Origin of the sequence: Algoriphagus halophilus (genome assembly GCF_041729275.1) — a bacterium.
GTDB classification, from domain to species: domain Bacteria; phylum Bacteroidota; class Bacteroidia; order Cytophagales; family Cyclobacteriaceae; genus Algoriphagus; species Algoriphagus halophilus_A.
Genome location: NZ_CP146486.1, coordinates 1,326,446 through 1,441,788 on the forward strand (window position 1 = coordinate 1,326,446; position 115,343 = coordinate 1,441,788).

A 115,343-nucleotide genomic window follows, 5' to 3' on the forward strand; every position below is an offset into this window, starting at 1 on the left:
TTCCACGGATAAATACACCCATGTTATTTTATGGTGTGGGTCAGTTGGAATTCCTTTTGGTAATGCCCCACTTAATTAATTGTCATGTTGATAAAACCGAAAAATTGGTTTGGTAAGTCAAGTCATCTCGGGGAATTATTCCTCGGGTTGATTTGCTTACTAATCTCCAATGAAGGGTTCACTCAAAGTGGATGGACAAAAGGAAAAAAGAAGGCTTTTATCAGCTTAGCTTTCAATCCATGGTTTCTCGTGATTATTATACATTGGGTGGGGAAAAACTGGAAACCAATCAATTTTCGCAGCAATCCTTGGTATTCTATGGTGAATATGGTGTCACTGATAAGTTTACCATTATTGCCAATCTGCCATTGCAAACTTGGAATGGGTTTGAAAACACTCAAAAAGTAAGTGGATTGGGCGATTTGAGACTTGAATTCAAACATGCAATCTTGAAAAAGTACCTCCCTCTTTCTATTTCAATTGCTCCAGAATTGCCAATTGGAAAAGCCAATAATTTTGCAAAAAGCACAATTAATGATTTCGAGCAAATTAACCTACCTTCTGGAGATGGTGAGTTTAACGTTTGGTCGACGTTGGCCAGCTCTTTTGCATTACCCAATACTCCTTTTTATGGAAGTATTTTCGGATCTTATAATTTCCGAACAGAATACGATGGAATACAGTTTAGCGACCAATTTGCTATTGGGGCAGAAATAGGCTACCAAATTGCTAAAAAAGTCTGGGTAAATGCCCGGTTAAATGCATTGGCCAGTGTAGACGAAGTTCTTGTAGCAACTGACTTTGTCAGAGGAGATGGGACTGAATACACCAGCTTTAGTTTTGGAGCAAGTACCCCGGTTTACAAAAACCTCCACCTCAATCTAAACTATAGAAATTTCAATGATCTGATTTTTGATCGAAGAAACTTGTATTCCTCAGGGGTGGTCAGTATAGGTCTTTACTATGAACGTAAATAAGCCATGCAAACAATGACAGCAAATTGGGAATCAAATCAAATCCAATTCCCAAAATTCAAAAGTTATTCAAAAAAGGAAACCATATATCGACAAGGTGAGTCTTCTTCCGGGTTTTATTTAGTCAAGCATGGAAGTGTCAAACTACAGAAAACGCTTCTGAATGGGGCGCAGGCAATTTTGAAAATCATAACTTCTGGTGAGATTTTCGGAGATGGCTTTTCGACAGGATCTTTTGACACTAAAAACAATACGTTTGCAATTTCCCTGGAGGAAGGGACATTAATTCAAAGAATCTCTTTAAAAAACTTTCAAGATCCTGAAATCGGACTTCAGTTATTGGATAAACTCCAATTGTACAATCTAGAATTGACTCGGCGCCTAGAAGATCTGAATTGGATGGATTCTGAAAGTAGAGTAAAGGGTCTGCTATTCAACCTTGCCGTAAAACTAGGTAAACAGTATGGAGATGAAACTCTGTTGAAATTGAATTTGACACATGAGGAGATTGCAATGCTGACCGATACCAGCCGACAAACCGTAACAAAGACTCTTTCCAATTTAAAAAAGATGGAATAATCAATTACTCAAGAAATCGAATACTATTTAGGAATCTTAAAACTTTCAACCCCTATCCCGATGAAAATTCCAAGTAAATTAATTTTAGGCCTATTTTTCTCAATTCTATTTGCAAGTTGTGACTCTGGCTCTTTGAGTGACTCAGACCCCATGAAACCTGTGGATGAAGTAGAAGTGGTAGGTCCTGTGTCCGTAATTAAATCCGGAACCTTAACACCTCAAAGTAGCACAAATACAAAAGGAATGATTCAAATAGTCAGTAACGAAGAGGGCAAATTCTTTGTAAGACTCACAGATGATTTCACTACTAAATTCAGTACAGGAACGGTAACTGTTTACCTTTCCACTTCCGAAAATCTCCGTCTTTCTTCTGCTGGATCATTCCAATTGATTTCCATAGTTGGTAAATCTGGGGAACATTTTTTCCCGCTTGCTTCATCACCTGAAGCAAAATTTACCCATGGGATTATTTGGTGTGGTGCAGCTGCAATTCCTTTTGGCTTTGCTCCACTAGATTAAATCCAATCCTAAATCCATCTCCCCTTTCATCAAAAGAGGTTGTCTCAAAAGTCGATAATTTGTCAACCTGAGCACTTGAGCGACGAGAGTCGCGTATATCGAAGGCTTATTGAGCAATTTAAGCCACATTTCGATTTCCCTCCATGTGGCAAATGACTATGAGACAGCCTCTTTTGTATTCCACATTCGATTTTACTTTACAGTAAATAAGTGAGAGAGAATCAAGATAATAAACTTGAAATCAAGGAGTTAACTCAAACTCAAACTCGGTAAAACTTTTGGAATCAGAGTGAATTTTAATCTTACTCCCGTGAATCTCCAAAATATGCTTTACGATGGCCAAGCCAAGACCAGAACCCTGAACACCTTGTTGATCTTTATCAATCATATAATATCTATCAAAAAGTGATTGAAGTTCAGATTCGAATTCCATTACCTGAATTACGAATTTTTATGCAAACCCCTCCGTGATCTACTTCGCAGGCATCAATTAAAATTTGCCCCTCATTTGGAGTGTATTTGACAGCATTATCCAATAAATTCTGGATTACTCGATCTATCAGTGACAAATCCGCTTTGACTATGGGCAAATTTTGGCAAATCTGGGATTTGATTTTAATTCCTTTTGTTTCTGCAAGCAATTCGTACTTCAATGCAGAATCAAATAACAACTCCTGTACTTTCAATCGTTCTAATTTTACTTGCATTTGACCCGATTCAAGCTTGGACAAATCAAATAAATCAGAAACCAGTTTAGTCAACTTGTCTGTGGAACTGGAAATAATCCTCAGGTACTTTTCTTGTTCCTCCTTGCTTATCTTTTCTCCTTTAATCTGTAAGGTCTCAATGTATCCATTAATGATGGCTAATGGATTTCTTAAATCATGAGACACATTTGCAATTAGCTCTCTTCTTAAAGAATCTACTTTTTTAATTCATCGATGTTGGCAAGTATCGTATCAGCCATGTGATTAAAGGTATTCCCAAGAGTAGCAAGTTCTGAATCAGAATTAGATTCTGGGACCCTGGCTTTAAGGTCTCCATCTCTAAAATGTTCTACCGTCTGTACGATCTTCCTAAGATGACGAGTGAGCCATCCTATCAGTACTAAACCAATTAATAAAGCAACTACCAGAGTGATCAATATAGAATTAAATGTCAATTTCATCCAATAACTCCCCAATAGACTATTTGAAATGGTTTCGAACTTTTCACTCGCTAATGTGATATAAACATATCCAAGAAGCTGATTTTCCTCATAAACTGCAGTTGCCGAAAAAACAGATTGATCTCCGGGATTTCGAGGATCATCTCCGAGGATGAAATTAGATCCTTGATCAGCAACAAACTTCTTAACTGGTTCAATCTCCACGCTTTTTAATTTCACCTTTTGATCTAAAACCACATAGGACAAGATATTTCCTTCTGGATCCAGCAAATACACCTCAATACCTGGGTTTACCGCCATCATGGAATGCATAATTACGCCTAAGGCCTCTTCATTCACTTTCCCATCTTGAAAAGGATTGACTTCTTTGATCAAGTAATCAGCCACATTTGCATTGAGACGCTGCGTTGTTTCCTGAAAATAACGCTGAGAGGTAGTTGCTGTAATATATACATAGGAGAAACCTACGATCAGCAAGATCAAAATAAAACTGAGGGATATTCTCCAATATAGACTTTTCATAAAATGAATTTAAAGGTCATCGTTAAATCGATATCCTACTCCCCAAGTAGTTAATATAAATGTCGGATTGTTCGGATCTTGTTCAACTTTTGCCCGAAGACGATTGATATGGGCATTTACAGTATGTTCATAACCGCTGAAATCATATCCCCAGATTAACTCTAAAAGCTCTCCTCTTGAATAACTTCTCCCAGGATTTCTAGCCATAAGCAACAATAAATCGAATTCTTTTGGGGTTAATTCCAGCCGTTTTTGATCCAAAATCACTTTCCTTTTTTCTCATCAATTTCCAAAGTATTAAACCGCATCTGCTTGACATCTTTCTCTGCCAAGAGGGCAAATTGATCTTGCCTTCTCATGATTGCCTTTACTCTAGCAATAAACTCTCGGATTTTAAACGGCTTGGTAATGTAATCGTCCGCTCCTGATTCCAACCCAATCACTTTATCAATTTCCTCTGATTTGGCGGTAATCATAAGAATGGGGGTATAATTATCCAATGCCCTCAGACGTTGACAAATTGCAATCCCATCCATTTCTGGCAACATGATGTCTAAGATGATTAAATCGAAGGAATTTGAATTTGCCTCTTCGAAACCTAACCTTCCATTATTTCGAACCTGAATTTGGTAGCCTAGGTCATTCAGGTGAATTTGAATCAACTCACTGATATTTGGATCGTCTTCTACGATGAGTACTTTTTCATATTCAAGAATTTGAATTGAAAATTAATTTTAAAACATCACGAAACTATCACGATTGCAAAATTTCAGCTACTGAAACCACTGGTATTACTGAGAACAACTCCCTTAGAGCCGAGTTTTTGGCTTCTAATATTGCAAAGGCTCAAAAAAGATAGAGGCGATCAAAAAAGAAAGGATTGAGATGATAAATCCAAACATGAAAATATTATAGCTTTTTCTAAGCAATTTATATTTCACGGCCAGCACCTTCCCTAAAAAATAGATATCTCTAATCATGGAATCATACAAGAAAGATCCATCCTCAATCATTGCATGCATCCCCGCCGTATACTCCTGAAGACTCATTTCATAGAAATTCCCAAAGTACAGCAGATTGCTTTCTTTTTTCCGATACTCTCTTCTGAAACGCTCCCATGGGTAACTTTTGGCCTGGTAGCCAAAATGGCAAACACCATTGCTCCCAAACAGGTAGAAATCAACAAAATAGCTGGAATGGTATAGTTAGGAAATTCCTCTAGTTTTCGGATTAAAACCGTGACAACGATGGAAATGATGATCGAATTGACCGAGATCATAATATTGGCCTTGTTATCGGCAATGGATGAAAGTTCCATGTGATTTTTGGCAGTGACACGAAACATGGTCTCTACCCCACGGTCTGATTTTTTATTCTTTCCTTTTTTCTTCCCTTTTTTTTTGCGAGCAACTCAGCGTCTTCTATTTTCTCGTCCAATATCAATTTGTTTTTTCCTTACCTGGTTGAAAATGCTTAATAGCATACTCAGAATGATAATGATGGGATTCCATAAAATCCCGAGTGCCTTTTAACCATTCTTCCAAAGGGATTTTCTTCCCTAATGCACTTTCTTTTTCCTTTCTCAATAAAAGTGTCTGCTCATAAAATAAATCTGAACTCAAATGGTATAAATCTGAATCACATAGGATCGATTCAAATAAATCTTTAGGCTTCTGGGGAACTTTCGTAGCTAAAATGGCTGATTTAATCCGCTGGATTCTTTCATCTGATATGCCTAACTCAGTCAGGCAATTCTGGGCAAGATCTGCCCCCTGCTGTTCATGCCCTTCAGCCACTCCATCCCAGTAACCTACATCATGTAGCCAGCCGGCAAAAAATAGATCTTCTAGGTCCTGATCTGAAAGTTTATAGTACTTCCCTATCTCATTTACTTTTTCTACTATTAATAAGGTGTGGTCCAGGTTATGATAACAAACCTCAGGCATTTGACGGTTAGCAAACATTTCCCGCATCCAGGATTCGAATTTTTTCAATTGGTTATCCACTGTTATTACCTTATTTTGAGTATTCTAAGATAAAAGAATATTAGTTCTCGATCATACATGAACCAAATATCTAATATATCCATTTTTTGCTTTCTGCTTTTAAGTCAATGCTATGGGCAGGATAGGCGGACAGATTATTACAGTTTCCCTCCCATTACTCTTTGGAAAATGTGAAAAAATTCAATCTCTCTAATGATCTGGAGGAAATCTCTGGGTTGGAATGGATCAATGAACAAACGCTTTGGGCGATTGAAGACGAGTCTTCCATCATTTTTGAACTAAACCCGAACACGGGCAAAATCACGGATAAACAAAAGTTTGCCAAAAACAAGGACATTGAAGATCTCATGATCCTAGAAAATGATGCCTGGGTACTTCAAAGTAATGGAAACCTCTATCAAGTGGAAGAGCCATTAACCGAATATAGTAACACGACTATCCATAAATTCCCTATTCAGGAGAAACGAGATTTTGAGGCATTGATCAAATCTCCAGACCAATCGCTCATTTGGATTTTTTGCAAAGTCTGTAGTTGGGATAAAAACTCCAATAAATCCTCGGTTTTTGCTTTCAATTTAGAATCGATGAGTTTTGAAGAAGAGGCCAATTTTATTCTTGAGAATGAGCAATTGGAACCATTATTAAAGGAAGATGATTTTAAGAAAGTCAAAATGCAACCATCTGCTATTGCTTTCCATCCCATCGAAAAAAATTACTATCTCTTATCTTCAAGTGATCACTGGGTTATGGTATTAGATCAAGAATTTAACCCTATTAGCTTTCATCATTTAAACCCGGCTCTTTTCAAGCAACCGGAAGGGATTACTTTTTCTAAAGATGGGACCCTTTTCATTTCGAATGAAGCCAGGGATGGCCGACCCAATATTCTTATATTCCCTTATCAGCCATGAAAAAGCTGTTCCTCTCTATCCTTACTTTTTCTGGGTTGTTAGTACCAATGCCCAGGAAGCTGACTTAAAGTTCAGGCTTTATTTAATTGGAGATGCAGGGGAACTAGAAAACGAACATCATCCAGTTGTAGAAAAAGTAAAACAAAAGGCGCTTTCAGAACCGAATGTATCTACTCATATCCTCTACCTAGGAGATAATATTTATCCGTTAGGCATGCCTTCGATCAGTGATGAAGATCGACCAGAGGCAGAAGCCATATTGAAAACTCAGCTTGATTTATTTTCTTCTATTTCCGGGAAAATCTGGATGGTTCCAGGAAATCATGATTGGAAAAAAGGAAAGTCTGAAGGTTGGAATCGGGTATTGTATGCTGAAGAATATATTGAAGACAATTACTCTTCTGAAAAAGTCAATTTAGTTCCTTCAGGAGGTTGCCCCGGTCCATACATTACCTTACTTGATTCAGAAACATTATTAATTGCTTTTGACAGTCAATGGTGGCTGCATTCCAAAGACAAGCCGGGTGTTGAATCCGATTGTGAATTTAAAACCGAAGAGGAAATTTTAGCTTCATTGGCCTACACCTTGGAAGAGAATCAAGATAAAACCATTGTATTTGCCATGCACCATCCCATGCGCGCTTATGGACCGCATAATGGGGCATATAGTTGGAAGGATCACCTTTTCCCATTAACAGCAGCCTCAGAAAACCTGTATATTCCTTTACCTATAGTCGGTTCCATTTATCCTTTGTATAGATCTTGGTTTGGAGATATTCAGGACATACCTCATCCTAAGTATGAAGCCATGATCAAAGCACTGGATCGGCTTTTTGATTCACATCCCAATGTCATTCAAGTTGCTGGCCATGAACATGGGCTTTTTTATACCAAAGAGGGAAATACCCATTATGTGGTGAGCGGGGCGGGAGCAAAAAACACCTATATCAAAAAAATAACCCAGCGGAATTCACCTATCCCCAACAAGGGTATGCCACTTTGGATTTTTATGAAAACCATCAGGTAAAGCTCACTTTTTTTGACCCTTTACAAGAAGCACCCCTATATGAATCTGAACTGATTCAGCCATTTGCAGATAACCCTGCAGAGCTACAATTATTTGACAGAAATCTCCCAAAAGAAATAACTGAACCCATTTCCTTACAGTACCTACATGGCAAGGCGTATCAGGCATTTTTAGGTACTAACTATCGGGAAACCTGGGCAATACCAGTTACTTTTCCTTCTTTGGATCTGACACAGGCAAAAGGAGGCCTAAAGATCACCAAAAGAGGTGGTGGCATGCAAACCCGTTCACTCCGATTGGAGAATCCGGATGGAAAGGAATTTGTATTGAGGTCTATCAATAAATATCCTGAAAATGCACTTTCCGTTCCACTGAGGCAGACCATAGCCAAAGAGGTTGTTCAAGATCAAATCTCATCCTCTCATCCCTATGCTGCTATGGCGGTTGCCAGGCTGGCCGATGCGGTTGGAGTGATTCATACCAACCCATCCATCGTGTATTTACCCGATGACCCCCTATTAGGAGTTTATAGAAAATCCTTTGCAAACCAACTCTATCTCTTTGAAGAAAGGGAAATTGGCCATTCGGAAGATCCGAAAGACATTGAGTTTTTCAGCACCGATAAAATGTTGAAAAAATCAAGAAGGATAATGACAACCAGGTAAATCAAAAGGAGGTGCTCAAAGCAAGGGTTTTTGATCTTTGGATTGCGGATTGGGATCGACATGACGATCAATGGAGATGGGTTGGAGAGAAAAATAAAGGTGATTGGGAATTTAAACCCATGCCACGAGATCGTGACCAGGCATTCTTCCTGAATGAAGGCTTCTTTCCAAAACTGGCCAGTAGACCTTGGTTGAACCCCAAATTCCAAGGTTTCGGTTATGAGCTGAAAAATGTAAATGGGTTCATGTTTAATGGCCGATATTTTGATCGTAGCTTTTTGAATAATCTGGAACAGAAGGATTGGGAAAAGGTACTGGACAACATGCTACCCAAACTTACAGAGGAAGAAATCGATCATGCATTGGATGCTTGGCCTGATACGATCAAAAAACATGACGGTGATGAAATAAAAGCAAAACTGCTGCACAGAAAAACCTGGCTCAAAGCAAAATCTCTGGAATACTACCGTTTTTTAGCTTTAGATGTCAATGTGGTCGGTTCTAATAAAAACGAGGAGTTTGAAGTCAAACATTATCCAGATGGAAATGTAAAAGTGGAAGTTCGCAAGATCAGTAAATCAGGCAATCTAAAGCAGAAAATATTTGACCGAACTTTCCTTCCTGATGAAACCCAAGAAATTCGACTCTATGGCCTGGAAGGGGAAGACAAGTTTATATTTGAAGGAGAAGGACCAGGAGATATCAAAATCAGGGTCATCCCAGGGAAAGGTGAAAAGGAATATGAGGATCATGCTGAGTTGAAGAAAACTTCCCAGTTAATCTACCAGTCTAAGAAGGACAATACTTCTATCCAACCCGGTAAATCTTCAAAAATAATCAAAGCCTACCACCCCAATCTTTTAGAGTACAATAGGAAGGAATTTAAGTATGACAAAGTGATGCCCTTAGCATCCCTGGAATTCAATCAAGATGATGGGATATTTTTGGAGCCGGAATTTTATGGGAAAAGCAGGGTTTTAAAAAAGACCTTATGCCATCAGACAAAGCTTAAAAGGGAACTGGGCTTTTAAAACCAATGCTTTTAACCTGGACTATGATGGGCATGCGGTCGATGTTTTAAATAACTGGGATTTAGTATGGAAAGCAGATATAAAAGCCCCAGACTATGCCTTCAACTTTTTCGGCCAAGGAAATGAATCCACTTATAACCCAGAAAATTTTGAGATCCGCTATTACCGAGCACGTTTTAGCTGGTATGAATTATCTACCGGGCTCCAAACTAACCTAGGAGAAAGTGGGACGTTAACCATTGGACCGCATTATCAGGTGTATCGATTTGATCCAGATGACAATGACGGAAAATTTATTACAAGTCCTGAGTCTGGCTTAGACCAAGAGGATATTGATCAGGCCAAATTCTATTCAGGAATTACTGCTCAGGTCAATTTCGACAAAAGAGATAATGAGCATATACCTACCCGCGGTTTCCTTTTCCAAAATCAGCTTAAAAGAAGTTGGGGATTAAATGAGGCTTCCAATAGTTTCACTCGGTTTAACACGGAACTTGCCTTGTATTGGTCATTCAATTATCCTTCCAGAATGGTGTGGGCTACTCGTTTTGGAGCAGGGAAAAACTGGGGAAATTACGCCTATTTCCAAGGTCAAATCCTGGGAGGCATGGATAATTTAAGAGGTTTTCGCCGATACCGCTTCAATGGAAAAGCAGTTGCCTACAACAATACGGAAGTAAGGATTCAAGTTTTCAATCTCAAAACTTATATTTTACCTGCAACCATAGGCGTGTTGGGGTTTCATGACATCGGTAGAGTTTGGATGGAAAACGAAAAATCCACTACATGGCACAATACCTTTGGGTTAGGAGTATGGCTCGCACCCCTAAACCAAATCGTTGCTACCCTTTCTCTAGGTTTTAATGATGAAGAAACCTTACCCTTCTTTTCTTTCGGCTATCAATTTTGAGAAAATCTCTGGATTCTCTTGAGTCCTTTCTTTGACTGTGACCCGAATCGCTTTCATCCCATATACCCCCTGCATTTCTTCCAATTCCAACTCTTCCACTTCTTTGGTCAAGAGATCCTTATTCTGAAGGTATTTGATAAAGTCCAAGTACTCCCGGGCCTCTTTCTCTTGAGAATATACTATTGCAATTTTACCGGGTTGGTTCAAGCGTTCTCTTGTACCTTTTACCAAAGCCTTATCAATACGCTTTTTGATAATTTCATAACGAATGTTGTAGGCTCCCTCCACATCAAATTTACGTTCGTCCAACCTAAAACTGATCGAAATCGGGGTACTATGAGCCAAGATCATTTGGGTCACATCCAATGGATGCTGCAATTCATTCTTTTGATGGGCCACCAAATGAACTGTTTCGATCAAGGTCTGTAATTGCCAAAGTCTCAGATTTTTTAAATACAATGGATCGTACTTCTGGTCTTTGACCAAAGACTGTCCGATGTAAATATTATATTCAATCCCATCCGTTTTGAATTTTTCAAAATAATGGGGAAACATTTGCTGCACCTTGGTTTCCTCTTTTTCGAGGTAGTTGCCGATTACCTGATTTATTTTGGCAAGGCTTTGCTCGAAAGACTTCCTATTGGTACTTACCACTCCCAATTTAGGGTCCAAAGCTTTGAAATAGGAATTGACATATTCTTCAAGGTCTTCAAAATTACTTTTCAGGTAATTAAATGCTGGCTCTAAGTCATAGTGAAAAAGTCCGTGATTTTCACTTCTTCATCGCTGACCAACATGAAGTTAATTCGCTTTTCGAATTCCTCGATTTGATCTATCAATCGATCCAACAAGGGAAGAAAATGAACTTCTTTAGCTTTCTGCAAGACCTTCTTTGCGGAAGCCAACTGCACTTGAAAATCATCATGAATGGCATTATTCCGCTCTACTGAAGAATTCTTTACATCCACTGCCGCATACAATGGGTAAACATCATTAAAAACAATGGGCTTAATTTCAGGATGTTCGCCTTCCTCTTCCTCTAATACATAATCCAAGGCGATCTCGTCAAACTTCCATTCGACTACAGGATGTATTGCAGTGAAATTTTTGCGAATGATACTTTTGATTTTTTGGTCTAGCACCTCCGCTTGTCTGTTAAGGGCCAAGGAAAGCGAGGGAGCCAAATAATCCAATGTCACTAACATCAATGGATCAAAGGTCTGCTCCTGGAAGGCGCATACTTCCAAAACCCCTACCAATTCTCCATTATGCCTCAAAGGGTATAATATAATTTCCTTTACCCCCATCTCATTCAACTTCACACCCAATGGCAATTTTTCTCTTGCCACATCCAAATCATTTAGAAAAATAGGTTTTTCAACTGTTGACAATAACTCTAATACAGCCTGGTAACTATTTTCACATCCCTCTCCACACAAATGTTTAATCAAATAACTATAAGCTAGCCTGCTTTCAGTCATTACCATCCTTCCATTGATGGTTTGCAATACCGCTAGTCCTACTTTTATTCCTGGCTTTCCTAATAAGCTTTTTACGGAATCTTCTACAATTTCCATAAAGGATTCTGCTGACACCTGCTCTTGGTTTAATACTGCTTCATTTAGAGTAGCCACACTTTGAGCAACGGTAAGGTCCTGAGCCTCCATTAAAATAAATCCATGGAATTCAAACATTTCCAATGGCAACAATTCCATCCACTTTTCCACCTCGTAATGGTTGGGCTTATTACTGGAACAAAACTCTGATTTTCTTTTAATTTCAGGGATTGGGACCTTAGGAACTACCTTTACAAACTGAGAATTGATTTGTATCTGATAATGTCTGGTAAAGCCTTCGGAACTGGGCACTTTAAAAACCAAGGGATATATCTCATTGATTTTAATTCCATAAAGTTGATCAAGGATCAATGCATAAACATGCAGCATTTTATGGAAGTAAATGCGCTCTTCATTGAGGTTATACGGAATCTTTACTTCTCCTTTAGGAGTCAAAAATTCCTTTTTGAAAGCAGGAGTACAATAAATAGGATGGTAGTCAAATGGCTTTGACAAGCCTAATATTCTATTTTCCTCCTGACCGGATAAGGGGAAAAGTGAACTCAAAATCAAACTAAAACCTAGCTTGTTTCTATCTGACAATACATCTTCTCTTTCAATGGGAAATTTGCTCAGATCAGGATAATCCTTCATTCGCGTCAAATAATCTTGATACAAACAAGTGCTTGGATTTTCTTGATCACTTAGCTTTTCCCACTGTTCAAAAAGCAGATTAAAGTCTAAAAATGAATTAAACTTTAAATCGGAAAGCATTTTTTCACTTTTCATACTAATTCCTTGAGTTATAGAATTTAACTTATTTTCAGAAAATAAGTTCCATTTGCACGCCCAATCTTAATCCTAATACTTGGTTTTATTGCTAAATCCTCAATAAAATAGGTTTTTCTTCTTATTATACAGTGATTTCTTTGGAGTTGTCGGCTTCAAGAGAAATTCTATATTTGCTCAGTTGATAATCAATAAATCCAATTTAGTATTACGAATTTATATGGAAAACGCGCTTATTTATTTGGTCCCAGCATTGGGAATTTTAGGCCTCATCGTAATGGCCTTAAAGTCTTCCTGGGTTACGAAACAAGAAACAGGGGATAAGACCATGGTAGAACTGGCAGGCTATATCGCCGATGGTGCCATGGCATTTCTAAGGGCAGAATGGAAAGTACTTGGCTACTTTGCTGTTATTGCCATGATTTTATTGGGATGGTCAGGAATGATGGTCGAAACATCAAGCCCGGTCATTGCCATTTCCTTTTTAATTGGTGCATTTTTCTCAGCTTTTGCAGGATTTATCGGAATGCGTATCGCTACCAAAGCGAATGTACGAACTACTCAGGCTGCAAGAACAAGCCTGAAGCAAGCCCTCAAGGTGTCTTTTACAGGGGGATCTGTCATGGGATTAGGTGTAGCGGGACTCGCTGTATTGGGTTTAGGCTCCCTATTCATTTTCTTCTACCACTTGTATGTACAGAGTGTAGGAGCTGGAGTAAATGGCGTGGAAATGGAGAAAGCCTTGGAGGTTTTGGCCGGCTTCTCATTGGGAGCAGAATCCATCGCATTATTTGCGAGAGTAGGTGGCGGTATTTACACCAAAGCAGCTGACGTAGGAGCAGATTTGGTTGGAAAAGTCGAAGCAGGAATCCCTGAAGATGATGTCAGAAATCCAGCCACCATTGCAGATAATGTAGGAGACAATGTAGGAGATGTAGCGGGCATGGGAGCAGATCTTTTTGGATCCTATGTAGCCACTATCCTAGCGACGATGGTATTGGGACGGGAAATTGTCTCTGTAGATGCATTTGGAGGAATCGCGCCTATTTTGCTTCCCATGATTCTTGCAGGATTGGGAATTGTGTTTTCTATCATCGGAATGGCATTCGTTACTATTAAAGATGAAAAAGGTGATGTTCAAAAAGCTTTGAATATGGGAAACTGGTCTTCCATCATCTTTACAGGTATTGCTTCCTTCTTTATCGTGCAATACATGCTACCCGAAACCCTTTCAATCAGAGGGTATGCGTTTTCCAACATGGATGTATTTTATGCCATCATTCTGGGATTGATCGTCGGAACTTTGATGAGTATTATTACGGAGTATTATACCGCCATGGGTAAAAGACCTGTCCTATCGATTATTAAGCAATCAGCTACAGGACATGCTACCAATATTATTGGGGGGTTATCCGTAGGAATGGAATCCACTGTATTACCTATTTTGGTCTTAGCTGGAGGAATCTACGGAGCCTATGAATTTGCAGGATTGTACGGAGTGGCAATTGCAGCTGCAGGTATGATGGCGACTACTGCGATGCAGTTAGCGATTGATGCATTTGGACCCATTGCAGACAATGCCGGAGGAATTGCGGAAATGAGCCAGCTTCCAGACGAGGTAAGAGGAAGAACAGACATTTTAGATGCAGTAGGGAACACCACAGCAGCGACCGGAAAAGGTTTTGCGATCGCTTCAGCAGCATTGACTTCTCTAGCATTATTTGCAGCATTTGTTGGTATTGCAGGAATTGATGCCATTGACATCTATAAAGCGGATGTATTGGCAGGGCTTTTCGTTGGAGGCATGATTCCATTTATATTCTCCTCCCTTGCCATTGCGGCGGTAGGTAGAGCTGCCATGGACATGGTGAATGAAGTCCGAAGACAATTCCGTGAAATCCCTGGAATCATGGAATATAAAGCAAAGCCTGAATATGACAAATGTGTTGAAATCTCCACCAAAGCTTCTATTCGAGAAATGATTGCACCAGGAGCAATCGCATTGATCACCCCGATTATTGTAGGTTTTATTTTTGGACCCGAGGTATTGGGAGGTTTGCTTGCAGGCGTGACCGTTTCTGGAGTGTTGATGGGTATGTTTCAATCCAATGCAGGTGGTGCATGGGATAATGCCAAAAAATCCTTTGAAAAAGGAGTAGAAATAGATGGCGAAATGTATTACAAGAAATCAGAACCACATAAAGCTTCTGTTACAGGGGATACAGTTGGAGATCCATTTAAAGACACCTCTGGACCGTCCATGAACATCTTGATCAAATTGATGTCCATTGTGGCATTGGTCATTGCTCCTCACATTAGTCATGTTTCCCATGGTACAGAAATGGCTGAACGAGTTGAAGTAAAAAAAGAAATCAAATATGAGGATGGAAAGAAGATCGTAACGGAAACAAAAAAGTAATTCATTAAAACCACCAACCTTTCATGTAAAGCCACTTCAAATTGAAGTGGCTTTTTTTGGACCAAAAATTCCGAATTACCTATTTGATGCAGTTATTCAAAATATATTACTGCATAAACCAGCAAAAGCAAATATTATTCGAATAACACCTGTTTGTTATTTTTTTCATAAAAATTGCATCATATTTTTTGATTTTTGACACCTATAATCGTTAAATTAAAGAATTATCTTTATTGAGAGGTTCTAAAAATGTGCACTTTCAGTACAAAATGGAATTTTGATCGTATTTCTTGATTTTTACAGAAAAATATAAAACACATTGATTATCAGTATTTTATTTGAAAAGTAGATTTTTATGCGAGATCTCTTGCAATCAGCACTCATTAAAAACAGTAAAAAACGGCAACACTTTTAAAATCAGCACGATGAATACAAACTTTATTATTAATCCTAAACCAAAAAACAAATGAAGAAAAGCTACTCGATGACTTTGCTTTTCCTTTTTGGCTTTTTGATCAGCATATCCACCTATGCGCAACAAACAGTCCGAGGAAAAGTAACTGCCCAAGAAGATGGGCAAGCACTCCCTGGTGTCAGTATAGTGATCCAAGGGACTACCACTGGTACCGTCACAAATATTGACGGTGAATATTCTATCAATGTACCCAACAGTGAATCTGTATTGGTCTTTTCATTTATTGGGTTTGAAACACAAAACGTAACGGTTGGTGCAAACACTCAATTAAATGTGAGCTTGGCTACCTCAACTTCTGACTTAGATGAATTCATTGTCACAGCCTTCGGTATTTCCCAAGAGAAAAAAGCCTTGGGTTACTCAGCACAAAGTATCGATTCAGAAGCAATCACTACTACTAGGCAACCAAATGTGGTCAATGCGCTTCAAGGTCAAGTGGCAGGTGTTCAAGTCACCAACTCCGGAGGCGCACCTGGTCAGTCTGCAAGAATCATTATCAGAGGGATCAACTCTTTAGACCCCAGCGCAGACAACCAACCCCTATTCGTAGTGGATGGGGTTCCTGTAGATAATTCCACGGTTGAATCAACAGGTACACCTAGAGGAATGACCAATAGAATTGCGGACATCAATCCAAATGACATTGAAACCATGTCAGTCTTAAAAGGTGCGGCAGCTACCGCGCTTTATGGAGTCCGCGCTGCCAATGGAGCCGTGATCATCACCACTAAAAAAGGTAAATCCGGTCAAATGCAAGTAAACATTTCCAGTTCTTTTGGTGTGGATGAATTGGTTAAAAAACCCAAACTTCAAGATCAATATGGTCAAGGATTTAGCGGAGAAAGAAATGACTCCAGTTTCTGGCCATCATGGGGAGCTAATATCGCTGAGGAGAATGATCCTACCTATGTCTATCAGGACAACTGGACGAATGCATTCAATACGGGAAAAACTTTTGACAACAGTATCAATATTTCCGGAGGCAATGATAAAGCCACTTTCTACGGTTCTTTTGGTCGCTTAGATCAAGAAGGTATCATTCCATTTTCCACTTGGGAAAGAACCACTGCCAAACTTTCCGGTACGGTGAAAGCCAGTGAAAAATTCAATTTCTCAGGTTCATTTAATTACTCAAATTCAGGAGGTAACAGAGTTCCTCATGACAGATTCCTGGAACGTATGATGTATTGGTCAGAAACTACAGACGTAACGGACTACATCAACGAAGATGGGACCATGAAAACCTACGGGAATACTAACCCCATTTATGATGCTCGATTTGCCACTTATGAGGACAATGTCAACCGTGTGATAGGTAACCTAAATTTAAATTATAGTCCTACTGATTGGCTCATGTTCTCTTACCGGTTAGGAACCGACTTTTATAGTGATAGCAGAACTGAAATCACTCCCGGTCCGATGGGAATAGATGGAGAACAACCTTTGAGTTCTCAAGGCTCCATGGAAGAAACCAGAATCAATAGCAGAGATTTAAACTCCAACTTCTACATCACTTTGAAGAAGCAATGGAACGAGGACTGGAACACACAATTGAGATTGGGTAATGATGTATTTGAAAGAAAATACGATCGCGTTTCAGCTTCTGGATCCAATTTCGTAATTCCAGGTTTTTATAACCTAAGCAATACCAGCCAGATTTTTGCAAGTCAAGGCAAAAGCATCCGAAGACTCGTAGGTTTTTATGGAGACTTGATGGTGGATTACAAAAACTTCTTGTTCTTGAATATTACCGGAAGAAATGACATCTCCTCCACCCTTCCAAAAGACAATAACTCTTTCTTTTACCCTTCAGTCAATCTAGGATATGTATTTAGCGAAAGCTTTGATCTTCCATCCTGGTTTACTTTCGGGAAATTAAGAGGTTCATGGGCGCAGGTAGGTAAAGACACCAACCCACATATTTTGGGTGCTACCTTTGTTTCTCCATCCATATTCCCATTGAATGGTCAGGTAGGCTTCTCTAAAAACTCCGTATTTGGAGATCCTAATTTGAAGCCAGAAAAAACTACTTCTATAGAATTCGGAACGCAACTCGCTTTCTTCAACAATAGATTGAGTTTTGATATGACGTATTACAAATCCAATGCAGCAGATCAGATTATCCCTGTTCCAATTTCTGATGCAACTGGATTCTCCTCTTACATCACCAATGCGGGTGAAATTGAAAACAGGGGTTTTGAATTTGTCATTGGAGGTACTCCTGTAGAAAGTGGAGATTTCCTTTGGGATGTAACTGCCAACCTAACTACCAACAAAAACGAAGTGAAATCCATTCGGGAAGGAATTGATCAAATCGTGGTAGGAAGTCAATTTGGTTATGCAGGCAGTACTGTCACTATGATCTTAAAAGAGGGCCAAGCCTACGGAAATATCTACGGGGCATCTTATGTCCGTCCTGATGCAGATCCGGATTCAGAAGTATTGGACAGAAGTTTACCAGTATTAATTGGAGCCAATGGATTCCCGGTTAGAACAGGAAGCCAGCTGATTTTAGGTAATGCGGTTCCTAATTTTTTTGGAGGGTTGAGAAACCAGTTCACCTATAAAGGTTTAGAACTTTCCTTCCTAATCGACTTCAGAACAGGTTTAGAACAATATGATCAGTTTGGAAACTTCTTATCAGCTTTCGGAAAGCAGGAAGATTCTGAAAGAAGAAATGACATCGTCGTTTTCCCAGGAGTTTTGGAAGATGGTTCCCAGAACACCAAAGAAGTTTGGCTGGGCCAAGGGGAAGGGCCTGATGGAGTGAACTATGGAGCAGGCTATTGGAGAAACTATTACAGAGGAACTTCTGAGAATTTTGTCAACGACGCTAGTTTTATCAAGCTAAGAAACATCACGTTGGCTTACAGTTTACAGCCTCAAGTCTTGGAAAAAACTCCATTCAGATCTCTTAGAGTTTCCTTGGCTGCTAATAACATCATTCTATCCACTCCTTGGGATGGTTTTGATCCGGAATCCTTCTCCTCAGGAGCAGGAGGCAATGCTATCGGATTCACCGGATTAGGTTTTCCAGGTGTACAGAGCTATTACTTCACCTTGAATTTAGGACTCTAACCACTAAACCAACAGAAAGATGAAATTTAAGAATAAACTAAAAACGATATTGGGAGCATCCTTGATTCTAACTGCCTCAGCTTGTGAATCCTATCTGGATGTCAATGAAAACCCCAACAATCCGCAAGACGCGCCGATCTCTGGTCTGATGACCAACATCACTTATGAGACAAGTCTTAATGTATACCGGGAAGGTAGCGCAGTCAGCAATTATGTACAGTACTTAGCATCTCCTAACCCAAGCAGCGGTTCAGATACCATGGAGCCCCTCAACTTCAGCAGTCTCTGGTTTAGCCTTTACAATGTAATGACTGACCTGAACGAAATGAATTTGAAGGCAGAAGAAAGTGGAGCAGCCCATTACTTGGGAGCCGGTCAAATCCTGATGGCTTTAAATCTAGGAATGACGGTGGACTTCTTTGGTGATGTACCTTTCTCCGAAAGCTTCAATTTCACGACGGTAACGCCTGCCTATGATAACGATGAAATGCTTTATGGAGAGGTTCTCAGTTTATTAGACCAGGGTATCGCCAACTTAAACCTGGAATCTACCTCCTCCATTGGAGCAGATGATTTTATTTATGGCGGGGATATTGACGCTTGGAAAAAGCTAGCATATAGCTTGAAGGCTAGATATTTACTTCATACCAAAGGAACTTCTACCTACAATGCTTCAGATGTATTGACAGCGGCTGCTAATGGATTTTCAAGCAACGCCGATGATGCAACTGTTACCTTTTTTGAGCAGCGATTCAATCCTTGGGCTTCGGTGGCCATCAACAATGCCAATCTTTTATTGGGAGGTTGGATTTCTGAGCAATTTATCGAAGCACTTGATGGAACTTCCTACCCAACGGTTGACCCAAGATTAAAATTAATGGTTGGGACAACTGATGAAGGTGAATTTGTTGGAACTGTGAATGGAGCGGGTCGTGGTGATGCCCCTGAACAAGGCGCAAGATCCACATTGATTGAAGGTCAGTTTTATACTTCCACTCAAGCACCACTTTTGATTGCAACTTATGCTGAATTAAAATTCATTGAAGCGGAAGCTGCATTCGATTCTGATCAAGTAGCAGCTTACGAGGCTTATTTGGAAGGAATCAACGCGCACATGGATATGTTGAGTGTAGATCCGGATGAAAAGGCAGCCTATCTGGCGGACCCAAGTGTAAGTATGGGAGCAGATGCATTGACTTTGGATGATATTTTCAAAGAAAAATATGTGGCGTTATTCCTGCATCCTGAAACCTGGAATGATGCCAGAAGATTTGACTATGGATACAAAAACATGACCACTCCAGAAAACTTAAACCCTGATTTAGGAGGTGAGTATATCAGAAGATTGGCCTATCCTGATAGTGAGGTAAGTAGAAATGGCAACAACGTTCCATCTGTTACTTTACTGGACAGAATCTGGTGGGACCAGTAATCCTTTAATTATGAACCTAAGTCTCCTATCCATTCGATAGGAGACTTTTTTATTTATCTTTTGATAGAAATCCCCAACCTATGAAGAAAATACTTATTGGAATACTGGTACTTTTCAGTTCCTGTACGGTCCAAAAAATCAATAAATCACTGACTAAATCAGCCGTCCTCAATCAAGGTCACATGGGGTTTATGCTTCTTGACCCTGAAAAGGATAAAGTTTTGGTAGATATCAATTCTGATAAATATTTTATCCCTGCTTCCAACACTAAACTTTTCACTTTCTACACCTCCTACTCCGTATTGGGAGATGATTTGGTCAATGGACTGAATTACATAGAAAATGGAGACTCTCTTCTATTCTGGGGGACTGGAGATCCAGGCTTATTGCATCCAGACTTACAAAATGAGGTAGCTCTTGAATTTTTAAAAACCTCCAATAAAAAATTATACCTGGTAGACAATTTTGATCAAGTAGATGCCTTTGGTCCAGGCTGGTCATGGGATTGGTACAATTACTATTATGCAACCGAGCGTTCGGCCCTGCCTATTTTTGGAAATGTGGTACGAATCCAGCAGGATTCCACTGAACAAACATTTAGGGTAATTCCAGAACGATTCAAGCCTGATTTAACTGGAACAAAAACCAAGGAATGGAATGGCTATCGATTTAGAAGAGACCGATTCGATAACAAGTTTTCTTATCAAACAGCTGACCGAGTAGCGGTCAAAGAATTCGAACAGGACATTCCATTTGTAACCAGTTCAGAGTTTACCGCAAAGCTTCTAGAAGAAAAAACCGGGAAAGAGATTACCATTATCCAAAACAAGGAAATGGGGGAATTAGACCCTCAAAAGCTTCAAACCACCCCTGCAGATAGTATCTATGCGCAAATGATGAAAATTTCGGACAATTTTCTAGCCGAACAATTAATGTTATTGGTTTCCGATCAACTGACCAATCAACTTAGCACCTCCGATGCAATAGCTTATGCCAAAGAAAGTTTGTTAGCTGATTTACCTGATGAACCCTTATGGGTGGATGGTTCCGGTCTATCTGCAAAAAACATGTTTACACCTCGTTCAATCATTGCCTTACTTGGTAAAATAAGAGCTGAGGTTCCTCTTGAAAAAATCAAGGCCTATTTTCCCGCAGGAGGTGAATCAGGAACTATCAGGAATTGGTACAAAGCGGATGAAGGACAACCTGCTTACATCTATGCTAAAACAGGAACCTTGAGCATGAGTAATGCACTTAGTGGATACCTGATTACCAAAAGCGGCAAAATCCTGCATTTTTCCTGTATCCTGAATAATTATGCCTTACCTTCTTCTCAATTAAAAAGAGAGTTAGAAAAAACACTTTACCTGATTCATGACAAGTATTAAGTATCTAATCATCAATCCTTGCAATCATTTGACCACCTCCTTTATGAGACCTAACCATTTTCTTACGCTTGTATTTCTTCTTCTTTCCCCCGTTTTATTTGCCCAGAACTTTACCATGGAGCAAGTGGGAAAGTTTTCTTTCCCCTCCGAATTAACTAGTTCGCCAACCGGAGAAAAAATAGCTTGGGCCATGAATGAGCAAGGAAGACGGAACGTTTACCTGGCAGAAGGCCCTGAATTCACTCCAAAAAACTTACCCCCTTTGATAAAGATGATGGACAAGAAATTTCTAGTCTTCAGTTTTCTCCAGATGGAAAATGGCTGGTATTCGTGCGAGGTGGAGATCATGGCGGAGGGAATGCATCTTCCACGGTCAATGCACAAAATCTTCCCGTCCTACCCAAGGTAGAAATCTGGAAAATAAATCTATCCACTCAACAACTTGAGGTGGTTGCAGAAGCGGATGCCCCTATATTCGGCCCTCCACATCAACTTTTATTTTTGAAAGGAGGCCAGGTTTGGTCGGCAAATCTAGATAATTCTGAGAAACCAAGTCAATTGTTTGAAATCAAGGGTAATATCAATGAGCTAAGCTATTCACCAGATGGTAAGCAACTCGCATTTGTTGTCAATAGGAGTTCCCATTCCATGATAGGAATCTACCAAAATCCAGAGACTCCCATTCAATGGGTCGCTCCTTCTTTCCATCGAGACTCTAATATTCACTGGTCACCAGATGGCAAGAAGATTGCCTTTATCAGAAGACCAGGGGAAATGGAGCTGCATTTCCTGTTCTAGAACCTAGACACAGCCCCTGGGAAATTTGGGTAGCAGCTATCGGATCAGAAAAGGGTCAAAAACTTTGGGAAGCTCCTAAAACCTTAGCAGCATCCTATGTCTATCCTTTCTTTGAATTTTCAGGCAACGAGGACTTAGTTTACCTATCCTATGAAGATGGCTGGCAACATTTATATGCTCTAACTATTAATTCCAAGGCCTCCAAATTACTGACACCGGGGAATTACATGGTAGAGCAAATTAAGCTCAGCCCAGATGGAAAAAAGCTTGTTTTCTCAGCAAATACTGGCTCAGAACCAGAAGATTTGGACAGAAGACATATAGGGTCAGTTGAGATTCCCACGGGAAAATTAACATGGGAAACCGCTGGAACTGGTATCGAAGCCTACCCAGTTTGGGTGGGTGAATCCGGGAAATTGGCCTTCTTTAGCGCTACTGCCCAGCGGTCACATTTGGTAGCAGTAAAAGATGGCAATAACACTCAATTACTGGGAGAATCCCTTATCCCCACTGACTTCCCTCAAAATCAGTTGGTCACTCCAAAACAAGTGAAATTCACCGCCCCTGATGGAACCACTGTTTATGGGCAATTATTTGAAAAAGAAGGTGGTTCTTCCACTAAACCAGCTGTAGTCTTTGTGCATGGGGGTCCCCAAAGGCAAATGCTATTAGGCTGGAGCTATATGGACTATTATTCCAATACCTATTCCATCAATCAATACTTGGCCAATTTGGGTTTCGTCGTACTTTCTGTCAATTATAGACTGGGAATTGGTTATGGCTACGAATTTCATAAACCATCCGGAGCATATTATCAAGGCGCTGTGGAGTACCAGGACGTAAAAGCTGCAGGCGAATATTTGGCAAACTTACCCCAGGTAAATCCAGAAAAAATAGGGATTTACGGAGGGTCATATGGAGGATATTTAACCGCCTTGGCTTTGGCAAGGGATTCGGATCTCTTTAAAGTAGGCGTAGATATTCATGGTGTACATGATCTAGATGGACGGTACGACCTTTCTCCAAATTATGAACAAGCTCCAGACCTGGATTTGGCAAGAAAAACAGCCTGGGAATCATCTCCGATAGCAGATCTGAACACTTGGACCTCCCTGTTTTATTCATCCATGCAGATGATGATCGAAATGTACCTGTAAGACAAACCGTGGATTTAATCCGAAGATTTGAGGAATTGGGCAAGTCCTATGAATCCATTATCATTCCAGGTGACACGCACCATTGGATGAAATGGTCCAACATGATCCGTGTGGATCAAGCAACTGCTGATTTTCTACAGAAACACCTAATGGATTAAATGAATTTATCAGGAGTGCACCATATTGCCATCATCTGTTCGAACTATGAGCGATCCAAAAAATTCTATACAGAGGTCCTAGGATTGAAAATCATAAGAGAGGTTTATAGGAAGGAAAGAGCTTCCTATAAATTGGACTTGGCATTAAATGGGAACTATATCATTGAACTATTTTCCTTTCCAGATCCTCCAAAGCGAACTTCCAGGCCTGAGGCAGCAGGAATGCGGCATTTGGCATTTGCTACTCCCAATCTGGATTCTTGCATTGCTGAATTAACAAAACACCAAATAGAGTCAGAGCCTATTCGGGTGGACGAACACACGGGAAGACGATTTACGTTCATCGCAGATCCGGATGATTTGCCCATCGAATTTTATGAAGAATAAAAAAGCCCGAGGATAAATCCCCGGGCTTTCGTATTATGATAAATCCTTAAGAAGGATTTTGAACCATTTGGTCGTTCGCATTCAGTTCATCGATTGGAATTTTCCATTGCCAATCGTTGGTACCTGCTTCTTCAGTATACTTGGAGTTGATTACGTTGTCCACGTGGTTAGCTCCACTTCTGTCCAAAGGCAAGTTCAAACGCTTCAAGTCATAGAATCTAAATCCTTCACCCCATAACTCGATTCTTCTTTGAATCATGATTTCCTCAATCAAAGCATCTCCCGTATTGGTAGAAAGCGTGTAAGCGGAGTCTCTAGTAGACACTAAGTCAAACAAAACTTGCGCCGCTTCCGCATCATTGCCAGATCTAGCAAGTGCTTCTGCCTCGACTAAATACATTTCTGCTACTCTCATATATGGTACGTCACCAACAGAAGAAGCATTTCCTTGAGCAATAAACTTACGGTTCATGTAATCCACTTTTGAGAAACTACCTAGGGTCATCTCATCAATGAATGGGTCTCTCAATTCTGGATCTGATGCATTAGGATCCCAAAGACCTTTTCTAGCATCTGTATCTGGAATCATGTCATAAAGCAAGCTGTTGATCGCTTTAGGATTACCTCTAATATTGGTAGAGCTAAAGTTCAAAGACATGTAAGCGAAGAAGGAAGCAAAGAATGTCTGCTGATCATCCACCTGCTCACTACCCCAAATCCACTCAGGGTTATTCACATTATTAAATCCTTCATACAACTGCTCTGTGCTCATGAAAGAATAACCTTCTTGAGCTTCTTTCGCCATTTGAGCTGCTAAGGAATAATTTCCCTGAGTCAATGCCACTCTCGCTTTGATACCTTTTGCAACATTGATATTCAAGTGAGATTTTGCATTTCTTCTGGTAGTCAATAGACCAATTGCAGTATCTAAATCTGAATTGATCTGAGCATAAACTTCCTCAACGGTATTTCTTGGACCGCCCTCAGTAATTGGTTCTGTCACAATTGGAACACCTAGGTTAGAGTTATCTCCCCTGCCTCGTATCTCTTGGCAAATAATTGCACCAAGTTGAAATGAGCCCAAGCTCTATAAGCCAATGCCTGGCCTTTGATTTCATCTTTCTCAGCTTGAGGACCATCTGCTGCATCAATATTTGCAATGATCATATTGGCATTACCAATCACTTTATAGTAGAATCTCCATACGAAACGAACATCACTATTACTGTCATTGTTATGTCTTAACCATCTACTCATAGCTACAAACCATCCATTGGCAGTACCGGTCATGACTACGTCATCTCCTAATACCTCACGCATGATCATTACCCCGCCTTCAGCAGGTTGACCCTGGCTATCAAAACGGATAAACATCATTCTATGAATACCATTCAAGGCAGTCATGGCATTTTGTGTGGTGGTAAAGACCGCCGCTTCAGATACTGCATCCGTAGGAAGTGTATCCAGATAATCATCAGCACAACTAGTACTTACTAAAAGTGCTCCTGCGATAAATATTTTGCTTAATAATTTTTTCATCGTCATTCTTAATTACAGGTTCACGTTTACACCAAGAGTAAATGTTCTAGCTGGGGTGAATGTATTGGAAGTGGTACCATTAAAGGTTCCAGATACATACATTCCACTTCTAGAAGATAACCAGCCTAGGTTTTCACCTGCTAGATATACCGTTGCACCTTTCATTTTTACTCTCTCAAGTAAAGTTCTTGGGAACGTATAAGATAAATTGATAGACCTTAGATTCAAGTAAGATGCCGAGGTCAACCAGCGATCTGATGCCACATTGGATTGGGCAGCTGCTGTGACATCCATTTTTGGAACATCAGTCACATCACCTGGCTGTTGCCATCTGTTCAAGATGTCAGTATGCAAAGCACCACCATCAGGATCAGCAGACATTAAACCTGCATAGATACCATCGTAAATATCTCCACCTACAGCAAAGCTCATCAACACATTAAGAGAGAATCCTTTGTAAGTGAAGGTATTGGTAATACCTCCAAAGAAATCTGGAATTGCATTTCCAGCGAAGTGATATCTGGCATTTCCGGAATCAGTAGTCAATGTATCCTGACCTACAATTCTAATGTCTTCGTCTGATGCATCGTATTCATCTGCTCTGAACAAACCTTCACCAGTTTCTGAGTCTACACCATACCAGTCTCTCAACCAGAAGTCATAGATAGATCTTCCTACTACGTACTTTTTAGTACCATTGATCTGCTCGTCAAAAGGAAGTTCTTTAAACTCATTTTTGAAAGTAGAAACGTTCAAACCAACATTCCATTTGAAATCACCTGAACGTACTACATCACCAGCGATATTGAATTCAATACCTTTATTAGCCATGGTACCAATGTTCTGGAATTTAGTGGATAGTCCAGTTGTCAAAGAAAGTGGAACTTCAAACAACAAGTTTTGTGACTCTCTATTGAAGTATTCAATGGTACCGGAGAATCTATTTGCAAATGCAAAGTCCAATCCGATATCGAATGTATTGTTAGATTCCCACTGAAGGTCTCTTGCAGCAAGAGAAGCCTGAAGGATTCCTGGTTCTGATGCGTTGTTGAAACCTAAGTCATACAATGCTTGCCAAGGATAATATCCCCCCACATTGTTATTACCTACTTCACCATAAGAAGCTCTTAACTTCATCAATTGGAAGAAGCCTGAGTTGAAGAAATCCTCTCTATCAATGGTCCAAGCAGCACCTACTGAATAGAAAGTACCCCATCTTACATCTTCGAAGAATCTAGATGAACCATCAGTTCTCCAAGAAGCAGAGAATGAATATTTATCATCATACACATAATTCACTCTGCTGAAGTACGATTCAATTCGATCTCTATCTACTCTACCTGTAGCGGAGTTAGTTGTTACGAAGTTGTCTGGTTCGATATTTCCGGCAAGGATTTGATCTTGCTTAGAGATAAATTGTCTATCAATTTTCAAATCATAATTTTCATGACCTACCAAAGCTTCCAAGAAATGCTTGTCATTGAAGGTGTTTGAGTAAGAAAGCAATTGGTTAAACGTCAAAGAGTTGGTTCTTACATTTTCTCTTCTAGTTCTACCAGCTGGAGCTCCATCCCCTACGATTTGGTTGTCATACCCGATATCAAGCAATGAAGTCATATCGGTAGAGATATTCGTTCTGAAATTGAAGTTCTTTAGGAAGGTAGCTTCCACATATGCTCTAGATGAAATCACATCCCTGTCAAATCGATCCACATTCAGATTGGTTTCTTGAACCACGTGACGACCAGGATATGCACCAGAACCTCTTCTTGGAAGGCCCAGGTCCACAAGGTCACCTGTATCATAAATTTTCTGACCGAATTCATCCAAGATAAATCCACCAGTCATCATATTCTGAGCATACACGGGGTAAATTGGCCCCATGGATCTTGCCGTAAAGAATGGGTTCACAAAACTTGAACTTCCACCCGATCTTGCATTATTTCCTTCACTCATGGTAGCAGAAAGGTTGATACCGGTTTTCATCCATTTAGTAGGAGCGGTATTCACATTCAATCTACCAGTAAAACGTTCGATGTCAGATTTGATCACGAATCCTTTTTCATTCAAATAGTTGAAAGAAGTATAGAAATCCGTCTTTTCAGATCCACCTGAATACGTCATATTGTATTCTTTACGATCTCCCATTCTCTGAAGCTCATCAAACCAATCCAAGCCTTGGAAATTGTTGACTGCACTAGAATTCAAAAGGCCATTAGTTCCTACCACCTGATCATCTGGAACATTATATACATTATAACCTAATACATCGATCAAGTTTTCGGATGCATAAAGCGCCGCATCTGCCTCAGAAGATCCAGAGCCAAGCTGACTATTCTTCAATGATTCCCAAACTACTGGATAATATTGATCCGCATTGACACGATCGTATTCTGGCAAAGCTCTGCCAGAGAAACCTTGCTGAACTCTCAAGTTGAACGTAGGCTGGTTCTTCTTACCTGTTTTGGTAGTAATCATAATTACCCCATTAGCAGCTCTTGAACCATACAATGCAGAAGATGAAGCATCCTTCAAAATGGTCATATCAGCGATATCCTCCGGGTTCAGGTTAGAAAGGTCCCCATCGTAAGGAACACCATCCACCACATATAAAGGAGCTGAAGAAGAGTTCACAGAACCTACCCCTCTGATCCGTACTGCAGGTGTAGAACCTGGCTGACCAGAAGCAGAAGTAGTAATAACACCTGGAGCTTGTCCTTCAATGGCATTTACTACGTTGTTGATAGGTCTATTCGCTATTTTATCTGACTTCAATGCAATTGCAGAGCCGGTAAAGTTACCCTTGTCTACTGTACCACCGTAAGCTGTAATTACCACTTCTTCCAGATTTTGAGCATCCGGATTTAAGGTAACGTCGATTACGCTTCTATTACCGATTTCTTCTTCTTTGGATAAATATCCAATATAACTGAAGACTAAAGTCGTAGCTCCATCTGGAACTTGGAGGACATAACTACCGTCCAAATCGGTCACCACCCCAATGGTGGTTCCTTTCACTAAAATGTTGACTCCAATGAGTCCTTCAGGCTCTTCGGGAGAGACAACCCTACCTGTCACAGTGCGACTTTGCGCCCATGCCGAAGCAGTAATTACCAATCCAAAGAGTAAGCTTAGTAATGCTTTTCTCATAAATTTTGTTGGTTAGTTTAAACTAGTTTGTAATAACACTACAATGGTTTAGGAATGTTAAAATTACTTAAACAAGAACAAGTAAGCATCATTATTAACCAAATAATAATCCTATTTCTAATAAAAAGTTTACAAATACGGCAATAATCTTCTTTGAAAGAATATTTAGCTCCATTAGAGAACAATTCTCAAAAGCGTCTGTTTTTGAGACACTTATACCATTATCGGTCAAAATTGAAATATTTTAAGAGGGCTATTTAATTTTTTATTGAATTTTTTAATACAAAATATTGCACAAAACCTACTTATGTTTTAGGTAAATTAATTATATAATATTTGTCTATACAATTAAATTTTAAACACCTGTTTTATTACTATTTAAAAATATATAATACTATTATTCTCTATATTTATAGAATAAAATATAATCGTATTATAAAATGACAGAATTAAAAACAAGACCCAACAAGTCTTCAGTACCAGATTTTTGAATTCCGTCGAAAACCAAACCAGAAAAAAAGATGGATTCAAGTTGTTGGAAATTTTTCAGGAAGAGACAGGAGAAAGCCCCGAAATGTGGGGACCGAGTATCATCGGGTTCGGAAGGTTTACCTACTCCTATAAATCCGGAAGGGAGGAAGAATGGTTTCCTGTAGGATTCTCACCAAGAAAGCAATCACTTTCCATTTACCTAATGAAAAGTTTTTCCGATCTTGAAGAATCATTAAATCAATTGGGGAAACACAAAATCAGCAAAGGCTGTTTATATATTAATAAATTAACTGATATCAATGAGCCTGTCCTTCGAACTATGATTCGTGAGTGTTATTCCCAAATCATAAAAAAGGACCAAAAATCAACCTAGAATGCTACACATTTTAAATGGAGATTCTTTAGCCTCAAAATTCCCTCCCGATATTCATGGCCAACAAGCAGTGGTCAGAGAATGCCTCTTAGAAGGATCAGTAGAAGCCCACTCCTTGGAAGAATTATGGGTAATCAGGGATGAATACCTAACCACTAATTTTGGAAGTCAAGAAGTAGGGTACTTTGAACAAGTGGTTCCAGAATTTGAAAAATATTAACCGCTAGATCGGATGAGAAGGTGTATTGCTGGTTTGAGAAAGACTTTTTGCCAGGTAAACTTTTGGTTCGTCATGAACTTGCTTAGCAAGCATCAAGGAGAAGTTTATCTAGTCCTTCCCGAAAAAGCAGATATCCGTTTGGGGTTTGCTGAATTGAATGAGCGGCAACTGCATGAACATTTTAGAGACGCCCGATTACTAAGTAAAAATGAAAGGTCTATCTTGGGTAATTTATGGACCCTGTATCAATTGCAACATATAGACGAAGCTTTGACCCTTGCCAAACAAGATCATTATGAGCTTCCCTTTTTGCTGGAAGCTGTACAAGCATGGAAAGATGCCATTCCTCATGGAGGCTACCCTGGAAAGCCAAAAGCCACTTTAATAGAAATTATGGCTGAGCTTAAAACAGATGAATTCAAAAAAATATTTTTAGAATTCATCAAAAGAGTACCCATTTATGGTTTTGGTGACCTCCAAGGAAAAAGAATGTTGGAAGAAATAAAAAAAGAAGCTGTTTGACAGCTTCTTTTTTTGTTATAATTCCGAAAGTAATTTCTCGGATGAATCTATTACATTTTTATATTTTCCAAGGGCCCATCTACTGAATAAAAACATAAATAAAAGGGCGGCAGGTAGATAGATCACCCAAAATAATGGTTTGGATATCATCTCTCCTGAACCTTGGATCTCTGAAATCGGAGGTAATACAGTCACCAGAACCAAGGCGCCAAATATCATCCCATATTTTTGCACTTTCCAGAATCTGATTTTTGATTTCTCAAACTTCTCCAACATTTTGGCAGGCGCTTCATGATCAATTTTGACACTTCTCATTGCTTTGATTGCAGACAAGCTTGAAATAGGCAAAATGGTCATGATCAAAATGGTAATCATGGCAAATACTTGATTGTACCACAATTCAAGTTCAGGAAGTTTTGAAAGCAAATACATGGCGTATACAAAACATATCACGGAACCTATGGTTTCAGTAAAGCGAATATGATTGAGTTTTTTTCTGAATTTCTGTTTGGTGATTTCCATGAGTAGTTCTTTTTGAATTTTATCTTGTTTTTCAATTTTTTGGCTCAGATCAGCCCATAATGATTGCATCTCTTCTAATTCCATAACTTCGTTGGTTTAGGCGTGGCTTCAGACTTTAGTTTTTGTTTGATTCGGGACATTCTCGTCCCCACATTGCTTGTGGATATACCAGTAATCTGTCCTATCTCCTCATAGCTTTTCCCTTCCAAAAAAAGAAACATGATTCCTCGATCCAGCAAATTCAGATTTCTGATCTGGGCATACAGCCATTTAATCTTTTCTTCTTTTTCTGAATCAACCGACTCTGAATAATTCATAAATGAATGATCCAAGGACACCAACAAGGGTTTCTTCTTTGATTTATTTAAATGAGTGATCGCAGTATTCATCCCCACCCGGTAAAGCCAGGTACTTGGCTTGGAAGCCTTTTAAATTGATCAAATGACTTCCAGGTTTGGTAAACAATTTCCTGATACAAATCATCTTGTTCTTCCTTTTCATTGGAATACACCAAGGTAATCTTGTAGATCAGCCCTTGATTCTCCTGAATTAGATTGACGAATTCTTCTTCCTTACTCATTTACTTGGTTTTACTCATTAGTCTCATTATCAAGAAAAAAATCACAGTTCATCTCATTTATTTTCAAAAAAATCAATTTGAATTAAAAATCCTTTCTTTGATTCATTTCCGAAAACCTGTCTTCTAAAATACCAAATGCTTATTTTCGAATATGCAATGGACCACAAGTTTTGAAATTCCGCCCCATCCAAAACCTATTTTTCACACAGATAAGATTCTTAGCCTAGGCTCTTGCTTTGCGGAAACCATGGGGAAAAGAATGCAAGAATTAAAAATGGATATTTTAATTAATCCATTTGGAACCCTCTTTCACCCTATCCCCATTTGTCAGTTGATAGAAGCTGCCTTGGAAGATCATTACCTTCCTGAAAATATGTTTCTCGAACGAGATGGAATGCATTTTCATTATTGGGCACATTCCCAGGTGATGGGGTATTCTTTTGAGGAACTCAGAGGTAGATTGACTGGTGAACGATTTCTTACCAAGGAATACCTCTTATCCAGTAATTATTTGATTTTGACTCTAGGAACAGCTTGGCTTTATGAATTGGTTGAAAGTTCGGAACCCGTAGCCAATTGCCATAAGCAACCCGGAAAACTATTCTCAAAAAGATTGACAGGACTGGATGAAATGTCCAATCAGCTCGCTCGGGTTTTTCAAAAGCTTCAAGAAAAGAATCCCCACTTACAGATCATCCTAACGCTTAGTCCAGTAAGACATATCAAAGATGGAATCCCTGAAAATCAACTGAGCAAGAGTTTATTAAGGGTATTATGCGGAGAGTTTGCCAATGACTATGAACAGGTACATTATTTCCCTTCTTACGAAATCATGGTAGATGAATTAAGGGAATATCGCTTTTATAAACCTGATTTGATCCACCCTTCCTTACAAGCAGAAGATTATATCTGGAGCAAGTGGCAAAATTCCTTGTTCACGGAAGAGTCCCAAGGATTGTTTGAAAAAATTAAAAGTGTCAAACTGGAGCTTGCACATAGACCACTGAACCCAAAAAGCATCGCGCATCAAAAATTCCTTCAAAACTTAAAAGAGAAACTGGAACGATTGAACAGTCAAATTGATTTTTCAAAAGAACTGGAGACCGTCACCCATACGCTTTCCGAATTCTGAATCTACCATGAGTAAACCTTCCAACAGGCTGATCAATAGCCAAAGCCCTTACCTTCTACAACATGCTCATAATCCGGTCGACTGGTACCCATGGGGACCTGAAGCCTTGAGAAGAGCCGAACTAGAAAACAAGCCCATCATTGTGTCCATCGGATATTCCGCATGTCACTGGTGTCATGTCATGGAGCGGGAAAGCTTTGAAGATCAGATCACTGCGGACCTGATGAATGAAAATTTTGTATGCATCAAAATTGACCGGGAAGAACGGCCCGACATAGACAACATCTACATGGATGCGGTGCAAGCCATGGGGCTTCAGGGAGGTTGGCCTTTGAACGTATTTTTGATGCCGAACCAAAAGCCCTTTTATGGTGGTACCTATTTCCCGAATTCCCAATGGAAAAACCTGTTGGCCAACATCGCGGATGCCTTCGCCAAGCATGAAGACCAACTGGCAGAAAGTGCCGCCGGTTTTGGTATCAGTATTTCCAAAAAAGAAACAGAGAAATATGGAATTGTCCCGGGAGAAGTGGAATTGGATCCAGATGATCTAGCTGAAATCATCACCAAATTAAGCAGCCAATTTGATCCTGATTGGGGCGGAATGAACCGGATCCCCAAATTCCCTATGCCTACCATCTGGAATTTTGTATTGGACTATGCCTTGCTAAGCAACAGCCAAGTTTTAATCGAAAAGGTCCTGTTTACTCTTCGAAAAATCGGTATGGGTGGAATATACGATCATCTCCGAGGGGTTTTGCCCGCTATTCGGTAGATGGTGAATGGTTTGCCCCACATTTTGAAAAGATGCTTTATGACAATGGCCAATTATTGGAACTCTATTCCAAGGCCTATCAAGTAAGCAAAGAAGATTTTTTCCTGGAGAAAGTAAATGAAACCATCCAGTGGCTTTCGGAAGAAATGCTACAAGAAGAAGGAGCTTTTCAAGCAGCGCAAGACGCCGATAGCGAGGGAGTGGAAGGAAAATTCTACACTTGGTCTTATCAGGAACTTGAACAGGTCATTCCAGAACACCTTGCCTGGTTCGCAGAATTGTACAACTTGAAGTCCTCTGGTAATTGGGAAGAAGGTGTGAATATCTTATTCCAGACTTCCACATACGCTACCGTAGCCGCAAATCATGGAATGACTGAGAAGGAGTTGATTTCAAAGCTGGCAGCGGTAAAAAGCCAGTTACTTTCTGTAAGAAACCGAAGAATCCATCCTGGTAAAGACGATAAAATTTTGAGTGGTTGGAATGGATTAATGTCCACAGGCTTAATACAAGCTTATTTTGCAAGTGGAAATAAGGAAGCATTAAGACTAGCTATTCGAAACCGGGAATTTATTACCAAGAAGATGACGATTGAAGGAAAGTTGTTCCGATCCTATAAAAACGGACAAGCTTATACTCCTGCATTTCTGGAAGATTATGCCGCACTCATCCGAACAGACCTGATGCTGTTTGAGGCAACAGGTGCTGCATCCTACCTTGATGCAGCGGTATCCTTGACAAACATTTGCTTGAATGAGTTTTTCGATGAAAGTGATGGGTTCTTCTACTTTAATAACCCAAGCTCAGAAAAACTGATAGCCAATAAAAAGAGTTGTTTGACAATGTCATTCCTGCTTCCAATTCCATCATGGCAAGAAATTTACACCGGATTTCTTTGTTTACTTACTATGAAAAATATCAGGAAATGGCCAATAAAATGCTGGGGGGAATGAAGGAGTTAATTCTCAAAGAACCCGATTTCTTTGTAACTGGGCCAATTTGTATTTGGAAAAATTGGTCCCAACCGCTGAAATCGCCATTGTTGGGAAAGGTGCCAGTCAACTCTCTTTGGAACTAAAACAACAATACCTTGCCAATATGCTAGTGGTCTTCTCTGAAGAATTGACAGAAACTGCCCCAATACTTCAGGGTAAAACCCCTGATTCCAAAGGAAATGCCTTAATTTATGTTTGCTTCGACCATGCCTGTCAAAAGCCGGTAAGTACCATCGAAGAAGCAATTTCTCAACTACCCTATTTAGCCTGATTCCTTGGAAAGCCTGATTACTCATCCAGATTTATTCCCAGACGAAGGAAACAACACCTTTGCCGATATCATCTTACCGGTGCCCATTCCAAGGATGTTTACCTACCGAATTCCAACTGCTTTGGTTTCCCAAGTTCAGATTGGGGCTAGAGTCATTGTGCAGTTCGGAAGGAAAAAGTATTAACAGGAATCATTGGCAAGGTGCACTCAAAACCTCTCAAGGCTTACGAAGCAAAACCTATTTTAGACATCTTAGATGAACAACCTACTGTCAACCCACTTCAAATTAGATTTTGGGTCTGGATGGCAGAATATTATTGTTGTCATATCGGAGAAGTTATGCTGGCGGCATTGCCTTCCGGACTCAGAATGAGTAGCGAAAGTAAGGTGCAGCTCCACCCTAATTTCGTGGCTGAAGAAAGTCAATATCCTCTGGATGCACGCGAGGAACTGATTTTGGAAGCTTTGGAACACAAGGCCGAACTCAGCTATGAGGATTGTGAGAAGATTTTGGGCATTAAGACCATCCACCCTATTCTCAAAAGTCTGGTTTACAAGGAAGCCATTCTGATTTTTGAACGGGTTCAAGATAAATACACTCCCAAAGTTGAAACCAGAATTCGTTTAAAGCAGGAAATCGCAGAGGACAAACACGCTCTTGAACAGCTCTTCGAACAACTATCAGGAAAGGCAAAGCAGGAATCTATTTTATTAAAATACCTACGGGATGTCCCTGTTTTTAATAACCCAAGTCTGAATGAAAAAGGCTTGGATAAAGCCTCTTTATTGGAAGAAGGAGATTCTGAAAGCTCCTCAAAACGCTGATTAAAAATGGCATTTTTGAATCCTTTAAGCAGGTAGTCAATCGAATAGATGAAACGGAAGTAACCGCAGGAGAAATCATACTTTCAGAAAGACAGGAACTTGCCATCTCAGAAATCAAATCCCATTTCGATACAAAATCCACAGTATTGCTGCATGGGATTACTGGAAGTGGAAAAACAGAGATCTACATTCAACTGATCAAAGAAGTACTGGAATCGGGTTCTCAAGTTTTAATGTTACTTCCAGAAATTGCCTTGACTACTCAAATAGTATCGAGGCTAAAACAAGTTTTTGGAGGTCAAATGGGGGTTTACCACTCCAAATATTCAGATAATGAACGCGTAGAAGTTTGGAATGGGATCATCTCAGGAAGATTCCCTTTTGTAGTGGGTGTACGGTCCTCTATATTTTTGCCATTCGATAGCTTAGGAATGATCATCGTGGATGAGGAGCATGAGTCCAGCTACAAGCAGTTTGATCCAGCCCCAAGGTTTCAAGCCCGAGACTCTGCCATCATGTTGGCTTATTTTCATCAGGCAAAAACCTTATTAGGGTCAGCCACCCCTTCTTTTGAATCTTATTTTAATGCCACTGAAACTCAAAAATACGGTTTGGTTGAGCTCTCCGAACGCTATGGAAAATCCAACTTACCTGTATTCCATCTAGCGGATCTTGGAGCCGATAAGCGGAAAAACTTACTCAAGGTAGACTCCACCAGAATGATGCGTGAAAAAATCCAAGATGCATTGAGCAAGCAGGAGCAAGTCCTAATTTTCCAGAATAGAAGAGGCTACTCTCCTTACATACAATGTGAAGACTGTGGATGGACAGGGCAATGCATTCAATGTGATGTCAGCCTTACTTATCACCAATTCGCCAAAGAACTGAGATGCCATTACTGTGGCTACAAAGAAAAGGTTCCTACTTCTTGCCCTGCTTGTGGAGGGAGTCATTTGACCACGATGGGAATGGGAACAGAACGGATTGAAGAATCCTTAAGTCTGCTATTCCCAGAAGCTAGAATCGGAAGAATGGACTTGGATACCACCAGAAGCAAGTATGGGTATCAAAAATTACTGGATGAATTTGGTTCAGGCCACATCGATATTTTGGTGGGTACCCAAATGATCACCAAAGGATTGGATTTTGGGAATGTCACAGTGGTCGGAGTCTGGGATGGGGATCGGATTTTAAATTTCCCGGATTTCAGGTCGGGAGAACGGGCATACCAACAAATCACCCAAGTAGCAGGTAGAGCCGGAAGAAGGGAAGCCAAAGGAAATGTCATCATTCAAACCAGAAAAGCAGATGAGACCATCTATCAACAAGTTATAAAAGGTGATTATTTGGAATTTTATCAACATGAAATTCATGAACGAAAAAAATTCTACTACCCCCTATGTCAAACTGATCAAAATCACTACCAGGCACAGCGATTTCAAAACTGCAGAAAAAGCTGCCATGGATTTGCATCGACAAATGGCAGGAATCGCGGTGAAGAAGATTGTGTTAGGCCCTGAAAAAGCATTGATTGGAAGAATTAAAAACCAATACCAATTCGAAAGTTTGATCAAGTTGGATCGCTCTGGTGCCTCCCAAACTGAATTCAAAACACAAATTGCTCAGATTCAGGAACAAATTACGGCTAAACCAGAATTTCGATCGGTACGGTTTATTGTAGACGTGGACCCCAATTAAGGTTTCAAGCTCGTCGCTTTTCTTGACTCACTTGCTTCTTTTCGAATAAAGCCCAACACATCATCATATCCCTGACTTCCTGTCCAAAAAACTGAGTAATCATGGGAATATGCTTTTTGTGAGGATAAAACTCGTAGGACACCTCCACTTCTTCCTCTTCGGCTTTTTCCAAAAATCGGTCGATACTTTCTGAAATGGAAGGATAGGTTCGTTCTCCTTCCAATATCAGCAAAGGGATTTTTGCCCTTCCAAAAAGTAAATGGGAGAATAGCTTTTCCAAACATCTGGATTCTCCGTAAAGGTTTGGATATATTTCTTTCCTTCTGATGGATAATCACTTAAAAACCAATGCATATCCAAGCCTGCAGGATCAATCAAAATCCCTCCTCTGATTGGGTTATCCATACCCAATTCCTCAAAATATTCATTGTTAGTAGATAAAACCGCGGCTAAATGGGCTCCTGCAGAATGTCCCGAAACAAAGATCTGATCCGGGCTTCCTCCATACTTTGCTATATTTTCTTTGGTCCATCGAACAGCCTGGGCAGCAGTTTTGACCATTTCCTCCACCTGGTAATCAGGAGAGAGGGGATAATCTGCAATCACGGTCACAACCTCTCTTCTGGCCATCCTACTTCCCAAAAATCATAGATCTCCTTTTTACCACTTTCCCAGCTTCCTCCATACAAAAAGATCATCACGGGAAGACTATCTGCTTTTTTGGGAGAAAACACATTGAGACTTTTTTGGGGAATAGAAGCTTCCAAGTCTGAATTGGTGTACTTGATCCCTTTGTTTCGTTGCACCCCTTTAAATGCACAGGAATTCAACATCAATAGCACTAAGGCCAAAAAATATCTACAGGCAACTAGGTGGTTCATAGGTGGTGGTAGCCAAAATCAATGACTACTAAATTAACTTAATCTCACGGAATATGGAATTAAAAAATTAAGTGATTCAATAAAACTGGACTTATCCCATAATTGTCCTTATTTTCAGGTAAGCAAAATCCAAATTCTCACTCAAAGGATCCCTATGAGAAAATTCAGCTTTGAGTACATGAGCATCCCAATAATTTTATTGGGGCTTCTCTTCTTTATTTTTTCCTGTAGCAATGGTTCCGGAGAACGAATCAGCCCAGAATTAAAGTCCATTACCGAATCAGTCTATGCTTCCGGCAATATCAAAGCGATCGATCAATACGATGCATTTACCAATGCAAGTGGCCCAATCCAAGAGATTTTTGTGGAAGAAGGAGACTCAGTAGCTATAGGAACACCCCTATTGGCAGTATTTAGTGAGCGCGAAAAACTCAGCAGGGAAAATGCGGAACTCGCCAAATCCTATGCAGACCTACAAGCCAACCAATCACGGCTTCGAGACCTGCAACTTTCTATTGACCTCAATAAAAGCAAGATGCAAAATGACTCCTTGCTGTTTGTTCGACAAAAAAGCCTACATGATCAAAACATAGGAACAGAGATTGAATTCGAACAAAAAAGCTGAACTGGGAAAATTCAAAGACGGCCTATGAGTCTGCTTTGATCCGATACAATGACCTCAAACGTGAAATTGAATTCAATTCCAGCAGTGCTTCCAAAAATTTAGCCATCAGCAAGGTCCTAGAAAGTGATTATGTGTTAAAAAGTAAGATCAACGGAAAAGTGTATGCGCTCTTGAAAGAAAGAGGTGAAATGGTGACTCCACAGGTGGCCTTGGCGGTTTTGGGAAGTGCAGATGAATTCCTTTTAGAACTTCAAGTGGATGAATACGACATTTCGAAAGTAGAGGTAGGGCAACGGGTTTCTGTTTCCATGGACAGCTATAAAGGACAGGTATTCGAAGCGGTAGTGAGTAAAATCTACCCTTTAATGGATATGCAAAGCAAAAGTTTTAAAGTAGAAGCTAAATTCACCATATCTCCTCCACAGCTGTATCCCAATCTCACCTTGGAAGCGAATATCATCACGGAAGTAAAAGATCAGGCTTTGGTAATCCCTAGGGCCTATTTGATTGCAGATTCCTTGGTAGTCAATGAAAATGAGGACACCTTGCTTGTCAAAGTCGGGATAAGAAATTATCAATTCGCTGAGATCCTGGAAGGAATTGATGCCTCCACTGTGTTATTGAAACCTGCATTATGAAATGGGGCTTGATCATAGAGATTTCTCAGGCTTTGATGACCGCCAGGCTCAAGCAAACCTTGGTGGCTGCGATTGGAGTCACCTTCAGCATCACCATGTTTGTAACCTTGCTGGGTTTTATGAATGGACTCAACGGGATGCTTGATGGCTTAGTATTGAACCGGACTCCTCATATCAGATTTTACAATGAAATCAAGCCTAACCCCGATCAACCGGTAGATATCAGCGATGAATTTTCCAATTCCTTAAACTTCATTCGCTCCATCCGGCCAAGTACCAGCCGACTTTCTATTTATAACAGTGAGTCCATCATGCATGCGTTGGAAGATGATCCAAGGGTCACTGGAATCAGCCCCAAAATTTCCGCACAGGTGTTTTTCAATGTTGGAACCATAGATATCACAGGCGTGGTCAACGGAATTGATGTAGATAAGGAAGCAGAATTGTTTGCTTTCCAAGATTATGTGACTACCGGAAATCATGAGGACCTCAAACAAACCAATAGCATTATCCTAGGGAAAGGAGCAGCTGATCGGATGTTGGCGGATATTGGAGATGTAATCCAAGCCACTACCGCCAATGGAAATAAAATCCAGTTGAAAGTAGTGGGCTATTACCAATCCGGACTGGGAGATTATGACAACACCAATAGTTTCGCCAGTATCTCTACGGTGCAAAAGATGCTGGGAGAGCCTTCCTCTTACATCACGGACATTCAAATCAAACTTACGGATTTAGACCTGGCCCCTTCCATGGCGAAAGAATACCGGGAAATTTTTGGGATCGATGCGGACGATATCCAAACGGTCAACGCTCAGTTTGAAACGGGGACCTATATCCGAACTCTGATCAGCTATGCAGTGGGGATTACCTTATTAGTGGTTTCTGGTTTTGGGATATACAATATTCTCAACATGATGATTTATGAGAAATTGGACACCATCGCCATCCTGAAAGCCATTGGATTCAATTCCCAGGACGTAAAGAGGATTTTTATCAGCATTGCCTTGGTCATCGGAGTGGTAGGTGGAAGTATTGGCTTGATCTTGGGATTCCTGGCCTGTTTGGGCATAGAACGAATCCCGTTCGAAACAGAAGCATTGCCAACTATCAAGACTTTCCCGGTTGATTTTAATTTGAAATACTATTTAATCGGGGGGATTTTCAGTGTAGTCACTACCTACTTCGCAGGGTATTTCCCCGCCAGAAAAGCCAGTGGTGTGGATCCTGTAGATATTATCAGAGGAAAATGAGTCTGGAAAAGAAAAGCGTTTTAGAAGCGAAAGACATCGATAAATACTTCTTTAACCCGGTCAAAACCCAAGTCTTAAAGAAAGTAACCTTTCGAATAAATCGGGGAGAGTTTGTATCGGTGGTGGGTAAATCGGGTTGTGGAAAGTCTACGCTCCTGTATATTCTTTCTACCATGGACACGGCATTTGACGGGAAATTATGGATGGACCAGGAATTGATTTCCGGAAAACCTGCCAACTACCTGGCCAAGCTTCGAAATGAAAAAATCGGATTTGTTTTTCAGTTTCACTACCTGCTCAATGAATTCTCCGTATTGGAAAACATCATGATTCCGGGATTGAAACTTGGGAAGTATTCCCGACAGGAACTGGAACATCGGGCGATGGAGAAGCTCAAGATTTTTGAAATGGAGGAGCATGCCTTGAAAAAGCCTACCAACTCTCCGGTGGACAAAAGCAACGGGTTGCCATTGCACGTGCCCTAATTAACGACCCCCTATTGATTATGGGAGATGAACCAACCGGAAACCTGGACAAAAAGAATTCCGACATAGTCTATAACAAATTCAAGGAATTGGCTCAGGAATTCGGACAGACCATGTTGATTGTGACACACGATCCCGAGTTCGCATCCGGCACTGACCGCATCATCGAAATGGAAGATGGAAGGGTGATCAGGCACTGATTCAGTAGTCAGCTTACCTGCCGAAGGTAGGTGGTCAGTAGCAGTATGCAGATAACTTTTATAGCCGTTGCAAAAATCAGAAGGCAAAATTCAGAAATCTCAAAACAGAAACGGTAATCGAATCCGGATCGACTCCCCCTTGGAGATAGATCGTGAATGGAACTGAATTTGGAGATTAAAGGGGGTAAGGGGGATTTAGTAGACAGTAGTCAGCTTGCCTGCCGGAGGTAGGTAGTCAGTCACAGTTTGCAGATAACTTTAATAGTTGTTGAATAAATCAGAAGGTTAAAGTCAGAAAGCTGAAAATGGTTTCAATTAAAAAGTCACAGTAAAAGACCCCAGCGGGGTCAAAGATTTTTAGCCATGGGTGAAGCCAAAGGCAAAACCCATGGTATAATCAATCAAAGGCTATTTAGCTCCTGCCCGTTATCTTTTTTGGAATAAGGTTGAAATCGCAGGAGCCTGAAAAAGAAAAGGCATTTATCCTTCCGTGCCGATGGCACTTGGATTAATTTACTATCCTTAAACTACCGTTCTAAAGTACCTATGGCACTTCATGAGAATTTAAGAAGAAATCTAACAGATTAAACTGGGTAGGGGATTTAGTAGTCAGTATTCAGCTTGCCTGCCGGAGGTAGGTAGTCAGTCACAGTTTGCAGATAACTTTTATAGTTGTTGAATAAATCAGAAGGTTAAAGTCAGAAAGCTGAAAATGGTTTCAATTAAAAAGTCACAGTAAAAGACCCCAGCGGGGTCAAAGATTTTTAGCCATGGTGAAGCCAAAGGCGAAACCCATGGTATAATCAATCAAAGGCTATTTAGCTCCTGCCCGTTATCTTTTTTGGAATAAGGTTGAAATCGCAGGAACCTGAAAAAGAAAAGGCAATTATCCTTCCGTGCCGATGGCACTTGGATTAATTTACTATCCTTGAACTACCGTTCTAAAGTACCTATGGCACTTTATGAGAATTTAAGAAGAATTCTAACAGATTAAAGGGGAAAAGGATGATTATTGGGCAGTAATCAGCTTGCCTGCCGGAGGTAGGTGGTCAGTCACAGTTGGCAGGTTACTTTATATAGAAGGCATGAAAATCAGGAGGCTAAAGTCGGAAAGCAGAAAATGGTTTCAGAAAAAAGGCACTGTTATCAATAAGCAATCTGTTTACAGAAGAAAAGTCGCAAAGAGCAGGAACGTTAATCCCATCGTCATTGCGAGGAGGAACGACGAAGCAATCTCAAGTTTTAGGACGTCATTGCGAGCCTGCCTTCCGGTAGGCAGGGAGCCAAAAGCCGACGTGGCAATCTCGAACTATTTATCTGGATTGCCACGCTGCGCTCGCAATGACGGTACTAAACCATAAGTACTAAACAGCTGGTTCCTGCTGACTCAGACAATGAAAACTACCCAAGCCCCATATAATATCCAGTGAATCCACTCCTACTACCTTTCGGTCTTGGAAGCAATCACTCAAAATATCCAATGCTTTTTGGTCATTTTTATCTCGGAAGGTAGGTACAACTACCGCTTCATTGGCAATGTAGAAATTCGCATAGGAAGCCGGCAATCGCTGGTCTTCATTGTATTTGGCTTCTGGCATTGGCAACTCCACAATGTTCAACTGCTTGCCATCTTCCAAACGCATTTGCTTCAATTCCTGTAGGTTCTCCTCCAGCAACAAATGGTTTTCATCCAACTTATTCTCCTCCACCACGGTCACCACGGTATCGGTATTCACAAAGCGGGTGATGTCATCGATATGTCCATCGGTATCATCTCCTACAATCCCATCTCCTACCCAAAGGATATGGTTTACTCCGTAATAGTCACACAAGTACTTCTCAATCTGAGATTGAATCAAATGTGGGTTTCTGTTTTCATTTAAGAGACATGCTCGGGAAGTCAATAACGTTCCTTTGCCATTGAACTCCACCGATCCGCCCTCCATGACAATTCCAGGTGTAAAGCAAGGAATCCCCAAGTATTCCGCGATGCGGTAAGGAATCTGATTGTCCAGGTCATGGGGTGGATATTTATTCCCCCAGGCATTGTAATTCCATTTCACCAAGGCTTTCTTTTCCTCCGCATTGGGATTGACCAGAAATGCTGGCCCATGATCCCGGCACCAAGCATCGTTGGTGGGAAAGAAATGGAATTTGATTTTGTTTAGGTCAGCTCCTGCTTGTTCCAGCTGGGCTACCGCAAACGCCTTCATAGCTTCATCCGCCACGTTGATATTCACGATCTCCCCTTTGGCGACAATCTTGATAAACTCGCAATAAGCTGGATAAATCGTATGGATTTTGCCAGGCCAGGATTCCTCCTTATGCGGCCAACTCAACCATGTAGCAGTATGGGGTGCGAATTCCGCTGGGAAATAATATCCCAGTTCCGCGGGAGTCATTTCTCCGGTATTCGCTAATTCAAAAATGTTTGACATGTGGTCCTATTCTTCGTCCAGGAATCGTTTGGTAATCGGCTGATATGAATCAATTCTTCGATCTCTCAAGAAAGGCCAGTGCGTCCTGTATCGGTCGGAACTTGCAAAATCAAGCTCCTCCACATGGATTTGCTCCTCTTCGTGGCTGGCTTTGAAGATCACTCTTCCAAAAGGATTGGAAACGAAAGATCCTCCCCAGAATTTCATATCCCCTTCGATCCCGCAACGGTTCACGGATACTACAGGAATACCATTTGCCACCGCATGGGAACGCTGAATCGTTTGCCAAGCACCGTATTGTTCGTCATTGGTGAGGCCATCCTGATCTTTGTGCCAACCAATTGCTGTAGGATACACCAAGAAATCCGCTCCTTTCAAGGCCGTGATTCTCGCTGCTTCCGGATACCACTGATCCCAGCAGATCAAGACCCCGATATTCCCAAACCTGGTATTGAATACTTTATAACCTAGATCGCCAGGTGTAAAGTAAAACTTCTCAAAATAGCCCGGATCATCCGGAATATGCATTTTGCGGTACTTACCAAGGTAAGAACCGTCCGCATCTAATACTGCCGTGGTGTTGTGGTACAAACCTTCTGCTCTTTTCTCAAAAAGGGAAGCAACGATGACCACTCCAAGTTCTTTTGCCAAGGCACCAAAGGTATCCGTAGAAGGACCTGGAATGGCTTCGGCCAACTTGAAGTTTTCATAATCTTCTACATCACAAAAATACAGGGAACGGAACAGCTCCTGAAGGACCACCACTTGCGCGCCTTGGGCAGCCGCTTTGCGAACTCCTGCGATGGTTTTTTCCAGGTTCTCTGCCACATCAGCAGAACAGCTCAATTGGACCAAGCCCACTTTTACAGTTTTATTTGCCACTATTGATCGGTTTTATGGTTAAGGGAACAAAGATACTGGATGAGGCAGCAATCCCAAAATATTAATTATCATTGCCTGATTCCTGTCATTTCGACCGAAGGGAGCCTGCATACCGATAGGAATGAAATCTCATCCTTATTACCGTCAATACCTTCTAACCCTCATTGCCGACCTCCCGTCAGGCAGGCGAGCGACGAAGGAGCGCGGCAATCTCGTCAATCGAACCGTCATTTCGATCCCGAGAATCGGGAGAAGTAAGCCTATTATTCTGACCGTCATTGCGAGCGAAACGTGGCAATCTCGAAATATTTATCCCACCCATCACAAAACCCAAAAAATACCCAGCGTAGGGTATAAATCCTCAGTTCAATATTCTGAAATTGAAACAAAAATTTGAAAAGAGGCAAAATCTAGCTTGAAGGTTTGACATCAAAACCTCAAACTTTTTTATCTGACAACAAGTGACTTGAAATATTCGCGTTTTCCATTTTTTATTTAAAAATCACATAACTTAAAAAAAGTAAAAAAAATTTCAAAAAAGAATTAAACCGCACCAAGAAAAAACAAACACAATGACATTTAAACATCAAGATTTAGAAATCCCAGAGGAAAACCCATTTCAAAATTGCAAACTTGGCAGGGAAAAATACGCAAAGGTTTTGACAAATATAATTAATAGTTATCCCGAAGGATTTGTGTTAGCAATAAATAATAAATGGGGGACAGGTAAAACAACGTTTGTTAAAATGTGGGAACAATTCTTAAAAAACGAAGAATACAAAACAATTTATTTAAATGCATGGGAAAATGATTTTGAAGACAATCCTTTTACCGCATTTATTGGGGAACTCCAAATTATAAACAAAAAAGATAAAGACAAATTTAATAAGGTAGTACAAAAAGCTGCGTTGATCTCTAAAAATGTAGGGCCTGCTATTATTAAGGCATTTCTCAACAAATATATTGATTCAGAAATTTTATTAGAAACAATAACAGACACCTCAAAGAGTTTTTTAGAGATTTTTGAAAATGATATTAATGAGTATTCAAAACGAAAAGAATCAATTTCCGAATTTAAAAAGAGTTTATCTGAATATGTAGCAAATGAATCAAACGGCAAGCCTTTGATTTTTATTATTGATGAACTAGACAGATGTCGACCAAATTATGCAGTATTACTACTTGAACAGATTAAACATTTTTTTTCTGTTCCAAATATTGTTTTTGTGTTATCAATTGACAAATCACAATTAGGAAATGCTGTGTGTGGTGTTTATGGATCAGAAAATATAGACTCTAATGAATATCTGAGAAGATTCATCGATATAGAATACTTAATCCCTGAACCTGACAGTGATAAATTCATTGCTTACTTATACGAATACTTTGATTTTGATTTTTTTCAGGTCAGGTAATAGAACTAGATATCCGGAGTTTCAATATGACAGGGACAACTTTATTCAAACAAGTAAAATTTTAATAAAAAATCTCACATTACGTCAACAGGAAAAAATAATGGCGCATACACGTTTAGCTTTACGAACTTTTAATCACAACAATTATTTACTACCAACAATTTTCGTCTTCCTTTCCTACATTAAAGCAATTAATTCAAACTTCTACAATAGTTTATCAAATAAACTATTATCATTAAAAGAAGTACAAGATGATTTTTACAAAGAAATTGAGCATTTAATAACAGATGACAATAAAAGATTGTTAGTACAAATTGAAGCTTACCTCTTGAAATTTTACGAAAACTACAAATCAGAATTTAGAAAACCTTCTGCATTGTTTGAAAGAAACTCAAAAGAAAATATCTACATACTAAAAATTGAATCAAAAATTGATAATGATTTATTACTAACAATGTTAACTAACGATCGTTTCAATTTCAATATTTCTGATTTGAAAATCTCCTTCTTATTAGATAAATTAAATTTATTGGAAGATATAATAATCAATTAATTTCTTATGATTTTCAGAAATCATCAAGGTTGTTATTCATAATTGTAAAGACGCAAATTTTTATTTTTACTATTAGTGGAAAAATGTTTAGAATTAAGTCTAGACTTCATTCATTTTTGGATGCGCCACACCTTTCTATTTTCCAGAATTCCCAATCCACCCTCCAACCCTCTCCGGAAAGTGTTGAACACTTAACTTTTACTCCTGAAGACTCAACGGAGAGTGTTCATCACTATAATTTCACTCTTTAAGAGTCTCGGGAATCTGTTGAACAGATTAATTATAGCCTCAAAGACTTTCCCGAATGTCTTGAACACATTAATCATAGTCTCTAAGACTCTCCGGAATATGTTGAACACATTAATTATACTCCTAAAGACTTTCGGGAAGTTGTTGAAGAATTAAATCACTCCAGCTATCTGTAGTTTCTCCCCCTAGGTGTAGTTTTAAACTACACCCGCCTATCCAAATAAATTTGAAATTCAAGCTAAAGACTAAACAAACCTTCAAGACAGCACAGGACGATCCAAAGAGCTGGTTTTTATAACTATTTAAATTCAAATCCCAGTTATGAAAAACTCAAGCTGTTTATTCCTAGCCTTGATTTCGCTTCTTCTAATTGAAGTCCACCCCATCCTTGCCCAAGGGCAAAGCAAGACGGTAGATCCGGATTCGCCTGTCGTAAGTTTCGGCCCTACTCCCAAAGAGGCTTTGTTATTAGGTGAGAAGGATGCGGGCCGACTGGTAATTATCGATCCGGAAACATTGGAAGTGGTCGCTCGGATTCCGGCAGGGGGAAATCTACATGAACTGGCCACCGACGGAAGATACGTATACATCGGCTCGAATCTTCCAGGCATCACGGTAGTGGATGCTATCGCACAAAAGCGGGTTGACCCCATTGACATCAGCGCATTTGGAAACCGTCATGCGATTACCTTCGCGGGCAATCATCTCTACATAGGTCATGAGAACAACCGTCTGATTTCGCGTTATGATCCGGCCTCTAAAACTTTTGATGAGGTCATTGGCCTCCCCGGTGGATCTCACATGCTCATCGTCACTCCTGACGAAAATCGCATTTTCACTGCAAGCAGCAATGGCCAATTGATTTCTATTATTGACCGGGTAACCAATGATCGAGGTCGGGAGAATTTTGTATTCCATAATTTTCCCGGTGACACCCGAATGGAAGGCATGGCACTTTCTCCCGATGGTACTGAATTTTGGGTCCTGCATATGCATGAGAAGAAATTATCCATTATTAATGTCTCGGAAATGAAATTGGTCGATACGATTTCTTTTGAAGGGGATTGAACAACCGTATCAAGTTTACAAAAGACGGAAAATACGTATTGATGAATGAACTTTACGGAAACGAATTGCGGGTCTGGGATGTGGCTACAAGAAAAGAAGTAAAACGAATTGACGTTGGAGCAGGTGGAGAAGGTATACTCATCGACCCTGTTCGACCACGTGCTTACTATGCAGTAAGCGCTGGAAATAAATTAGTCGTCATCGACACCAAAACCATGACTGTGATCAAAGAAATAAGCGGCTTTGAGAATCCTGATGGGATGGATTGGTTTGTAGCGAAGTGATTTCCTGGCTCTCGCTCTTCAGGTTTTGTAACTTGCTCTTCAGGATTTGCAATCCTGAAATGGATGAAAAAATGTTCTCCGAGAGAAAAAGTCTCCTGGGTCATACTATCAAAAATCCAACACAGCTCTCAATTTGTTCTGAAGCTCCAAAGCTTTCTCCTTAGAGGTTTTACCTAATTTTTCCAGAAACCTACGGTTGTCCAACGCACGAATTTGATCGACTAAAATTTCTGATTCTTGATTCAAGCCTGTTTCTTTACCCTCGACCCTCACCCTTAGAACGTTTTCTTCTTCAGAAAGCTGTGAAGTAATAGGGCAAATCAATGTAGAAGGGTGATCCATATGGTTCAACAAATTAGTTTGGATCACAATGGCCGGACGGATTTTTCCGGGTTCAGTTCCTTTTGAAGGGTTTAAGTTTACTAACCAAATATCAAACTGTTCCTTCATCGATCATTTTATCAAAGGCTGCATTGATTTCCATAGAGTTTTCCCGAACCATATTTGAAGCTTTTTTGAATTCGTTGGCCAATTTTTTCCTTTGATAATATCTATTATAAAAATCAAGGGCCTCGTTGATATACCTATTTCTTGCGATCCCTTTTTCTTTCAATATCTCCTCTGTTTCTTCAAAAACAGAATTATCTAGTTTTAATGATAATGTTTTCATAGTCTTCCAATAGTATCACCAAAAGTATATACTAATTTTATTCAAAAAAGTTTATTGTTCTTGTAATTTAAATCCCTCAAGTTATCTAAGTTAAAAAACTACCTGTTACCCTCTACTTTCTCCAGTAGGCCTCTATCATACAAAGAATATGCAGGATAAGTCCTGGAATAATCATTAAAAAATACCCACCGAATACGACAATCAGCCAAAGGGTCCCTTGAAATGTTCGTCCACGGCGCATTTGCCCCCATCCCGAATCAGAAAGCTTAAAAAGGCTGCGGTACTGGGGTCGAGTGTGGATGCTTGCGTCATGGTATTTTGGAGTTATAAACCAGGTAACTCAATTTACAGATTAATCTGTATTAGATCAATCCAGAATCCTTATCAAAAGGACTTTCCATTCTTTGAGAATTGACTATTTGAAAAATTGAACATTGAACATTGAACTTTAAGCTTTAAACCCCTTCATTGCCGCAAGGGTGGTAATCCAAACAATCACACAAGAAATAAATATCCCTGCTGTATTGGCAAAAAATGCCTTTCTCCGGTCTAGTCCAAAAAGAAAACTGGCAATTGTTCCGGCATATACTCCGGTTCCAGGAAAGGGAATAGAAACAAATACCATTAGGCCCCAAAATCCATATTTTTTCACATTTTTACCAGCACCTGCCTTGGTTCGGCGCCCTACAAAAATGGCTGCCTTTTTATAGTGGTACCATTTAAGCAGGTAACGGTTGACTACCTGGAGAAAAAATTCATCACCGGAAAGACCAGAATGTTTGCCACAAAACAGCAAACAAACGTCAAGTAAATATTCACTCCATTGAGTAACGCATAAGGAATTCCGAATTTTGCTTCTCCAAAAGGTGATACACTCCAGAGCATGGAAATAAATAGATCTATAAACACTGATAATTGGAAGAAAGTGGCAAATGAGGTCGCATGGATGGTGATTAGAATAATGAGACTGCTAATAAAATTCACAAATAGAAGGAAGGGGCTTTATTTTGAACCTATACCTTCCAAATTCAATCTATCTCAGTAAACAGTTCGACTCCCTTTACGGATTTGAATTTCGAATGGATGCAATTATTCGGTTAAAATTTGCTTGGGTTCCTAAATTCATAAACTAGTTCTTCAGGATGATAGAATTATGGGACTTTGGTTAAGCAAAATAGTTTCTAACTCTTTATTAAATTGAAGGCCACTCCCAAACGGTCCTCAAAAATGCGTACCCTACTTTTCCTCTTTTTCGTTCTTTTGCCACTGTATGCATTAGCCCAAAATAGCATTAAACCACTTCAAATCCCTCAAAGAGATTCGAATGCAGAGACTGGGTCAGAATTTATGCAGAGAATGATCCCTTTGGAATTAGAAGAACGGGAAGAGGAAATTTTCAAAGCTTTGGCTTCTGGAAATATGCCTGATTTCCTGAGAGAACCGATCCGGCTGACCTCTATGTTTTCGGACGCTCTTGGCCAGTATCATGAACTGGTCTATGAAGTCATGCCAGATTACCTGGCGATAGGTTCCAATAAAGATTACTGCCGAATCCCAATGAATCCTCATACTGCCCAGCGACTGGCAGATGCATTAGGAGCATCCTTAATCACCGCCAAAATCAGTGAACAAATTTATACACAGGCAGAAGTGAAACTGGATCCCTTTTTCTACAAACCAGTGGGCAGGGAAAATGAAAGCGTGGAAAAGTTTATTCTCCACAATAGCCAAATAGAACAACAAAAGAAGGAAGGGCAAGGACAAAACGGTCAACTGATTGCCGGAATAAAAAAGGATGTAATCCTTTCCAATCGATTGGCAAACTCCCCCAGTAAGGTCGTGATATACGGTTGGCATAAACTTGATGGCCTCCCGATCCAACCAGTATACAGTGGACATGTGGACTGGTATGTGGATTACAGTCATGGCATCCGACTGATGAACCAACATGTGATCTTGGATGGAGAAATCACCACTGTTTCCAAGATCCTCAGCGATCCTGCTTTATTTCATTTGCTAAGTGATGAGGAAAGCCCGATGGCTCTGACTAGGTATCTGAAACCTTCCAATTCACCCACTTCTTAGTATTGGTATTTTTAACGCCTGTTATAAATTAATTTCCAAAAACTGATTCTTCCCCTCCTTTAAAAACCGAATTTTCATTCTTTTATATCTTTCTTCAGGCTTTAAAAAATAGGCAATCACTACCCTTTTTTCATACTTGCCAAACGGCAGAAACAAGCCTGAAAAAATTAATTTTCACTCCGCTTTTTTATCAAATTTTTTACTCACATTTGGCGAAAATTGATCCGATTCAACGATGAAACTTCTTCTTTTTATCAGCTGCTTTCTGCTTTTATTTCAATCAGTTACGGCACAGGATTTTGCAAAAGGATATTATGTGACAATGGCTCAAGACACAGTTCCTTGTACCATTAAAATTGGAGGAAAAAGCTCTCTACAAATTACTTTGCCTTGGTGATTCAAGAGGATGGAGGGGAATCAGTTGTATTCAAAGCCAAAGAGCGGAAAATTGCCGCTTATGGTTTCAACAACCTAGGTCAGCGAGTGGATTTTCGTTATATAGAAATCGAGAAAACAAATGATGGTGGATTTTTAGACAAATCGATTATGGCCCAAAATACCTGTTGTATCTACATATGGTCAGTACCTCTGTCAATGGGGTTGTCACCACCTTACCTCAGTATGCGATATTCAGCCCAGAAGGAACGTATTATGACCTTACTACACATTTGCTTGGCAACTGGAAGAAAAACCTAAAAAAACTATTGAGCGATCAACCCCAAGCACTGTTGGCTCTGGAAGAAATCAATCGAAATCAAATCCCGGAATTTATAGAACTCCTAAATAAGCAGGAACTTTCTTTTGCTAAGTAAATAGGTCTTCTTTTGGTGTAACCTTTAATGAAAATCTGATAAACTTCCATTTTGTTCCCAATCAAAATATAAATCAAAGCAGGCAGGATTAATCCATTCTTTAATCCTAAATCATTTCCAATCCTTCTATGGAAATCTAGGTACAGATTTTGAACCGAATGATTTACTCAAATCAATTCTTTACTCGTTCAACTTCAAAATCATGAGGCTTATTTTTTTCTTGCACTCCTCCATTTCAACTCCATCACTTTTGCTCAATCAAATTGGAATCAACCTTTTGAGGATTGTGGTTTAAAGGGCAGCACCACCATCTATGATTATCAGAAAAAACAATGGTTGAGTAGCGATATCGAGGATAGCCAAGACCAGACCCTACCTGCCTCTACATTCAAACTTGTCAATACACTCATCGCTTTAGATACCAGGGCAGTAGAGAATGAAGATGAGATCATTCCCTGGATCGATGATTATGATACCGTGAAATATGGTCACCGCCCCAATATATACCATAGCATGAGCATGAAAGAGGCTTTTAGACTCTCTGCAGGCTGGGCTTATATTGAATTGGCCAAAAAAATTGGAAAGCCCAAGTACAAGGAATACCTGACCGCAATTGGTTATGGAAATGTGGATTTATCTATTGATGGAGATGATTTCTGGAATTTTGGGGATTTTGGGATTTCTCCAGCTAACCAAATTGAGATTCTGATAGGAATTTATGAAGAATCGCTCCCCTTTTCTGAGCAGTCATTTCAAACGCTGAAAGAAATGATGATTGAAGAAAAAACTGATAATTATATCATTCGAGCTAAAACTGGATGGACCCGAGAAGGTGGTAAAGACACCGGTTGGTGGGTAGGATACCTCGAGACTTCTGACAATGTCTACTTTTTTGCTACTCGGCTGATCAAAGATCGCTCAGAGAATAACCCAAACTTTGGGTCTTGCCGGAAAACCATTACCAAAGAAATTTTAAAGCAACTTGGAGTTCTTTAATTACTGGAATTTGCCCAAAGTCCAACTCAAACCAGCTTATGGGAAGTAGGATCTTCAGGATTTAAAGTATTTACTCCTTTTTAGACCAAAACAGGATAGCCATCCAATTTTTTTCTAAATTTTTAGGATTCAACCTGTTACCAATGACGCTTCGAAAGTTAATCGTCAAAATTCATCTTTATTTTGGGCTGCTGACCGGATTATTGTTTTTTATCATTGCGCTATCTGGCGCCATCTATACTTGGCAACCTGAGTTCAGTCGAATTGCTTTTCACCAAAAAGTCCATCATGAAAACAAGCCTTTTATTTCCATTACGGATATAAAAAACACCTTGGAACGGAATTTTCCAGAAGGAGATTTCCGCACCGCACTTTACAGGGATCCCGAAAGTGCTATCGAGGTATTAATCTATGTGCCTGGCACCTATTTTCATGCCTATATCAATCCCTATTCAGGAGAACTGATCCACTTACAGGATATGAACAAAGGATGGATCAGTACCCTAAAAAACCTACATAGAAATTTGTTATTAGGACCTCCCGGGCGGGAAATTGTTCACTGGGTGACCTTATTGGCAATGGGTATGCTGATTACAGGTTTGGTGATCTGGTGGCCAGTGAAAGGAAGGCCTGGAAAAGATAAATTCACTATCAAATGGACCGCCTCATCCAAAAAACTGAATTACGACCTGCATAACATCCTCGGATTTTATGCCACCTGGATCCTTATTTTCACCATTGGAACCGGGATTTTCTGGGGTTTTGCTGTAGCTAGAGAAAGCCTAAAAGAATTCAGTGGGGAGAACAACTTGACCTGGGAATCTCCCCAATCCCTTGTGCCGGCAGCAGGTCAAGCGAACTCCAAGGATGAAGTTTTAAACAGGTTGATCCAAGAATATCATACGAACTATGCGGACGCGGAAGTTCGAATCAACATTCCCCATAAAGAGGACGGACCGGTTCAGTTATCCGTCATCCAGCCAACAGCAGGAATCAATGCAGTAGATTTTTATTACCATGACCAATATACCGGAGAACCAATTCGCGGAAACTTCCAAAATGGGCTTGCGGAAAACCGGAGCACCTTTGGCAAAATCAATGGGTTAGTATATGACATCCATTTTGGGAGTGTTTGGGGACTTCCCGGGAAAATCCTGGCTTGTTTCGCCTCCTTGATCGGGGCATCCCTGCCCATTACAGGCTTTTTGGTATGGTGGAATAAGAGGAAATTGAAAAATAAAAAATCAATAAATTCCATTTAAAACCCTTTCAAAAGTAGAGTTTTAAAATAGTATTATTTCAAGCTTTTTAGTAATTTAGAAAGAATCATTTTTCAAACAAGATGGAAAAGCTTCACTATTTTTTTAGTATTTTTCTTCTTTTTGGTTGGTGTTTTGGCTGTAGTGATGCAGCAAACCAGGTGGACTATCATCCCATGACAGTGGAACTGATCAGTTTAATGAAGACAGAACCTGGGGTACAGAAGCTTTTGGAGCAGTCCATTGAACGAGCAAAAATTGCCAATCCTGATCCAAAGACGAATCCTATCCAATCTTTAGAACAATACCTGGAGTTTGTTTCCAACACAGAAAAAGGGATGCCATGGAGTTTATATGAGCAAAAGGACAGTATTGAAGTCTATTCTGATATCAGCAAGAGTCTCCGATACTTTTACTTTCTGATCAACCAACCCCTTCCCGAACTAGCAGGCAAAGGGCTTTATAACAATACCATCCAATTTTCAGAACCTTTTGTGTCCTGGCTGACCAAATTCAACAAGGAATGGGGAAATACCTTTCCTCAGAGGAATCTTGGAACGACTCCTATTACCAACTTGCCAAAGCGGACAGTCTCTTTGGGCTAAACTCTTCCTGGTATGAAGCCCCATCCAATTGGCACTCATTTAATGAGTTCTTTGCAAGAAAACTGCGATCTCCGGAAGAACGCCCCATCACTTTTCCGAAAGACAATCAGATTGTCACCTCCTTTGCAGATTCCAGACCTATCGGAATTTGGGAAATAGACAGTAATTCTGTGCTTGTTGCTCAAGAGGGTGTTCCTGTCAAATCAGCTACTTTTCGTTCTGTTTCCAAACTTATCGGAGAAGAAAGCGAATATTCAGATGCCTTTAAAAATGGTACTTTTTTACACTCTTTTTTGGCAATCAATGATTACCATCGCTTTCATTTCCCTTTAAATGGAGTAATCATAGAAGTAAAACTGATTCCCGGCTTAGGGGTGGCAGGTGGTCTTTTGGAATGGGATCCGGCAAACCAGCGGTATGCTTACGATCCTACCGGCATAGATTGGCAGATTCTTGAAACCCGGGGACTAGTCATTCTGGACACAGAGGATTATGGTTTGGTCGCATTGATCCCGGTGGGTATGGCTACCATCGGTTCGGTTAATTTTGAAGATACCGTAAAAGAAGGAGCCCGAGTCCAAAAAGGAGATCCTTTGGGATATTTCCAATTTGGGGGGTCGGATTTTGTGATGCTATTTCAGGAGTCCGTACAATTCACTTTAGATGCCCCCAAAATGGATCATGGAGCTGGCTACAACCATCTGCTGATGGGCGAGCGATTGGGTTCCCTCAGCTTGAAAGATTAATCTTTATGATTTCTATAAAACCAGAAAGAAGTGGATTTCTTCCAAATTTCTGTTCTAACCTTCCCATAGTATATCCAAATCATTTTCTTTCTTCCCCATCCACAATAAGAGGTGAATCATTTTTTTGAAATAAATATCCAGTGGGGTGTAATAAATTATGATTTGAGCCACTAACTAAGAAAAAGCCTGTGAGTAGCGATTTTTATTCCGCATCAATTTTACCCTATGCCCCGATTATCATCAAGATCTGCAGGGCCTATACGGATACGCAGGAAGATTTCGAAGATTACTACCAGGAAGTGTGTTTACAAATCTGGAAAAGCAGACACAATTTCCAAGGGCAATCGGAATGGTCTACTTGGGTGTATCGCTTGTCGCTGAATGTGAGTATGACTTTGCTCAAGAAAAAAGAATGCACCTCAGCAAACCGGTTCAGAATTTATTCCTGAGGAGTTAACAGAAGATTCGAATGCATTTTCAGACGAGTCATTGGAACAACTATTCCAAGCCATCAGGAAATTATCCGAAGTCGACAGGGGAATAATTTTACTGTACTTGGAAGAAAAAACCTATCAGGAAATCGCAGACATCATGGGTACCAACCCCAATCATATCGGGGTAAAAATCAAACGTATTAAAGAACGCTTAAAAAAATTATTAGATGGAAAAATCAATTGAATCTACCTGGAAACAAGGATTTCTAAAAAGCGATGCGCTAATCGCTCCGAAGGTCAATAAAATTTACAATCGGAAATCCATACACCTGATTGAGAAATATGAGAAAATGTTCAAAATCAATATTTGGGGAATTATCATTGGCTCCTCCCTCTTGTTTATCGGTGCAGTATTGGCGGGTGCACTATTGGCTGGTAGCCTTATGCTGATCATGATGCTCTATGTAGCCTATACAGCTTACCAAGAATTAAAATCCTTGGAAAATCTAGATAAGGGACAAAGCAGTTATGTGTTTTTAAAATCCTTCAAAGAATGGATTGATCGCTCCACCGAGCGCTATGGCAACATGTATCGATTCGTATATCCAGCGTTAATCTTGCTCTTTTATTTTGGGATTTGGTACTCCGACATCTTTTCGCCCATGCGTGAAAAAGTAGCTGAAAGTACCTCAGATTTGATTTTCGGTCTCCATACTTATACCACTTTGGTCATCCTCGTTGGAGCCGGAATCATGAGCGCATTTAGTAAAGTGATCCATCAAGAAGATGTGAAAGCCATCTATGGTAAAATCTTGGATAAGCTCGATCATGCACTTGCCGAAATGGAAGAATTACAACGCTAAATTCTAGATTGTAAGATGACAAATCGCGAAAAAGTGGGACACCTAATTCCACTTTTTCGCTATTTAAACCTAAAATTCACAATTCTTCATTCGGCTATTTTTTCATTACTTCCCAATCAACTCTCCACCATTCCTCAAAAATAGAATGGTAGACTCCCCACATCTGATTAAATTCAGGTTGATAAAGAAAACCACCCTTATGAAAACCAAATACGTTTTGCTCTTGCTCTGCTTGAGCCTTTCATTTTCTAGCTATAGCCAGCAGTTGACTAGTCAGCTATTAGATGGACTGCCCTTACGAAATATAGGTCCTGCCACCATGAGTGGAAGAATTGTGGACTTGGCAGTACTGGAATCAGATCCTTACACTTTCTATGCGGCCACTGCTACCGGTGGAATCTGGAAAACCACCGACAATGGAATTTCATTCGAACCGGTATTTGAAAATGAAAACACGCATTCCATAGGTGCAATTGCTTTGAACCAAGCACATCCCAATATCCTTTGGGTAGGAACTGGAGAAAGAGCCAATAGACAAAGTAATTCCTGGGGAGATGGGGTTTATCTATCTCATGATGGAGGAAAAACCTGGAAAAACGTAGGGTTGAAAGATTCTCACCATATCGGAAGAATCGTTCTCCATCCTACTGACACCGCTGTGGCTTACGTGGCTGCCATGGGTCATTTGTGGGGCCCCAATGAAGAAAGAGGACTTTACAAAACCAGTGACAGTGGAAAAACCTGGGAACGATTGATTTTTGTGGATGAGGAAACAGGTGTAGTCGATGTGGCTATGGATCCTTCAGATCCTACTATTCTTTATGCGGCTACTTACCAGAGAATGAGAAAGCCCTATGGGTTTCATGGTGGAGGACCTGGAAGCGGAATTCATAAATCCACTGATGGAGGTAAAACCTGGAAAGAGCTAAGCAATGGTCTTCCAGAGGGTGATTATGGGAGAATTGGGATTTCGATTTATCGCAAAAATCCAGAGGTGGTATTTATATCCTTGGAGCAAGGCTTTCAGTATAATGCCTCCACAGCATACAATGAACGGAGAGCAGGAATCTACCGAAGCAAGGACAAAGGAGAAAGTTGGGAGTTGATGAGCGACTGGAACCCGAGACCCATGTATGCTTCCCAGCCTTTGGTGGACCCAAGTGATGAATCACGCATCTATATGATGAACCAATACAGCTATTCCAGCGATAGCGGAAGAACATTTACCGCACCACGCCAATCCCTACACGGGGATGATCGGATTTTGTGGGTGAATCCCAAGGATTCCAGACATGTCATCAAAGGAGATGACGGAGGTATAGGAATTTCGTACGATCGTGGGCTCAAATGGCTTTTTATCAACAATTTGCCGGTCAGCCAATACTACAGAATCTCTGTGGATAATGCGGTTCCATACAATGTTTATGGTGGTTTACAAGACAATGGAAGCTGGGTAGGACCAAGTGAAACCTACCGCAGAGATGGAATACTCAATGAGGATTGGAAGAGATTAGGAGGAGGTGATGGCTTCCTCAACTTGGTAGATCAAAACGATCCGGATGTAGTGTACACCGAGTCTCAATACTTGGGTCTTTCCCGGCTCAATATGAAAAATGGACAACGTCAAGACATTCGCCCCGGTGATCCAAAAGGTAGAATTGGTGCCAGAAGAAACTGGGATGCTTGGGGTCCTGGACTTCCCGAACCAGAATTAGGAAATGCCATGGCTCCCGGCAATTGGGATGGACCTTTCTTTCTATCAAACCATGACCCCAACACCATTTATGCAGGTACCAATGTATTATGGAAAAGCATGGATAATGGAGCTAGCTGGGTTCCTTTAGGTGATTTAACGACCAAGGTGAATCGTCGTGAGCTTTTGATCATGGGACAACGACCAGATGAGCACACCGCGTCTTTGGATGATGGAATTCCTTACTACCCTACCCTTACCGCCATTGCTGAAGATTTGCATACACCAGGAATGCTGTATGCCGGCACTGATGATGGTTTATTACAAGTGTCTTGGGATGGTGGAAAAAGCTGGAATGATGTAAGTAGCGCCTTGGAAGGTTTACCAAAGGAAACTTGGATCAATACATTTGAACCTTCGACACATCAAGCAGGAAGGGCTTATGTAGCGATCAACAATTATCGAAATGATGATTATGGCAATTACATCTACCGCACGGAAGATTATGGAAAAACTTGGGAATCTGTAGAAGGTGATTTACCTGCCAATCGTGTAGCAAGAACCTTAAGAGAGGACCCCAAAAATCCAGATTTATTGTACTTAGGAACAGAATTCGGATTGTTTATCAGCAATGATGCTGGAAAGCACTGGGTGGAATTGAAAAGCAATATGCCTACACTTCCTTTCAATGATTTGGTCATTCACCCTAGAGACAATGACTTGGTACTGGGTACTCATGGACGTGGCGTCTGGATTTTGGACCAGGTGAATGCCTTACAGGAATTGACTCCTGAAGTACTTGAGCAATCTGCCGAATTATTCTCGATCGGAGATGCGGCAATGATCAATTATACCAATGACGGGGCTCATACTGGCGATATGTATTACCGCGGCGAAAATCCAGCCTTCGGAGCAGCTATTGATTATTACCTCCAAGATTCTGTAGGAAAAGACGCCATCAGCTTGAAGATTTATGATAGCAATGGTGAGTATGTAAGTGAAGTAAAAGCCAAGAATAAATCTGGTCTTCACCGTATTATGTGGGATTTGAGGTACGAATATGATGCCCCTGGATCTGGAAGATTTAGAATGAATGGTCCTTTTGTACTTCCCGGTTTGTACACTGCCAAGCTAGAAGTGAATGGAGAAATGTTTGAAGAGAATTTCAGGGTGAATGGTGACCCAAGGCTGGATATTCCCTTGGCGTAAGAAAAGAATGGACTGCCTCTCTAAAAGAAATCCTGGAATTGAGTTCGGAAGTGGCGGAAGACAGAGCTCCGGTACAAAAACTGGAGGAACAATTAGAAAATCTGGAGGAAGAAAATATATCCTATGATCAGGATGATGCAGCTCCTTTGAAAGAAATAATCAGAAAATATGGAGAATTAAACAGCCGCATCAGAACGCTTTATTCTCAGATTGATAATTACATTGGTCCATGGACTTCGGATCAAAAAGCACAATTCGAGTATTACAGCTCCATGAAACCTAAATTGAAAGAAGAAAGGGATCAAGTCATTAAAACTACTGTTCCTAACATCAATAAAGGTCTTAAAAAAGAGCATCGTTTAAGCGTAGAAAAATAAGTCTAAAGGGATCATTCAAGGTGATCTACTTTGAATGATCCTTGTCTCATTTTCACAATAAACCCCAATATCACCATGCGAATATTCTTTACAGGAGGTTCAGGTAAAGCTGGCAAGCACGTCATCCCTTACTTATTGGATCAGGGACATCAGGTCATGAATGTAGACTTGAAACCTTTGGATCACCCCAAAGTGGATAATTTGATCGCCGATATCACCGATTCGGGCCAAATGTTCAATGCCATGTCCTCCTATTCCAATCTGGGTGAATTGGAAATAGGTAAGGGTACCCCGAAGTTTGACGCAGTGGTTCATTTTGCTGCTGTCCCAAGAATTTTGATCAATCCTGATAATGAAACTTTCCGTGTAAATACTATTGGTACTTACAATGTGATTGAGGCGGCAGTAAAGTTGGGAATAAAAAAATCATCATCGCTTCTTCGGAAACCACCTACGGGATTTGTTTTTCTGATGGAAAAACTGACCCCAAGTCTCTTCCTTTAGAAGAAGACTATGATGTGGATCCCATGGATAGTTATGGCCTATCCAAAGTAGTCAATGAAAAAACGGCCCGAAGCTTCCAGCGTAGATCAGGTTATGACATATATGCCATTCGTATCGGAAATGTAATCGAGCCTCATGAATATGCCGAATTATTCCCCCACTACCTAGAACATCCAGAGGTCAGACGAAGGAATGCCTTTTGTTATATCGATGCAAGGGATTTAGGGCAAATTGTGGACTTATGCCTGAAGAAAGACGGGTTAGGATACCAAGTCTTTAATGCAGGAAATGACCACAACGGAGCGGTGATTCCAAGTAAAGAACTGGCTGAACAATTCTTTCCAGGAGTACCTATCACCCGTGAATTGGAAGAGCATGAAGCCTTATTTTCCAATCGCAAGATCAAAGAAGTACTGGGCTTCAAAGAGCAGCATCATTGGAGAAATTATTTGAACTGGGAATAGCCTAATCATTTTTGAGTCAATTCTGTTCTTACCCATTCCACCTAAACCTTTTACTTATTTTCTAGCCCATATTCTAATTCAAATGAGAGCCAGCATTCTTTTATTCCTTCTCGTATTTTCCTCCTATTTCATGGCTTCCGCTCAGACTACCTGTATGACAGAAGAAAACATCAAACTTCTTGACGCAAAATGGGAGGAGGCAAATTTACATCCAGACCCTGATTTTTTTGAATCCACGTTGGGAGAGGAGTTTGTCTGGGTACATAATCATGTTTCCATGGTGGATTCTAAAGGAACAGTAGTTGAAGGGGCAAAAAAGAAAGCAGCAGGAACTTCAAATACCCGATCAAGGGTCCAACGAGATGTGAAAGTGGCCATTACTGGCAATACTGCAGTAGTCACGGGAATTACTGTGGTAGATCGAGGACCTGAACCCACTACCTATCATTTTATGAGAACTTATGTGGAAATAGGTGGCAAATGCTTGTTGATAGGAAACCACACCATGGCCATTCCAAAGGAGGAACTGTAAATTCGTCTAAACCTAGCTAACTCATGAATTCTCTTATCAAAGCTATTGCGATTATAGGTTTGAGCTGTTGGTTTTCTCAAAGCATTGCCCAAGAGTCTGCCTTTTCAAAATATGAAGTAAAGGAGTTTTTATTTCAAGGCCATGAGGCAAAGGTTGTAATCCCCACAAAGGCAAATGAAGCTAGAAACTGGATTTGGAGAGCTCGATTCTGGGGTCATGAGCCACAATTGGACCAAGCCTTATTAGAAAAAGGATTTCATGTAGTGTATGTAGATGTATCCGGGTTATTCGGTAATCCAGAAGCCGTGCAACGGTGGAATGAGTTTTATGAATTCTGTAGAAAAGAATACCAACTGAACCAAAAAGTGGTTTTGGAAGGCATGAGCCGTGGTGGTCTGATCATTTATAATTGGGCCGCAGAAAATACTGATAAGGTGTATTCTATCTATGCAGATGCTCCGGTCTGCGACATCAAAAGTTGGCCGGGAGGATTATTCGCTGGTCAGGGTAGCGCCAGTGATTGGAGGAAATGTTTAGATGCCTATGGATTGGATGCTGCTTCGGTTCGTGATTTTAAAGGCATTCCCATCTACAAAAGTGTGGCAATTGCCAAAGCAAGGATTCCCGTCGTCCATGTTTATGGGGAATCCGACAAAGTGGTCCCCTTCATGGAAAACACCTATTTATTAGCAGAAGAATTTCGGAAGGCTGGTGGAGAGATCACCTTAATCCCAAAACCCGGGGTTGGCCATCACCCCCATAGCTTAAAAGATCCCAGTCCTTTAGTGGACTTTATCCTTAAAAGCATTGAAAAGTAAATTCAATCCATTTTTTTGAAGCTTCGAAAAGATTTTAACCCAATATGTCCTTTAAAAATCCCTGTTAAGCTTTTGCTTGGTTATCCTAGGTTTGACCTTTTCCCAAGCCCAAGAGGTAGTCCCTATTCCAACCCAGGCCCAGCTCAACTGGCAAAATGCAGAGATGGTAGCCGTCTTTCACTATGATCTCCATGTTTTTGATGGGAAAGTTTATAACCAGGCTTACAACCGAATTACTCCGATTCCAGATTTTAACATGTTCAATCCTGAAAAACTGGATACAGATCAATGGGTAAAAGCCGCAAAAGATGCAGGAGTAAAAATTGCTATTTTGACTGCTACCCATGAAACTGGCTTTGCTTTATTTCAAAGTGATTACAACCCGTATAGCATGAAGGCTTTGAAATTTCAAGATGGGAAGGGCGATTTACTCCGTGATTTCAAAGCTTCATGTGAAAAGTATGGGATCCAAGCAGGGGTTTACATTGGAATCAGATGGAATTCCTTCTATGGAATCCATGATTTTAAAGTGGAAGGCACAAGCGAATTTGCCAAAAATCGTCAGCAGCATTATAACACCATGGTCGAAGGTATGGTCAAAGAGATTTTTACCAATTATGGAGACTGGGCCATGGTTTGGTTTGATGGAGGTGCACATGGACCTGAACAAGGAGGTCCTGATGTATTATCCATATTTGAAAAATATCAACCTAATGGTCTGTTTTATCATAACCTTCAGCGGGCAGATATGCGTTGGGGAGGCAGTGAATCCGGAACTGTTCCTTACCCGAGTTGGGGGACCTTTGCTTATCCTGCAATAGGATCGGGGGAAAGTACTCGGGAAGAAATCAGTAAAAACAATTTTGAATTATTAAAAACCGGAGACCCCAACGGAACTTATTACATGCCTGCCATGAGTGATGCACCCTTGAGGGGAAATGGAGGACATGATTGGTTTTGGGAACCAGGAAGAGATCTCTTAGTTTACCCTTTGGAGAAACTTGTCAATATGTATTATAATTCGGTGGGTCATAATACCAGTCTAATATTGGGTTTGACTCCCAATGCAGAAGGCCTGATTCCTGACACAGATGCCAGACGATTAAAGGAATTCGGAGATGAAATCAAAAGAAGATTTAGCAATAAAATTGGATCTACTTCAGGTTCTGGGAATAAGTTTAGCATCAACTTACCTAGACGAACCCCAATCAATCAATTGGTATTAATGGAGGAAATCTCTAAGGGAGAACTTGTCCGTAAATTTATAGTGGAAGGTAAAACCAATGGGGGTTGGCAAACCATTTTTGAAGGTTCAGTCATAGGTCATAAGTTCATCCATCAATTTGATGAAATGGAAGTATCGGAGGTACGCTTGAAAATTTTGGAATCAAAAGGGGAAGTCCAAATCAAAGACTTTAGTGTATATTTATTTGATTAGAAACACATAAAGTATTGATATAGAATAAATCATTCAAATACTTTTTGGGAAGTATTTAACTTTTGGGTTCAAATTAAATTAGCCCATTGAAAACATATTGGTGGTTAAAAGGGATTTGATGTGCTGTTAGCATTTTCAAATATTCTCCATGAAAGTCAAACTTTGAATGATGATGTTTTTGATTTTCAATGTATTTAAAAACAGTTTTTATTTCTTTTTGGCTGTATGTAAAACATCCAAAACCAGATTGCCATTCAAACCTATCTTTGCAATATCCTGACTCGTTCACCCACTTAGAGGATTTGGCCTTCACTCCTTGCATTACTTTTGAAATATTAATTGAAGGTCTAAATCTGAAAAGTGTGTGTACATGATCCCTCATACCATTTATAATTAATAGATCACAACCATTTTCTTTAATCAAATTCCCAATTACAGCAAAAAGCTCTGATTCCCAATCTTCAGAAATTTGAGATTTTCGGTATTTTACAGCAAATACACATTGAGCATACATTTGTGAATAGGTATTTGGCATAACTAAAAAATTGAACTTTATAAATATAATTTAATTATTAGTTATTATTTAATTTTTGTAATGAAATCGTTCATCCTAATAGGATTTCTTCAGCAGAAAAGCTCCTATTCAAGCAGCTAAAGCAGCTTTCTGGAAAATTTAACCGTCCCAATGGGACTACTATTTGATAGCATAAGCAAGTAACAACTTAACAGTTTTTTTAAGTATGAATCTCACCATCTCAAGACAATTCCATATACAGAACAAAAAATCAAACTTTCAATTCATTCAATTTTTCTCCGCCAAATTACAGTCCTGTAAGGACGAATTAACTCATAACCAGACAATTAATTGTCTGGTCTACCGAGCAGAGATAAAAAATCCCTTAGGGATGACCGATGTATTAAGCTTAATCTAACTCTCTAAAAAAAGAAATTAACTATAAGCAAATCAATAGTTTTATTTCCATACCCAAAGGCTAAATATTTCCTACCTTAATTCCTGAAACCACTGGCTTAAAGCAATTGAAATTATGCTATTAAATTTCGTCGAAAAAAATTTAGTAATTAGGTCAAGAAAAGCCCAATATTTAGCGCATTGTCAACCTGACCATGCCTTAAAAAAAAACTGATGATGAAAAACCGAATTCTCTTATCCGTACTTATGCTCCTGTTTTCCCTTGTGCTGCATGCTCAAGAAAAAACAGCGATCATATGTGGTAAACTTATTACCGCTGAAGATGATAAAGTCTTCACCAATGCAGTAATCCTCATTGAGGAGGATAGAATTGTAGAAATCGGAAATAGAGCTATTATAAAGCCTGATTATAAAGTGATAGATCTTTCCGAATATACTGTGATGCCAGGATTGATAGACGCACATGTACACCCCTTAATTTATGGAGACGATTACCAAGTAAATCACTTAAAAGGATCCTCTGCTTTCAATGCACTCAGAGGATTAAAATCAGTCCAAAATTGGCTGAATGAGGGTTGGACTACTATAAGAATAGCAGGTGACGCTGACACACAATACGCCCATTTTGAAATCAGAGATGCCATAAACATTGGTTTATTTGATGGCCCAAGAATCTACGGAGCAGGACATTACTTATCAGTTACTGGAGGAGGAGGTGATATTAATTTTTCTCCCCGGACCAATCGATTATTGCTGATGGTTTGGTGGTAGATGGTAAAGATGAAATTCAAAAGGCTATTCGGGAGGAAATAAAATATGGAAGTGACTGGATTAAAATTTTGGTTACTGGGGCTTTTATGTCCGAAGGAGACAACCCACAAAATGTCCAGTTTAGTGATGAGGAAATAGTTGCAGCGATGGAAGAAGCCAAAAGAAGAGGTGTTCCGGTGATGGCTCATGCGCATGCTACGGAGGGCATTAATAAAGCGATCCAATTTGGGGCAAGATCCATAGAACATGGCACCTTTTTGAATGATGAAAGTATTGATTTGTTTTTGGAGTATGATGCATTTTTGATTCCTACTGTCAGTGTGGGAGAGTATGGATTGGAGACATGGAAGGAAAGTGAGGCTCAATCCAAAATGTATGAATTAACCTTGAAGCATCGAGAGGAGTCATGGAAGATGTATTCAAAAGCAATTGAACGAGGCGTAAAAGTGGGAATTGGTTCAGACAATGTTGGCTTCCCACCCTATTTTGCAGCCAAGGAATTCGAGTTACTGGTGAAATTGGGAATGTCTCCTATGCAGGCAATACTTGCAGGAACTAAAGTAAATGCGGAGTTACTAATGAAAGAAGGTGAAATTGGAAGTGTCAAGGTTGGGAAATTTGCAGACATCATTGCCACGAAGAATAATCCCTTAGACGATATTACTGAATTGTCCCGCGTAGAATTCGTCATGAAAGGAGGAAAAGTGATCAAATCAATCAATTAGTATCGAAGAAACTGAAAATGGATTTGATCTCATGATCAGTATCAATTCTCCGGCCCCAACTTGCCCTTGGCAGCATTTTTCAATTCTTCTGATGAATAGACCTTCCCCCTTTGATCACGGTATGAACGAAGCGGGTTCTCTTGATATCCTCGATTGGGTTTCCTTTGGTAATCATCAAATCTGCCCATTTCCCAGGACTGATGCTTCCTGCACGATCCTCAATTCCCAAGGCCTCTGCATTTTGTTGTGTTGCAAAATACAGTACATCAGCTGCAGGAATTCCTACTTCCACCATGGCTGCCATTTCGCGATGAATGAAAAACCCTCCTATTCCTCCTCCTAGGTAATTATCCAATAACAAAGGCCTGTCTGTACCAACTGTTATCAAGCCTCCAGCATCATAATATCGTTTTAAGACTCCTTGTTTTACCGGATATATCTTTGCACATAAGGCATTAAAGTCAGAAGGCTTGATCCCTTCTATCAGTTTTTTTGTAAAAGGGGTAAAATATTGGCTTTCATAAGCCCAATCAAAAAAGATAGGAGAATCCACCATCCCTATTGCCCCATAGGTTCCTAACGTAGCATCGAAATAAACCCCGTTTTGAATATACAATTGAATGATTTCCTCCAATTTTGGATCCATGGGGTCCAGTTCTTTCAAACTATTATATGCATTGGTAGTGTCAACCAATAAATCCCCTCCTAAAAATGCTCCACCCGATCAATCCCCATGTGAATTGCATCTTGAGGATTGACAGAATTTTTAAACCCAGAATCCAAATGACCGGTTACCGTCAATTTATTCTTATGAGCCTGGTCGATGAGAATGGCCAAATGCTCAGGAGTAATCCCTTTGGCTTTCAAACCATAGGCTCCTCTTTTTGCCCAGTAATCCACTCGATCACGGATAGCTCTTTCCGTAAAATCCGGGTTCCAATCAGGAGCTGCTGTTCCATAATAGGGTCCAGAATGAAGAATTCTAGGACCAGGTCTTTTGTTGGCCTCAATATCTTTCTGTAGATCCCACATTTTCTCTGGCTCTATTTCCCCTGCCGGAAATGTACTGGTAATGCCGTTGGCCAGAAAAATTTTAGGCATTGCTACTGTATCATCATAGGCTTGTTGATTGTAGCTGATTCGATAATGAGCATGTAAGTCGATTAGTCCTGGCAGAATGTAATCTTCATCGCTCAGAGACATCACCTCCCAATTCATCACATTTTCTGATCCAGTTCCAAAAAGTCCATTCACCAAATAGATCCCCTTATTCTTTTTAAAGGTTTTGGTAGACGTGTCAAAAACCCAGCCTCCATTGATGATCATATGTTGACAAAACACTTGGCTACTGCAAAAATCAATAGCACGAAGACCAGAACAAGTCTTTTATTCATAAGGTTGAAATAAATTGGGTGGATAATCAATTTCCAATATACTGATTTTCATGAGTCTCAGGTACGATAGACTTTATTCAATCCCTGTTTCATGAAATCAAAAAAAGGAGAACTATGCCTGACAACAGGTTTGTTCTCCTTGGAAAGATTATTGACTGGTCAGAATCAGGCTGCTTCTTCTAATTCAGCATTTCTCATCCAACTTAACGTAAAGGTCGCCACATGGCCCAGAATAAATACCAATAAACCAAATGTGGGAGAAAGTAGGGTGATTTTTAATCCACCTGCTACAATGGCTGGTTCTGCTCCTCCTGAAGCTTCCAAGGCATCGAAGGCGGAAATCAGTCCAAACAAACTATTCGCGAAGGAAATCACCAATGCGAGCAGCACAATTTGATTGATCAATTTCTTGTATTTCAAGAATTGCCCGGTCTCACTTTTTAGATGAGAGAAGGCCTTCCAAGTAAAAAATACAGCTAGAATTAAACAAACCAAGATCAAGGTCATCCCACTTAAGCCACCCTCTACAAACCGTTCAACAAACACATTTGAAAACGATAGATTTAATCCGAATACAGTTGCAATTAATTTCATTTCTTTTTCGATTTAGATGATGAAACAATTCTAAGCAGACAAATGGAAAGCTCTCAGAATTTTCGATCAATAACAAGAGTAGCAGACCAAACAACCATTTCAAAAAGGTTGATGACTAAAATAGGAGCTCTTAGGTTATTTACCGCATTAAATCCGTCAACCATCGTAAAATCTTTGCAATTACATTAATTTAAAGGATCTTGGTCCTCCCCATGAAGTATAAAGATCTGATTCGAATCCTTTCAAAAAAGCTGTTGACGCAATTGCTATTGTGTCTGGGAATCTTCCTTTTTTTACATTTTACTTTGGGATCACCATTTCCAATCTGGGCCCAGTAATGGCTTTCAGTGCTTTCTTGCTTCCGGTTACCTTAGGGATTGTCCATGTGTTCAGCTTTCACCTGATTCCTCATTACCTGTTCAAGCAACAATATCTCTGGTTTACTATCTACACCTTATATACAGTGATCATTTCCAGTTTTCTGATCACTACCTCCTCATTTTATGGGTTTCTTTTCATCAATTCCTTAGAGACATTCAACAGTGATTTCCTGCTGACAAAAAACCTATACCTCATCCTGATAGGAGTATACATGGTGGTCTTATTGACTTCCCTTTTTTCCGCTTATAGGGAAAGCTATAAAATGCAAATCCGGAATAAAGAACTCCAATTTGCCCTGGTCAATGGAGAACTCCAACTCAAGCAAGAGGAACTCTCCTATTTGAAGATGCAAATCCATCCTCACTTTTTATTCAACACCCTCAATTCAATATATGGCTCTGCCATCGCGAAAGATCAACAAACCCCCGAACTGATTCTAAAGCTTTCAAATTTATTGGATTACATCCTCTATCAAACCAAAAAGTCCTTGGTACCGCTACAAGATGAAATCGATCATCTCCAAGATTATTTGGCTTTGGAAAAGCTTCGCCATAAAGCCAAACTTAGAATCACCACCTCTTTACCGCAAAACCAAGATCATATTCAAATTGCTCCTATGATATTTTTGCCCCTGTTGGAAAACAGCTTTAAACATGGGAAAACCCAGCATATAGATGCCTTTGTGGATTTGAAAATCACAGTGAATGAGGGAAACGTGGGTTTTTACTTAAAGAACTCTTTTGAGCCAGAAAACCAAACCCAAGGGAAAAAGTCCACCGGAATCGGATTGAAAAACATCCAAAAGAGACTGGCTCTATTGTACCCAGATACCCATCAATTCTCTATAGAAAAAGGAACAGATTACTTCCTAGTAAAATTAAAAATTCAAACCCCACAAGAATGGATTGCCTGATCGTAGATGATGAACCCATCGCCCAAGATATTCTAAAAGAATACATCTCCAAGGTAGATTACCTGAATTTGGTGGGCTGCTGCTCCAGTGCGCACGAGGCATTTGACCAAATGAAGTCAAACCCAGTTCGATTGGTTTTTTTGGATATCAATATGCCAGGAATCGATGGAATATCATTTGCAAAGATCCTCCCTCCTGAAACCCATGTCATTTTCACAACTGCCTATAGAGAATATGCGATTGATGGATTTGATTTGGCTGCCACAGATTATTTGTTGAAGCCTATCCCTTTTGACCGCTTTTTAAAAGCACTTTCCAAAGTTCAGGATCAAAAAAAGGAGGTCATTCAAGAAGGGGAAAAGCAGGACTTTTTATTTGTGCGTCAGGACAGAAAGATGGAAAAAGTTGAATTCTCTGACATTTTGTACCTAGAAAGTTATTCAGACTATTTAAAAATCCATTTGAAAGACCGGGTATTGGTAGTCCGAGAAAGCATTTCCAATTTTGAATCAAAACTCCCAAAAAATCAATTTTTGAGATTTCATCGATCCTACATAGGAAACATTTCAGCCATTCATTCCTATACTCATGAATACTTGGAAATTGCCAATAAAGCATTGACGATCAGCCGTAGCTTCAAGGAAGAAGTCCTTAAAAAGCTCCAGCAATTTGAATAGAAACGGTTTCCTTAATTTTTTTAAAAAATATTTCCCAAAAAACCGAAAATCCAATTATTTAATTTTACTTTGTAATTCAAAGTACTTTTAAAATGACAAGACCTGAGCAAGAATTAGCCGACATTAAATCGATGATGGAGCGAAGTACCCGCTTCTTATCCCTTAGTGGAATCTCTGGAATCTTAGCCGGCACCTATGCATTGATTGCATCGGGCGTTGCCTATACCTGGATTTATTATCCGGGCCTTCCTTATGGTTTGGATCTATCCAAAACACAGCAAGAAGGGATCGTCAATCATCTTTTATGGACTGCCATTACGGTGTTGCTCTTGTCTATAGGTACTGCATGGGTCATGAGCCAGAACAAAAGCAAAAAGAAATCACAAAAATTCTGGACACCAGCAAGCAAACGATTCATTCAAGCATTGTTCGTTCCTGTGATCGCAGGGGGATTATTTTGTTTGGCCTTGATCGCGATGGATAATTTGGAAATGGTCGTACCCGCTACATTGACCTTTTATGGATTAGGCTTGCTCAATGCCTCCAATTTCACCTTGAATGACATCAAATACCTAGGGTATGGTCAATTGATACTTGGATTAGTTTCGGCTTTCTTTCCAGAATTTGGCTTGATCATTTGGGCTTTGGGCTTTGGAGTGTTGCACATTATTTATGGTGCAATGATGTATTACAAATACGACCGATAAGGTGAAGGGGAATTACGATAAAGCATTTGAAAACGTAGTCCGTTTGCGGGTCATGTCCATCTTGATGGTCAATGAGGATTACGACTTTAATTCCTTCAAAGAACTCTTGGAAGTGACGGATGGGAACTTGGCTTCCCACCTTAAAAACCTGGAGAAGCAAGAATATATTACTGTCAATAAATCATTCGTAGGAAGGAAGCCTTTCACTACATATTCGGCCACTTCGCAAGGCAAAAAAGCTTTTGAAGAGCATTTAGAATTCCTTGAAAATTTGATTAAAGAAAATAAAAGCTAAAAAAATTTATCCATCTACTTTGAAACACAAAGTACTTTCATAAAATCTAAAACAATGAAAACTGAAATCGATTTTCTAAAAGGCATACAAGCCAAATCCATGCTGGCAGCCGGAATCATTGGGGCATCCATCCCCCTTTCCTGGCTAGGATTCATCATTTTATTCAAAGAAGATGTCTTTGAAAAATGGATGTTAATCCCCTTGACTTTTATTCCGTTGGGAGGAATTTTTGGTGCACTCTTCTTTTACTTAATGGCCTTTGTCTGGTTTCCAAAAGGAACTCCCAAACTCATTGCGATCCTCTTTAGTACCCTACTTTATTTTAGTGCGATATGGCTAAGTGCTGTGTTCGCATTTAGCCTTACGGGAGATTGGAACTAAACATCACCACCTTATAAATCAAAAAGATATGATTGAATTCACTCCCAATAACGCTTTGGAAAAGTACTATATCCAAATCAAGCAAAATCGGTGGCATTGGCTTCTCCAGCTTTTTTGCCGGATTCTATTAGCATATGCCTTTATCGTAGCAGGAATGGTGAAAATTCTAGGCGAACGATTTGCCAGCGGTTTATCTGAGATTCACCCGATGGGGGCCTACCTGGAAGCTCTTCATCATACTGGCTACTATTATACATTTATTGGGTATGCTCAAGTAACTGCTGGAATTCTTTTACTCATCCCTAGCACAGTTTTAATGGGGGCATTATTATACCTACCTATCATTATTAATATTTGGATCTTATCCTATGCAGTGAGATTTATAGGTTCTTATATTACTTCACCACTGATGGTTCTAGCAAACCTTTACATCCTTGCATGGCACTATGACAAGCTAAGGTTTATCCTAGCATTTAATCGCTTCTCAAAAGGCGTAAGCTTTTCAAACCCAGAAAAATACAGTCTTAAGTTTCCATTTCTCTTTTTTGGTGGAGTTCTTTTAACAATGGTTTTCTTCGTCTTATTCACACGATTCGGTCATGAGGTTATGCCTCAAAACTCCCTGGAATCATGCAAAAAGCAATTTATGGGAACAGAAAATGAAACCGCTGGATTTGCTTTTTGCGAATGCATACATATAAAAGGAAGTCCATTAGACTCTTGCTTAGAAACATATGAAAATTCATAAAATTAATCCATTTATGACACTTATCTCCAACCCTGTAGCTAAAAACATCACACCATGGAACAAGAGATTTTAACCCTCCTAAATGACCCAGTTTCCTTAGAGAAACTTTATCGGTCCAACAAGTCACTATTCAAGGAGTCATTCCTCAAGCTCTCTCCAAAAATTGAAGAATGTTCCGCAACTGAATTTTGGAATGCCAGACTAAACTACGAAAGCAATGCTATTTCTTGGGGACAAAAAAATGAAATGCTTTACATAGCTATTGCGTGCCTAGTAGCAGGGCTGGTTGCCAAACTACCTGATATCATTTCAGTCTCGCCTGATTTCTTCTACCCAAGAAATCTAGGGTTTATCATCTTCCCCGTATTAACCGCCTATTTTGCATGGAAAAATCAACTTTCCAGACAAACCGTAGGTTTTTTAGCGGGAATATTCAGCATTTGCATTATTTATATTAATCTGCTTCCCAATAACCAGGAAAGCGACACGCTGATATTGGCATGTATCCATTTACCACTTCTGCTTTGGTTTTTACTTGGGTTCTCATTTATCGGAACCAAATCTAAACGTCTCCAATCACGATTGGAATTCTTTAAGTTCAATGGGGAGGGGATCGTATTATGTGCCGTACTAGGAATTGCCGGAGCCCTCTTGATGGGTATGACTTTTGGACTGTTTGAACTGATCGGTATCAACATAGAACCTGTTTTTGAAAAGTACTTAGTCGTTTTTGGGCTCCCTGCCCTTCCTGTCGTGGCCACTTTTCTCACCCAGTCCAATCCTCAATTGGTCAACAAAGTCACTCCTATCGTAGCTAAGCTGTTCAGTCCTGCCGTTTTGATCATGCTAGTGATTTACCTTTTGGCCATTGTTTACTCAGGAAGGGATCCTTACAATGACCGGGAGTTTTTGTTAATCTTCAACCTATTACTGATTGGAGTCATGGCGTTGATTTTCTTTTCCATTGCAGAAACATCCAACAATGAAAAAACCTCCTTCAACGTTTGGATACTATTTCTTCTTTCTTGTGTTACGATTTTGGTCAATGGAATCGCCCTGTCTGCAATTACGTTTAGAATCTCAGAATGGGGCTTTACTCCGAATAGATTGGCTGTCTTGGCTGCCAACTTGCTTATCTTAGTTCACCTGGTACTGGTCACTTACCAACTAAGCAAAGCCCTTCGCCAAAAAGTAATTCTTGAAGACATTGGAATAACCGTGGCTAAATACGTCCCTATTTACTTTATCTGGGCTTGTATCGTCGTATTTGTTTTCCCTTTGGTTTTTGGGTTTATGTAAGCTTTTTAGAGAATACCAACCAAAGCCTCACTCGCTCTTTTGAGGCAATTCTCATTACCTTTTCAAAAAATGCTTGTAATTTCCTGATACCTAAATCAGGATTTTATGAGCATTTTTACCATTATCACCATTCTCATTGTTTTATCGGCAGTATTTGCTTTTATCAACACCAAGTTTTTGAAATTACCCTTCACCATTGGTTTGATGATTATTGCCATTGCCTTTACGTTGGGCATTACGGCTTTGGGTAAAATCAATCATTTTTTTATTGACGAAGCAGAGTTGCTGATCCAGTCCATCGATTTTGAAACAGCATTATTAGACATCATGCTAAGCTTTCTATTATTTGCCGGGGCTCTACATACAAAACTCGATGCCTTGAAAACCTTGAAAGCTCCAATTGCTGCCTTTGCAACCATTGGAGTAGTCTTGTCTACTTTTCTGGTAGGCTCCATGATGTATGTTGTTTTTCAGGTATTTGGACATGAAATTTCCTATATCTATTGCCTATTGTTCGGTGCACTAATCTCCCCAACAGACCCTATAGCGGTGTTGGGAATCCTAAAAGATGCCAACGCTCCTAAAAAACTTGAGGTTAAAATCGTAGGAGAATCTCTGTTCAATGACGGGGTGGGTGTAGTCGTGTTTTTAGTGATCTTCAAAATTGCTCAGCAAGGGATTGAGGCTGTCTCAGCCAGCGAAGTCGGGCTACTCTTTCTGGAAGAAGTAGTGGGTGGAATTACCTTAGGGCTGGTCACAGGCTGGCTCACTTTCCAAGTGACGAAAGTTATAGACCACTATGAAACAGAGGTAATCATCACCCTGGCATTGGTGATGGGGCTGTCAGGTTTGGCTCATTTACTTCATGTATCAGGACCCTTGGCAGTGGTAGTGGCCGGGATCTTTATAGGGAATAAATCTCCAAAAATTGCCTGGTCAGAGACTACGCATAATTATGTAGACAAATTCTGGGAACTCATCGATGTACTACTAAACGCCATTTTATTCGTCTTGATAGGCTTAGAACTGCTAATCATTTCTGCCAAAGAGGAATATTTGATCTATGGGTTGGTCGCCATTCCAATTGCCTTAATTGCCCGGTTTCTATCCTTGGCCGGGCCTGTTTCCATCTTTGAAAAGAAATTAGATTTCATCCCCAAAACCAATTTACTGATGACATGGGGTGGAATCAGGGGTGGAATATCCATCGCTTTGGCACTCTCTTTGGAAACTCAAATGGAGCGTGAACTCTTTCTCACAGTCACCTACGTCATTGTGGTATTTTCCATTATAGGCCAGGGCCTAACGATAGGTCCATTGGTCAAAAAGTTCTAGCAAAGAATGAGACTTCCAATCCCCCACAAACCAAGTTTAGTCTAGCTGTGATTTTTGGCTTCTAGCTTCGAACCTTTATCTTTTGGTATCCAATTCTTAATTCCATGAAAAACTCCCTATCTGGCCCCTTGGTACTACTCTTTTTGATTTCAGCTTGCAATGCACCAACCAGGGAAATGCAGCTTACTGATTCATCGATTGAACATGCCTTTTCTTTGGACTACAAAAAGCCAGAATTTATTGATGACCAACGGGCCGAAAAAATCAAAACCCTAGCGGAAAAGCTTCAGGTAATCATGGATGAATATGCCAAGGAGAATCATATCCCTGGGATTGCTTATGGAATTGTGGTAGACGAGGAATTGGTTCTTTCCTCTGCAGTAGGATTTTTGGATCTGGAAAAGCAACTACCTGCCAGTACCAGCGCAGCATTTCGAATAGCTTCCATGACGAAAAGTTTTACTGCGATGGCCATTCTTAAACTTCGGGATGAAGGAAAACTTAACTTAAATGACCCGGTAGTCCAGTATATCCCAGAAATGGATCAAACTACCTATCTGACGCAGGATGCCCCTGAAATTGATATTGAGAATTTATTAACGATGACGGCAGGCTTCCCTGAAGACAATCCCTGGGGAGACCGCCAACTGGATGAACCCAACCAAATGTTATTGGACCTGATCAAAGAGGGGATTTCATTCTCTAATGTGCCTTCTTTCCAATATGAATACAGCAATACCGGTTATGCCATGCTAGGATATATTGTCTCTCAAGTTTCAGGAAAACCCTATCAACAATACATTCAGGAGGAAATCCTTGCCCCCTTGGGCATGACGCACACGTATTGGGAAATTGACGATGTTCCATCAGATCAGCTGGCTATAGGCTACCGATGGGAAGATGAGGAGTGGAAATTAGAACCCATGCTGCATGATGGAGCTTTTGGATCCATGGGGGGATTAATTACCTCCATAGAGGATTTTAGCAAGTATGTAAGTTTTCATCTTTCTGCCTGGCCTCCTCGTAATGAACATGGACGAGGACCGTTGAAAAGGAGTTCGCTTCGGGAAATGCAAACACCCCAATTCCCAAGGTTGAATTCAAATGCCAAAAACTATAAAGGAGAACCATGCGCCATCGTCTCAGGATATGGTTTCGGTCTGGGCATTTATCAAAATTGTGAGGATCAAAAATGGGTGTCACACGGAGGAGCCCTTCCGGGATTTGGAAGTAATTATGTTTTTTATCCAGAATACGGAATTGGCATCATGGCATTTTGTAACCTGACTTATACCACTCCTTGGCCTTTGCAAAAGATCCAGCAAATGCTATTTGATGAATTGGAATTAAGTCCCCGGGTATTACCTGTTTCATCCATCTTGGCGACAAGAAAAACTCAAGTTGCAGAAACGTTCCAGCAAGGCGAAGATGCCCTAAAGGCCGATATTTTTGCAGAAAACTTCTTTTTGGATGAAAGTAGAGAACATCGGGTAGGGGAAATCTCCAAAGCACTCGAAAAAGCGGGAAAAATCATTGAGGTCACGGAAATTGAACCTCAAAATCAATTAAGAGGCATTTTTAGACTCAAAGGCGAAAATGGAGATGTCGCCATCCTATTTACCCTTACTCCGGAGAAGGACCCTAAAGTACAGCAATTGCTGTTTGCGTTTTTAGAAAAAGAGGAGGATTAAACCCTTTATTTTTCAAATGTAATGGCATCCGGTTTTGCACCAAGCTCTTCCAGCATTCCGCTGATCGCTTTGACCATAGGATCTGGTCCGCAAACATAAAAGTGCTGAGTAAAATCCTGTACATGATTTTTCAGGAAATCGGCTCCAATTCGACCATGCTCATGACCTGAAACTGTTTCCTTTTCAAGTATAGAAATGAAATCACTTCCAAGGGTATCCTTGAAATAATCCTCCAATATTACATCATCTTTGGTTTTATTGGCAAAGAATAGGCGATTCCCAGCAAGACACCCCTTTTTCTTTAAGTCTTTGATAATGGCAATAAAAGGAGTAATTCCTGCACCTCCAGCGATAAACACACCTTTCCCTTTATATTGGATTGCTCCCCAAGAATCATTCAACACAAGTTCATCTCCTTTGACCAGACGGTCCAATTGGTTGGTGACTCCATCATGATCTGCATAAGATTTAATTACAAACTCCAACTGATCCTCATCAGGCAGTGAAGTAAAAGTAAATGGTCGTAACTCATCCTTCCATTCCTCTTTATTGATTGCCAGTTCAGTAGCCTGCCCAGGAATGAAGGTATATCCTTCTGGCTTCTCCACAGTATATTGTTTCACATCATGTGTCAAAGTTTGAATATCCAGTATTTTTACAATGGTTGACATAGTTAAATTAAAGTTGGTTGTACTTATACAAACGATTTAACTCAGTTTTGTTTGGCAAATCCCTCCTTTTCTTAAAATCCCCTATCATCCCAAAATTGATTCTTTTGCCTAAAAATTATTTGATTTGGCTATCTTGTCGCGATTAAAAACAACCCTTATGAAAAAACATTTCAATTTAACCTTATCCTTGGTTTTTCTTGTAGCCATAGGATTTACCTCTTGTAGTTCAAAAACCAGCACAGAAGATTCCACAGAAACCATGGAAGCGGTTGTCGCTGAACCTTCCAGCTTTGGTGGTTTAGCTCTTTACACGGTCCGTGATTCTATGGCAAGCAACCCAAAGGCCACTTTACAGGCTGTAGCTGACGCAGGATATGCCTACGTGGAAGCTGCAAACTATGCAGATGGTAAATTTTACGGAATGACTCCTTCTGAATTCAAATCCTATTTAGAATCTCTAGGAATGACCGCAAAAAGTGCGCACATGGGCATGGTCAACATGGAGAATGCTGACCAGTTGATCGCTGACGTGAAAGCCGCAGGAATCGAATATTTTGTAATCCCTGTCCCACCAATGGGCATGTTTACATTCAACCCAGAAACCAGATCCATGGGAATGAAAGGTACACCTGATGAACTAGTAAATATCATGAATACCTTGGGTGAGAAATGCCATCAAGCTGGAATCAAACTGCTTTACCATAATCATGATTTTGAGTTCAAGGCCATGGAAGATGGAACCATCATCGAAGACTTGCTTTTAGAAAAGTGCAACCCTGAATTTGTGAATTTCCAGATGGACCTTTTCTGGGTGACCAAAGCGGGAGTTGATCCTTTGACCTATTTTGAAAAATACCCTGGAAGATTTAAAGCTTGGCATGTAAAAGACATGAACCAAGAGGGAAACTTCGCTCCAGTAAATACGGGAAGTATAGATTTTGCCAGAATTTTGGCGGAAAAAGATCAGTCAGGAATGGAATTCTATCTTGTGGAACAAGATCAAACTTTCGGATTAGACCCAATGGAAGCCATTAAAATCAGTCATGATGGATTGAAGGAGATCGGGTTTAAATAATCTCTTCTACCTGAAATTAAAGCGGAACTTCTTTTCATGGAGGTTCCGCTTTTTATTTTCCAAAGACCAAAAAAAGACCAATCCGGATTCACTCAGATTGGTCTTGGTTTCAAATCATGAATTAACTTAGCAGGAGTGTTAAATTCCTGTGAATCGTATTTTTCCCTATGTAGGAATATCCGTTCGTGGTCCTTGCCGTAGCTACTAAGATAAAGCTGTAGGCACAGGATTGGGGCGGTCTCCAATTCCCGGATGCGGGAACCAGTTTGTTTGTAAACCCAGTCCAGTTCCCTTTAGACAAGGAATATCCCTCTGAATAAATGGACGTGGATAAGCCGGCACCATAGGTTGCATAGAAGCTGACTCCTCTCAAATTACCCTCAGGATCATTGGCCGTAATCCTGAAATTAAGCCCATCAGGAGCTGCACCTATGGATTCTATGGCACAAGCTGAAACTTCACTGCTGCCATGTTTGATACTTTCAATATTGGTGGCAGGGACATGGTTATCGATGTAAAGTCTTAACTCTTGTTGCGCAGCAACCGAGGTATAGCTGCTTCCTACATAAAATGTAACCCTGATTTTATACAATCCCGGTAATAAGGCGGTCGTCGGAAATTGAATCAATAAATCATCGATGGAGTAATCTATGGCCGGGTTGGGCAGTTGATAATAACCATAGGCAGTTGGAGCAAAAGATTGCAAAGCATAGGCACTTCCCGTCCATCGGTAGTTGGACCAATTACTGATCAATTTCGTGTAGGATCCTCCTGGCGGGTCTATTTCAACCTTATATTTCCGATTTCCCGCAGCGTATAATTGCTGCAGTTTGGTCCTATTTCCTATCAAATTCAGGGTTCCTCCAAACGCGGCATTTTCTACATGTACGTAATACCCAGGATCAGTGGTAGCCCTTCCCAAAGCATCAATTTTAGTAGTAGGAATAAGTCCAACACTACCCACTACAGGCCCCAAATCTGCAGAGGGGATCGTTGGTTTTCTGGATAAGATCAGCTGCCTGAGTTTGGTGAAATCCTTGTAAAATCCACCTGGAAAATCAGTAATAAACCCTGGATTGCTGGAGCGTACCCTAAAACCAAAATACGTGTAGGGAGTACTCAATGGCCAAGAAAGAGAAACATTGATTTCTTTCAACTCAATTTTGAATTTCCATATTCTATGGCTCACCTCCGAGTTGGGACTTGGAGCAAACTCTTGCACCACTTCAGACTTAGGTGGAACAGAAATCCCGGTCCATGAACCGGGCCCCAAGTACTTTTGGATTGCTAGTTTATTGGGTTGGTTTTGATACAAAGCGTAATTGACGTCTACGTTGCTGGTTATGGCCCGGTCTCGATTGTAATCAAAAGAAAGCCAGAAGTAATCGTTAGTACCAGGATCATTTCCGGTATCTTCCAATACGTCAATCGCTAAATACAGGAAATTGGCGTCATTTTTTGCCATGATGTATCCTCTTGAAAATTTTAAGGATCCAGCATTTTCCCATCCTCCTGAGTTGATGGGAGCTCCTAAATTGATCGGGCTGTTGGCCCAGGTGCTTTTCAACGGAAACGCAAAAAGCAAAGGGGTAGTGATGGAAAAGTTTCTAAGTTTTGCCATGGTTTTTAAGGGTTATAAAAATGTAATAAAAGTGTTTTTTTTGCGCTCTAGCCTAAAAATGAGCGCAGTTTGGCTACAATCCCTTTGCGGGAACCTATTTCATAATGAAATCAAACATTCAGCAAATAGCTGAATCTCAACTAATTATAAATTAATAATAATTGATCAAAAAAAATAATAATATCAAACAAAAAGGCTCCTGATAGAACTATCAGAAGCCTTAATAGAATTTTATAAAGTTTAAATTACTTTGCAGGCAATAATTGGGATTTGACCTCTCCAAAACCTACTCGAATCCCGTCCTTTTCTGCATACCCTTTCATGATGACAGTATCTCCATCTTCCAGGAATGTTCTTTCTTCTCCTGTATCCAATTTCAACGTTTTTTTGCCATTCCAGGACAGTTCCAACAAGGACCCGAAAGAATCCTCCGTAGTTCCGGATATTGTTCCAGATGCCATCAAATCTCCTACATTGATATTACAACCATTGACGGTGTGGTGAGCCAATTGCTGCGCTACATTCCAGTACATGGATTTGAAATTGGACTGACAAACCTTGGTGGCTTTTTTCCCTTCTGGCTGAATCAAAACCTCCAAATTAATATCAAAACTATGTGGAGAATCACACTTTAAATAAGGCAATACTTCGGGGTCTTGAACGGGATTATCCACTCTAAAATGTTCCAACGCCTCTAAGGTGACCACCCAAGGTGACATGGATGAGGCAAAGCTCTTTCCAAGAAACGGCCCTAAGGGCACATATTCCCAGGCCTGGATGTCACGGGCAGACCAATCATTGAATAAGGTAAATCCAAAAATATAATCTTCAGCATCTGCAGTGCTTACCGAATCCCCCAATCTCGTGGATTTCCCAGTGATAAATGCCAATTCCAGTTCAAAATCCATTTTTTTTGATGGAGCAAATCCTGGCGAATCCATGTCAGGAGATTTGAATTGACCTTTGGGACGGTGAATAGGTACCCCAGATGGAATGATACTCGATGCTCTACCATGATAGCCTACCGGCAAGTGTTTCCAATTGGGCAACAAGGCATTTTCAGGATCCCGGAAAATTTTACCAACATTGGTTGCATGCTCCATACTGCTGTAAAAATCTGTATAATCACCGATTTTGACGGGCAATAACATTTCTGCTTCCTTGCGGTTGACCATCACCTTCCCTCTTACCGAATGATCCCTTAGCTTTTCATTGTCCACTAAAAGTAAATCCTGAACCCGCTCTCTAATCTTTTTGGTTTGAACTTTACCAAGAGAAATCAAATCATTTAAAGCCTCATTAAGGAAAATTCCCTCCGGAAGAAACAAGTCCGAAAAAAAACCTTCTTGATCCAAAACGCTTAGGTCAACAATTTTGTCGCCTATGGCAATTCCAGTTCTAGGGCTCAATCTTTTGTTCTTGAACACCCCAAAAGGAAGGTTATAAATGGTAAAATCGGAATTTTTGGGGACTTCCACCCAGGTACTCAAGGTGTTACTCGTAATGTCGCTCATGATTAAAAATCTTTCAAGGGGCAAATTTAGGGTTTATATAGGAAATGAAAAGGAATTAAATTTTTGGCTTGATAATACAAAGCTACCCCATTCAAACATCCAACTGATATTCTTTGTTTTACATAAGCTGAAAAGAATTTTTATTCAAGCCAGCTTTTAGGAAAACCTAATCCAAAACGTATCTAGGAGCTCCATATATTTTAAATCCCAGTCCATGAAGGAATTCCAAAAAACCTACATCCGCCTTTGAAATGATTTCATAAGAAATAATTTTATTCTATATTTGAATCGTGCACGATTTAATCTTTGACGACTAATGAAAACGAACTTATTTCAGAAAATAATGCGCGTCATTCTTGGCGGTTTTATGACCTTGGCGGGAATTGGCCACCTCACCTTCCAACGCGATGAATTTCAAGCCCAGGTCCCAAGATGGTTACCTGACAGTCCTGAATTCATGGATTTTGTAGTGGTCTCTTCAGGAGTAGTAGAAATAGCCTTTGGTCTGGCTATGATATTTCTTTGGAAACATCAAATCAAAGTTGGAATTGCCTTGGCAATATTTTACGTATTGATATTCCCGGGCAATATTTCTCAGTACACCAATGAAATCAGCGCATTTGGTTTAGACACCGATCAAAAAAGATTGATCCGCCTGTTTTTTCAGCCTGTTTTGATTTTATGGGCATTATGGTCAACCGGAGCATTGAAATATTTAATCAACAGAACTAATAAATAGCATGAAATTGAAAACTGTATATGATTTTGAGGCGAATACACTTGCCGGAAAAAAGATCAGTCTTAAAGAATATCAAGGTAAATCACTCGTAATTGTCAATACCGCCAGTCAATGCGGTCTGACTCCCCAATATGAAGGTCTGGAGGAGCTCTATCAAAAATACAAAGATCAAGGCTTGGTTGTTTTAGGATTCCCATGTAACCAGTTCGGAAATCAAGAAAAAGGAAATTCAGAGCAGATTCAGGAATTTTGCCAGGTTAATTATGGCGTGAGTTTTCCGATGTTTGAAAAAATCGAAGTGAATGGTAATAACGCTCATCCCCTTTACAAATTTCTGAAATCTAAGCTATCCGGAGGTCTTTTAGGAAGTAAAATCAAATGGAATTTCACCAAATTTCTAATTGATCAAAATGGGCTTCCTATCAAGCGATATGCCCCTACTACAGTTCCCAAAAAGATGGAAAAAGACATTGAAAAAGTAATAAACCATGGCTAATCCAGCACCGGAGCTTTATTTAGAAAATCAGCTCTGCTTTCCTTTATATGCAGCGTCTCGTCTGACCACCAAAATTTATACCCCATTCTTAGAGGCGTTGGGTATAACCTATCCTCAATACCTGGTTATGCTCACCTTATGGCAATTTCAGGAACAAAGCGTCAAGTCCATTGGAGAACGTTTATTTCTAGAATCCAATACCCTGACCCCGCTTTTGAAGCGATTGGAACAGAAAGACCTTATCCAACGAATACGCTCCAAAACGGACGAACGTACCGTGATGGTTTCATTGACGCAAACAGGAATGAACCTGAAAGAACAAGCCCTGGAGGTACCCAAAAAGATTGTGGAATCATTTCATGACAGCACCATCTCCGAGGAAGAGATTCTTTCCTTTCAAAAAACCCTGTTCAAACTTTTGAATGTCTTAGACAAAAAGGTTTCTGAATAGTATCGTCATAGGAAAAGGATTTATTTGGAATCCCTTGAAAATGAAACTTTATCGAAGCTTCAAGCCTTTTTTAAGAAAGAAATAAAAAAACACCATGAGTAGAGGATTTGTAAAAGAAGAAGATCAGGAAGAAACTCCTTTAGTTCCTCCAAGAGTGGAGCTTCCAAATGGTGTTACCAATTATGTAACCGAAAATGGATTGGCTGAATTACTTTCCGAAAAGGAAGCTTTGTTGGAAGAAAAACCAAACTTCAGGCTACCACTGAACAGGAAAAACGGATCCTTTCCAATTTCATCAATGCTAAAATTCATTTGCTCGATGAACGAATCGCTACTGCAAAGCCGGTAAACCTACGTGAACAACCACAAGATGAAATTCGGTTTGGCGCCACCGTAACGCTCAAAGTGAACAATAGCCCTAAAAAGATGACTTATCAACTTGTAGGAGTAGATGAAGCAGATATTTCCAAAAACAAAATATCTTTTATCTCCCCTATTGCCAAGATTTTAACCGGTAAAAAAGTTGGGGATCAAGCAGTCTTAAAACTTGCAAAGGAAGTTCGATTTTTTGAAATCTTGGCTATCCACTATTCATCTAATTGAAAAAGAACTTTTCCATATTGTTTTTTGGAAGTATACTTCACCCCAAGATGAAAGGCTATTTTTTTCTCCGCCCTGTAATTGATCCACCAATCATGCCGCAAAAATTGGCTTTTTCCCTATATTTGCCCCTCAATTAACTGTCCTTATATGTCTATTGCCAGCAAATACGATCCAGCCTCTGCAGAAGCCAAGTGGTATGCTTACTGGATGGAGCACAAGCTTTTTCTTCGAAAGTAGATCCGAATAAAGAGCCTTACACCATCGTAATCCCTCCACCTAACGTCACAGGGGTATTGCACATGGGGCATATGTTGAATAATACCATTCAGGATGTTCTGATTCGTAGAGCCCGAATGCAAGGAAAAAATGCTTGCTGGGTTCCAGGGACTGACCATGCTTCTATTGCTACTGAAACCAAAGTAGTAAACATGCTCAAAGAACAGGGGATAGATAAAAAATCAATTACCCGTGAGGAATTCTTGAAGCATGCTTGGGAATGGAAAGAAAAATACGGAGGTATCATCCTGGAGCAATTGAAAAAGCTAGGAGCTTCCTGCGATTGGGACCGTACTGCCTTTACCATGGATGAAGGTTTGAGCGATGCAGTATTGACAGTTTTCGTAGACCTCCATAAAAAAGGTAAAATCTACCGTGGGATCCGTATGGTTAACTGGGATCCTCAAGGTAAAACTGCTTTGTCTGATGACGAAGTAATCACCAAAGAAATCCAATCCAAACTCTATTACATTAAGTACCAAATTGAAGGTACTGAAAATGAGTTTTTGACGATTGCTACCACTCGTCCTGAAACCATCATGGCCGATGTAGCCATCTGTGTGAATCCAAATGATACAAGATTTACTCATTTGAAAGGGAAGAAGGCTATTGTTCCTTTGATCAATCGAGCTATTCCTATTATTGAAGATGAGTACGTAGATATGGAATTTGGAACTGGATGCCTAAAAGTAACTCCAGCACACGACATCAATGACTATGAGCTAGGACTCAAGCACAAACTGGAAGTTATCGATATTCTGAATGACGATGGTACTCTCAATGAAAAAGCCCAAATTCTAGTAGGTGAAGATCGATTCAACGCCAGAAAGATGATTGGCAAACTTTTGAAGGAAGTTGATCAGCTGGAAAAGATCGAAGATTATAAATCCAATGTAGGTCATTCTGAAAGGACAGATGCGGTCATTGAGCCAAAGCTATCTATGCAATGGTTCTTGAAAATGGATGAAATCACTAAACCGGCACTGAGCTCCGTCATGGATGATGTCATCAAGCTATATCCTCCAAAATTCAAAAACATGTATCGTTCTTGGATGGAGAATGTTCGTGATTGGTGTATTTCCCGCCAACTTTGGTGGGGACATAGAATCCCTGCATTTTTCCTTCCTAATGGAGAATATGTCGTAGCAAAAACGGCTGAAGAAGCCTTACAGATTGCCAATGAGCAATATGGAGAGAATTACAGCCTAGAGGATCTTAAGCAGGAAGATGATGTTTTGGATACCTGGTTTAGCTCCTGGTTATGGCCTATCTCTGTTTTTGATACGGAAGTTTTTAAAACGGGACAACCCAATGAAGACCTAAAATACTACTATCCTACCAATGACTTGGTCACTGCTCCGGAAATCCTATTTTTCTGGGTAGCAAGAATGATCATTGCAGGATATGAGTACATGGGAGAAAAGCCATTTAAAAACGTTTACCTCACAGGAATTGTACGGGATAAATTGGGGCGAAAAATGTCCAAATCTCTGGGTAACTCACCAGACCCATTGGAATTGATTGCCCAAAATGGTGCCGATGGGGTGAGAACAGGTATGTTATTCTCTTCTCCTGCAGGTAATGACCTTCCATACGATGACAAATTGGTGGAGCAAGGAAGAAACTTTGCCAATAAAATATGGAATGCTTTCAGATTGGTGAAAGGTTGGGAAATCGACCCTAATTTAGATGGATCGGCCAATCGATCTAGCATCCAATGGTTTGAAAACCGCTTCAACCAAGCCTTGGTCGAAATCAATGAGCATTTTGAGAAATTCAGAATTTCAGATGCCTTGATGACTACCTATAAGTTGGTATGGGGAGATTTCTGCTCTTGGTATCTTGAAATGATCAAACCGGAATACCAACATCCAATTGATCAGGAAACCTATGACAAGACTATTTCCTTGTTCGAAGATATCCTGAAGATTCTTCATCCATTTATGCCATTTATTTCCGAAGAACTTTGGCATCAAATCAAGAATAGAACAGTGGAAGAATCATTGATTCTTGCTTCATGGCCAGAAGAAAAAACGTTTGATCTGGAGATTATCCAGGAGGCAAATCAAATTTTTGAGGTCGTTTCACAAGTGAGAAATCTCCGAGCTTCCAAGGGTATGTCCCCAAAAGAGGCCTTGGAATTGACAATTAATACCAAAAATCAAGGTGTTTATCAACGATTTGAATCTGTATTGAATAAACTGGCCAACTTGGCTTCATTAAGCTTTGCCGAGAAAGTGGATAATGCCATCAGCTTTGTTGTAAAATCAGATGAGTGCTTCGTGCCGATGGGAGACTCCATCAATGTAGAAGAGGAGAAAGCGAACATCCAAAAAGAGCTTGACTACACGAAAGGATTCCTGAATTCTGTCATGAAAAAGCTAAGCAATGAGCGATTTGTATCTGGAGCTCCTGCGAAAGTGATCGAAATGGAACGTAAAAAACAGGCTGATGCAGAAGCTAAAATCAAGGCCTTGGAAGACAGCTTAGCCAAATTAGGCTAAATCAAAAATGGCCTCATTATAAAACAATCAATCAAAACCCGAAGTGAAGACTTTGGGTTTTGACTTTTTAGTGAAAGATCAGAAAATCCACAGCTGATCTTTCACCTGCACCTTTTAGGAAAAATTCAAATAGTTTTTACTCAGCCATTTTTCCTCTAAACTGATTTTACACCAACCATTTTCCTCCTCAGAAATAAACACTTCTTCTGATTCCATTAGGTTATCTACCACGGAAAAATTGGTTCCTGGCCCACTTCTGACCCGTAATACATTGGTATTTACAGTTGCTCTTTTTACTTCAATTGTATATTGACCATACACCCAATGGGATTGACTATTGGAGATTTTCAACCACCCATTGGATTCATCATAAATCCGAAGAATAGATCCTAACTGAGCCGCACCTCTATCAGATGCCTTTGGGGCTGAACCTGAGGGTGCCTCTCGAACATTCAATAAGTTTGCAGTCACCACCACATATTTCTGGATTGCTGCGGGAGGCGCAGGGGCCGGTCTTCTCTGAAGGTTTTGGGATACTAAAGGCAAGAAATTCCTAGTGAAATCATCTACCTTATTTCCTCCAAAAAAATTGGTCCCAGGACATGACTTATTATTTCCTGTCCCATTATTCCTCTTTCCAGTATTCAAATCAAACCAATGGTGATAGGTAATGCTGAAACTATTCAATGGCAGTCGAAACTTGTCACAGAGCGCGACAGTCATTCCCACTACCGTTTCTCTTTGCTCGGGAGTCATCTCATCTCCTCCCTTATCAAAATTCCCAAAATGCTCCATGCAAATAGAATCCCGATTTGCTCCATAGATGCAAGCGGGGGTTAATTCAAGTGATCTTCCTGTCACAATGGATCCATCCGGAAAACTGGTAAAATGCTGCCCTATGTCCTGCCAGCCATTGTTTCGGACATGATAGTTTTTCATTGCCGATTGGCGTTCGAAATGATTCGACCCATTGAAATGAATATAGCTAGGACTCCAGGTATGATGTTGCTGTACTGTTAAAATAGTCCTTGCAATCCGCTGCTCTTGAATCCAAGAAACGAACTCTGGCAAACTCATTTTTAAAAATCCATATTTTGATTCCATGAATCTTCTGGTTAAATGTTAAAAATTTGATTTCCATTTAATTTAACCAGAAAAATCCAATCCCTATCCAAGAATATCTTTAAAGCTCTTTAATTCTTAAATCTCTAAAAAGCACCCCTTGTCCTTCACTTTGTAATCCAATAAATCCTTCGGTAAGTAGTTGACCATTTACCTTCATTTTAGGATCAAATCTATTGGCAGTCCCTCCTCCTATTTGGGGCTTCGTGTATTGTAAAACTGTATCTCCATTGACCAAATGAATCACCAAAGAATCCGCAAAGACAATTAAGTCTGCTCTGACCCATTCATCCCATTGAAAGGTTGGTGAAGTGGAATTGATGCAATGTCTAGGATCTTTCTTTCCTTCAAAATAAACATCTGTCCCTGGAGAACACATATTACCTGTGGGTCTTGGCACTCCCTCTTCTTCCTCTGCTAGCATCTGCCATTCTACAGAAATGGGCCAATCCTGCTCTTTTAAGATTGTCGAAGGAGCCTGAGAGTGGAACATTACTCCACTGTTTCTATATGTGTAGCTTGCAGCATCTTCTAACCACTGGTCAGTAAATCGGTATTCCCAAGTCATATGAAAGGAGGAAAAAGGTTTTTCGTAAAAGAGATGACCATAACGATCATCAAAACCTTCCTTATAATCATCATAATTCACTTCAATCGTTCCATCTACCACTCTAAAAGTATTGGCGTAGTTCTCCCCCGTTTCATGATGTTGAATCTTAGGAATCCAGCCTTCTAGGTCTTTTCCATTGAACATTTGAATCCATTCAGGTTTGACTCCATTCTGTATTTCCTCTCTTTCTTCAGCTTTGTTTTGGGCACATGAAAAAAGCACTGAACTCAACAGTGAAAAACATAAAATATTCTTGATCATAAAGCTTTTGGTCATTGAAAGTGGAAGATATGGAAATCTACTAAAATCTATAGCCCAGAATTTATAATAGGTTTAGGAAAGCTTTTTTGGCAGGCCGCATATTTTTTTGAGGTGATAAATTGAAAAGCTTCCTTTTTTATCACTGCCTCCACAGAATGAGGTTTCCCCATTAATTCTCCATCAATTTGAAACTCCACATTCTCAGGATTTTCAATCACACAGGACTCGCAGCGAAAAACTCTTGAGGAGTCCTGTTCCTCTAAGTCTCCTTTAAACATAGCCATGGTCATACGAATATAGTCTTTGGCTGATTCCGGATTTAAGGCAATTATTTCAAACTTCCCATCATCCATTTTCCCTTTGCAATTGATCAAAGCTCCTGTTCCATATTGATCTCCATTGGCTATGACAAGCATTTTTGCGGAAACCTCCTTGGTATCGCCGTTGATATTCAATCGAAATAATTTAGGCTCTGTAGAAAAAATCTCGGAAACCGAACTGGTAATATAGGCCAGCATTCCTCTACCATCAGTGGATTCAAACTTTTTGACCAAGTTAGCATTAAAACCAAAATCAGCTAAGTGCAGGCATAGCTCTCCATTAATATGAATCGCATCGATGTGGTGAACCTGGAAAGTTCTTACTGCCTCCCATGCATCCTCAATGGTGTTGATGCCCATACACTTGGCAAGCCCGTTGGCAGAGCCTAATGGAACAATACACAGAGTGGTACTCATTTCCTGTAAAGCCTTGGCAGCTAATTTTACTGTACCATCTCCTCCTCCAACTAATACCAAATCTGGATAAAGACGGTCATATTCCATTTTGATTTTTTCTGCATCTCCCTGTCCTGTAGTCTCAAAAATATGAGTATCATATTGGGGAAGTTTAACCTGCACCATTTCTACCAAATCCTCTACCGTCAAACCATTCTCCCCAGAAATGGGGTTAAAAACAAATAGACATACTTTTCTCATTACATATTCTGTTAAATAAATTGATTTTGTTTCGCTAATTCCAAGGCCTCTTTTGAAGTTTTGAAAAAGAAAAAGTTTTCTAAAGACACTTGGGATTCAAGTTTCTGTTTTCTTTCAGGGTCCAACTCATTGACTAGACGTATAAACACAGCAGTGACCCTACCCGGAAATTTCTTGATGATTTCAGTGTAGATTTCCGGATCTTCCTGACCACTGTCGCCTACTAAAATGAAGTGCATATCAGGAAAAAACCTAAATAGAAACTCAATCTTATCCTTTTTATGATCGTGATTTCCATGTCCGGATTTCCAAATATTCCTAAGATTTAGATGTTTGTCTTTCAATAAGGTGGGGCCCATTGGGATATGTCGATATCGCATAAAATCCCGTATAAGGTCATAAATCGACCAATCACTGCTGGACACGTAGAAGATGGGATCCTCTTTGTGGCGCGTAAGTTCCTTATAAAACTCCGACACCCCTGGCAAGGGTCTTCTTGTATAGGCATTTTTAGAGATGGAGAGCCAAAACTTCTTTCCTATATCTGTGGAATGGGAAATCAGAACTGTATCATCAATATCTGAAATCACCCCCTGCCGTTCATTAAACCTCTGAACTTCTCTTGTTACCCACGTGGAGTTAATTTTTTCCACCGGTTCTAGAACCTTAAAATTCACATGTTCCAATCTGTCGGCAGAATAGGGATTTTTTACCTCAATTTGCTTCTCAAAAACCCCTTCTTCATCTGTTCTGACTTGAAATTTTTGATCATGTAAATGAATCTCCACCAATGCATTAGGGATAGACTTGACAGCATATCTCCTGATAGAGGCAATGATATTTTTCAGCCAAGAATTCCTCGAAGTGGGCCTTTTTGCTTATAGGAGGTAATTACCCTTCCCTTTACAAAGACGGCATCCTCATTTCCAAAGGAAAGAAAAGGCTCCACCTTTACTTTTTCCTTCGAGTGGACCTCTTTCTGAACGATTGTTACTGAATTCATACCTACTGTAAATGCAAAAAAGAGGCCTCAGAATCTGAATCAGTAGGTTTGAAGGAGGTTGCCAAAAAAAAATCCATCCCGATTTCTCGAAATGGCTTGCCATCAAGTTTAGTTTATTAATGTTTCCAATCGTACTGATCTACTTGCTCCAAACAGGCGGTTAACAAGGAAATAGAATCCGCTATGTCTTGCTTATGGGCCATTTCAATCACTTGGTGAAGGTGTCTGGTAGGAATGGAGATGGCGCCTGCAATCGCCCCATGTTTCCCCATTCGCTGAACTCCAGCTGTATCTGTTCCTCCTGCAGTTAAGATCTCAGGCTGCCAAGTAATGGATTGTTTGTTAGCGGTTTGCTTCATGAATTCCACCATTCTGTAGTCACAAATTGTTGAAGCATCCATGATTTTTATTGCGGTCCCTTTTCCTAGCTCTGTCACTTTCTCATGAGCTTGAGCTCCCGGCACATCAAACGCAATGGTCGTATCTAATGCGATCCCGAAATCAGGATTGATTCCATGTGCGGCTACATTGGCACCCCGGATACCCACTTCTTCCTGCACCGTAAAAGTCGCGTAAACGTCATAGGCGGGATTCTCCAATTTTTTCAAGGTCTCAATCAAGATAAATACGGCCACTCTATTATCAATGGATTTACAATTCACACAATCACCCATTTCAATTAATTCTCGGTCCCTGGTCACAGGATCCCCTATTGAAATCACTTTTTCCACCTCTGATTTAGGCATCCCCAGGTCAATGAAAAAATCTGTCGTTTTTGGAAGCTTGGTTCTCTCCTCCTGAGACATCACATGAATTGGCTTACTTCCCATAACACCTACCAAATCTTCCTTTCCATGTACGATCACCCGCTGAGCCGTCAAGGTTTTTGGATCAAAACCACCCAATGTATGGAATCTTAAAAATCCATTGTCATCGATATGTGTCACTATAAATCCAATCTCATCCATGTGGGCAGCCACCATTACCTTTTTTGATCCGGGTTTCTTTTCCCTTTCTTGATGGCGATCACATTTCCTAGGTTATCTACCTTTACTTCATCTGAAAGTGGTGTTACTAGGTTTATCACCAAGTCCCTTACTCGTTTTTCGAAACCCGGTGCGCCGGCGATTTCACAAATTTCTTTTAAAAGAGATACGTTTATGTCCATTTCGGTAAATCTATTTTGTTTTAAAACACTAATTTATTGATCGCTTAGATTATAAAGAAAAAGGCACAAGGAATATTCCCTGTGCCCATCAATATTTTTATCAATTCTTTTATTGAATTAATAAGCTCTTACTGTCTTACCTTCCATATAGTTGGCAAATGATCTATTTACCACTCTAGTACCCCCGGTAGTTGGGTAATTCCCAGTGAAATACCAGTCTCCGGTATGTTTTGGAATACACTTATGAAGGTTCTCCACCGTTTGGAAAATCACTTTTACTTCAGCTTTGATATTGTCTCCAGCCACAATCTGGGCTACTTTATCAGAAATCTCCTCATCAGTAAAGGAGCTATAAACATCCTTTACAAAGTTTTCATAGGAGTTAGGCTCATTTAAGCAGGATTCATGGATTCGATCCAACACAGACTCCATTCCTCTCTCTTTCAATAATGCCAATGCTGCTCTGAAAGCTATAAATTCCTTCATTCTTGACATATCGATACCATAACAATCAGGGAATCTGATTTGAGGAGCTGAAGATACGATGATGATTCTTTTTGGATTTAATTTGTCCAAGGTGGTCAAAATACTCTTCTCCAAAGTAGTACCTCTTACAATACTATCATCAATCACTACTAAGGAATCAATGCCTGATTTCACAACCTCATAGGTAGTATCATAAACATTTGCCACCATGGTGTCACGATCATCATCATTGGTAATGAATGTCCTTAACTTCACGTCCTTACTTACCAATTTTTCCACTCTTGGGCGGAAATTAAGCAATTCATCGAGCTCCCCCATATGTGGTTTTCCATCCAGAAACACCTCACGCCTTTTGGCACTCAGATAATCTTCTAAACCTTCAATCATCCCCAAGAAGGCTGTTTCAGCTGTATTTGGGATATAGGAAAACACGGTGTTTTTAAGATCGAAATCGATGGCTTTCAAGATCTGTGGAATCAAAGCTTTCCCCAAGTCTTTCCGCTCTTGGTAGATGGCCGGATCTGTTCCTCTCGAGAAGTAAATCCGTTCAAAACTACATGATTTCTTTTCTCTGGCAGGAAGGATTTCAGATTCCGCATAAGACCCGTCTTTGTTGATCACTAAGGCATGTCCTGGCTTGATCTCTTGGATTGCATTAAAATCAATATTGAAAGCAGATTTGATCGCTGGTTTTTCAGAAGCTACTACTACCACTTCCTCATCCGCATAATAATAAGCAGGACGAATTCCAGAAGGATCTCGAACCACAAAAGAGGAGCCATTTCCTATCATTCCGGCCATGGTATATCCTCCGTCAAAGTCTCTACAAGATCTTCTTAAAATCCTAGCTACATCCAATTCATTTTCAATTACATGCGTGATCTGCTCATTGGAATATTGATGCTTATATTTATCGAAGATACGTTGGTTTTCCTCGTCAAGGAAATGACCAATTTTCTCCATTACGGTTACTGTATCCGTCTTTTCTTTTGGGTGCTGTCCAAGCTGAACCAGCTTGCTAAACAACTCCTCCACATTCGTCATGTTGAAGTTACCGGCCATCACTAGGTTACGGCTTCTCCAGTTATTTTGCTTTAAGAATGGATGGCAGGTTTCAATACTGTTTTCGCCATGTGTTCCATAACGAAGATGTCCCAACCAAACTTCGCCTGTAAAGGCAATGTTTTCTTTCAACCAATCCGCATCGGTTAAGGCATCATGCCCTCCTAACTTTTTGGCTTTCTTGTACTTCTTGTTGATTTTGTCAAAAATATAATTGACTGCTGAAGGCTCAATCGAACGATACCTACTAATATACCTCGTTCCGGGGTCCGTGCCAATCTTGATGTTGGCGACACCTGCGCCATCTTGGCCTCGATTGATTTGCTTTTGCATTAAGACATAAAGCCTGTTTGCTGCGTAGGCTGCTGTTCCGTACTTATCGATGTAGTATTGAACAGGTTTGCGTAGCCTTATCATTGCTATGCCGCATTCGTGTTTGATGGCGTCACTCATGGATTCTGGCGAATGTTATTTTTGATGATTCAAAGTTACTAGTTTTTAAAAGAATTTTTCTTCAAAAAAGTTCTATTTCATGATTTTAAATTTTGTGAATAGCCCTTTTTCTTACAAAACGCCGAATAAGCAGAAATAGCCGCGATTCAAGTGGAATATTTTGGTTCATTAAGAACAAACTGAGGGACTTTTCCCCAAAATTATTTTTGATCTATCTCAAAAAAGTTGCTTTACGAGAATTTTAAGCGGTTGGCACACCCTTCGCAACTACCAATGACAGTTCGATAATGACCATTACGAATGAAGGAGTCCGGACTCCAACTAGTTAACTAATATTTAACTAACCCAAATAACATGATGAAAACTCTGATTTTAGTGTCTGCAATGTTATTTACTGGAGTTGCACTGGCTTCTCCACCAATTGCCCTGGAAAAAATAAACCCAACTACAGTTTCGATCCGACAAGATAAAATGAAAATCGAAGCTGAATCATTGCCTAAGGCAGTGAAAAACTCCATCGCTGAGGATGATTTGGTCAAATCTTTGCCTATTGATAAAGCATTCCAACTCACCCAGCTCGATGGAACCTTCCTCTTTGAGGTCAAATTTGATGATGGTACTGATGAACAGATAACCAAAAAATATGATCAAGAGGGAAATGAAATAAAAGGCTAGTTGTTCAATCTCCCTATATTAAAAAGGCATCGTGCACTTTGCTCGATGCTTTTTTCGTAATTTCGCAATATTCAATGATAATGATTTCATGAAGCAGATCTTATTAGTCGAAGACGACCTGACTTACTCAAGAATAGTTAAAACCTTTTTGGAGAAAAATGGGTACGCTGTTCAAACCTGCATCAAAGTAAAAGATGCTCAGCAGATCATGAGTTCCAATAGTTTTGATTTGATCATTGCTGATTTCCGCTTACCTGATGGTACAGGTATGGAATTACTCCAATGGACCAAATCAAAATTCCCGCAGACTCAGGTCATCCTCATCACCCACTATTCAGACATTCGGATTGCCATCAAAGCTATGAAGCTTGGGGCATTTGAATATATCACCAAGCCAATCAACCCAGACGAATTGTTGGCAACCGTGAAAGAGTCTCTCTCTGTAAAAGGGAACGAAGCCCCAAGAACTTCCTCCACTCCTCAAAAAAGTGCAGAACCAAAGGTATCCAAGGGAAGCTATGTTATTGGAAGTTCCTCAGAGGCAAAAAAATTGGAAAAGCACATCCAATTGGTCGCTCCAACAGATTTAAGCGTATTGGTTTTGGGTGAAACTGGAACTGGTAAAGAGTTTGTTTCTCGAAGAATTCATGAGCTTTCCACCAGAAAAGACGGACCTTTCATCGCGATCGATTGTGGAGCCTTACCAAGAGAGCTTGCAGGAAGTGAATTGTTTGGCCACGTAAAAGGTGCTTTTACAGGGGCTTTAGAACATAAAACGGGACATTTTGAGTCTGCAAATGGAGGAACCATCTTCCTGGATGAAATAGGAAACTTAAGCTATGAAGTTCAGATCCAGTTATTACGTGCCATTCAAGAAAGAACCATCCGTAAAATCGGAGGCAATAAGGAAATCCAAATAGATGTGCGAATTATTGCCGCAACCAATGACAACCTGATTCTACAATCCGGGGATGGACATTTTAGAGAAGACTTATATCATAGACTGAATGAATTTACACTTCAAGCGATCCCTCTAAGAAGAAGAAAAGAAGATTTAGAGGATTTCTCTCAGCAATTCTTAGAAGAAAGTAATGCCCGACTCAACAAATCTGTCAGTGGGTTCACTCCTGAAGTTTGGGAGATTTTCTTAGCTTATGATTGGCCTGGAAACTTAAGAGAATTAAGAAATATCATCAAAAGAGCCGTGTTGCTTACTGCGGGGGGATTAGTGGAAAAAGATGCGCTTCCTGCTGACTTGTACGAACCATCACTCCAACCTACGTCCACTTCCATGATGGGTGGAGCCTCCTCCATGGGAAATGAATTACCCTCACCCAAAGATTACAAATCCAAGTGGATTGAACAGGAAAAGGAGTTGATCCAAAAAGTCCTCAACGATACGAAATTCAATAAATCCAAAACTGCCAGAATTCTGAACATGGACCGAAAGACCTTGTACAGTAAAATGGAAAAGTACGGATTGGATTAAGCTATAAACAAACTTATTTAAGAGTAGCTCTCTGGGGCATAAACCAGATCTGAGAGAGCTGCTAATAGGTTTTTCACCTCTATATCCAAGAGATTAAGCACATCTTCCATTCCATTATGGGTGCCCAGTTTAAGGCTATTTTCAACCTTTCTTGCCAATTCCCCACTTGGGCTTTTTATTTGTCCAAGCCTACTTCCCAATTGATGACATATTTCCAAAACCTGATCCCAACGATCATTTAGCCTTGCCTTCTTCAGCTTGGTCATGTCATTTTGAGTATCCTTGATTAAATCCTTCAAGATATCCATCAAGAGATCCTCATCTCCCATGCAGAACCTTCTCATATCCTTCAGATCAAAATGATCATGTTTATCGGCATTCGGTTCTGGATTGATTGGCTGCCCTTTGGTGGCCCGGTCTGGGAATACTCTACTTAAACAAGCCACCAATGCTCTTTCTTGGAATGGTTTGAATAAGAGCTCATTGAAACCCTCCCTCATCATTTTTTCCTTTTCCTCCACAAAAACATTGGCGGTCATGGCCAAAATCGGCAGGGTTTTATAGGAAGCGATTGATCTTAAGGATTTCACGACATCAAATCCGAAAATTCTGGCATCTGAATATCAATGATCGCCAAATCAATATCAATCTCTTCAAATTCATCTCTAAAAGTGGCTCCTCCAGGATAGGCGATGACATTGGCACCAAAGTAGGAAAAGATGGTCTCCAAATACCGAAGCCCCACTTTATCATCATCAACCAATAATACATTTTTCCCTTCCAAGTCAATGTAATTGAGTTCTTCCTGGTCAACTTCAGGTTCTTGAGCTGGGGTAGTTTCCATTGGCAAAGAGATCTTGATATTGGTTCCAACTCCCTCTTCACTCTGGGTATCAATTTCACCATTCATCAGCATTACCAATCGATGTACAATTGCTAATCCAAGTCCTGTACCTCCAAATTTTCTGGAAATCGAGTTATCAGCCTGATCAAACTCTAAGAATACTTTTTCCAGCACCTCTTTACTCATCCCTATCCCAGTGTCCCTAATCTCCACAACTAGCTGATTTTCCGACCATTCTACAGCCACATGAATCGAACCTTCTTGAGTAAACTTAAAAGCATTTGACAAGAGGTTATTCAAGATTTGCTTCAATCGAAGTTGATCTCCCTCCAACCATTTGTCCTCAGGAAGCTTTAAGGACCAATAAAAGCCAAGCTTTTTCTCAGTAGCTTGAAGTTCATAGAATTTCTGAAGAGCACTAAATAATCTTACTGGATCAAAAGCGGTGTATTCCAATTTTAATTTTCCTGCTTCTAGTTTAGAGAAATCGAGGACATCGTCTACAATTTCCATCAATGTCTGAGAAGCAAAACCGATCATTCTCAAATAAGACTGCTGGGCGGAATCTAATTCTGATTTTTCCAAAACAGATTGATATCCTTGGATCACATGCAAGGGATTGCGAATCTCATGGCTCATATTTGCCAAAAATTCCTGCTTGGATTTAGCCAACTGTTCTGCTTTTTGTTGGGAAATGAGTAGGTTCTCTTGGTACTTTCTATTGAGTCGAATCTCTTTCAATATCGAATACACCAATAAAGCTGAAGCCAACACTGCCAGAACTACCACTAACACTAAGAAATAAGTCACATCATTGGCGAGCCCATAAGCAGCATTGTTCTGGTCGTTGGATTCTTCGATCGTTCTTCTTTGTAGGGTGACCAGCAATTCCTGAATGGTCCCGACAATCTCACTTTGCTTTTGGGAAAGATCTGCCTCGAGCGTGGCCAATTTTTGTCTTTGGTAAGATTCTTCTCTATAAATCCTGCTAATTACCCCTTTAATATTGTAAAGGATGCTATCAATGGTAAATGGTTGGGTGGAATTGGTGCGGGTATTCTGCTTTTGAAGATTTCGAAGGTAGTTTACCAATTTATCTTCCTCTCGGGAGATTTCCTCCGGCGATACCCTACCTACCTGCAACTCCTGATTTTTAGGAAGTTCTTGTCGGGTGGCATTTTGCTGTTCCAATTCATCCAAGATAATATCTCTTGGACGAAGGGTGATCAAGGGTTCTGTCTCAGCATCAGCTGCTCTCCTCCGAATACCCAATTCTACCTTACGAAGTGCTTCCTGGGTAAAATTCCGATTAGCTAGGTTCTTTTTTACCTCATATAGGTCTTTGTATCCTGCTACCAAGGCAATTAAATTTTCTCGGATACTCCTGATATTGGATTCCTCCAAAGTATCTGAAGCCCACTCATTTAACTGAATTAGTTTGGCATTAAGGGAATTCATGGTAGAGTCCTTTACTCTAAAATCCCCCCTTGATCTACCTGTTCGATTTGGGTAATCTGAAAAATCTCTGACTGCAATTCACTTAGTAAATTCAGTTTCTGATTAGGTTGAGCTAATTCTGCCACTGTATCTACCAGACGGTGAAGGGTATAATAAGTCAGTCCTGCCACACCTATCAAAAAGATGGCAGCAAAGAAAAATCCGATCACGACTTTTCTAGCGGTCTTGGAAGGAGGATTGACTTTTTCATTCTACCCTCCAAAATTACCAATAATTATTCCAAGTATTTAAAATTTGAGCATTGTATATCCCTGAGGGACATAGGTAGTAAGAGTAGTCAAGGCAGAATGCGCTATTTCTATCCCTGGCCAAATATCCTTTTTGGTAAGCCCTCGGGCTCTCATCGACTGCCCGCATACATAGAATTCTACGCCTGCATCCTTTAATGCTTGGTATACTTTCAGATTAGGATTATCTACCTCGTATCGGGACTGATAGTTTTCATCTGTAGTAGCAGTAAAGATTGCACCTCCATGAATCACAACTTTCACATGCATCTGCTCTTGCTTCACTCCTGCCAAACCATGTAGGTTCATTAAACGAGCGATATTATCCACCCATCTGCTGATTTCTTTGGGGTTATCCGCCCCAGTTGATAAGTCCACGATGATTTTGTAATCCAAACTTGGATCAGGACGTTCTGTCGCATCTGGAACTTCATAAATCCCTCCAAAACCTTTGACTAAAGGAAATTGTGCTTCGGATTGGGCAAATGAAACTTGGGTAATAAGCAAAAGTGCAGCAGAGAAAAGAGCTGCTCTCAATAGTTGATTCATAGGAAATTTTATTAGCCCGAAAAAGTAGGGATTTTATTGGGGAAATGGGTGGCCATTGGTGGAAATTTCTACTTAAGATTTCTAGATGAGAGTTTCTCTATTTGAATTAATAGCCTCCCGCAAAGGCGCGAAGCCATAAAGGAGTTTATTGAGTAATGATCAAAATAAATGAAATGCGTGTTTATCAACCTAATAAAAAAATGGAGAAGTAAAACTCGACAAGTCCGATTTGGATTTCTTCAAAACTGCAATCAAAAACTGCCGTACCGTCACAGACTTGGTACTCGGCAAGGAATTTTCTGAAATGGAGAAACAAACAAATAAAGTAGCTTAAGGCTGCTTTTATTTATCTAATAAAGAAAGACCGTGATGGTATAAAATAAAAGCTTCTACCGTTAATCTATGAGATAATTTTATTCCTTCAATAATATCTGCAATAGCTCCAATACTTAAATTTTTGTTTCTATTAGCGGATCTAATCTCTTTGATAATATTAAGATCAATTTCCTGTACTGCTAATTCCAAGTTTATTAAATTCCAGACCAGCTGAATATTATCTTTCTTGAATATAGAATTAAAGGTGCTATTGGATATGAACATTTCTTGCAGTAGAATGAACCGGTCAACCCACATTCCATTCCCTTTTTTAAACTGATCCACCAAATCTTTAAAGCTAACTAAATCAAGATAATTGGCTTTATTGACTATTTGAATTAGTCTCATAAATTGATCTGAATCAATCTTTTTCCTAGCATATTGAACACCTAATTTACCACATAGTCTAGCCTTCTTTTTATCATTTAATTGTGAAATATAATAGAATAACCGTTCTGTAAAATCTTCGTCATTATTTTGAATCATTAAAGAAAACTCACTTCTTTCATTTTGATTAAGACTCTCAAATTCCTTGAAAAAATAAGCCAATTGTTTTAATTCAACTCTCGTTTTCCAGTCCTTAAGGCCATCTATGAATGGCTTTAAAAGAGAGTACCCAGGTAAACCGGTGAATGTAGTAGTAATTAAGTCAACCCCAGCACCAAGTGTTTCCTCAGTACTTTTGATTAGTTTATTGGCAGATTCTCCTAAGGAATTTGAATCAATAAAATCTCCAAGCTCATTGTTTGTCATTTTATTCTAAAAATTTCCAATCCGTAAAAGATAGTCCGTTTTCAACTAAAAAAGAAATACACTTCAGTCTTTGGAAAATGAGATTGCCACGCTACACAAGCTCCGCTCGCAATGACGATCCAAACTGAATACTGCCAACCTTCCTTTTTAGGCAAACTGAACACTGCTACTGATCACTTCCAAATTCCTAACCTATATCCTCCATTCTACGGCCACCCCCTAAGCGTAGTTTGTAACTACGCTTTAATATTCAAAGGATTTGGAATCCTAAAAAACCTTGACAAACTCATGCTTACGGAATAAGCATAGTCCAGAAAACTTGCATTAGTACGGTCACTGCGGGCCTGTCTGCTGATAGGCAAGGTGACTCAAAAACCCACTTAGCAATCCAGGCTTTATAAAATGAGATTGCCACGCTCCGCAAGCTCCGCTCGCAATGACGATCCAAACTGAATACTTCCAACCTACTTTCGATAGGTAAGCTGACCACCTACCTTCAGTAGGCAGACTGGCCACTGCTACTGATCACTTCCGATTGCCTTTCCCAAACTATATCCTCCATCCTACGACAACTTGAAGTTAATTAATGGAGAGTTCTCCCTTTTGTCGAAATGACTTAAAAAAACTTTGCGGCTTTGCCTGTTTGCGGGAGAATTACTTTTAAAAATGAGACTGCTTAGTCCTTTGGCCTCGCAGTGACGTTACCACCTTTTTTCAGCATAATCTGCAGCTTTGCGTTAAAAAAAATGGCTTTCCCTTTTTGAATGGCAAAAACCTTCGAGGTTTTGTAAACCTTAAAGGTTGGATACAAAAAAAGCTACCGAAATAATTCGGAAGCTTTCGTGCGCACGAGAGGATCCGAACCTCCACACAACTTAATGCACCACCCCCTCAAGATGGCGTGTCTACCAGTTTCACCACGTGCGCGATTAGGGTCAGCAAAAGTAGAAATGTTGCCCATTCGAAGCAACCCCTTTCCTCAAGCTTTTCCAATTATTTTTATCGTTTACCCGTAAACTTTCTTCTCGGCTGCCAATAAGGTATTGTAAAGCAAAGAAGCAATGGTCATCGGGCCGACCCCTCCAGGAACTGGAGTAATGGCGGAAGCGATCTCGGATACCTCATCAAACTTCACATCTCCTACCAACCTGAATCCTGATTTCTTGCTGCTATCTTCAATTCTATGGATTCCCACGTCAATGACTACTGCCCCTGGCTTTACCATTTCTGCAGTAACAAAATGAGGCTTTCCTAAGGCAACGATCAAGATATCGGCAGATTTAGCAATCTCTTCTAGATTCTTGGTGCGGCTGTGAGTCAACGTGACAGTGGCATTGCCAGGGTATCCGTTTCTAGCCATCAAAATACTCATAGGGCTACCTACAATATGGCTTCTTCCGATCACTACACAATGCTTACCGGAAGTCTCAATCTCATATCTTTTCAATAACTCAATAATCCCATAAGGAGTAGCTGCTACATAAGCAGGCCAGTTCAACGCCATTCTACCTACGTTGGCTGGTGTAAACCCATCTACATCTTTCTCAGGTTTGATTTTATCAGTCACCTTCTCCACAGAAATGTGTTTCGGCAAAGGCAATTGTACTATCAATCCATCAATGGATGGGTTTTCATTGATATCCTCCACTACTTTCAAAAGTTCTTCTTCAGACACTGTGTCTTCCAAGCGAACCAGAGTAGAATCGAAACCACACTCTTCACAAGCTTTTACTTTCGCTCCTACATAGGTTTGGCTAGCGCCATCATTTCCTACCAGGATCGCAGCCAAATGAGGGGTCTTTCCTCCCTCGGCCTTGATTTCACTTACGCGAGCAGCAATTTCAAATTTGATTTCGGAAGATGTTTTTTTACCGTCTATTAAGATCATATGAATTTATGAATTTCGATTGGGGTCAAATTAAGTACAAAATGCGAAGTACGAAGTACGGGCATCTTGTTAATATTAACCTTTTATTTTTAACCGAGCAGTTTTAAGGCTTGCCACAACAATAGCAACTAGCTCATTTGATTCCTTAATTAATCTTTCTATTTCTGGTTTCAGTTCCAGTTTTGAATTTATTTTCTCTAAAATCTCTAGAAAAACTGGCTCTCATCAGCTTCTTCTTCAACAATTTTAAGCTTATATATAAAATCAGCATTCGATTTTGCTCTCATTGCAGCTCTATAATTTGCGGCAACTGAACTCGAGCTACGAAGAAGCTGATTCACATAATTATTAAACTCTCTGGTTTGCGGTAATTTCGAACATGTATACCAAACATCAATGGCAAACTTCTTTGTTCGGTCTTTCAAGTCTTGACTCATTGAAAAAAAATATTTGAACTAAAATAATAATTCAATATTTCTATTCCAATTAATCCTTACTCTGGCACAACTCGCATTTCTCCCTTCGTACTTCTAATCTAGTATCAGATTTTCGTCCTTCGTACTTCCTAATCTAATTTCAATACCGCCATAAACGCTTCCTGAGGCACCTCAACGTTTCCGACTTGCCTCATTCGCTTTTTACCTTTCTTCTGCTTTTCCAACAATTTACGCTTACGGGAAATATCACCACCATAACACTTCGCCAATACGTTTTTACGTAATGCCTTGACCGTTTCTCTAGCAATGATCTTGGTTCCAATAGCTGCCTGAATCGCAATCTCAAACATTTGCCTTGGCACCAATTCTTTCAACTTCTCGCAAAGTCTCTTTCCCCACTCATAAGCTTTATCTCTATGAACAACCGCAGATAGCGCATCTACAGGCTCTCCATTCAACATCACATCCAATCTTACCATGTGAGAAACCTTATAGCCAATCAATTCATAATCCAAAGAGGCATATCCTCTAGAGATGGTTTTTAATTTATCAAAGAAATCGAAGACAATCTCTGCCAAAGGCATATCGAATGTCAATTCCACTCGATCTGCTGTCAAATAAACTTGGTTTTTGATCTGGCCTCGCTTCTCCATACAAAGAGTAATCACGGACCCCACATATTCGGAGGCGGTAATAATCGAAGCTTTCACATAAGGCTCCTCGATATGCTTCATCCTGGTTGGATCTGGCATATCAGAAGGTGCATTGATTAATTTGTAGGAATCATCGGTCATCAAAGCTTTGAATTGCACAGATGGAACCGTCGTAATCACGGTCATATCAAATTCACGCTCCAATCGTTCCTGGATGATCTCCATATGAAGCATTCCCAGGAATCCACAACGGAATCCAAAGCCCAATGCAGCAGAAGTTTCAGGTTCCCAAACCAAAGAAGCATCATTGAGTTGAAGCTTTTCCATGGAAGCTCTGAGTTCTTCATAATCAGTCGTATCTACAGGATAAATACCTGCAAACACCATGGGCTTCACATTCTCAAACCCTTGGATTGCTTTTTCACAAGGTCTTTTGATGTGTGTAATGGTATCCCCTACCTTAATCTCTTTTGCCACTTTTACCCCTGAGATCAAGTAACCTACGTTACCTGCACTCATGGTTTGCTGTGGTATTTGATTCAAACCTAAGATTCCGATTTCATCCGCCTCATATTCTCTGCCTGTATTCACAAATTTGATTTTATCTCCTTTGGAGAAAGTACCATTGAAAATTCGGAAGATTACTTCAACGCCTCGGAAAGGATTGTATACTGAGTCAAAGATCATGGCCTGTAAAGGCGCTTCTGGATCTCCTTTAGGTGCAGGAATTCTCGTTACTACTGCTTTGAGGATATCATCTATCCCAATCCCGGTTTTTCCAGATGCCAGAATGATATCTTCTCGGTCACAACCTATCAAATCAATCACCTCATCCGCTACTGCCTCGGGATCTGCTCCTGGAAGGTCAATTTTATTCAGAACTGGGATGATCTCCAGATCATGTCCCAATGCCAAATACAAATTGGAAATTGTTTGGGCTTCGATCCCTTGTGAAGCATCCACAATCAACAGGGCTCCTTCGCAAGCTGCTATGGAACGGGAAACCTCGTAGGAAAAATCCACATGGCCCGGAGTATCAATCAGGTTGAGTGTATACACTTCTCCTTCATGAGTATATCTCATTTGAATCGCATGAGACTTAATGGTAATCCCTCGCTCACGCTCCAAATCCATGTTGTCCAACAACTGATTCTGCATATCCCGATCTGCTACCGTCTGGGTTTCCTGCAGTAATCTATCCGCCAGTGTACTCTTCCCATGATCAATATGGGCGATGATACAGAAATTTCTAATTTTTTGCATATCCATTCTGGGGGCAAAAGTAGTAAAAAATAGGCTTATCGCTTTTATTTTTATTGCTTTCTTAAAAGCTTACTTATTAAAGTCCTTCACTTTAAAAATGTTAAAACAACTTACTCAGGATGAGGAAGTAAATGGATAGAAACTGATAAGTATTGGAATTCACCCCGACTTTTAGGGAAAATATGAGGAAATATTCCCCAATAATCAGCAAAAATTACCCACTTTTTTAGTATTTTATTTACACTACTCCCTGAAAATCAGCTATTAGGCTCTCGCACGTACCTTAATAGGCCGTGGTATGATTATTTCTAAACCCATAGCAAAACCAACTGTTAACAGGACATAGACTACCTATTAGACATGAACTATTTATCTATCAACACATACAGGCTTAAATCTTTCGCCGTCATCCTTGGCTGTCTTACAGCAAGTTTCGGGTTTTACGGTTGCGAGGAAACTGAGGTAAAGAGGAAGGAATCCCTTTACCTGTACTTACCTTGAAAGAAGAGCCAGCAGCTATTTCCTATAAATATCTAGGTTCCATTGAGGGAGTTGAAAATGTTCAAATAAGACCTCAAGTTGAAGGAATATTGGAAGAAATCTACGTGGATGAAGGCCAATACGTCAATAAAGGAGATGCATTGTTCAAAATCAATAGTCAACCATATATGGAGGACTTAAAAAATGCACTTGCCAATGTTGAGCTTGAAAAAGCAAGACTACGGAAAGCAAAAACCGAAATTGACAGATTACGTCCACTAATCGAAAATGAAGTAATCTCAGAAGTACGAATGGAGACTACTATTGCTGATTATGAGGTAGCGCAATCTTCCTTGGCGAAAGCCGAAGCAGAGGCCGCTAACATGCGAATCAATATGGAGTTTACCACGATCAAAGCACCAGTGGATGGTTTAATGGGAAGAATTCCAAAATCGATAGGTAACGTAGTTAAAAAATCAGACGACACACCGTTGACAGTCTTATCCAATGTGAGTGAGATCTATGTGTATTTTTCAATGAGTGAGTCTGATTACCTCTACTTTGAACGAATGAAAAAGGACTCCACTTCCAAAAAAATGAATCCAGACGTGAAGCTGGTGTTAGCTGATGGTAGTGTGTATGATAAAGTGGGAACAATAGATGCAAATTCAGGTCAAATAAACCGATCAACTGGCTCTATTACTTTGCGTGCCCATTTTGAAAATCCAGACACCTTATTGAGAACTGGTAATACTGGTAAAATCCTGATGGAACAGATTTATCCTAACGCGATATTGGTTCCCCAATCTGCAACTACTTCCATTCAGAACAAACGGTTTATCTACGTATTAAATGAAGACAATACTGTTTCTAGAAAAGAAATTACGATTGAAGGTAGATCTGGAAATGATTTTATCGTAACCGGAAATCTTTTGAAAGCAAATGACCGAATCGTTACGGCAGGACTCGATAAACTCAGTGAAGGCGTACTTGTAAAACCTTTAGAACAAGGTCAATTACTTACACAAAATTAATTCAGACAAGCTGTAGTCTAACTTTTGTGAAAGCTTAGACCATCAAAAATTACACCTAGACATTTTCCCTCTTCTTCTGGAATTGGGTTGGCTGATCCTTCTTGGTTGACGCTCATTTTTCATCTAGGCCTATTCTGAAAACCGCATGATAAAAAACATTATACAAAGGCCAGTTTTGGCATTGGTAATCTCCATTCTATTGGTATTGGCCGGTGCAGCGAGCATGACCATGCTTCCCGTAGAGCGATTTCCCGAAATCGCACCTCCTAGTGTCAGTGTGCAGGTTTATTACCCCGGTGCCAATGCAGAAACCGTAGCTAATTCAGTGCTCTTACCTCTTGAAGAGGCAATTAACGGGGCAGAAAACATGAGTTATGTCAACTCCACAGCCACTAACTCAGGAAGAGGTCGATCTACCGTGTACTTTGAGCCCGGGACCGATCCCAATGTGGCCGCTGTAGAAATTCAAAACAGGATCTCTAAGGTCATGGAGCAAATCCCTTCCGAGGTGAGAGAAGCAGGTATTGTCGTGTTGAAACGCTTGAAAGGATCTTTGATGACCATCAACATCTACAGTGAAAGTGATGATTATGACGAGACTTTCCTAAATGCCTACACCCGGATGAAAATCCGTAGAGAGTTAAAACGTGTGGGCGGTATTGCAGAAGCTTCCATCTTGCGCTCCCGGGATTATGCCATGCGAATTTGGCTCAACCCAGAAAAACTGGCGCTCTATGGATTGACTCCTAGAGAGGTGTTAAATGAAGTAAGAGACCAAAGTTTTGAAGCGGCTCCAGGTAGGTTTGGTGAAAACTCAGAGGAAACATTTGAGATAGTATTAAAACATAGTGGGCGATTCAGTGAACCAGAAGAATATGAAAACATCGTCATCAAATCTGAGGAGGATGGATCCCAACTTCGATTAAAGGATTTGGCCCGACTGGAGTTCGGTGCATCGAACTATGCCAGTGAGAACAAACTGGATGGTAAATCTGCAGTCACCATTGATATTGTACAGCAGCAAGGAGCCAATGCAGTGGAAATTGACAAAGCTGTTCGTGAAATCATGGAGGAGCAGGCTAAGGCATTCCCTGAAGGAATTCATTACAAAATCACCTATAGTGTGCGTGACCAAATCGATGAGTCTATGCACCATGTTCGACAAACCTTAATTGAGGCATTTGTATTGGTCTTTTTGGTTGTATTTATCTTCCTACAGGATTTTAGAGCGACCATCATCACGGCAATTTCTATCCCTGTTTCATTGATAGGCACATTCTTTTTCCTTCAATTAATCGGGGCCACCATGAATGTGCTCAGTATGTTCTCCATCGTGTTGGCAATCGGTATTGTGGTGGATGATGCCATTGTGGTGATTGAGGCGATTTACGAAAAAATCCACGATCAAGGAATGCAGGTATTGGATGCGGTCAACGCAGCTATGTCTGAAATCACCGGAGCGATTATTTCCATTACCATTGTGATTGCCGCCGTATTTTTACCTGCAGGCTTCTTAGATGGACCAGTGGGAGTATTCTATAAGGAATTTGCATTCACCATCATCTTTGCCGTTTTGATTTCAGCAATCAATGCATTGACGTTGGTTCCTGTTTTGAGCGCCTTGATTTTAGGTAAGAAAAAGGAAAAGAAGGCTGCTAAAAACAACCTGATCGGAAAGATCAAAGAGTCTGAGAAGATGGACAAAATCAAGTCTATCAAGACCAAAAGCTTAAAGAAATTTGACACTGTTTTTGACAAGTTTACCTTTCAATACATCCGATTAATCAAATGGGCCATCCTTCGTAAGTGGTGGACCGTAGGGGATTGGTCCTCGTGACTGGACTTACCTATTTCTTGGCCTCCAATACTCCCAAAGGTTTTATCCCTACAGAAGATGACAACTTCCTAATCTTCTCATTATCCATGCCGGAAGGTTCTTCGCTTTACCGAACTAACCAACTACTACGTCAGGCAGATTCTTTATTACACTTGGAGCCGGCTGTAGCTAGCGTCAACACAGTTTCTGGTTACAATATTGTGGATGATTCAGAAAGTGCTTCTACTGGATTGGGCTATGTGAAACTAAAAGAAGTTTCAGAGCGGGGAGACATTTCTGATATCCAGGAAGTGGTCAAGCATTTGACCAATAAACTCAGCGTTTTGAATGAAGCCAGAATCAATATGTATCCAAGACCGACGGTACAGGGATTTGGTAATTTCGATGGGGTCCAGATTGTTCTTCAAGATTATTCTGATGGGGATTTGGCTGAATTTGGAGTGTTGATCCATGAGTTTGTAGCGGAACTTTCCAGACAAAAAGAAATCGAAAAAGCCTTTACTTCCTACAACACCAATTTCCCTCAGTTCAAACTGAACATCGACTATGAAAAAGCAAAAGCTTTAGGGGTCAGTGTAAAAGACATGATGTTTACTATTCAGTCTAACTTCGGTAGAACCCGTGTGGGTGATTTCAACCGATTCACCCGTCAATACATGGTATACATGCAGTCGGACATTGAATACCGAGAAACCCCGATGCCATTAATTCAATCATGGTCAAAAATGACAAAGGAGAAATGGTGCCGCTTAGCTCCTTTGTAAGTCTTGAACAAACGTATGGACCGGAGACGGTATTTAGGTACAATCTATACAATGCAGCCAGAATCAACATTACACCAGCTCAAGGATACAGCACGGGTGATGTTATGGATATGTTGGAGAAATTCAGCGAAGATAAACTTCCTGCCAACCTTGGTTTTGAATGGACGGGGATGAGTTTGGAAGAAAAGAAATCTGGCTCCAGTACCACCACGATTTTCATCATCAGTATCATCCTGACTTATTTCATTCTGGCAGCACAGTACGAAAGTTTCTGGCTTCCTATGGCCGTGATTCTTTCTTTGCCTGCAGGTATTCTGGGGATTTTCGCTTCCATAAATTTGGTAGGCATAGACAACAATATTTATGTCCAGGTGGGACTGATCATGCTGATTGGTCTTTTGGCAAAGAATGCCATCCTGATTGTAGAGTTCGTGGCACAAAAAGAAGAGCTGGACTACCTGTCTTTGAGGCGGTCATAGAAGCCTGTGAATTGCGATTGAGACCTATTATGATGACCTCATTTGCCTTTACAGCAGGGTTGGTTCCCTTGATGTTCTCCGTAGGATCTTCCGCAGAAGGAACCAAATCAGTCAGTATTGGTACTGCCGGGGGAATGATTTTCGGGATTTCACTAGGACTTATTTTCATCCCTGTATTGGCCTATCTATTCCAACAGCTGCAGGATAGATTCACTTTGACTACCAGTAAAAAAGTAGAAACCGCAGAACAATGATGTACACTAAGAGATTAATACCCCTTTTCTTATTGCTTATCGTAGCGGTAAGTTGCAAAGTCGGAGAGAATTATACCCGACCTGAAACGGATTTACCCGATGAATTCTATGGTAGTAAAAAACTGCAAGACAGTGTATTTATCGGGGAAGAACAAATCGCTCTGATTTCTTGGGAAGATTTCTTCCAGGACTCCACGTTGAATTCCCTGATCGACACGGCGCTGTCAGGAAATTTTGACATGCAAAAAGCCAGAAAGCAAATTGAAATTGCAAGTGAAAGCTTCCTGCAAACTAAAGCCAATTTCTTACCTAGCCTTGGGGCCAATCCTGCAAGGTTTACCCGGGAATATTATTCGGAAAACTACAATAATTACGGCTCGAATAGAGCTAGAAGAAATCATCCAGATGGGGTTCCCAGAACCTTATATACCGAAAATTTAGCTTATGCGGTAGCATTGCAAGCAAGTTGGGAGATTGATATTTGGGGTAAGTTAAGATGGCAAAAAGAAGCTGCCCAAGCCAGGTATATGCAAACGGCAGAGTTTCAAAAAGCACTTCAAACGGCTTTGGTTTCGGAGATCTCTTCGACCTATTTCAATATGTTGATGCTGAAATCTCAGTTGACCGTGGCAGAAAGAAACTACAGCCTCAGCCAAAACACCTTAAAAATCGTCAAGCTTCAGTACGATGCTGGCGAGAACACATCCTTGGCTGTTCAGCAAACCCAGTCCCAGATGTTAAGAGCCAAGGCATTGATCCCTCAATTGGAAAAAGCCTATATCATCCAGGAAAACAAATTAAACAATTTGTTGGGAAATGTACCTTCTGAAATCGAACTGGAGGGAGTACTGGACCAGCTGGCACTAGATCACCGATTTAGTACCGGGGTACCGATCGACTTGATTCAAAACAGACCTGATGTGGCTGCTTCAGAGTATAATCTAGTAGCTGCCAATGCAAAAGTTGGGATCACCCAAGCCATGAAATACCCTTCTTTAACCATTAATGCGGGTGCCGGGTTAAACTCCATGAGTTTTGGGAATGTATTGGATCCATTCAGTTCTGGATTTGCCCTGATCAATGGGGCTTTGTTCCAGCCTATTTTCCAAAACAGAAAATTAAAGACCAATCACCGTATTGCGATCAAGGAACGTGAGATAGCTGAATTGGACTTCCGAGACAAAGTGAATACTGCCATTAGTGAAGTATCCAGTGCGTTGGTTAATATTGAAAAGCTTCAAGAGGAATACGATATTGCCCAAGAGCGGTTAAGGACGACTACCAAGAGTATGACTGATGCATTTTTGCTCTTTCAAAGTGGCTTTGCGAATTACTTGGAAATCATCAATGCCCAAGAGGATGCACTTCAAAACCAGCTGGAAGTGGTACAGTTAAAAATGCAATTGGCTTTGGCCAAAGTAGAATTATACAGAAGTCTAGGTGGCGGTTGGCAAGTCGAAGGGGAATGATCAAATAGATTTAATTAATTTTTGGATAGTTAGAAATATAGATTGGGTCACCTTGAACACTTGAGAGACGAGCGTCTCTAAATCGAAAGGTCCTCGACTCCGCTCGGACTGACACTTATTTAGCCTAAACAAATCAATCAGGGAACCTCAGCGTGACAAAAACCGCCCTTTTGCCAAGTACTATTCCTTTTGAAACGGCTACAAACAAAAAACAATCTTTTCTTACCTTTGCGCCATGAAGTCGGTAGCAGAAAACAAAAAGCTCAAAACATAGCGGAATACATTATTTACATGTATCAAATGGAAGACCTAGTAAGATCCTACCAAGGAAATCCAGACGAAATCAAACAATATGTCGTAGAAAAGTATCCCGTTTCTGAAAAGGAAAAAGCTGAAATATCCGATTGGTATTTATCCTTATTGGATCAAATGAATGTGGAACAAATTCTAGAAAAAGGGCATTTGAAGGAACTCCATCAATTGGTGGGGGAATTGGCTAAAATCCATTGGAATTTATTGAAATCGGATGGAACCTATTTTGAGGCTTATTCTAAAGTAAAACCGTTGATCATTGATGCGGTCATGCAGGCAGAAGGCAAAGACTTGGGAAACGAGATTCAGATTTGCTTAAATGGGATTTATGGATTGTTGCTTTGCCGACTTTTAGGAAAAAAGTCTCTGATGAACAGCTAAAATCTGCGGAAGCATATGGGGAAGTGTTGAGTTTATTAAGCTATAATTATCGAAAGAGAGAGAAGTTGTCTAAAAATTGAGGATAGATTTTGAAGGTTAGAGGATTGAGAAATTTTGAGATTACTTCACCCCAAATTTCAATAATACTGGTGTATCATAATCAGCCTTTTCTAAGATTCTGATTTCAGGAAAATCAGCCAAGATTGTCTTCCATATATTGTCGCCAGATAGGACGAGCTCCACCAAGTTCATTTTTGAAATGTACACATAAAAATCATTACCAGTTACAGCCAATGGACCTTTAATATCCAACATAAATTCTTCTTTATCACTTAGAAAAATTTGACTAGTATTGACATTGTAATAACCGATTCTAGGATCAATTACAAACCGACTTCCCTCTGTTTTTTTAACATTTAAATTAAAGAATAAATAAGATTCACTTTCTTCATAAAAGTTTGTCAAGAATGATAAATTTCCTGAAGAAAGCCTTTCAAAATAAGCATTCAAATCATGGCGATCCTCTTCCGGCCACAAATCATTTGATGATTCAAATTTATATCTAGGAGTAAAATTCAACTCTTTATCTAAAAAATACAGTGTTGATGAGGCTGGTTCATTTACCAAAACACCACCTAGATAAGAATTAGTTAAATTTCCAGAAATATGTTGCAACCCGATAGGAAAAGTTTCTTTCGGGAATGGAAAAGTAGTTTTTAATGTATCTCCATTATTATTTAAAACACTTAAATATTTAAAATATGGATTAAAATAAGTAAGTGTTAAAACCGGTTTATCGCCAAGCAATGTTATTTGATCTGCTTGAGTTTCCATTTTAAAATCTCTTACAAACGTTCCATCAAGACGAAATACTTTAACTCTAAAATTACCTGGTCCTATTACATAAATTTCTTCTCGGATAGGATCAAATGCATAATCACTAATGGAAGACATCTGATCAGGACCTTCACCTATTTCACAAATTCTATTTATAATATTTCCTTGAAAATCCACATTCAGTAAATTATCCAATTCATTATCAAAAATTATAAATCCGCTATTAGTTAGATCTATTTTACTAATTTCTGCTAAAAAGTAACCCCTTCTATTTTCCAATTCGACAACTTCTTTTAATTGAAAATTTTCAAGGAATTTCCCCTTAATCATACTATTTGAATCATCCAATGAAATTATTTTAGGGTACTCATTTACTTTAGCCCTTGAAGTTCTTTCAGAACAAGAAATTAAGAAGGAAAGAAAAAGAATACAACTTTTAGATGGAATCTTTCTAAGAACTTAAGGCACATAATTAAAATTAGATAAATATTTGTTTTTTTAATTCAGAAAAAACTAGAGGCTAAGGTTTCATAAATTGAAACCTAGCCTTTAGTACTTATTGCTCCCCTGAATCGTGACAAGCATCGGGATTACATCCCATACCATATTGAACACATGCTGTGTAATAAGACATTTTACTAGGACACAACTTTGCTTCAGGCATCATTACTGAAGGATCATAGTTTGCAAAAGTTGGTTGAGTAACACTAAAACAAAAAGCAAAACACATTGAACATGCTACAACAATCAATTTTTTCATAATTTTTAAATTTTTATTGGTTAAATGATATAAATAACACTTTAATTAAACACCTATTTTTTTTTCAAAGTTGTAATTAGTTTTTAGAGAACATAATTACAACTAACTGATTATCAGTTAATTTTTTTACCCCAAAAACTCCCAAATGCTTTTATATCCCTGATGGCTTTCAAAATACTGAAGTAACTGATCGAAAAATGGGTTTTGCGCCAAGGTGCTGCTATCGCCAATCAGAACCAGTTTTCGTTTTGCACGGGTTAAATTGACGTTCATCCGTTAAAACATAACGTTTTTGATGAACTTTTAAAATCTGCAGAAGCTTTTGGGGATGTGTTGAACTATCTCAGCAGGTATTACCAAACAGTTCATTCCCTGTCAAGTAATTAATTTTGGCTAATTCACAAATATAATCTATCTAAATTCTAAGCGATAGATAAATTATAGACATACTTTTCATTAGATGTCTTATAGCTTAATTTATTTTCAATTTAACTGAATCAAAAAATAAGGTATCTTCAACACCTGCCTGTAAATTAAATTCTTGAATATTCTTATTCCAAAAAAATCTTTCGTCCTTAAAAAAATAGTAATACATCTCAGCACTTTCATAAGGGATCTTATTAATTATATTGAAATCTGAATTTAAAATAATTAACTCCTTTTTGCTCTTAAACTCTTTATTTAGATATTGTTGTTCAGAAAGTCCTGCCCGAGCTTGCCTAATATATACATCATTTTCAGAATCATAAATTATCTTATCATAAGAGCTATTCATCCAATAATAAAAATTACCCAAGCTGGATTCACTAACAATCGTATTATTTTTATTTGTTTCTATTGGATCAACTACCAAATCACTATTTGCTAAATAAGTTTGGGGTTCAGATTTAAAATCTGTAACATAAATTTCATCAGATAGGGGGAAACTTATCACAAATTTATCTGCTTTAGAGTTATAAACAATGTCGATCATTTTCAATTGTTGAGAAATAACTTTGCTATCATAAATCTCTGGAAAATCTAATTCAAATTCTTCATAGGTTCCATTATCTAAATTAATTTTAGAAATTTTATTGGATGGATAGATATAATCCTCTGGAATCTGTACAGGCAACCTGGGAAGGGATTGCATATATACATTTCCATCCTTGTATGCAATTGGGGATCTTGGCAAAACTGAACCGAACCCATTTGAATGGTCTGAAAGTGATATTTCATTATATACCTCTCCATTAAGATTAGCCAAATAAATTATCTTAAACATTCCACTATAAAAAATTAACGAATCAGGATTAATATAATGAAAACCATATGGAAACATTATGCCTTGTAAGGAATTGGGGCCCTCCCAAGGAAACTTTATCTTATCTTTTAAAGTCTCTGAACCAAGATCATAAACTTGCAAAGTGTTTGCATTTTGATTGAACAACAATAAAGATTCCTGACCATCAATATCACCAACATCATTTAATCTATTATATAACGATGTTTCTGAATCTAGTGGAAGCTTATAGCTTTTTTCCTCAATTACTGAAGGTTGTTCTTCTTCATTATTGATTTTTTCATCTGGTGTTTTGCATCCATAAAAAAAGATAAAAAAAATCAGTATGTTTCTTAATTTCATTTTGTCTCGAATAATCAATTACCAATAAAATTAAAACCAGGCGAACCTGGTTTTAAAAAATCATTGTTCTCCTGCAGGTTTACCAAAATAACAAATAGGTCCTTCATAGTTAATTCCACAAGCAGCATATTGGCCTTCTTCATTGCTACCTGAAATACATTTACCAACAATTTGTCCAGGATCTGGTTGAGTGTCACACACCTGTCCATAGGTAGCAAAAACACTTCCAATAGAAAATAGAACTAAGCTTAAAACTAAAATTTTTTTCTCATAATAAAAACGATTTTAATTGAACAAAAATTTAATTAAGAATTTAATCTAACACCTATTTTTTTTTCAAAGTTGTAATTAGTTTTCTAGAGAAAATAATTACAACTAACTGATTATCAGTTATTTTTTTTACCCCAAAAACTCCCAAACGCTTTTATACCCCTGATGGCTTTCAAAATACTGAAGTAACTGATCGAAAAATGGGTTTTGCGCCAAGGTGCTGCTATCGCCAATCAGAACCAGTTTTCGTTTTGCACGGGTTAAATTGACGTTCATCCGTTAAAACATAACGTTTTTGATGAACTTTTAAAATCTGCAGAAGCTTTTGGGGATGTTTTGAGCTATCTCAGTAGGTATTACCAAACCGTTCATTCTTTGCCAAAAAACTAAAATCACCCATTGAGCAATACCAGCATTTTTTATAATTGTCGGGATTTTGATGCTACACTTTCTGGTCGGAATTGGCTATTTGATTTATAAAATCAATGGAATTAAAAGGATAATACACTTTACTTTAATTTGGGAAATAGATCAATTAAATAATGATCGATAAAATACCCTTCTTTTTTATTTATCTTTTCTATATTTCTAACATATACTTTTCCATCATTCATCCCCAAAGGTTGCTCTTTTAGCTCAGCTAATTTATGGTAAGATTTTGAGTCCATATCTAAGGCAAATATGGAATAGTGACTATTTTCATCTAATACACCAAAAA

General features: G+C 39.8%; 121 protein-coding genes, 1 tRNA gene and 6 pseudogenes (2 of these 128 running past the window's edge). 73 read left to right on the forward strand and 55 right to left on the reverse strand.

The window, feature by feature from the left end; translation table 11 throughout:
- From V8V91_RS07105 to V8V91_RS07120, 4 genes are all read left to right on the forward strand, one after another.
- Positions 1-79, forward strand: partial view of a DM13 domain-containing protein gene (locus V8V91_RS07105; protein WP_373399469.1) — the final stretch only. It extends 371 nt beyond the left edge of the window; 79 of the gene's 450 nt are visible here — the last part of the coding sequence; its start codon lies off the left edge, out of view; its stop codon occupies positions 77-79.
- A 112-nt stretch (positions 80-191) separates the two neighbouring features.
- Positions 192-977, forward strand: coding sequence for a hypothetical protein (locus V8V91_RS07110; protein WP_373399470.1), 786 nt, complete (start codon positions 192-194; stop codon positions 975-977).
- A 12-nt stretch (positions 978-989) separates the two neighbouring features.
- Complete coding sequence (locus V8V91_RS07115; RefSeq protein ID WP_373399471.1) at positions 990-1,553, forward strand: Crp/Fnr family transcriptional regulator; 564 nt, start codon at positions 990-992, stop codon at positions 1,551-1,553.
- Between the two features lie 60 nt (positions 1,554-1,613).
- Positions 1,614-2,072: a hypothetical protein gene (locus tag V8V91_RS07120; RefSeq protein WP_373399472.1), complete on the forward strand. Its 459-nt coding sequence runs from the start codon at positions 1,614-1,616 to the stop codon at positions 2,070-2,072.
- A 241-nt stretch (positions 2,073-2,313) separates the two neighbouring features.
- On the opposite strand, the gene V8V91_RS07125 is transcribed toward V8V91_RS07120, so the two are convergent.
- From V8V91_RS07125 to V8V91_RS07160, 8 genes are all read right to left on the reverse strand, one after another.
- Complete coding sequence (locus tag V8V91_RS07125; RefSeq protein WP_373399473.1) at positions 2,314-2,505, reverse strand: ATP-binding protein; 192 nt, start codon at positions 2,503-2,505, stop codon at positions 2,314-2,316.
- Positions 2,489-2,965 carry a sensor histidine kinase gene (locus tag V8V91_RS07130; RefSeq protein ID WP_373399474.1) on the reverse strand — a complete coding sequence of 159 codons (477 nt, stop codon included), beginning with the start codon at positions 2,963-2,965 and terminating at the stop codon, positions 2,489-2,491. The genes V8V91_RS07125 and V8V91_RS07130 overlap by 17 nt, the downstream gene beginning before the upstream one ends.
- A 29-nt stretch (positions 2,966-2,994) precedes the next feature.
- Entirely contained in the window at positions 2,995-3,762 is a 768-nt protein-coding gene (locus tag V8V91_RS07135) for a HAMP domain-containing protein (RefSeq protein WP_373399475.1), read from the reverse strand.
- 9 nt (positions 3,763-3,771) lie between these two features.
- Positions 3,772-4,023 carry a helix-turn-helix domain-containing protein gene (locus tag V8V91_RS07140; protein ID WP_373399476.1) on the reverse strand — a complete coding sequence of 84 codons (252 nt, stop codon included), beginning with the start codon at positions 4,021-4,023 and terminating at the stop codon, positions 3,772-3,774.
- Between the two features lie 2 nt (positions 4,024-4,025).
- Positions 4,026-4,424 (reverse strand): response regulator transcription factor, encoded by a 399-nt coding sequence (locus tag V8V91_RS07145; protein WP_373399477.1) that lies wholly within the window; start codon positions 4,422-4,424, stop codon positions 4,026-4,028.
- 168 nt (positions 4,425-4,592) lie between these two features.
- Positions 4,593-4,811: a Pycsar system effector family protein gene (locus V8V91_RS07150; protein ID WP_373399478.1), complete on the reverse strand. Its 219-nt coding sequence runs from the start codon at positions 4,809-4,811 to the stop codon at positions 4,593-4,595.
- A complete protein-coding gene (locus V8V91_RS07155; RefSeq protein ID WP_373399479.1) occupies positions 4,808-5,107 on the reverse strand; it encodes a Pycsar system effector family protein in 300 nt (99 codons plus the stop codon). Before V8V91_RS07155 ends, V8V91_RS07150 begins: the two co-directional genes overlap by 4 nt.
- 94 nt (positions 5,108-5,201) lie before the next feature.
- Entirely contained in the window at positions 5,202-5,756 is a 555-nt protein-coding gene (locus V8V91_RS07160; protein ID WP_373399480.1) for a hypothetical protein, read from the reverse strand.
- 182 nt (positions 5,757-5,938) lie between these two features.
- Between V8V91_RS07160 and V8V91_RS07165 the strand changes: the two genes are divergently transcribed.
- The 5 genes from V8V91_RS07165 to V8V91_RS07185 all read left to right on the forward strand — a co-directional run bounded on the left by V8V91_RS07165 (position 5,939) and on the right by V8V91_RS07185 (position 10,312).
- Positions 5,939-6,679, forward strand: a complete 741-nt coding sequence (locus V8V91_RS07165) for an SdiA-regulated domain-containing protein (protein ID WP_373399481.1) — start codon at positions 5,939-5,941, stop codon at positions 6,677-6,679.
- A complete protein-coding gene (locus tag V8V91_RS07170; RefSeq protein ID WP_373399482.1) occupies positions 6,627-7,706 on the forward strand; it encodes a metallophosphoesterase in 1,080 nt (359 codons plus the stop codon). Before V8V91_RS07165 ends, V8V91_RS07170 begins: the two co-directional genes overlap by 53 nt.
- On the forward strand, positions 7,679-8,371 hold the full coding sequence (locus V8V91_RS07175) for a hypothetical protein (protein ID WP_373399483.1): 693 nt from the start codon (positions 7,679-7,681) through the stop codon (positions 8,369-8,371). Before V8V91_RS07170 ends, V8V91_RS07175 begins: the two co-directional genes overlap by 28 nt.
- Positions 8,372-8,382: 11 nt before the next feature.
- Positions 8,383-9,402, forward strand: a complete 1,020-nt coding sequence (locus V8V91_RS07180; RefSeq protein ID WP_373399484.1) for a hypothetical protein — start codon at positions 8,383-8,385, stop codon at positions 9,400-9,402.
- 154 nt (positions 9,403-9,556) lie between these two features.
- Positions 9,557-10,312, forward strand: coding sequence for a BamA/TamA family outer membrane protein (locus V8V91_RS07185; RefSeq protein WP_373400638.1), 756 nt, complete (start codon positions 9,557-9,559; stop codon positions 10,310-10,312).
- Here V8V91_RS07185 and V8V91_RS07190 read toward each other — a convergent pair.
- Together V8V91_RS07190 and V8V91_RS07195 are read right to left on the reverse strand one after the other, a co-directional pair.
- Positions 10,280-10,984: a hypothetical protein gene (locus tag V8V91_RS07190; RefSeq protein ID WP_373399485.1), complete on the reverse strand. Its 705-nt coding sequence runs from the start codon at positions 10,982-10,984 to the stop codon at positions 10,280-10,282. The genes V8V91_RS07185 and V8V91_RS07190 overlap by 33 nt on opposite strands.
- Positions 10,985-11,055: 71 nt before the next feature.
- A complete protein-coding gene (locus tag V8V91_RS07195) occupies positions 11,056-12,657 on the reverse strand; it encodes a GAF domain-containing protein (RefSeq protein ID WP_373399486.1) in 1,602 nt (533 codons plus the stop codon).
- A 220-nt stretch (positions 12,658-12,877) separates the two neighbouring features.
- Here V8V91_RS07195 and V8V91_RS07200 point away from each other — a divergent pair, with 220 nt between their 5' ends.
- The 8 genes from V8V91_RS07200 (at position 12,878) to V8V91_RS07235 (ending at position 23,949) form a co-directional block, all read left to right on the forward strand.
- Positions 12,878-15,076 (forward strand): sodium-translocating pyrophosphatase, encoded by a 2,199-nt coding sequence (locus tag V8V91_RS07200; RefSeq protein ID WP_373399487.1) that lies wholly within the window; start codon positions 12,878-12,880, stop codon positions 15,074-15,076.
- A 466-nt stretch (positions 15,077-15,542) separates the two neighbouring features.
- Positions 15,543-18,629 carry a SusC/RagA family TonB-linked outer membrane protein gene (locus tag V8V91_RS07205; protein WP_373399488.1) on the forward strand — a complete coding sequence of 1,029 codons (3,087 nt, stop codon included), beginning with the start codon at positions 15,543-15,545 and terminating at the stop codon, positions 18,627-18,629.
- Between the two features lie 19 nt (positions 18,630-18,648).
- Positions 18,649-20,061, forward strand: coding sequence for a SusD/RagB family nutrient-binding outer membrane lipoprotein (locus tag V8V91_RS07210; RefSeq protein ID WP_373399489.1), 1,413 nt, complete (start codon positions 18,649-18,651; stop codon positions 20,059-20,061).
- An 80-nt stretch (positions 20,062-20,141) separates the two neighbouring features.
- Positions 20,142-21,449, forward strand: a complete 1,308-nt coding sequence (locus tag V8V91_RS07215) for a D-alanyl-D-alanine carboxypeptidase (protein WP_373399490.1) — start codon at positions 20,142-20,144, stop codon at positions 21,447-21,449.
- 330 nt (positions 21,450-21,779) lie between these two features.
- Positions 21,780-22,247, forward strand: coding sequence for a TolB family protein (locus tag V8V91_RS07220; protein WP_373399491.1), 468 nt, complete (start codon positions 21,780-21,782; stop codon positions 22,245-22,247).
- A gap of 38 nt (positions 22,248-22,285) precedes the next feature.
- Entirely contained in the window at positions 22,286-23,404 is a 1,119-nt protein-coding gene (locus tag V8V91_RS07225; protein ID WP_373400639.1) for a prolyl oligopeptidase family serine peptidase, read from the forward strand.
- The gene (locus V8V91_RS07230; protein WP_373399492.1) at positions 23,350-23,562 is read left to right on the forward strand and encodes an alpha/beta hydrolase family protein; all 213 of its coding nucleotides are present in this window, start codon (positions 23,350-23,352) and stop codon (positions 23,560-23,562) included. The genes V8V91_RS07225 and V8V91_RS07230 overlap by 55 nt, the downstream gene beginning before the upstream one ends.
- Positions 23,563-23,949 carry a VOC family protein gene (locus tag V8V91_RS07235; protein ID WP_373399493.1) on the forward strand — a complete coding sequence of 129 codons (387 nt, stop codon included), beginning with the start codon at positions 23,563-23,565 and terminating at the stop codon, positions 23,947-23,949.
- Positions 23,950-23,995: 46 nt separating this feature from the next.
- On the opposite strand, the gene V8V91_RS07240 is transcribed toward V8V91_RS07235, so the two are convergent.
- The 3 genes from V8V91_RS07240 to V8V91_RS07250 are packed head-to-tail and all read right to left on the reverse strand — an operon-like array spanning position 23,996 to position 28,638.
- On the reverse strand, positions 23,996-24,952 hold the full coding sequence (locus V8V91_RS07240; RefSeq protein WP_373399494.1) for a RagB/SusD family nutrient uptake outer membrane protein: 957 nt from the start codon (positions 24,950-24,952) through the stop codon (positions 23,996-23,998).
- A gap of 11 nt (positions 24,953-24,963) precedes the next feature.
- Positions 24,964-25,488, reverse strand: coding sequence for a RagB/SusD family nutrient uptake outer membrane protein (locus V8V91_RS07245; RefSeq protein ID WP_373399495.1), 525 nt, complete (start codon positions 25,486-25,488; stop codon positions 24,964-24,966).
- Between the two features lie 12 nt (positions 25,489-25,500).
- A complete protein-coding gene (locus V8V91_RS07250; RefSeq protein ID WP_373399496.1) occupies positions 25,501-28,638 on the reverse strand; it encodes a SusC/RagA family TonB-linked outer membrane protein in 3,138 nt (1,045 codons plus the stop codon).
- Positions 28,639-29,125: 487 nt separating this feature from the next.
- Between V8V91_RS07250 and V8V91_RS07255 the strand changes: the two genes are divergently transcribed.
- From V8V91_RS07255 to V8V91_RS07265, 3 genes are all read left to right on the forward strand, one after another.
- Positions 29,126-29,503 carry a DUF1801 domain-containing protein gene (locus V8V91_RS07255; protein WP_373399497.1) on the forward strand — a complete coding sequence of 126 codons (378 nt, stop codon included), beginning with the start codon at positions 29,126-29,128 and terminating at the stop codon, positions 29,501-29,503.
- A 1-nt stretch (position 29,504) separates the two neighbouring features.
- Entirely contained in the window at positions 29,505-29,723 is a 219-nt protein-coding gene (locus tag V8V91_RS07260) for a hypothetical protein (protein ID WP_373399498.1), read from the forward strand.
- Between the two features lie 72 nt (positions 29,724-29,795).
- Positions 29,796-30,245 (forward strand): hypothetical protein, encoded by a 450-nt coding sequence (locus tag V8V91_RS07265; protein WP_373399499.1) that lies wholly within the window; start codon positions 29,796-29,798, stop codon positions 30,243-30,245.
- 15 nt (positions 30,246-30,260) lie between these two features.
- On the opposite strand, the gene V8V91_RS07270 is transcribed toward V8V91_RS07265, so the two are convergent.
- The 3 genes from V8V91_RS07270 to V8V91_RS07280 are packed head-to-tail and all read right to left on the reverse strand — an operon-like array spanning position 30,261 to position 31,347.
- Positions 30,261-30,851, reverse strand: a complete 591-nt coding sequence (locus V8V91_RS07270; RefSeq protein WP_373399500.1) for a hypothetical protein — start codon at positions 30,849-30,851, stop codon at positions 30,261-30,263.
- Entirely contained in the window at positions 30,842-31,156 is a 315-nt protein-coding gene (locus V8V91_RS07275; protein ID WP_373399501.1) for a sigma-70 family RNA polymerase sigma factor, read from the reverse strand. The genes V8V91_RS07270 and V8V91_RS07275 overlap by 10 nt, the downstream gene beginning before the upstream one ends.
- Positions 31,153-31,347 carry a sigma factor gene (locus tag V8V91_RS07280; RefSeq protein WP_373399502.1) on the reverse strand — a complete coding sequence of 65 codons (195 nt, stop codon included), beginning with the start codon at positions 31,345-31,347 and terminating at the stop codon, positions 31,153-31,155. The genes V8V91_RS07275 and V8V91_RS07280 overlap by 4 nt, the downstream gene beginning before the upstream one ends.
- Positions 31,348-31,498: 151 nt before the next feature.
- On the opposite strand from V8V91_RS07280, the gene V8V91_RS07285 reads away from it, so the two are divergent.
- The 5 genes and pseudogenes from V8V91_RS07285 (at position 31,499) to priA (ending at position 37,043) form a co-directional block, all read left to right on the forward strand.
- Positions 31,499-32,479, forward strand: a complete 981-nt coding sequence (locus V8V91_RS07285) for a GSCFA domain-containing protein (RefSeq protein WP_373399503.1) — start codon at positions 31,499-31,501, stop codon at positions 32,477-32,479.
- 7 nt (positions 32,480-32,486) lie between these two features.
- Positions 32,487-33,254, forward strand: a complete 768-nt coding sequence (locus V8V91_RS07290) for a thioredoxin domain-containing protein (RefSeq protein ID WP_373399504.1) — start codon at positions 32,487-32,489, stop codon at positions 33,252-33,254.
- Positions 33,255-33,286: 32 nt separating this feature from the next.
- The gene (locus V8V91_RS07295) at positions 33,287-34,207 is read left to right on the forward strand and encodes a thioredoxin domain-containing protein (protein WP_373399505.1); all 921 of its coding nucleotides are present in this window, start codon (positions 33,287-33,289) and stop codon (positions 34,205-34,207) included.
- A gap of 52 nt (positions 34,208-34,259) precedes the next feature.
- Positions 34,260-34,520: a hypothetical protein gene (locus tag V8V91_RS07300; RefSeq protein WP_373399506.1), complete on the forward strand. Its 261-nt coding sequence runs from the start codon at positions 34,260-34,262 to the stop codon at positions 34,518-34,520.
- A gap of 94 nt (positions 34,521-34,614) precedes the next feature.
- Positions 34,615-37,043 (forward strand): annotated as a pseudogene (gene priA / locus V8V91_RS07305) (primosomal protein N').
- Positions 37,044-37,047: 4 nt separating this feature from the next.
- Here the strand turns inward: priA and V8V91_RS07310 are convergent.
- Genes V8V91_RS07310 through V8V91_RS07320 form a run of 3 tightly spaced genes read right to left on the reverse strand, consistent with a single transcriptional unit; the run spans position 37,048 to position 37,924 of the window.
- Positions 37,048-37,275 (reverse strand): hypothetical protein, encoded by a 228-nt coding sequence (locus V8V91_RS07310; RefSeq protein ID WP_373399507.1) that lies wholly within the window; start codon positions 37,273-37,275, stop codon positions 37,048-37,050.
- Positions 37,269-37,673 (reverse strand): alpha/beta hydrolase, encoded by a 405-nt coding sequence (locus V8V91_RS07315; RefSeq protein WP_373399508.1) that lies wholly within the window; start codon positions 37,671-37,673, stop codon positions 37,269-37,271. Before V8V91_RS07315 ends, V8V91_RS07310 begins: the two co-directional genes overlap by 7 nt.
- A complete protein-coding gene (locus V8V91_RS07320; RefSeq protein WP_373399509.1) occupies positions 37,652-37,924 on the reverse strand; it encodes a hypothetical protein in 273 nt (90 codons plus the stop codon). Before V8V91_RS07320 ends, V8V91_RS07315 begins: the two co-directional genes overlap by 22 nt.
- Positions 37,925-38,102: 178 nt before the next feature.
- On the opposite strand from V8V91_RS07320, the gene V8V91_RS07325 reads away from it, so the two are divergent.
- From V8V91_RS07325 to V8V91_RS07340, 4 genes and pseudogenes are all read left to right on the forward strand, one after another.
- On the forward strand, positions 38,103-38,549 hold the full coding sequence (locus V8V91_RS07325; protein ID WP_373399510.1) for a hypothetical protein: 447 nt from the start codon (positions 38,103-38,105) through the stop codon (positions 38,547-38,549).
- A gap of 35 nt (positions 38,550-38,584) precedes the next feature.
- On the forward strand, positions 38,585-39,187 hold the full coding sequence (locus V8V91_RS07330) for an efflux RND transporter periplasmic adaptor subunit (protein ID WP_373399511.1): 603 nt from the start codon (positions 38,585-38,587) through the stop codon (positions 39,185-39,187).
- On the forward strand, positions 39,184-40,440 hold the full coding sequence (locus tag V8V91_RS07335; protein ID WP_373399512.1) for an ABC transporter permease: 1,257 nt from the start codon (positions 39,184-39,186) through the stop codon (positions 40,438-40,440). The genes V8V91_RS07330 and V8V91_RS07335 overlap by 4 nt, the downstream gene beginning before the upstream one ends.
- Positions 40,437-41,125: pseudogene (locus tag V8V91_RS07340) on the forward strand (ABC transporter ATP-binding protein). Before V8V91_RS07335 ends, V8V91_RS07340 begins: the two are co-directional and overlap by 4 nt.
- A gap of 1,364 nt (positions 41,126-42,489) precedes the next feature.
- On the opposite strand, the gene V8V91_RS07345 reads toward V8V91_RS07340, so the two are convergent.
- Positions 42,490-43,563, reverse strand: a complete 1,074-nt coding sequence (locus V8V91_RS07345; RefSeq protein ID WP_373399513.1) for an agmatine/peptidylarginine deiminase — start codon at positions 43,561-43,563, stop codon at positions 42,490-42,492.
- A 6-nt stretch (positions 43,564-43,569) separates the two neighbouring features.
- Entirely contained in the window at positions 43,570-44,445 is an 876-nt protein-coding gene (locus V8V91_RS07350; RefSeq protein WP_373399514.1) for a carbon-nitrogen hydrolase, read from the reverse strand.
- A gap of 572 nt (positions 44,446-45,017) precedes the next feature.
- On the opposite strand from V8V91_RS07350, the gene V8V91_RS07355 reads away from it, so the two are divergent.
- The 4 genes from V8V91_RS07355 (at position 45,018) to V8V91_RS07370 (ending at position 48,014) form a co-directional block, all read left to right on the forward strand.
- On the forward strand, positions 45,018-45,860 hold the full coding sequence (locus V8V91_RS07355) for a P-loop NTPase fold protein (RefSeq protein WP_373399515.1): 843 nt from the start codon (positions 45,018-45,020) through the stop codon (positions 45,858-45,860).
- Complete coding sequence (locus V8V91_RS07360; protein ID WP_373399516.1) at positions 45,832-46,413, forward strand: hypothetical protein; 582 nt, start codon at positions 45,832-45,834, stop codon at positions 46,411-46,413. Before V8V91_RS07355 ends, V8V91_RS07360 begins: the two co-directional genes overlap by 29 nt.
- 570 nt (positions 46,414-46,983) lie before the next feature.
- Positions 46,984-47,730, forward strand: coding sequence for a YncE family protein (locus V8V91_RS07365; RefSeq protein ID WP_373399517.1), 747 nt, complete (start codon positions 46,984-46,986; stop codon positions 47,728-47,730).
- A 41-nt stretch (positions 47,731-47,771) separates the two neighbouring features.
- Positions 47,772-48,014: a YncE family protein gene (locus tag V8V91_RS07370; protein WP_373399518.1), complete on the forward strand. Its 243-nt coding sequence runs from the start codon at positions 47,772-47,774 to the stop codon at positions 48,012-48,014.
- A gap of 108 nt (positions 48,015-48,122) precedes the next feature.
- On the opposite strand, the gene V8V91_RS07375 is transcribed toward V8V91_RS07370, so the two are convergent.
- From V8V91_RS07375 to V8V91_RS07390, 4 genes are all read right to left on the reverse strand, one after another.
- Positions 48,123-48,464, reverse strand: coding sequence for a type II toxin-antitoxin system PemK/MazF family toxin (locus V8V91_RS07375; protein ID WP_373399519.1), 342 nt, complete (start codon positions 48,462-48,464; stop codon positions 48,123-48,125).
- The gene (locus tag V8V91_RS07380) at positions 48,448-48,684 is read right to left on the reverse strand and encodes a hypothetical protein (protein WP_373399520.1); all 237 of its coding nucleotides are present in this window, start codon (positions 48,682-48,684) and stop codon (positions 48,448-48,450) included. Before V8V91_RS07380 ends, V8V91_RS07375 begins: the two co-directional genes overlap by 17 nt.
- Positions 48,685-49,132: 448 nt before the next feature.
- A complete protein-coding gene (locus V8V91_RS07385) occupies positions 49,133-49,480 on the reverse strand; it encodes a COG2426 family protein (RefSeq protein WP_373399521.1) in 348 nt (115 codons plus the stop codon).
- A complete protein-coding gene (locus tag V8V91_RS07390; RefSeq protein WP_373400874.1) occupies positions 49,423-49,668 on the reverse strand; it encodes a small multi-drug export protein in 246 nt (81 codons plus the stop codon). The genes V8V91_RS07385 and V8V91_RS07390 overlap by 58 nt, the downstream gene beginning before the upstream one ends.
- A 243-nt stretch (positions 49,669-49,911) precedes the next feature.
- Between V8V91_RS07390 and V8V91_RS07395 the strand changes: the two genes are divergently transcribed.
- The 15 genes and pseudogenes from V8V91_RS07395 to V8V91_RS07465 all read left to right on the forward strand — a co-directional run bounded on the left by V8V91_RS07395 (position 49,912) and on the right by V8V91_RS07465 (position 63,519).
- Positions 49,912-50,769, forward strand: coding sequence for a hypothetical protein (locus V8V91_RS07395; protein WP_373399522.1), 858 nt, complete (start codon positions 49,912-49,914; stop codon positions 50,767-50,769).
- Between the two features lie 575 nt (positions 50,770-51,344).
- Positions 51,345-51,581: a hypothetical protein gene (locus tag V8V91_RS07400; protein WP_373399523.1), complete on the forward strand. Its 237-nt coding sequence runs from the start codon at positions 51,345-51,347 to the stop codon at positions 51,579-51,581.
- 243 nt (positions 51,582-51,824) lie between these two features.
- Entirely contained in the window at positions 51,825-52,577 is a 753-nt protein-coding gene (locus V8V91_RS07405; protein ID WP_373400640.1) for a penicillin-binding transpeptidase domain-containing protein, read from the forward strand.
- Positions 52,578-52,720: 143 nt separating this feature from the next.
- Complete coding sequence (locus V8V91_RS07410; protein ID WP_373399524.1) at positions 52,721-53,839, forward strand: PepSY-associated TM helix domain-containing protein; 1,119 nt, start codon at positions 52,721-52,723, stop codon at positions 53,837-53,839.
- An 80-nt stretch (positions 53,840-53,919) separates the two neighbouring features.
- Entirely contained in the window at positions 53,920-54,441 is a 522-nt protein-coding gene (locus V8V91_RS07415) for a hypothetical protein (RefSeq protein WP_373399525.1), read from the forward strand.
- Positions 54,360-55,187 carry a phosphatidylserine decarboxylase gene (locus V8V91_RS07420; RefSeq protein WP_373399526.1) on the forward strand — a complete coding sequence of 276 codons (828 nt, stop codon included), beginning with the start codon at positions 54,360-54,362 and terminating at the stop codon, positions 55,185-55,187. The genes V8V91_RS07415 and V8V91_RS07420 overlap by 82 nt, the downstream gene beginning before the upstream one ends.
- Positions 55,188-55,375: 188 nt before the next feature.
- Complete coding sequence (locus V8V91_RS07425; RefSeq protein WP_373399527.1) at positions 55,376-55,636, forward strand: RNA polymerase sigma factor; 261 nt, start codon at positions 55,376-55,378, stop codon at positions 55,634-55,636.
- A gap of 40 nt (positions 55,637-55,676) precedes the next feature.
- Positions 55,677-55,865, forward strand: a complete 189-nt coding sequence (locus tag V8V91_RS07430; protein ID WP_373399528.1) for an RNA polymerase sigma factor — start codon at positions 55,677-55,679, stop codon at positions 55,863-55,865.
- Positions 55,849-56,484 carry a hypothetical protein gene (locus V8V91_RS07435; RefSeq protein WP_373399529.1) on the forward strand — a complete coding sequence of 212 codons (636 nt, stop codon included), beginning with the start codon at positions 55,849-55,851 and terminating at the stop codon, positions 56,482-56,484. Before V8V91_RS07430 ends, V8V91_RS07435 begins: the two co-directional genes overlap by 17 nt.
- Positions 56,485-56,683: 199 nt before the next feature.
- Positions 56,684-59,386, forward strand: coding sequence for a WD40/YVTN/BNR-like repeat-containing protein (locus V8V91_RS07440; protein WP_373399530.1), 2,703 nt, complete (start codon positions 56,684-56,686; stop codon positions 59,384-59,386).
- 38 nt (positions 59,387-59,424) lie between these two features.
- Positions 59,425-59,763, forward strand: a complete 339-nt coding sequence (locus V8V91_RS07445) for a hypothetical protein (RefSeq protein WP_373399531.1) — start codon at positions 59,425-59,427, stop codon at positions 59,761-59,763.
- Between the two features lie 75 nt (positions 59,764-59,838).
- Positions 59,839-60,731, forward strand: a pseudogene (locus V8V91_RS07450) (NAD-dependent epimerase/dehydratase family protein).
- A 130-nt stretch (positions 60,732-60,861) separates the two neighbouring features.
- Positions 60,862-61,263, forward strand: a complete 402-nt coding sequence (locus V8V91_RS07455) for a nuclear transport factor 2 family protein (RefSeq protein ID WP_373399532.1) — start codon at positions 60,862-60,864, stop codon at positions 61,261-61,263.
- A gap of 23 nt (positions 61,264-61,286) precedes the next feature.
- Positions 61,287-62,081, forward strand: coding sequence for an alpha/beta hydrolase family protein (locus tag V8V91_RS07460; protein WP_373399533.1), 795 nt, complete (start codon positions 61,287-61,289; stop codon positions 62,079-62,081).
- 76 nt (positions 62,082-62,157) lie between these two features.
- A complete protein-coding gene (locus V8V91_RS07465) occupies positions 62,158-63,519 on the forward strand; it encodes an alpha-L-fucosidase (RefSeq protein WP_373399534.1) in 1,362 nt (453 codons plus the stop codon).
- A 73-nt stretch (positions 63,520-63,592) separates the two neighbouring features.
- Here V8V91_RS07465 and tnpA read toward each other — a convergent pair whose 3' ends face one another.
- Entirely contained in the window at positions 63,593-64,054 is a 462-nt protein-coding gene (gene tnpA, locus V8V91_RS07470; RefSeq protein ID WP_373399535.1) for an IS200/IS605 family transposase, read from the reverse strand.
- Between the two features lie 609 nt (positions 64,055-64,663).
- On the opposite strand from tnpA, the gene V8V91_RS07475 reads away from it, so the two are divergent.
- The gene (locus V8V91_RS07475) at positions 64,664-65,221 is read left to right on the forward strand and encodes a hypothetical protein (protein WP_373399536.1); all 558 of its coding nucleotides are present in this window, start codon (positions 64,664-64,666) and stop codon (positions 65,219-65,221) included.
- Complete coding sequence (locus V8V91_RS07480) at positions 65,215-65,946, forward strand: amidohydrolase family protein (RefSeq protein ID WP_373399537.1); 732 nt, start codon at positions 65,215-65,217, stop codon at positions 65,944-65,946. The genes V8V91_RS07475 and V8V91_RS07480 overlap by 7 nt, the downstream gene beginning before the upstream one ends.
- Before the next feature lie 79 nt (positions 65,947-66,025).
- Here the strand turns inward: V8V91_RS07480 and V8V91_RS07485 are convergent, their stop codons facing one another.
- The 3 genes from V8V91_RS07485 to V8V91_RS07495 form a co-directional block, all read right to left on the reverse strand.
- Positions 66,026-66,610, reverse strand: a complete 585-nt coding sequence (locus V8V91_RS07485) for an amidohydrolase family protein (RefSeq protein WP_373399538.1) — start codon at positions 66,608-66,610, stop codon at positions 66,026-66,028.
- Between the two features lie 41 nt (positions 66,611-66,651).
- Positions 66,652-67,287 carry an amidohydrolase family protein gene (locus V8V91_RS07490; RefSeq protein ID WP_373399539.1) on the reverse strand — a complete coding sequence of 212 codons (636 nt, stop codon included), beginning with the start codon at positions 67,285-67,287 and terminating at the stop codon, positions 66,652-66,654.
- A 218-nt stretch (positions 67,288-67,505) separates the two neighbouring features.
- A complete protein-coding gene (locus V8V91_RS07495; RefSeq protein ID WP_074224964.1) occupies positions 67,506-67,934 on the reverse strand; it encodes a hypothetical protein in 429 nt (142 codons plus the stop codon).
- Positions 67,935-68,271: 337 nt separating this feature from the next.
- On the opposite strand from V8V91_RS07495, the gene V8V91_RS07500 reads away from it, so the two are divergent.
- The 9 genes from V8V91_RS07500 (at position 68,272) to V8V91_RS07540 (ending at position 76,361) form a co-directional block, all read left to right on the forward strand.
- Positions 68,272-69,228, forward strand: a complete 957-nt coding sequence (locus V8V91_RS07500) for a sensor histidine kinase (protein ID WP_373399540.1) — start codon at positions 68,272-68,274, stop codon at positions 69,226-69,228.
- Positions 69,216-69,905 (forward strand): LytR/AlgR family response regulator transcription factor, encoded by a 690-nt coding sequence (locus V8V91_RS07505; protein ID WP_373399541.1) that lies wholly within the window; start codon positions 69,216-69,218, stop codon positions 69,903-69,905. The genes V8V91_RS07500 and V8V91_RS07505 overlap by 13 nt, the downstream gene beginning before the upstream one ends.
- Positions 69,906-69,997: 92 nt before the next feature.
- Entirely contained in the window at positions 69,998-70,612 is a 615-nt protein-coding gene (locus tag V8V91_RS07510) for a hypothetical protein (protein ID WP_373399542.1), read from the forward strand.
- 1 nt (position 70,613) lies between these two features.
- On the forward strand, positions 70,614-70,907 hold the full coding sequence (locus V8V91_RS07515) for a winged helix-turn-helix domain-containing protein (protein WP_373399543.1): 294 nt from the start codon (positions 70,614-70,616) through the stop codon (positions 70,905-70,907).
- Positions 70,908-70,961: 54 nt separating this feature from the next.
- The gene (locus tag V8V91_RS07520) at positions 70,962-71,288 is read left to right on the forward strand and encodes a hypothetical protein (protein ID WP_373399544.1); all 327 of its coding nucleotides are present in this window, start codon (positions 70,962-70,964) and stop codon (positions 71,286-71,288) included.
- A gap of 28 nt (positions 71,289-71,316) precedes the next feature.
- Positions 71,317-72,036: a DoxX family protein gene (locus V8V91_RS07525; RefSeq protein ID WP_373399545.1), complete on the forward strand. Its 720-nt coding sequence runs from the start codon at positions 71,317-71,319 to the stop codon at positions 72,034-72,036.
- Positions 72,037-72,090: 54 nt separating this feature from the next.
- Entirely contained in the window at positions 72,091-73,335 is a 1,245-nt protein-coding gene (locus V8V91_RS07530) for a hypothetical protein (protein ID WP_373399546.1), read from the forward strand.
- Positions 73,336-73,440: 105 nt separating this feature from the next.
- Positions 73,441-74,670 (forward strand): cation:proton antiporter, encoded by a 1,230-nt coding sequence (locus tag V8V91_RS07535; RefSeq protein WP_373399547.1) that lies wholly within the window; start codon positions 73,441-73,443, stop codon positions 74,668-74,670.
- Between the two features lie 104 nt (positions 74,671-74,774).
- Complete coding sequence (locus V8V91_RS07540; protein ID WP_373399548.1) at positions 74,775-76,361, forward strand: serine hydrolase domain-containing protein; 1,587 nt, start codon at positions 74,775-74,777, stop codon at positions 76,359-76,361.
- 5 nt (positions 76,362-76,366) lie between these two features.
- Here the strand turns inward: V8V91_RS07540 and V8V91_RS07545 are convergent, their stop codons facing one another.
- Positions 76,367-77,032 carry an FAD-binding oxidoreductase gene (locus V8V91_RS07545; protein ID WP_373399549.1) on the reverse strand — a complete coding sequence of 222 codons (666 nt, stop codon included), beginning with the start codon at positions 77,030-77,032 and terminating at the stop codon, positions 76,367-76,369.
- Positions 77,033-77,189: 157 nt separating this feature from the next.
- Between V8V91_RS07545 and V8V91_RS07550 the strand changes: the two genes are divergently transcribed.
- Positions 77,190-78,107, forward strand: coding sequence for a sugar phosphate isomerase/epimerase family protein (locus tag V8V91_RS07550; RefSeq protein WP_373399550.1), 918 nt, complete (start codon positions 77,190-77,192; stop codon positions 78,105-78,107).
- 121 nt (positions 78,108-78,228) lie between these two features.
- On the opposite strand, the gene V8V91_RS07555 is transcribed toward V8V91_RS07550, so the two are convergent.
- Both V8V91_RS07555 and fahA read right to left on the reverse strand, forming a co-directional pair.
- Positions 78,229-79,728, reverse strand: a complete 1,500-nt coding sequence (locus V8V91_RS07555; protein ID WP_373399551.1) for a hypothetical protein — start codon at positions 79,726-79,728, stop codon at positions 78,229-78,231.
- Positions 79,729-79,973: 245 nt separating this feature from the next.
- Positions 79,974-81,242, reverse strand: a complete 1,269-nt coding sequence (fahA, locus tag V8V91_RS07560; RefSeq protein ID WP_373399552.1) for a fumarylacetoacetase — start codon at positions 81,240-81,242, stop codon at positions 79,974-79,976.
- A 316-nt stretch (positions 81,243-81,558) separates the two neighbouring features.
- On the opposite strand from fahA, the gene V8V91_RS07565 reads away from it, so the two are divergent.
- The 6 genes and pseudogenes from V8V91_RS07565 to V8V91_RS07590 all read left to right on the forward strand — a co-directional run bounded on the left by V8V91_RS07565 (position 81,559) and on the right by V8V91_RS07590 (position 86,311).
- Complete coding sequence (locus V8V91_RS07565; RefSeq protein ID WP_373399553.1) at positions 81,559-81,981, forward strand: hypothetical protein; 423 nt, start codon at positions 81,559-81,561, stop codon at positions 81,979-81,981.
- 1 nt (position 81,982) lies between these two features.
- Complete coding sequence (locus tag V8V91_RS07570; protein ID WP_373399554.1) at positions 81,983-82,477, forward strand: glutathione peroxidase; 495 nt, start codon at positions 81,983-81,985, stop codon at positions 82,475-82,477.
- Positions 82,470-82,928 carry a MarR family winged helix-turn-helix transcriptional regulator gene (locus V8V91_RS07575; RefSeq protein ID WP_373399555.1) on the forward strand — a complete coding sequence of 153 codons (459 nt, stop codon included), beginning with the start codon at positions 82,470-82,472 and terminating at the stop codon, positions 82,926-82,928. The genes V8V91_RS07570 and V8V91_RS07575 overlap by 8 nt, the downstream gene beginning before the upstream one ends.
- Positions 82,929-83,022: 94 nt before the next feature.
- Positions 83,023-83,277: a hypothetical protein gene (locus V8V91_RS07580; RefSeq protein WP_373399556.1), complete on the forward strand. Its 255-nt coding sequence runs from the start codon at positions 83,023-83,025 to the stop codon at positions 83,275-83,277.
- Positions 83,241-83,531, forward strand: a complete 291-nt coding sequence (locus tag V8V91_RS07585) for a GreA/GreB family elongation factor (protein WP_373399557.1) — start codon at positions 83,241-83,243, stop codon at positions 83,529-83,531. Before V8V91_RS07580 ends, V8V91_RS07585 begins: the two co-directional genes overlap by 37 nt.
- Positions 83,532-83,678: 147 nt before the next feature.
- A pseudogene (locus tag V8V91_RS07590) lies at positions 83,679-86,311 on the forward strand (valine--tRNA ligase).
- Positions 86,312-86,425: 114 nt separating this feature from the next.
- Here V8V91_RS07590 and V8V91_RS07595 read toward each other — a convergent pair.
- The 7 genes and pseudogenes from V8V91_RS07595 to V8V91_RS07625 all read right to left on the reverse strand — a co-directional run bounded on the left by V8V91_RS07595 (position 86,426) and on the right by V8V91_RS07625 (position 93,453).
- Positions 86,426-87,415 (reverse strand): SH3 domain-containing protein, encoded by a 990-nt coding sequence (locus V8V91_RS07595; RefSeq protein WP_373399558.1) that lies wholly within the window; start codon positions 87,413-87,415, stop codon positions 86,426-86,428.
- 79 nt (positions 87,416-87,494) lie between these two features.
- Positions 87,495-88,304: a DUF1080 domain-containing protein gene (locus tag V8V91_RS07600; protein WP_373399559.1), complete on the reverse strand. Its 810-nt coding sequence runs from the start codon at positions 88,302-88,304 to the stop codon at positions 87,495-87,497.
- Between the two features lie 47 nt (positions 88,305-88,351).
- A complete protein-coding gene (locus V8V91_RS07605) occupies positions 88,352-89,281 on the reverse strand; it encodes a diacylglycerol kinase family protein (protein ID WP_373399560.1) in 930 nt (309 codons plus the stop codon).
- 11 nt (positions 89,282-89,292) lie between these two features.
- Positions 89,293-90,069, reverse strand: coding sequence for a phosphatase domain-containing protein (locus tag V8V91_RS07610; protein ID WP_373399561.1), 777 nt, complete (start codon positions 90,067-90,069; stop codon positions 89,293-89,295).
- Between the two features lie 56 nt (positions 90,070-90,125).
- Entirely contained in the window at positions 90,126-90,284 is a 159-nt protein-coding gene (locus V8V91_RS07615) for a hypothetical protein (RefSeq protein ID WP_373399562.1), read from the reverse strand.
- Between the two features lie 116 nt (positions 90,285-90,400).
- Positions 90,401-91,452: pseudogene (locus V8V91_RS07620) on the reverse strand (M42 family metallopeptidase).
- A gap of 117 nt (positions 91,453-91,569) precedes the next feature.
- Positions 91,570-93,453: an amidophosphoribosyltransferase gene (locus V8V91_RS07625; protein ID WP_373399563.1), complete on the reverse strand. Its 1,884-nt coding sequence runs from the start codon at positions 93,451-93,453 to the stop codon at positions 91,570-91,572.
- Positions 93,454-93,807: 354 nt separating this feature from the next.
- Between V8V91_RS07625 and V8V91_RS07630 the strand changes: the two genes are divergently transcribed.
- Positions 93,808-94,128 carry a hypothetical protein gene (locus V8V91_RS07630; protein WP_373399564.1) on the forward strand — a complete coding sequence of 107 codons (321 nt, stop codon included), beginning with the start codon at positions 93,808-93,810 and terminating at the stop codon, positions 94,126-94,128.
- 88 nt (positions 94,129-94,216) lie between these two features.
- Positions 94,217-95,617 carry a sigma-54-dependent transcriptional regulator gene (locus tag V8V91_RS07635; RefSeq protein WP_373399565.1) on the forward strand — a complete coding sequence of 467 codons (1,401 nt, stop codon included), beginning with the start codon at positions 94,217-94,219 and terminating at the stop codon, positions 95,615-95,617.
- Between the two features lie 17 nt (positions 95,618-95,634).
- Here V8V91_RS07635 and V8V91_RS07640 read toward each other — a convergent pair whose 3' ends face one another.
- From V8V91_RS07640 to lepA, 9 genes are all read right to left on the reverse strand, one after another.
- Positions 95,635-96,207, reverse strand: coding sequence for a hypothetical protein (locus tag V8V91_RS07640; protein ID WP_373399566.1), 573 nt, complete (start codon positions 96,205-96,207; stop codon positions 95,635-95,637).
- Positions 96,204-97,919, reverse strand: coding sequence for a sensor histidine kinase (locus V8V91_RS07645; RefSeq protein ID WP_373399567.1), 1,716 nt, complete (start codon positions 97,917-97,919; stop codon positions 96,204-96,206). The genes V8V91_RS07640 and V8V91_RS07645 overlap by 4 nt, the downstream gene beginning before the upstream one ends.
- Before the next feature lie 11 nt (positions 97,920-97,930).
- On the reverse strand, positions 97,931-98,128 hold the full coding sequence (locus V8V91_RS07650; RefSeq protein WP_373399568.1) for a hypothetical protein: 198 nt from the start codon (positions 98,126-98,128) through the stop codon (positions 97,931-97,933).
- 78 nt (positions 98,129-98,206) lie between these two features.
- Positions 98,207-98,755: a DsrE family protein gene (locus tag V8V91_RS07655; RefSeq protein WP_373399569.1), complete on the reverse strand. Its 549-nt coding sequence runs from the start codon at positions 98,753-98,755 to the stop codon at positions 98,207-98,209.
- Between the two features lie 342 nt (positions 98,756-99,097).
- Complete coding sequence (locus tag V8V91_RS07660; RefSeq protein ID WP_373399570.1) at positions 99,098-99,883, reverse strand: hypothetical protein; 786 nt, start codon at positions 99,881-99,883, stop codon at positions 99,098-99,100.
- A gap of 843 nt (positions 99,884-100,726) precedes the next feature.
- Positions 100,727-100,810, reverse strand: a tRNA-Leu gene (locus tag V8V91_RS07665).
- Positions 100,811-100,889: 79 nt separating this feature from the next.
- Positions 100,890-101,771 carry a bifunctional 5,10-methylenetetrahydrofolate dehydrogenase/5,10-methenyltetrahydrofolate cyclohydrolase gene (locus V8V91_RS07670; protein ID WP_373399571.1) on the reverse strand — a complete coding sequence of 294 codons (882 nt, stop codon included), beginning with the start codon at positions 101,769-101,771 and terminating at the stop codon, positions 100,890-100,892.
- A gap of 206 nt (positions 101,772-101,977) precedes the next feature.
- Positions 101,978-102,208, reverse strand: a complete 231-nt coding sequence (locus V8V91_RS07675; RefSeq protein ID WP_373399572.1) for a four helix bundle protein — start codon at positions 102,206-102,208, stop codon at positions 101,978-101,980.
- A gap of 128 nt (positions 102,209-102,336) precedes the next feature.
- Positions 102,337-104,130 (reverse strand): translation elongation factor 4, encoded by a 1,794-nt coding sequence (gene lepA, locus V8V91_RS07680; RefSeq protein WP_074224990.1) that lies wholly within the window; start codon positions 104,128-104,130, stop codon positions 102,337-102,339.
- A gap of 491 nt (positions 104,131-104,621) precedes the next feature.
- On the opposite strand from lepA, the gene V8V91_RS07685 reads away from it, so the two are divergent.
- The 5 genes and pseudogenes from V8V91_RS07685 to V8V91_RS07705 all read left to right on the forward strand — a co-directional run bounded on the left by V8V91_RS07685 (position 104,622) and on the right by V8V91_RS07705 (position 111,134).
- Positions 104,622-105,638, forward strand: coding sequence for an efflux RND transporter periplasmic adaptor subunit (locus tag V8V91_RS07685; RefSeq protein ID WP_373399573.1), 1,017 nt, complete (start codon positions 104,622-104,624; stop codon positions 105,636-105,638).
- A 145-nt stretch (positions 105,639-105,783) separates the two neighbouring features.
- Complete coding sequence (locus V8V91_RS07690) at positions 105,784-107,475, forward strand: efflux RND transporter permease subunit (RefSeq protein WP_373399574.1); 1,692 nt, start codon at positions 105,784-105,786, stop codon at positions 107,473-107,475.
- A pseudogene (locus V8V91_RS07695) lies at positions 107,472-108,972 on the forward strand (efflux RND transporter permease subunit). The gene V8V91_RS07690 and the pseudogene V8V91_RS07695 overlap by 4 nt, the downstream one beginning before the upstream one ends.
- Positions 108,969-110,441, forward strand: coding sequence for an efflux transporter outer membrane subunit (locus V8V91_RS07700; RefSeq protein WP_373399575.1), 1,473 nt, complete (start codon positions 108,969-108,971; stop codon positions 110,439-110,441). The pseudogene V8V91_RS07695 and the gene V8V91_RS07700 overlap by 4 nt, the downstream one beginning before the upstream one ends.
- A 228-nt stretch (positions 110,442-110,669) precedes the next feature.
- Positions 110,670-111,134 (forward strand): DUF4924 family protein, encoded by a 465-nt coding sequence (locus tag V8V91_RS07705; RefSeq protein ID WP_373399576.1) that lies wholly within the window; start codon positions 110,670-110,672, stop codon positions 111,132-111,134.
- A 120-nt stretch (positions 111,135-111,254) separates the two neighbouring features.
- Here the strand turns inward: V8V91_RS07705 and V8V91_RS07710 are convergent, their stop codons facing one another.
- The 7 genes from V8V91_RS07710 to V8V91_RS07740 form a co-directional block, all read right to left on the reverse strand.
- A complete protein-coding gene (locus V8V91_RS07710) occupies positions 111,255-112,418 on the reverse strand; it encodes a 6-bladed beta-propeller (RefSeq protein WP_373400641.1) in 1,164 nt (387 codons plus the stop codon).
- Between the two features lie 109 nt (positions 112,419-112,527).
- Complete coding sequence (locus V8V91_RS07715; RefSeq protein ID WP_373399577.1) at positions 112,528-112,731, reverse strand: hypothetical protein; 204 nt, start codon at positions 112,729-112,731, stop codon at positions 112,528-112,530.
- 126 nt (positions 112,732-112,857) lie between these two features.
- Positions 112,858-113,004: a hypothetical protein gene (locus tag V8V91_RS07720; RefSeq protein ID WP_373399578.1), complete on the reverse strand. Its 147-nt coding sequence runs from the start codon at positions 113,002-113,004 to the stop codon at positions 112,858-112,860.
- Between the two features lie 199 nt (positions 113,005-113,203).
- The gene (locus tag V8V91_RS07725; protein WP_373399579.1) at positions 113,204-114,355 is read right to left on the reverse strand and encodes a DUF4221 family protein; all 1,152 of its coding nucleotides are present in this window, start codon (positions 114,353-114,355) and stop codon (positions 113,204-113,206) included.
- Between the two features lie 60 nt (positions 114,356-114,415).
- The gene (locus V8V91_RS07730; RefSeq protein WP_373399580.1) at positions 114,416-114,556 is read right to left on the reverse strand and encodes a hypothetical protein; all 141 of its coding nucleotides are present in this window, start codon (positions 114,554-114,556) and stop codon (positions 114,416-114,418) included.
- 198 nt (positions 114,557-114,754) lie between these two features.
- Positions 114,755-114,901, reverse strand: coding sequence for a hypothetical protein (locus V8V91_RS07735; RefSeq protein WP_373399581.1), 147 nt, complete (start codon positions 114,899-114,901; stop codon positions 114,755-114,757).
- 233 nt (positions 114,902-115,134) lie between these two features.
- Positions 115,135-115,343: the 3' portion of a hypothetical protein gene (locus V8V91_RS07740; RefSeq protein ID WP_373399582.1), read on the reverse strand. It continues 835 nt past the right edge of the window; only the last 209 of its 1,044 coding nucleotides appear in the window; its start codon lies off the right edge, out of view; its stop codon occupies positions 115,135-115,137.

Coding starts and splice junctions, on each gene's coding strand:
- V8V91_RS07535 (WP_373399547.1), top strand. CDS start 73,441: ATGAGCATTTTTACCATTATCACCATTCTCATTGTTTTATCGGCAGTA.
- V8V91_RS07295 (WP_373399505.1), top strand. CDS start 33,287: ATGCTTTATGACAATGGCCAATTATTGGAACTCTATTCCAAGGCCTAT.
- V8V91_RS07715 (WP_373399577.1), bottom strand. CDS start 112,731: ATGAAAAAATTGATTGTTGTAGCATGTTCAATGTGTTTTGCTTTTTGT.
- V8V91_RS07400 (WP_373399523.1), top strand. CDS start 51,345: ATGGTCAGTACCTCTGTCAATGGGGTTGTCACCACCTTACCTCAGTAT.
- V8V91_RS07155 (WP_373399479.1), bottom strand. CDS start 5,107: ATGTTTCGTGTCACTGCCAAAAATCACATGGAACTTTCATCCATTGCC.
- V8V91_RS07540 (WP_373399548.1), top strand. CDS start 74,775: ATGAAAAACTCCCTATCTGGCCCCTTGGTACTACTCTTTTTGATTTCA.
- V8V91_RS07410 (WP_373399524.1), top strand. CDS start 52,721: ATGACGCTTCGAAAGTTAATCGTCAAAATTCATCTTTATTTTGGGCTG.
- V8V91_RS07150 (WP_373399478.1), bottom strand. CDS start 4,811: ATGAGTCTTCAGGAGTATACGGCGGGGATGCATGCAATGATTGAGGAT.
- V8V91_RS07545 (WP_373399549.1), bottom strand. CDS start 77,032: ATGTCAACCATTGTAAAAATACTGGATATTCAAACTTTGACACATGAT.
- V8V91_RS07630 (WP_373399564.1), top strand. CDS start 93,808: ATGATGAAAACTCTGATTTTAGTGTCTGCAATGTTATTTACTGGAGTT.
- V8V91_RS07500 (WP_373399540.1), top strand. CDS start 68,272: ATGGCTTTCAGTGCTTTCTTGCTTCCGGTTACCTTAGGGATTGTCCAT.
- V8V91_RS07495 (WP_074224964.1), bottom strand. CDS start 67,934: ATGAAATTAATTGCAACTGTATTCGGATTAAATCTATCGTTTTCAAAT.
- V8V91_RS07635 (WP_373399565.1), top strand. CDS start 94,217: ATGAAGCAGATCTTATTAGTCGAAGACGACCTGACTTACTCAAGAATA.
- V8V91_RS07115 (WP_373399471.1), top strand. CDS start 990: ATGACAGCAAATTGGGAATCAAATCAAATCCAATTCCCAAAATTCAAA.
- V8V91_RS07375 (WP_373399519.1), bottom strand. CDS start 48,464: ATGAAGGAACAGTTTGATATTTGGTTAGTAAACTTAAACCCTTCAAAA.
- V8V91_RS07615 (WP_373399562.1), bottom strand. CDS start 90,284: ATGAATTCAGTAACAATCGTTCAGAAAGAGGTCCACTCGAAGGAAAAA.
- V8V91_RS07440 (WP_373399530.1), top strand. CDS start 56,684: ATGAAAACCAAATACGTTTTGCTCTTGCTCTGCTTGAGCCTTTCATTT.
- V8V91_RS07625 (WP_373399563.1), bottom strand. CDS start 93,453: ATGAGTGACGCCATCAAACACGAATGCGGCATAGCAATGATAAGGCTA.
- V8V91_RS07525 (WP_373399545.1), top strand. CDS start 71,317: ATGATTGAATTCACTCCCAATAACGCTTTGGAAAAGTACTATATCCAA.
- V8V91_RS07550 (WP_373399550.1), top strand. CDS start 77,190: ATGAAAAAACATTTCAATTTAACCTTATCCTTGGTTTTTCTTGTAGCC.
- V8V91_RS07365 (WP_373399517.1), top strand. CDS start 46,984: ATGAAAAACTCAAGCTGTTTATTCCTAGCCTTGATTTCGCTTCTTCTA.
- V8V91_RS07195 (WP_373399486.1), bottom strand. CDS start 12,657: ATGAAAAGTGAAAAAATGCTTTCCGATTTAAAGTTTAATTCATTTTTA.
- V8V91_RS07345 (WP_373399513.1), bottom strand. CDS start 43,563: ATGTCAAACATTTTTGAATTAGCGAATACCGGAGAAATGACTCCCGCG.
- V8V91_RS07700 (WP_373399575.1), top strand. CDS start 108,969: ATGATGTACACTAAGAGATTAATACCCCTTTTCTTATTGCTTATCGTA.
- V8V91_RS07655 (WP_373399569.1), bottom strand. CDS start 98,755: ATGAATCAACTATTGAGAGCAGCTCTTTTCTCTGCTGCACTTTTGCTT.
- V8V91_RS07600 (WP_373399559.1), bottom strand. CDS start 88,304: ATGATCAAGAATATTTTATGTTTTTCACTGTTGAGTTCAGTGCTTTTT.
- V8V91_RS07380 (WP_373399520.1), bottom strand. CDS start 48,684: ATGAAAACATTATCATTAAAACTAGATAATTCTGTTTTTGAAGAAACA.
- V8V91_RS07110 (WP_373399470.1), top strand. CDS start 192: ATGGACAAAAGGAAAAAAGAAGGCTTTTATCAGCTTAGCTTTCAATCC.
- V8V91_RS07475 (WP_373399536.1), top strand. CDS start 64,664: ATGATGAAAAACCGAATTCTCTTATCCGTACTTATGCTCCTGTTTTCC.
- V8V91_RS07315 (WP_373399508.1), bottom strand. CDS start 37,673: ATGGCCAGAAGAGAGGTTGTGACCGTGATTGCAGATTATCCCCTCTCT.
- V8V91_RS07555 (WP_373399551.1), bottom strand. CDS start 79,728: ATGGCAAAACTTAGAAACTTTTCCATCACTACCCCTTTGCTTTTTGCG.
- V8V91_RS07210 (WP_373399489.1), top strand. CDS start 18,649: ATGAAATTTAAGAATAAACTAAAAACGATATTGGGAGCATCCTTGATT.
- tnpA (WP_373399535.1), bottom strand. CDS start 64,054: ATGCCAAATACCTATTCACAAATGTATGCTCAATGTGTATTTGCTGTA.
- V8V91_RS07605 (WP_373399560.1), bottom strand. CDS start 89,281: ATGAGAAAAGTATGTCTATTTGTTTTTAACCCCATTTCTGGGGAGAAT.
- V8V91_RS07320 (WP_373399509.1), bottom strand. CDS start 37,924: ATGAACCACCTAGTTGCCTGTAGATATTTTTTGGCCTTAGTGCTATTG.
- V8V91_RS07670 (WP_373399571.1), bottom strand. CDS start 101,771: ATGATCTTAATAGACGGTAAAAAAACATCTTCCGAAATCAAATTTGAA.
- V8V91_RS07595 (WP_373399558.1), bottom strand. CDS start 87,415: ATGGAATCAAAATATGGATTTTTAAAAATGAGTTTGCCAGAGTTCGTT.
- V8V91_RS07170 (WP_373399482.1), top strand. CDS start 6,627: ATGAAGCCAGGGATGGCCGACCCAATATTCTTATATTCCCTTATCAGC.
- V8V91_RS07355 (WP_373399515.1), top strand. CDS start 45,018: ATGACATTTAAACATCAAGATTTAGAAATCCCAGAGGAAAACCCATTT.
- V8V91_RS07290 (WP_373399504.1), top strand. CDS start 32,487: ATGAGTAAACCTTCCAACAGGCTGATCAATAGCCAAAGCCCTTACCTT.
- V8V91_RS07245 (WP_373399495.1), bottom strand. CDS start 25,488: ATGAAAAAATTATTAAGCAAAATATTTATCGCAGGAGCACTTTTAGTA.
- V8V91_RS07285 (WP_373399503.1), top strand. CDS start 31,499: ATGCAATGGACCACAAGTTTTGAAATTCCGCCCCATCCAAAACCTATT.
- V8V91_RS07580 (WP_373399556.1), top strand. CDS start 83,023: ATGAGTAGAGGATTTGTAAAAGAAGAAGATCAGGAAGAAACTCCTTTA.
- V8V91_RS07280 (WP_373399502.1), bottom strand. CDS start 31,347: ATGAGTAAGGAAGAAGAATTCGTCAATCTAATTCAGGAGAATCAAGGG.
- V8V91_RS07420 (WP_373399526.1), top strand. CDS start 54,360: ATGGGGAAATACCTTTCCTCAGAGGAATCTTGGAACGACTCCTATTAC.
- V8V91_RS07215 (WP_373399490.1), top strand. CDS start 20,142: ATGAAGAAAATACTTATTGGAATACTGGTACTTTTCAGTTCCTGTACG.
- V8V91_RS07575 (WP_373399555.1), top strand. CDS start 82,470: ATGGCTAATCCAGCACCGGAGCTTTATTTAGAAAATCAGCTCTGCTTT.
- V8V91_RS07530 (WP_373399546.1), top strand. CDS start 72,091: ATGGAACAAGAGATTTTAACCCTCCTAAATGACCCAGTTTCCTTAGAG.
- V8V91_RS07335 (WP_373399512.1), top strand. CDS start 39,184: ATGAAATGGGGCTTGATCATAGAGATTTCTCAGGCTTTGATGACCGCC.
- V8V91_RS07325 (WP_373399510.1), top strand. CDS start 38,103: ATGAGCATCCCAATAATTTTATTGGGGCTTCTCTTCTTTATTTTTTCC.
- V8V91_RS07275 (WP_373399501.1), bottom strand. CDS start 31,156: ATGAATACTGCGATCACTCATTTAAATAAATCAAAGAAGAAACCCTTG.
- V8V91_RS07510 (WP_373399542.1), top strand. CDS start 69,998: ATGACAAGACCTGAGCAAGAATTAGCCGACATTAAATCGATGATGGAG.
- V8V91_RS07435 (WP_373399529.1), top strand. CDS start 55,849: ATGGAAAAATCAATTGAATCTACCTGGAAACAAGGATTTCTAAAAAGC.
- V8V91_RS07520 (WP_373399544.1), top strand. CDS start 70,962: ATGAAAACTGAAATCGATTTTCTAAAAGGCATACAAGCCAAATCCATG.
- V8V91_RS07260 (WP_373399498.1), top strand. CDS start 29,505: ATGCTACACATTTTAAATGGAGATTCTTTAGCCTCAAAATTCCCTCCC.
- V8V91_RS07235 (WP_373399493.1), top strand. CDS start 23,563: ATGAATTTATCAGGAGTGCACCATATTGCCATCATCTGTTCGAACTAT.
- V8V91_RS07675 (WP_373399572.1), bottom strand. CDS start 102,208: ATGAGTCAAGACTTGAAAGACCGAACAAAGAAGTTTGCCATTGATGTT.
- V8V91_RS07125 (WP_373399473.1), bottom strand. CDS start 2,505: ATGGAATTCGAATCTGAACTTCAATCACTTTTTGATAGATATTATATG.
- V8V91_RS07120 (WP_373399472.1), top strand. CDS start 1,614: ATGAAAATTCCAAGTAAATTAATTTTAGGCCTATTTTTCTCAATTCTA.
- V8V91_RS07265 (WP_373399499.1), top strand. CDS start 29,796: ATGAACTTGCTTAGCAAGCATCAAGGAGAAGTTTATCTAGTCCTTCCC.
- V8V91_RS07505 (WP_373399541.1), top strand. CDS start 69,216: ATGGATTGCCTGATCGTAGATGATGAACCCATCGCCCAAGATATTCTA.
- V8V91_RS07570 (WP_373399554.1), top strand. CDS start 81,983: ATGAAATTGAAAACTGTATATGATTTTGAGGCGAATACACTTGCCGGA.
- V8V91_RS07660 (WP_373399570.1), bottom strand. CDS start 99,883: ATGACAAACAATGAGCTTGGAGATTTTATTGATTCAAATTCCTTAGGA.
- V8V91_RS07250 (WP_373399496.1), bottom strand. CDS start 28,638: ATGAGAAAAGCATTACTAAGCTTACTCTTTGGATTGGTAATTACTGCT.
- V8V91_RS07725 (WP_373399579.1), bottom strand. CDS start 114,355: ATGAAATTAAGAAACATACTGATTTTTTTTATCTTTTTTTATGGATGC.
- V8V91_RS07135 (WP_373399475.1), bottom strand. CDS start 3,762: ATGAAAAGTCTATATTGGAGAATATCCCTCAGTTTTATTTTGATCTTG.
- V8V91_RS07565 (WP_373399553.1), top strand. CDS start 81,559: ATGAAAACGAACTTATTTCAGAAAATAATGCGCGTCATTCTTGGCGGT.
- V8V91_RS07270 (WP_373399500.1), bottom strand. CDS start 30,851: ATGGAATTAGAAGAGATGCAATCATTATGGGCTGATCTGAGCCAAAAA.
- V8V91_RS07645 (WP_373399567.1), bottom strand. CDS start 97,919: ATGAATTCCCTTAATGCCAAACTAATTCAGTTAAATGAGTGGGCTTCA.
- V8V91_RS07200 (WP_373399487.1), top strand. CDS start 12,878: ATGGAAAACGCGCTTATTTATTTGGTCCCAGCATTGGGAATTTTAGGC.
- V8V91_RS07720 (WP_373399578.1), bottom strand. CDS start 113,004: ATGAACGTCAATTTAACCCGTGCAAAACGAAAACTGGTTCTGATTGGC.
- V8V91_RS07415 (WP_373399525.1), top strand. CDS start 53,920: ATGGAAAAGCTTCACTATTTTTTTAGTATTTTTCTTCTTTTTGGTTGG.
- V8V91_RS07735 (WP_373399581.1), bottom strand. CDS start 114,901: ATGAACGTCAATTTAACCCGTGCAAAACGAAAACTGGTTCTGATTGGC.
- V8V91_RS07690 (WP_373399574.1), top strand. CDS start 105,784: ATGATAAAAAACATTATACAAAGGCCAGTTTTGGCATTGGTAATCTCC.
- V8V91_RS07205 (WP_373399488.1), top strand. CDS start 15,543: ATGAAGAAAAGCTACTCGATGACTTTGCTTTTCCTTTTTGGCTTTTTG.
- V8V91_RS07455 (WP_373399532.1), top strand. CDS start 60,862: ATGGCTTCCGCTCAGACTACCTGTATGACAGAAGAAAACATCAAACTT.
- V8V91_RS07460 (WP_373399533.1), top strand. CDS start 61,287: ATGAATTCTCTTATCAAAGCTATTGCGATTATAGGTTTGAGCTGTTGG.
- V8V91_RS07395 (WP_373399522.1), top strand. CDS start 49,912: ATGCGTACCCTACTTTTCCTCTTTTTCGTTCTTTTGCCACTGTATGCA.
- fahA (WP_373399552.1), bottom strand. CDS start 81,242: ATGAGCGACATTACGAGTAACACCTTGAGTACCTGGGTGGAAGTCCCC.
- V8V91_RS07370 (WP_373399518.1), top strand. CDS start 47,772: ATGAATGAACTTTACGGAAACGAATTGCGGGTCTGGGATGTGGCTACA.
- lepA (WP_074224990.1), bottom strand. CDS start 104,130: ATGGATATGCAAAAAATTAGAAATTTCTGTATCATCGCCCATATTGAT.